Origin of the sequence: Bradyrhizobium sp. CCGE-LA001, assembly GCF_000296215.2 — a bacterium.
Taxonomy (GTDB): Bacteria; Pseudomonadota; Alphaproteobacteria; order Rhizobiales; family Xanthobacteraceae; genus Bradyrhizobium.
Genome location: NZ_CP013949.1, coordinates 2,389,383 through 2,499,705, shown reverse-complemented (window position 1 = coordinate 2,499,705; position 110,323 = coordinate 2,389,383). Strand labels below are relative to the sequence as shown.

The 110,323-nt window shown below is 64.3% G+C and carries 109 protein-coding genes, 1 tRNA gene and 1 riboswitch (2 of these 111 only partly in view); of the genes, 54 read left to right on the top strand and 56 right to left on the bottom strand.

The annotated features are described in order from the left end of the window. The 6 genes in view from BCCGELA001_RS11765 to BCCGELA001_RS11740 are tightly spaced (at most 33 nt apart) and all read left to right on the top strand, a layout consistent with a single transcriptional unit that may run on beyond the window. Positions 1 to 749, top strand: partial view of an ABC transporter ATP-binding protein gene (locus BCCGELA001_RS11765; protein ID WP_008551102.1) — the 3' portion only. The gene continues 106 nt to the left of window position 1, outside the view; 749 of the gene's 855 nt are visible here — the last part of the coding sequence; the start codon falls outside the window, past its left edge; the stop codon is at positions 747 to 749. After that, complete coding sequence (locus BCCGELA001_RS11760; RefSeq protein ID WP_060737616.1) at positions 746 to 1,540, top strand: ABC transporter ATP-binding protein; 795 nt, start codon at positions 746 to 748, stop codon at positions 1,538 to 1,540. The genes BCCGELA001_RS11765 and BCCGELA001_RS11760 overlap by 4 nt, the downstream gene beginning before the upstream one ends. Continuing rightward, entirely contained in the window at positions 1,540 to 3,474 is a 1,935-nt protein-coding gene (locus BCCGELA001_RS11755; RefSeq protein WP_060735356.1) for an AMP-dependent synthetase/ligase, read from the top strand. Before BCCGELA001_RS11760 ends, BCCGELA001_RS11755 begins: the two co-directional genes overlap by 1 nt. Next, positions 3,475 to 4,347: a branched-chain amino acid ABC transporter permease gene (locus BCCGELA001_RS11750; RefSeq protein WP_008551121.1), complete on the top strand. Its 873-nt coding sequence runs from the start codon at positions 3,475 to 3,477 to the stop codon at positions 4,345 to 4,347. A gap of 4 nt (positions 4,348 to 4,351) precedes the next feature. Beyond that, the gene (locus BCCGELA001_RS11745; protein ID WP_060735355.1) at positions 4,352 to 5,398 is read left to right on the top strand and encodes a branched-chain amino acid ABC transporter permease; all 1,047 of its coding nucleotides are present in this window, start codon (positions 4,352 to 4,354) and stop codon (positions 5,396 to 5,398) included. Positions 5,399 to 5,431: 33 nt separating this feature from the next. Next, on the top strand, positions 5,432 to 6,589 hold the full coding sequence (locus BCCGELA001_RS11740) for an ABC transporter substrate-binding protein (protein ID WP_083543332.1): 1,158 nt from the start codon (positions 5,432 to 5,434) through the stop codon (positions 6,587 to 6,589). A gap of 33 nt (positions 6,590 to 6,622) precedes the next feature. On the opposite strand, the gene BCCGELA001_RS11735 is transcribed toward BCCGELA001_RS11740, so the two are convergent. The 9 genes from BCCGELA001_RS11735 to BCCGELA001_RS11695 all read right to left on the bottom strand — a co-directional run bounded on the left by BCCGELA001_RS11735 (position 6,623) and on the right by BCCGELA001_RS11695 (position 14,467). Further along, positions 6,623 to 7,732 (bottom strand): enoyl-CoA hydratase-related protein, encoded by a 1,110-nt coding sequence (locus BCCGELA001_RS11735; protein WP_236840858.1) that lies wholly within the window; start codon positions 7,730 to 7,732, stop codon positions 6,623 to 6,625. A 104-nt stretch (positions 7,733 to 7,836) separates the two neighbouring features. Then, positions 7,837 to 9,021: an acyl-CoA dehydrogenase family protein gene (locus tag BCCGELA001_RS11730; RefSeq protein WP_236840857.1), complete on the bottom strand. Its 1,185-nt coding sequence runs from the start codon at positions 9,019 to 9,021 to the stop codon at positions 7,837 to 7,839. Between the two features lie 5 nt (positions 9,022 to 9,026). Beyond that, on the bottom strand, positions 9,027 to 9,962 hold the full coding sequence (locus tag BCCGELA001_RS11725) for an alpha/beta hydrolase (protein ID WP_008551150.1): 936 nt from the start codon (positions 9,960 to 9,962) through the stop codon (positions 9,027 to 9,029). A gap of 1 nt (position 9,963) precedes the next feature. Further along, positions 9,964 to 10,716 carry an SDR family NAD(P)-dependent oxidoreductase gene (locus tag BCCGELA001_RS11720; protein WP_060735352.1) on the bottom strand — a complete coding sequence of 251 codons (753 nt, stop codon included), beginning with the start codon at positions 10,714 to 10,716 and terminating at the stop codon, positions 9,964 to 9,966. A 3-nt stretch (positions 10,717 to 10,719) separates the two neighbouring features. Beyond that, positions 10,720 to 11,514 carry an enoyl-CoA hydratase/isomerase family protein gene (locus BCCGELA001_RS11715; RefSeq protein ID WP_008551163.1) on the bottom strand — a complete coding sequence of 265 codons (795 nt, stop codon included), beginning with the start codon at positions 11,512 to 11,514 and terminating at the stop codon, positions 10,720 to 10,722. A 15-nt stretch (positions 11,515 to 11,529) separates the two neighbouring features. Continuing rightward, positions 11,530 to 12,024 (bottom strand): aromatic-ring-hydroxylating dioxygenase subunit beta, encoded by a 495-nt coding sequence (locus tag BCCGELA001_RS11710; protein WP_008551166.1) that lies wholly within the window; start codon positions 12,022 to 12,024, stop codon positions 11,530 to 11,532. Beyond that, on the bottom strand, positions 12,024 to 13,283 hold the full coding sequence (locus tag BCCGELA001_RS11705) for an aromatic ring-hydroxylating oxygenase subunit alpha (RefSeq protein ID WP_008551169.1): 1,260 nt from the start codon (positions 13,281 to 13,283) through the stop codon (positions 12,024 to 12,026). Before BCCGELA001_RS11705 ends, BCCGELA001_RS11710 begins: the two co-directional genes overlap by 1 nt. Positions 13,284 to 13,639: 356 nt before the next feature. Then, a complete protein-coding gene (locus BCCGELA001_RS11700; RefSeq protein WP_060735351.1) occupies positions 13,640 to 13,975 on the bottom strand; it encodes a tannase/feruloyl esterase family alpha/beta hydrolase in 336 nt (111 codons plus the stop codon). A 15-nt stretch (positions 13,976 to 13,990) separates the two neighbouring features. After that, on the bottom strand, positions 13,991 to 14,467 hold the full coding sequence (locus tag BCCGELA001_RS11695; RefSeq protein WP_060735350.1) for a tannase/feruloyl esterase family alpha/beta hydrolase: 477 nt from the start codon (positions 14,465 to 14,467) through the stop codon (positions 13,991 to 13,993). A gap of 342 nt (positions 14,468 to 14,809) precedes the next feature. On the opposite strand from BCCGELA001_RS11695, the gene BCCGELA001_RS37905 reads away from it, so the two are divergent. The 5 genes from BCCGELA001_RS37905 (at position 14,810) to BCCGELA001_RS11670 (ending at position 19,728) form a co-directional block, all read left to right on the top strand. After that, complete coding sequence (locus BCCGELA001_RS37905) at positions 14,810 to 14,974, top strand: hypothetical protein (RefSeq protein ID WP_158511617.1); 165 nt, start codon at positions 14,810 to 14,812, stop codon at positions 14,972 to 14,974. A gap of 252 nt (positions 14,975 to 15,226) precedes the next feature. Beyond that, positions 15,227 to 16,171, top strand: a complete 945-nt coding sequence (locus BCCGELA001_RS11685; protein WP_144441261.1) for a hypothetical protein — start codon at positions 15,227 to 15,229, stop codon at positions 16,169 to 16,171. Between the two features lie 10 nt (positions 16,172 to 16,181). Next, positions 16,182 to 16,745, top strand: coding sequence for a hypothetical protein (locus BCCGELA001_RS11680; protein ID WP_008551175.1), 564 nt, complete (start codon positions 16,182 to 16,184; stop codon positions 16,743 to 16,745). Further along, a complete protein-coding gene (locus tag BCCGELA001_RS35920) occupies positions 16,742 to 18,313 on the top strand; it encodes an AAA family ATPase (protein WP_083543331.1) in 1,572 nt (523 codons plus the stop codon). Before BCCGELA001_RS11680 ends, BCCGELA001_RS35920 begins: the two co-directional genes overlap by 4 nt. Before the next feature lie 140 nt (positions 18,314 to 18,453). Then, positions 18,454 to 19,728, top strand: a complete 1,275-nt coding sequence (locus BCCGELA001_RS11670; RefSeq protein WP_060735349.1) for a DUF2130 domain-containing protein — start codon at positions 18,454 to 18,456, stop codon at positions 19,726 to 19,728. Between the two features lie 122 nt (positions 19,729 to 19,850). On the opposite strand, the gene BCCGELA001_RS11665 is transcribed toward BCCGELA001_RS11670, so the two are convergent. After that, entirely contained in the window at positions 19,851 to 20,069 is a 219-nt protein-coding gene (locus BCCGELA001_RS11665; RefSeq protein WP_060735348.1) for a hypothetical protein, read from the bottom strand. A 139-nt stretch (positions 20,070 to 20,208) separates the two neighbouring features. On the opposite strand from BCCGELA001_RS11665, the gene BCCGELA001_RS11660 reads away from it, so the two are divergent. Then, positions 20,209 to 21,426, top strand: coding sequence for an AAA family ATPase (locus BCCGELA001_RS11660; protein ID WP_008551200.1), 1,218 nt, complete (start codon positions 20,209 to 20,211; stop codon positions 21,424 to 21,426). Next, on the top strand, positions 21,419 to 23,944 hold the full coding sequence (locus BCCGELA001_RS11655; protein WP_063921100.1) for a S8 family peptidase: 2,526 nt from the start codon (positions 21,419 to 21,421) through the stop codon (positions 23,942 to 23,944). Before BCCGELA001_RS11660 ends, BCCGELA001_RS11655 begins: the two co-directional genes overlap by 8 nt. A 110-nt stretch (positions 23,945 to 24,054) precedes the next feature. On the opposite strand, the gene BCCGELA001_RS11650 is transcribed toward BCCGELA001_RS11655, so the two are convergent. Further along, the gene (locus tag BCCGELA001_RS11650) at positions 24,055 to 26,025 is read right to left on the bottom strand and encodes a DUF6538 domain-containing protein (RefSeq protein ID WP_060735347.1); all 1,971 of its coding nucleotides are present in this window, start codon (positions 26,023 to 26,025) and stop codon (positions 24,055 to 24,057) included. A 100-nt stretch (positions 26,026 to 26,125) separates the two neighbouring features. After that, positions 26,126 to 26,200 (bottom strand) — tRNA-Gln (locus tag BCCGELA001_RS11645). Positions 26,201 to 26,456: 256 nt separating this feature from the next. Here BCCGELA001_RS11645 and BCCGELA001_RS11640 point away from each other — a divergent pair. After that, a complete protein-coding gene (locus tag BCCGELA001_RS11640) occupies positions 26,457 to 28,235 on the top strand; it encodes an acyl-CoA dehydrogenase (RefSeq protein WP_060735346.1) in 1,779 nt (592 codons plus the stop codon). 206 nt (positions 28,236 to 28,441) lie between these two features. Here the strand turns inward: BCCGELA001_RS11640 and BCCGELA001_RS11635 are convergent, their stop codons facing one another. After that, entirely contained in the window at positions 28,442 to 29,674 is a 1,233-nt protein-coding gene (locus BCCGELA001_RS11635; RefSeq protein WP_060735345.1) for an MFS transporter, read from the bottom strand. Between the two features lie 251 nt (positions 29,675 to 29,925). On the opposite strand from BCCGELA001_RS11635, the gene BCCGELA001_RS11630 reads away from it, so the two are divergent. The 8 genes from BCCGELA001_RS11630 to BCCGELA001_RS11595 all read left to right on the top strand — a co-directional run bounded on the left by BCCGELA001_RS11630 (position 29,926) and on the right by BCCGELA001_RS11595 (position 39,328). Beyond that, on the top strand, positions 29,926 to 30,684 hold the full coding sequence (locus BCCGELA001_RS11630) for an enoyl-CoA hydratase-related protein (protein ID WP_008551224.1): 759 nt from the start codon (positions 29,926 to 29,928) through the stop codon (positions 30,682 to 30,684). A gap of 257 nt (positions 30,685 to 30,941) precedes the next feature. Further along, positions 30,942 to 32,597 carry a bifunctional metallophosphatase/5'-nucleotidase gene (locus BCCGELA001_RS11625; RefSeq protein ID WP_008551226.1) on the top strand — a complete coding sequence of 552 codons (1,656 nt, stop codon included), beginning with the start codon at positions 30,942 to 30,944 and terminating at the stop codon, positions 32,595 to 32,597. Positions 32,598 to 32,732: 135 nt separating this feature from the next. Continuing rightward, positions 32,733 to 33,662, top strand: a complete 930-nt coding sequence (locus BCCGELA001_RS11620) for a histone deacetylase family protein (protein WP_008551228.1) — start codon at positions 32,733 to 32,735, stop codon at positions 33,660 to 33,662. A gap of 74 nt (positions 33,663 to 33,736) precedes the next feature. Continuing rightward, entirely contained in the window at positions 33,737 to 33,988 is a 252-nt protein-coding gene (locus BCCGELA001_RS11615; RefSeq protein ID WP_008551229.1) for an exodeoxyribonuclease VII small subunit, read from the top strand. A gap of 606 nt (positions 33,989 to 34,594) precedes the next feature. Further along, positions 34,595 to 36,523 carry a 1-deoxy-D-xylulose-5-phosphate synthase gene (gene dxs / locus BCCGELA001_RS11610; RefSeq protein ID WP_060737613.1) on the top strand — a complete coding sequence of 643 codons (1,929 nt, stop codon included), beginning with the start codon at positions 34,595 to 34,597 and terminating at the stop codon, positions 36,521 to 36,523. Between the two features lie 178 nt (positions 36,524 to 36,701). Next, entirely contained in the window at positions 36,702 to 37,256 is a 555-nt protein-coding gene (locus BCCGELA001_RS11605) for a nucleoside 2-deoxyribosyltransferase (protein ID WP_008551270.1), read from the top strand. 97 nt (positions 37,257 to 37,353) lie between these two features. Further along, the gene (locus BCCGELA001_RS11600; protein ID WP_060735344.1) at positions 37,354 to 38,088 is read left to right on the top strand and encodes a TlyA family RNA methyltransferase; all 735 of its coding nucleotides are present in this window, start codon (positions 37,354 to 37,356) and stop codon (positions 38,086 to 38,088) included. Beyond that, a complete protein-coding gene (locus BCCGELA001_RS11595) occupies positions 38,081 to 39,328 on the top strand; it encodes a class I SAM-dependent RNA methyltransferase (protein ID WP_060737612.1) in 1,248 nt (415 codons plus the stop codon). Before BCCGELA001_RS11600 ends, BCCGELA001_RS11595 begins: the two co-directional genes overlap by 8 nt. 85 nt (positions 39,329 to 39,413) lie before the next feature. On the opposite strand, the gene BCCGELA001_RS11590 is transcribed toward BCCGELA001_RS11595, so the two are convergent. Next, positions 39,414 to 40,016 (bottom strand): hypothetical protein, encoded by a 603-nt coding sequence (locus BCCGELA001_RS11590; RefSeq protein ID WP_008551281.1) that lies wholly within the window; start codon positions 40,014 to 40,016, stop codon positions 39,414 to 39,416. Between the two features lie 200 nt (positions 40,017 to 40,216). Between BCCGELA001_RS11590 and BCCGELA001_RS11585 the strand changes: the two genes are divergently transcribed. Continuing rightward, positions 40,217 to 41,275, top strand: coding sequence for a class I SAM-dependent methyltransferase (locus BCCGELA001_RS11585; RefSeq protein ID WP_008551282.1), 1,059 nt, complete (start codon positions 40,217 to 40,219; stop codon positions 41,273 to 41,275). A 176-nt stretch (positions 41,276 to 41,451) separates the two neighbouring features. Beyond that, entirely contained in the window at positions 41,452 to 42,225 is a 774-nt protein-coding gene (locus BCCGELA001_RS11580) for an enoyl-CoA hydratase/isomerase family protein (protein WP_060735343.1), read from the top strand. Positions 42,226 to 42,257: 32 nt separating this feature from the next. Here the strand turns inward: BCCGELA001_RS11580 and BCCGELA001_RS11575 are convergent, their stop codons facing one another. Both BCCGELA001_RS11575 and BCCGELA001_RS11570 read right to left on the bottom strand, forming a co-directional pair. After that, the gene (locus BCCGELA001_RS11575; protein WP_060735342.1) at positions 42,258 to 42,893 is read right to left on the bottom strand and encodes a hypothetical protein; all 636 of its coding nucleotides are present in this window, start codon (positions 42,891 to 42,893) and stop codon (positions 42,258 to 42,260) included. A gap of 156 nt (positions 42,894 to 43,049) precedes the next feature. Next, a complete protein-coding gene (locus BCCGELA001_RS11570; protein WP_060735341.1) occupies positions 43,050 to 43,907 on the bottom strand; it encodes a DUF1194 domain-containing protein in 858 nt (285 codons plus the stop codon). A 287-nt stretch (positions 43,908 to 44,194) separates the two neighbouring features. After that, positions 44,195 to 44,272, top strand: a riboswitch (Fluoride riboswitch). Between the two features lie 95 nt (positions 44,273 to 44,367). On the opposite strand from BCCGELA001_RS11570, the gene BCCGELA001_RS11565 reads away from it, so the two are divergent. The 3 genes from BCCGELA001_RS11565 (at position 44,368) to clpS (ending at position 46,428) form a co-directional block, all read left to right on the top strand. Continuing rightward, complete coding sequence (locus BCCGELA001_RS11565) at positions 44,368 to 45,576, top strand: MFS transporter (RefSeq protein ID WP_060735340.1); 1,209 nt, start codon at positions 44,368 to 44,370, stop codon at positions 45,574 to 45,576. A 28-nt stretch (positions 45,577 to 45,604) separates the two neighbouring features. Next, entirely contained in the window at positions 45,605 to 45,988 is a 384-nt protein-coding gene (gene crcB / locus BCCGELA001_RS11560; RefSeq protein WP_008551296.1) for a fluoride efflux transporter CrcB, read from the top strand. A 134-nt stretch (positions 45,989 to 46,122) separates the two neighbouring features. Next, positions 46,123 to 46,428 carry an ATP-dependent Clp protease adapter ClpS gene (gene clpS / locus BCCGELA001_RS11555; RefSeq protein WP_008551298.1) on the top strand — a complete coding sequence of 102 codons (306 nt, stop codon included), beginning with the start codon at positions 46,123 to 46,125 and terminating at the stop codon, positions 46,426 to 46,428. 3 nt (positions 46,429 to 46,431) lie between these two features. Here clpS and BCCGELA001_RS11550 read toward each other — a convergent pair whose 3' ends face one another. From BCCGELA001_RS11550 to fabI, 4 genes are all read right to left on the bottom strand, one after another. Then, a complete protein-coding gene (locus BCCGELA001_RS11550) occupies positions 46,432 to 47,622 on the bottom strand; it encodes an adenylate/guanylate cyclase domain-containing protein (RefSeq protein WP_060735339.1) in 1,191 nt (396 codons plus the stop codon). A 117-nt stretch (positions 47,623 to 47,739) separates the two neighbouring features. After that, complete coding sequence (aroC, locus tag BCCGELA001_RS11545; protein ID WP_060735338.1) at positions 47,740 to 48,828, bottom strand: chorismate synthase; 1,089 nt, start codon at positions 48,826 to 48,828, stop codon at positions 47,740 to 47,742. Positions 48,829 to 49,010: 182 nt separating this feature from the next. Next, positions 49,011 to 49,610 carry a histidine phosphatase family protein gene (locus BCCGELA001_RS11540; RefSeq protein ID WP_008567077.1) on the bottom strand — a complete coding sequence of 200 codons (600 nt, stop codon included), beginning with the start codon at positions 49,608 to 49,610 and terminating at the stop codon, positions 49,011 to 49,013. 12 nt (positions 49,611 to 49,622) lie between these two features. Further along, positions 49,623 to 50,450: an enoyl-ACP reductase FabI gene (fabI, locus tag BCCGELA001_RS11535; protein WP_060735337.1), complete on the bottom strand. Its 828-nt coding sequence runs from the start codon at positions 50,448 to 50,450 to the stop codon at positions 49,623 to 49,625. A 170-nt stretch (positions 50,451 to 50,620) separates the two neighbouring features. On the opposite strand from fabI, the gene BCCGELA001_RS11530 reads away from it, so the two are divergent. Together BCCGELA001_RS11530 and BCCGELA001_RS11525 are read left to right on the top strand one after the other, a co-directional pair. Beyond that, positions 50,621 to 51,109, top strand: coding sequence for a sigma-70 family RNA polymerase sigma factor (locus BCCGELA001_RS11530; RefSeq protein ID WP_008551322.1), 489 nt, complete (start codon positions 50,621 to 50,623; stop codon positions 51,107 to 51,109). A 103-nt stretch (positions 51,110 to 51,212) separates the two neighbouring features. Next, complete coding sequence (locus tag BCCGELA001_RS11525) at positions 51,213 to 51,983, top strand: anti-sigma factor family protein (protein ID WP_060735336.1); 771 nt, start codon at positions 51,213 to 51,215, stop codon at positions 51,981 to 51,983. Between the two features lie 324 nt (positions 51,984 to 52,307). Here BCCGELA001_RS11525 and BCCGELA001_RS11520 read toward each other — a convergent pair whose 3' ends face one another. Together BCCGELA001_RS11520 and BCCGELA001_RS11515 are read right to left on the bottom strand one after the other, a co-directional pair. Next, positions 52,308 to 53,273 (bottom strand): DnaJ C-terminal domain-containing protein, encoded by a 966-nt coding sequence (locus BCCGELA001_RS11520; protein WP_060735335.1) that lies wholly within the window; start codon positions 53,271 to 53,273, stop codon positions 52,308 to 52,310. 187 nt (positions 53,274 to 53,460) lie between these two features. Further along, positions 53,461 to 53,868: an RT0821/Lpp0805 family surface protein gene (locus BCCGELA001_RS11515; protein ID WP_008551337.1), complete on the bottom strand. Its 408-nt coding sequence runs from the start codon at positions 53,866 to 53,868 to the stop codon at positions 53,461 to 53,463. Between the two features lie 113 nt (positions 53,869 to 53,981). On the opposite strand from BCCGELA001_RS11515, the gene pdxH reads away from it, so the two are divergent. The 3 genes from pdxH (at position 53,982) to BCCGELA001_RS11500 (ending at position 56,045) form a co-directional block, all read left to right on the top strand. After that, on the top strand, positions 53,982 to 54,623 hold the full coding sequence (gene pdxH / locus BCCGELA001_RS11510; RefSeq protein WP_008551338.1) for a pyridoxamine 5'-phosphate oxidase: 642 nt from the start codon (positions 53,982 to 53,984) through the stop codon (positions 54,621 to 54,623). A gap of 27 nt (positions 54,624 to 54,650) precedes the next feature. Then, positions 54,651 to 55,403, top strand: coding sequence for an SDR family NAD(P)-dependent oxidoreductase (locus BCCGELA001_RS11505; RefSeq protein WP_008551340.1), 753 nt, complete (start codon positions 54,651 to 54,653; stop codon positions 55,401 to 55,403). A 270-nt stretch (positions 55,404 to 55,673) separates the two neighbouring features. Then, positions 55,674 to 56,045, top strand: coding sequence for a hypothetical protein (locus BCCGELA001_RS11500; protein WP_008551342.1), 372 nt, complete (start codon positions 55,674 to 55,676; stop codon positions 56,043 to 56,045). A 535-nt stretch (positions 56,046 to 56,580) separates the two neighbouring features. On the opposite strand, the gene BCCGELA001_RS11495 is transcribed toward BCCGELA001_RS11500, so the two are convergent. Beyond that, positions 56,581 to 57,558: a magnesium transporter CorA family protein gene (locus tag BCCGELA001_RS11495; protein ID WP_008551347.1), complete on the bottom strand. Its 978-nt coding sequence runs from the start codon at positions 57,556 to 57,558 to the stop codon at positions 56,581 to 56,583. Positions 57,559 to 57,885: 327 nt separating this feature from the next. Here BCCGELA001_RS11495 and BCCGELA001_RS11490 point away from each other — a divergent pair, with 327 nt between their 5' ends. Continuing rightward, on the top strand, positions 57,886 to 58,575 hold the full coding sequence (locus BCCGELA001_RS11490; RefSeq protein WP_060735334.1) for a L,D-transpeptidase: 690 nt from the start codon (positions 57,886 to 57,888) through the stop codon (positions 58,573 to 58,575). 36 nt (positions 58,576 to 58,611) lie between these two features. Here the strand turns inward: BCCGELA001_RS11490 and BCCGELA001_RS11485 are convergent, their stop codons facing one another. Then, entirely contained in the window at positions 58,612 to 59,703 is a 1,092-nt protein-coding gene (locus tag BCCGELA001_RS11485; RefSeq protein WP_060735333.1) for an extensin family protein, read from the bottom strand. Positions 59,704 to 59,768: 65 nt separating this feature from the next. Here BCCGELA001_RS11485 and BCCGELA001_RS11480 point away from each other — a divergent pair, with 65 nt between their 5' ends. Then, positions 59,769 to 61,397, top strand: a complete 1,629-nt coding sequence (locus BCCGELA001_RS11480; protein ID WP_060735332.1) for a fatty-acid--CoA ligase — start codon at positions 59,769 to 59,771, stop codon at positions 61,395 to 61,397. A gap of 210 nt (positions 61,398 to 61,607) precedes the next feature. Further along, positions 61,608 to 62,462 (top strand): DUF1499 domain-containing protein, encoded by an 855-nt coding sequence (locus tag BCCGELA001_RS11475; RefSeq protein WP_060735331.1) that lies wholly within the window; start codon positions 61,608 to 61,610, stop codon positions 62,460 to 62,462. Positions 62,463 to 62,530: 68 nt separating this feature from the next. Here the strand turns inward: BCCGELA001_RS11475 and BCCGELA001_RS11470 are convergent, their stop codons facing one another. From BCCGELA001_RS11470 to BCCGELA001_RS11455, 4 genes are all read right to left on the bottom strand, one after another. Beyond that, the gene (locus tag BCCGELA001_RS11470) at positions 62,531 to 63,448 is read right to left on the bottom strand and encodes an MBL fold metallo-hydrolase (RefSeq protein WP_060735330.1); all 918 of its coding nucleotides are present in this window, start codon (positions 63,446 to 63,448) and stop codon (positions 62,531 to 62,533) included. Positions 63,449 to 63,629: 181 nt separating this feature from the next. Next, on the bottom strand, positions 63,630 to 64,844 hold the full coding sequence (locus BCCGELA001_RS11465) for an acyl-CoA dehydrogenase (protein ID WP_060735329.1): 1,215 nt from the start codon (positions 64,842 to 64,844) through the stop codon (positions 63,630 to 63,632). Between the two features lie 138 nt (positions 64,845 to 64,982). Then, entirely contained in the window at positions 64,983 to 66,059 is a 1,077-nt protein-coding gene (gene ribB, locus BCCGELA001_RS11460; protein ID WP_060735328.1) for a 3,4-dihydroxy-2-butanone-4-phosphate synthase, read from the bottom strand. Between the two features lie 189 nt (positions 66,060 to 66,248). Next, positions 66,249 to 67,979 (bottom strand): cation:proton antiporter, encoded by a 1,731-nt coding sequence (locus BCCGELA001_RS11455; protein ID WP_060735327.1) that lies wholly within the window; start codon positions 67,977 to 67,979, stop codon positions 66,249 to 66,251. 545 nt (positions 67,980 to 68,524) lie between these two features. Between BCCGELA001_RS11455 and BCCGELA001_RS11450 the strand changes: the two genes are divergently transcribed. Further along, on the top strand, positions 68,525 to 69,757 hold the full coding sequence (locus tag BCCGELA001_RS11450; protein WP_060735326.1) for an aminotransferase-like domain-containing protein: 1,233 nt from the start codon (positions 68,525 to 68,527) through the stop codon (positions 69,755 to 69,757). 84 nt (positions 69,758 to 69,841) lie between these two features. Here BCCGELA001_RS11450 and BCCGELA001_RS11445 read toward each other — a convergent pair whose 3' ends face one another. After that, the gene (locus BCCGELA001_RS11445; protein ID WP_008551420.1) at positions 69,842 to 70,114 is read right to left on the bottom strand and encodes a helix-turn-helix domain-containing protein; all 273 of its coding nucleotides are present in this window, start codon (positions 70,112 to 70,114) and stop codon (positions 69,842 to 69,844) included. A gap of 159 nt (positions 70,115 to 70,273) precedes the next feature. Here BCCGELA001_RS11445 and BCCGELA001_RS11440 point away from each other — a divergent pair, with 159 nt between their 5' ends. Next, on the top strand, positions 70,274 to 70,726 hold the full coding sequence (locus BCCGELA001_RS11440; RefSeq protein WP_060735325.1) for a hypothetical protein: 453 nt from the start codon (positions 70,274 to 70,276) through the stop codon (positions 70,724 to 70,726). Positions 70,727 to 70,900: 174 nt separating this feature from the next. Continuing rightward, the gene (locus BCCGELA001_RS11435; RefSeq protein ID WP_008551423.1) at positions 70,901 to 71,137 is read left to right on the top strand and encodes a hypothetical protein; all 237 of its coding nucleotides are present in this window, start codon (positions 70,901 to 70,903) and stop codon (positions 71,135 to 71,137) included. 59 nt (positions 71,138 to 71,196) lie between these two features. Here BCCGELA001_RS11435 and BCCGELA001_RS11430 read toward each other — a convergent pair whose 3' ends face one another. From BCCGELA001_RS11430 to BCCGELA001_RS11410, 5 genes are all read right to left on the bottom strand, one after another. Then, positions 71,197 to 72,015, bottom strand: a complete 819-nt coding sequence (locus BCCGELA001_RS11430; RefSeq protein WP_060735324.1) for an aldo/keto reductase — start codon at positions 72,013 to 72,015, stop codon at positions 71,197 to 71,199. Positions 72,016 to 72,312: 297 nt separating this feature from the next. Next, positions 72,313 to 73,878, bottom strand: coding sequence for an alkaline phosphatase D family protein (locus BCCGELA001_RS11425; protein ID WP_060735323.1), 1,566 nt, complete (start codon positions 73,876 to 73,878; stop codon positions 72,313 to 72,315). A gap of 113 nt (positions 73,879 to 73,991) precedes the next feature. Then, complete coding sequence (locus BCCGELA001_RS11420; protein WP_060735322.1) at positions 73,992 to 74,411, bottom strand: hypothetical protein; 420 nt, start codon at positions 74,409 to 74,411, stop codon at positions 73,992 to 73,994. A gap of 107 nt (positions 74,412 to 74,518) precedes the next feature. Next, positions 74,519 to 75,520: an NAD(P)H-dependent flavin oxidoreductase gene (locus tag BCCGELA001_RS11415; protein ID WP_060735321.1), complete on the bottom strand. Its 1,002-nt coding sequence runs from the start codon at positions 75,518 to 75,520 to the stop codon at positions 74,519 to 74,521. A 64-nt stretch (positions 75,521 to 75,584) separates the two neighbouring features. Beyond that, positions 75,585 to 76,322: an SDR family oxidoreductase gene (locus tag BCCGELA001_RS11410; protein WP_060735320.1), complete on the bottom strand. Its 738-nt coding sequence runs from the start codon at positions 76,320 to 76,322 to the stop codon at positions 75,585 to 75,587. A 175-nt stretch (positions 76,323 to 76,497) separates the two neighbouring features. Between BCCGELA001_RS11410 and BCCGELA001_RS11405 the strand changes: the two genes are divergently transcribed. Then, the gene (locus tag BCCGELA001_RS11405) at positions 76,498 to 76,962 is read left to right on the top strand and encodes a winged helix-turn-helix transcriptional regulator (RefSeq protein ID WP_008551446.1); all 465 of its coding nucleotides are present in this window, start codon (positions 76,498 to 76,500) and stop codon (positions 76,960 to 76,962) included. A gap of 154 nt (positions 76,963 to 77,116) precedes the next feature. Here the strand turns inward: BCCGELA001_RS11405 and BCCGELA001_RS11400 are convergent, their stop codons facing one another. From BCCGELA001_RS11400 to BCCGELA001_RS11390, 4 genes are all read right to left on the bottom strand, one after another. Continuing rightward, positions 77,117 to 78,736, bottom strand: a complete 1,620-nt coding sequence (locus BCCGELA001_RS11400; RefSeq protein WP_060735319.1) for a DHA2 family efflux MFS transporter permease subunit — start codon at positions 78,734 to 78,736, stop codon at positions 77,117 to 77,119. Next, positions 78,733 to 79,887, bottom strand: coding sequence for an HlyD family secretion protein (locus BCCGELA001_RS11395; protein ID WP_060735318.1), 1,155 nt, complete (start codon positions 79,885 to 79,887; stop codon positions 78,733 to 78,735). The genes BCCGELA001_RS11400 and BCCGELA001_RS11395 overlap by 4 nt, the downstream gene beginning before the upstream one ends. Before the next feature lie 190 nt (positions 79,888 to 80,077). Then, entirely contained in the window at positions 80,078 to 80,236 is a 159-nt protein-coding gene (locus tag BCCGELA001_RS38300) for a hypothetical protein (RefSeq protein ID WP_008551460.1), read from the bottom strand. Between the two features lie 15 nt (positions 80,237 to 80,251). Further along, positions 80,252 to 80,626, bottom strand: a complete 375-nt coding sequence (locus tag BCCGELA001_RS11390) for a PRC-barrel domain-containing protein (RefSeq protein WP_060737611.1) — start codon at positions 80,624 to 80,626, stop codon at positions 80,252 to 80,254. A 144-nt stretch (positions 80,627 to 80,770) separates the two neighbouring features. On the opposite strand from BCCGELA001_RS11390, the gene BCCGELA001_RS11385 reads away from it, so the two are divergent. The 7 genes from BCCGELA001_RS11385 (at position 80,771) to BCCGELA001_RS11355 (ending at position 85,996) form a co-directional block, all read left to right on the top strand. Next, positions 80,771 to 82,558 (top strand): thiamine pyrophosphate-requiring protein, encoded by a 1,788-nt coding sequence (locus tag BCCGELA001_RS11385; RefSeq protein ID WP_060737610.1) that lies wholly within the window; start codon positions 80,771 to 80,773, stop codon positions 82,556 to 82,558. A gap of 8 nt (positions 82,559 to 82,566) precedes the next feature. Beyond that, a complete protein-coding gene (locus BCCGELA001_RS11380; protein WP_008551476.1) occupies positions 82,567 to 82,794 on the top strand; it encodes a hypothetical protein in 228 nt (75 codons plus the stop codon). An 87-nt stretch (positions 82,795 to 82,881) separates the two neighbouring features. Further along, positions 82,882 to 83,433, top strand: coding sequence for a DUF4142 domain-containing protein (locus BCCGELA001_RS11375; RefSeq protein WP_008551478.1), 552 nt, complete (start codon positions 82,882 to 82,884; stop codon positions 83,431 to 83,433). A 201-nt stretch (positions 83,434 to 83,634) separates the two neighbouring features. Next, on the top strand, positions 83,635 to 84,525 hold the full coding sequence (locus BCCGELA001_RS11370) for an SDR family oxidoreductase (protein WP_008551482.1): 891 nt from the start codon (positions 83,635 to 83,637) through the stop codon (positions 84,523 to 84,525). 87 nt (positions 84,526 to 84,612) lie between these two features. Continuing rightward, positions 84,613 to 85,182 carry a phosphatase PAP2 family protein gene (locus tag BCCGELA001_RS11365; protein ID WP_060735317.1) on the top strand — a complete coding sequence of 190 codons (570 nt, stop codon included), beginning with the start codon at positions 84,613 to 84,615 and terminating at the stop codon, positions 85,180 to 85,182. Then, entirely contained in the window at positions 85,179 to 85,526 is a 348-nt protein-coding gene (locus tag BCCGELA001_RS11360) for a DUF3147 family protein (protein WP_008551495.1), read from the top strand. Before BCCGELA001_RS11365 ends, BCCGELA001_RS11360 begins: the two co-directional genes overlap by 4 nt. Beyond that, positions 85,526 to 85,996 (top strand): DUF3147 family protein, encoded by a 471-nt coding sequence (locus BCCGELA001_RS11355; protein ID WP_008551497.1) that lies wholly within the window; start codon positions 85,526 to 85,528, stop codon positions 85,994 to 85,996. The genes BCCGELA001_RS11360 and BCCGELA001_RS11355 overlap by 1 nt, the downstream gene beginning before the upstream one ends. Here BCCGELA001_RS11355 and BCCGELA001_RS11350 read toward each other — a convergent pair. Together BCCGELA001_RS11350 and BCCGELA001_RS38295 are read right to left on the bottom strand one after the other, a co-directional pair. Next, positions 85,982 to 86,176 carry a hypothetical protein gene (locus BCCGELA001_RS11350; RefSeq protein ID WP_008551500.1) on the bottom strand — a complete coding sequence of 65 codons (195 nt, stop codon included), beginning with the start codon at positions 86,174 to 86,176 and terminating at the stop codon, positions 85,982 to 85,984. The two genes, BCCGELA001_RS11355 and BCCGELA001_RS11350, sit on opposite strands and share 15 nt — an antisense overlap. Then, entirely contained in the window at positions 86,160 to 86,318 is a 159-nt protein-coding gene (locus tag BCCGELA001_RS38295) for a hypothetical protein (RefSeq protein WP_193409771.1), read from the bottom strand. The genes BCCGELA001_RS11350 and BCCGELA001_RS38295 overlap by 17 nt, the downstream gene beginning before the upstream one ends. A 173-nt stretch (positions 86,319 to 86,491) precedes the next feature. On the opposite strand from BCCGELA001_RS38295, the gene BCCGELA001_RS11345 reads away from it, so the two are divergent. Beyond that, positions 86,492 to 86,740 carry a hypothetical protein gene (locus BCCGELA001_RS11345; RefSeq protein WP_008551502.1) on the top strand — a complete coding sequence of 83 codons (249 nt, stop codon included), beginning with the start codon at positions 86,492 to 86,494 and terminating at the stop codon, positions 86,738 to 86,740. Positions 86,741 to 86,883: 143 nt separating this feature from the next. Here the strand turns inward: BCCGELA001_RS11345 and BCCGELA001_RS11340 are convergent, their stop codons facing one another. Then, positions 86,884 to 87,087, bottom strand: a complete 204-nt coding sequence (locus tag BCCGELA001_RS11340) for a hypothetical protein (RefSeq protein ID WP_008551504.1) — start codon at positions 87,085 to 87,087, stop codon at positions 86,884 to 86,886. A 319-nt stretch (positions 87,088 to 87,406) separates the two neighbouring features. After that, positions 87,407 to 87,601 carry a hypothetical protein gene (locus tag BCCGELA001_RS38785; protein ID WP_008551506.1) on the bottom strand — a complete coding sequence of 65 codons (195 nt, stop codon included), beginning with the start codon at positions 87,599 to 87,601 and terminating at the stop codon, positions 87,407 to 87,409. Between the two features lie 93 nt (positions 87,602 to 87,694). Between BCCGELA001_RS38785 and BCCGELA001_RS11330 the strand changes: the two genes are divergently transcribed. After that, a complete protein-coding gene (locus BCCGELA001_RS11330) occupies positions 87,695 to 88,210 on the top strand; it encodes a DUF4142 domain-containing protein (RefSeq protein WP_008551508.1) in 516 nt (171 codons plus the stop codon). A gap of 6 nt (positions 88,211 to 88,216) precedes the next feature. Here BCCGELA001_RS11330 and BCCGELA001_RS38135 read toward each other — a convergent pair whose 3' ends face one another. After that, positions 88,217 to 88,507 (bottom strand): hypothetical protein, encoded by a 291-nt coding sequence (locus tag BCCGELA001_RS38135; RefSeq protein WP_008551511.1) that lies wholly within the window; start codon positions 88,505 to 88,507, stop codon positions 88,217 to 88,219. 259 nt (positions 88,508 to 88,766) lie between these two features. Here BCCGELA001_RS38135 and BCCGELA001_RS11320 point away from each other — a divergent pair, with 259 nt between their 5' ends. Both BCCGELA001_RS11320 and BCCGELA001_RS11315 read left to right on the top strand, forming a co-directional pair. Then, positions 88,767 to 95,066 (top strand): HAMP domain-containing protein, encoded by a 6,300-nt coding sequence (locus tag BCCGELA001_RS11320; RefSeq protein ID WP_060735316.1) that lies wholly within the window; start codon positions 88,767 to 88,769, stop codon positions 95,064 to 95,066. Positions 95,067 to 95,079: 13 nt separating this feature from the next. Beyond that, positions 95,080 to 96,570: an HWE histidine kinase domain-containing protein gene (locus BCCGELA001_RS11315; protein ID WP_008551526.1), complete on the top strand. Its 1,491-nt coding sequence runs from the start codon at positions 95,080 to 95,082 to the stop codon at positions 96,568 to 96,570. Here the strand turns inward: BCCGELA001_RS11315 and BCCGELA001_RS38780 are convergent. After that, a complete protein-coding gene (locus tag BCCGELA001_RS38780) occupies positions 96,567 to 96,908 on the bottom strand; it encodes a hypothetical protein (RefSeq protein WP_236840856.1) in 342 nt (113 codons plus the stop codon). The two genes, BCCGELA001_RS11315 and BCCGELA001_RS38780, sit on opposite strands and share 4 nt — an antisense overlap. A 21-nt stretch (positions 96,909 to 96,929) precedes the next feature. On the opposite strand from BCCGELA001_RS38780, the gene BCCGELA001_RS11305 reads away from it, so the two are divergent. Beyond that, on the top strand, positions 96,930 to 97,187 hold the full coding sequence (locus tag BCCGELA001_RS11305) for a hypothetical protein (protein WP_008551530.1): 258 nt from the start codon (positions 96,930 to 96,932) through the stop codon (positions 97,185 to 97,187). A 95-nt stretch (positions 97,188 to 97,282) separates the two neighbouring features. Continuing rightward, the gene (locus tag BCCGELA001_RS11300; protein ID WP_008551532.1) at positions 97,283 to 97,528 is read left to right on the top strand and encodes a hypothetical protein; all 246 of its coding nucleotides are present in this window, start codon (positions 97,283 to 97,285) and stop codon (positions 97,526 to 97,528) included. A gap of 204 nt (positions 97,529 to 97,732) precedes the next feature. Here the strand turns inward: BCCGELA001_RS11300 and BCCGELA001_RS38290 are convergent, their stop codons facing one another. Beyond that, a complete protein-coding gene (locus BCCGELA001_RS38290) occupies positions 97,733 to 97,906 on the bottom strand; it encodes a hypothetical protein (RefSeq protein ID WP_008551534.1) in 174 nt (57 codons plus the stop codon). 15 nt (positions 97,907 to 97,921) lie between these two features. Then, positions 97,922 to 98,140, bottom strand: coding sequence for a hypothetical protein (locus BCCGELA001_RS11295; protein ID WP_008551535.1), 219 nt, complete (start codon positions 98,138 to 98,140; stop codon positions 97,922 to 97,924). 116 nt (positions 98,141 to 98,256) lie between these two features. Here BCCGELA001_RS11295 and BCCGELA001_RS11290 point away from each other — a divergent pair, with 116 nt between their 5' ends. Beyond that, entirely contained in the window at positions 98,257 to 98,451 is a 195-nt protein-coding gene (locus BCCGELA001_RS11290; RefSeq protein ID WP_008551538.1) for a DUF3072 domain-containing protein, read from the top strand. A gap of 90 nt (positions 98,452 to 98,541) precedes the next feature. Beyond that, entirely contained in the window at positions 98,542 to 98,844 is a 303-nt protein-coding gene (locus BCCGELA001_RS11285; RefSeq protein ID WP_008551540.1) for a DUF6496 domain-containing protein, read from the top strand. 6 nt (positions 98,845 to 98,850) lie between these two features. Here BCCGELA001_RS11285 and BCCGELA001_RS11280 read toward each other — a convergent pair whose 3' ends face one another. The 10 genes from BCCGELA001_RS11280 to tkt form a co-directional block, all read right to left on the bottom strand. After that, the gene (locus tag BCCGELA001_RS11280) at positions 98,851 to 99,213 is read right to left on the bottom strand and encodes a hypothetical protein (RefSeq protein WP_060737607.1); all 363 of its coding nucleotides are present in this window, start codon (positions 99,211 to 99,213) and stop codon (positions 98,851 to 98,853) included. Between the two features lie 273 nt (positions 99,214 to 99,486). Then, positions 99,487 to 101,031 carry a Do family serine endopeptidase gene (locus BCCGELA001_RS11275; protein WP_060735315.1) on the bottom strand — a complete coding sequence of 515 codons (1,545 nt, stop codon included), beginning with the start codon at positions 101,029 to 101,031 and terminating at the stop codon, positions 99,487 to 99,489. 268 nt (positions 101,032 to 101,299) lie between these two features. Next, on the bottom strand, positions 101,300 to 101,512 hold the full coding sequence (locus BCCGELA001_RS11270; RefSeq protein WP_008551558.1) for a hypothetical protein: 213 nt from the start codon (positions 101,510 to 101,512) through the stop codon (positions 101,300 to 101,302). 183 nt (positions 101,513 to 101,695) lie between these two features. Then, entirely contained in the window at positions 101,696 to 103,552 is a 1,857-nt protein-coding gene (locus BCCGELA001_RS11265) for a putative bifunctional diguanylate cyclase/phosphodiesterase (RefSeq protein ID WP_060735314.1), read from the bottom strand. A gap of 260 nt (positions 103,553 to 103,812) precedes the next feature. Then, complete coding sequence (gene rpe / locus BCCGELA001_RS11260) at positions 103,813 to 104,550, bottom strand: ribulose-phosphate 3-epimerase (RefSeq protein WP_060735313.1); 738 nt, start codon at positions 104,548 to 104,550, stop codon at positions 103,813 to 103,815. Further along, positions 104,547 to 105,476, bottom strand: coding sequence for a CbbX protein (gene cbbX, locus BCCGELA001_RS11255; protein ID WP_060737606.1), 930 nt, complete (start codon positions 105,474 to 105,476; stop codon positions 104,547 to 104,549). Before cbbX ends, rpe begins: the two co-directional genes overlap by 4 nt. A gap of 97 nt (positions 105,477 to 105,573) precedes the next feature. Next, on the bottom strand, positions 105,574 to 105,981 hold the full coding sequence (locus tag BCCGELA001_RS11250; RefSeq protein ID WP_008566800.1) for a ribulose bisphosphate carboxylase small subunit: 408 nt from the start codon (positions 105,979 to 105,981) through the stop codon (positions 105,574 to 105,576). Between the two features lie 12 nt (positions 105,982 to 105,993). Beyond that, positions 105,994 to 107,454 carry a form I ribulose bisphosphate carboxylase large subunit gene (locus tag BCCGELA001_RS11245; RefSeq protein ID WP_060735312.1) on the bottom strand — a complete coding sequence of 487 codons (1,461 nt, stop codon included), beginning with the start codon at positions 107,452 to 107,454 and terminating at the stop codon, positions 105,994 to 105,996. Positions 107,455 to 107,492: 38 nt separating this feature from the next. Then, on the bottom strand, positions 107,493 to 108,575 hold the full coding sequence (gene fba / locus BCCGELA001_RS11240; protein WP_060735311.1) for a class II fructose-bisphosphate aldolase: 1,083 nt from the start codon (positions 108,573 to 108,575) through the stop codon (positions 107,493 to 107,495). Positions 108,576 to 108,597: 22 nt separating this feature from the next. Beyond that, positions 108,598 to 110,323 carry the 3' portion of a transketolase gene (gene tkt / locus BCCGELA001_RS11235; RefSeq protein ID WP_008557541.1) on the bottom strand. The gene runs 293 nt beyond the window's last position, so the window shows 1,726 of its 2,019 coding nt (coding positions 294–2,019); its start codon lies beyond the right edge, outside the window; the stop codon is at positions 108,598 to 108,600.

The following is a 110,323-nucleotide window of genomic DNA, read 5'->3' as shown; positions in this document are numbered from 1 at the left end:
CGATCGAGGCCATACGCGACGTCTCGATTGCGGTGCCCGAAGGCGGCATCGTCGCCCTGCTCGGCTCCAACGGCGCCGGCAAGTCGACGCTGCTGAAGGCGATGTCCGGCATCCTTTACACCGAGGAAGGCGTGATCGAGAACGGCAGCATCCGCTTCCGCGGCGAGGACGTGCATCAGCTCGCCCCCGACGAGCTGGTACGCCGCGGAATCGTGCAGGTGCCCGAGGGCCGTCGCGTCTTCGCTGCGCTGACGATCGACGAAAATCTCCAGATGGGAGGCTACACGAGGACCGCTGCGGAGGCGCGCGAGCGTCGCGACAAGGTGTTCTCGCTGTTCCCGCGACTCCACGAACGGCGCGACCAGATCGCCGGCTACATGTCCGGCGGGGAACAGCAGATGCTGGCGATCGGCCGCGCGCTCATGACCGATCCGGTTCTGCTCGCGCTTGACGAGCCGTCGCTGGGACTCGCGCCTTTGATCATCGACCGCATCTACGAGGTGATCGCCCGCCTGCGCGACGAATTGAAAATGACGGTGCTTCTGGTCGAGCAGAACGCGCAGCGAGCGCTCGACCTCGCCGACTACGGCTACATCCTCGAAACGGGGCGCGTCGTGCTCGACGGCACTGCCAGCAAGCTCACAGCCAACGAGGACGTCCAGGAATTCTACCTCGGCGTCTCCTCAGCCGGCCGCAAGAGCCTGCGCGAGGTCAAGCACTACAAGCGGCGCAAGCGGTGGCTGTCGTGACCGTGCTCCTCACCGTCGAAAACCTCAGCAAGCGTTTCGGCGGCCTCCAGGCCATCGCCGACGTCAGCCTCACGGTCGCGCCCGGCGAGATCTGCAGCGTGATCGGCCCGAACGGCGCCGGCAAGACCACCCTGTTCAACATGATCTCCGGCGTGCTGCGGCCGAGCGGCGGGCGCATCGTATTCGAAGGCGTCGATGTTTCGACCATCTCGCCCTGGAAGTTTGCCGCCGCCGGGATCGGCCGCACCTTCCAGAACCTCGCTCTGTTCAAACACGGCACGGTGGTCGAGAACATCCTGACCGGCCGCCACACCCACCTGCGTTCCAACGTGATCGATGCCGTGGTCTTCTTCGGCCGCACCCGCCGCGAGGAGATTGCGGCGCGGCAACGGGTCGAGCACATCATCGAGTTCCTCGAGATCGAGCATGTCAGGGACGCGGTCGTCGGGACACTGTCCTATGGCCAGCAGAAGCGCGTCGAGCTTGCACGCGCGCTCGCCTCGGAGCCCAAGATCCTGCTGCTCGACGAGATGGTCTCGGGCATGAACCAGGAGGAGACGGAGGACATCGCTCGTTTCGTCCTCGACATCAGGGACGAGCTCGGCATCACCGTATTGATGATCGAGCATGAGATGCGGATCGTCATGGACATCTCCGATCGCGTCCACGTGCTCAATTTTGGCCGCAAGATTGCCGAAGGCATGCCCGACGAGATCAGGCACCACCCGGCCGTCGCCGAAGCCTATCTCGGCGGCAAACGTTCCGGCGCAATTGCACAGGTGGGATCGTGATGTCGACGCTCGACAGCCTCCGCTCCACGCTGCCGCCGCTCCAAGCCATAGCCCCCCGCAGCGCGCCCGCGAGCGACGCGGCGACCTTCCACGCCTCGCTGCGGGATGGCGCCATCACCATTCCGCAAATGCTGCGACAGCGCGCCGCCATGCATGGCGAGGCGCGGGCCTTGCGCGAAAAGGATTACGGTATCTGGAATCCCTACTCCTGGCGCCACTATCACGAAACGGCGCGTGCGGTGGCGCTGGGCCTGCTGTCGCTCGGCATCAAAGCGGGAGACCGCGTCGCCATCGCCGGCGAGAATACCCCGGAATGGTTTTACGCCGATCTGGGCGCGCAGATGATCGGGGCCGTGACGGTCGGCATCTATCCGACCAATCCCTGGGTCGAGCTGCAATATATCGTCAAGCATTCCGGCGCCCGTGTCGTCGTCACCGGCGACCAGGAGCAGACCGACAAAGTGCTGGACGCCATGGCCAACAATGGCGGACTTCCCAATGTCGAGGCCATCGTCTGCATCGACATGAAGGGCCTGCGGCATTATCGCCAACCGGCGCTGATGTCGTTCGAGACCCTGTGCCAGCGCGGACTTGCCCATGCACGCGAGACGCCGGACTCGAACGCGACACTCGACCGACTGATCTCGCAAGGTTCGCCCGACGACGTCTGCATCCTGGTCTACACTTCCGGCACGACGGGCCCGCCCAAGGGCGCGATGCTGACGCATCGCAATCTCGTCTACGCCGCCTTCACCTACGCAGAAGCCGTCGGCATCGCGGACAAGCCGCTCGAGGCCGTCAGCTACCTGCCGCTGTGCCACGTCGCGGAACGCTGCTACGGCATGGTGACGCATCTGGTGCTCGGCGGTACCGTGAGCTTTGCCGAATCGATCGACACCGTCGCCACCAATATCCGCGAGATCGCGCCGACTTTCTTCGTCGGCGTACCGCGCATTTACGAGAAGCTGCAACAGGGCTTTCTGTTTCGGTTGGGCGAAAGCGGCAGGCTGCGGCAAGCCCTGACCAGGGCCTGCCTCGCCTGGGGCCGCACGCTTTCCGACCGCCGGCAGGCTGGCAAGGAAAGCCTCGCTGACCGGGCGGCTTACGGCCTGCTCTATGTACTGATGTTCCGCAATCTGCAGCGTCACCTCGGCTTCGCCCATAGCCGCCACCGGCTCTGCGCGGGCGCATCGATCTCGCCCGAGACCCTGCGCTTCTTCGACATCATCGGCCGCCCGGTCTCGCAAGGCTACGGGCTCACCGAAAGCGGCGGCGTCGCCTTCGTCCAGTCGGCGAGCCACCATCGGATCGGCGGTTGCGGCCTGCCGCTTCCACGGACCGAATGGAAGCTCGATGAGGACGGCGAGATCCTGCTGCGCAGTCCCGGTGTCTTCAAGGGCTACTTCCTCGACGAAAAGGCCTCGACGGCAACGCTCGAGGCCGGCGGCTGGCTGCGCACCGGCGACATCGTCGAGGTGCTCGACGACGGCGAGATCGCCGTGGTCGACCGCAAGAAGGCCATCATCATCACCGCCGGCGGCAAGAACATCGCGCCGTCCGAGATCGAGAACGCGCTGAAGGATTCCGAATTCGTCAAGGAAGCGATCGTGGTCGGCGAGGCCAGGAAGTATCTAGGCGCCATCATCCAGGTCGACTACGACAATGTCGGCCGCTGGGCGCGCGACCGGGCGCTGGCCTACACCAATTACAAGTCGCTGTCGCAGCTCGCCGAAGTGCACGAGCTGGTCGAGCGTATCGTCAATGAGACCAACAGGCGCTTTGCCCGGGTCGAGAACGTCAGACGGTTCGCGATCCTGGAAAAGGAGCTCGACCACGACGACGGCGAGCTGACTGCCACGCAGAAAGTACGCCGCGCCATGATCGAGAAGAAGTTCGCGCGCGAGCTCGCCATCATCTATCCCGTGGAGGGCTGAATGCAGTATCTCCTGCAGCTTCTGATCTCCGGACTTGCGATCGGCGCGATCTACGGCCTGATCGCGATGGGCTTTGCGGTCATCTACAAATCGACCGGGCTGGTCAATTTCGCGCAGGGCGAGATGACCATGATCACGGCCTATATCGCCTGGACCATTTCGACCACCGTCAGCGGAAACGTCGTCGTGGTCGCGTTCGGCGCCATCCTCGCCGGGATCCTGCTCGGCCTGATCATCGAGCGCGTCGTGATGCGGCCGATGCTGGGCGAGCCGGTGTTCGCGACCGTAATGGTGACCATTGGGCTCGCGGTGATTCTGCGCTCGGCGATCAACTTCGTCTGGGACGCCTATCCGCATGGCCTCGACGTCGGCATGGGACGCGACATCGTCCGCCTCGGCGGCATTGGCGTCCGCACCGGCCAGATCGCCGTCATCGCGACGCTGCTGTCGCTGCTCGCGGCGATCTGGGCGTTCTTCCGCTACAGCAAGATGGGGGTCGCGATGCGCGCCGTTGCGGCCGACGACCGGACCGCGTTGCTGATGGGCATCAGCGCCACCCGTGTCCATGCGCTGGCCTGGGCGGCCTCTTCGGTCATCGCCGGGATCGGCGGGGTGTTCTTCGCCCTTTCCTACGATCTGTCGCCGGCCATGTTCCAACTCGGGCTGAAGGCGTTTCCGGCCACCATCCTCGGCGGGCTCGATGCCGTGCTCGGCTCCGGCCTCGGCGGCCTTCTCATCGGCATCACCGAAAATCTCGCCGGCGGCTATCTCGGCTCCGGCATGAAGGAGATCGCGGGCTTCGCCATGATCATCGTCGTGCTGATGATCCGGCCGTTCGGCATGTTCGGCGAACGCGACATCGAGAGGGTCTAGGACGATGCGCACCGGCGACTACAAGCAGACCTATGGCGAACTTGTCGCACTGATCGATTCACCCCCGGTCTGGCTGTGGTCGGCGGTGCTGATGCTGGCGCTGATCGCCGCGCCCTACCTGCTGAACGCCTACGCGCTGTCGTTCCTGATGATCATCCTGATCACGGTGACCGGCGCGCTCGGCCTCAACATCCTGACCGGTTACACCGGGTTGATCTCACTGGGCCACGTCGGCTTTCTCGTCACCGGCGCCTATGCCTATGCCATCCTAGTGTCGAAATATCATATGCCGCCGTTGGTCGGCTTCCTCGGCGCGGGGCTCGTTCCGGCGCTGGCGAGCCTGGTCGTCGGTGCGCCGTCGCTGCGCCTCAAGGGCCTTTACCTCGCGATCACGACGCTCGCCTTCTCGTTTATCATCAACACAGTGATCCTGGAGATGCGCTGGCTCACGAATGGCGCGCGCGGCATCTCCGTGCAGCGGCCGGAGATGCTCGGCATCAGCTTCGAGAGCGACGCGGCCTTCACCTACCTTTGCCTTGGCGTCGCCATGCTGACCCTGCTTGCCACGCTCAACATTCGGCGCAGCCGGGTCGGCCGGGCGTTCGTCGCGATCCGCGACAACGACACCGCGGCCCGCGTCATGGGTATCAACCTGCATGCCTACAAGCTGCTCGCCTTCGTCACCTCGGCCTTCATTACCGGCCTCGCCGGCGCCCTTTACGGCATCTACCTGTCCTTCGTCAGCGTCGAAGGCTTTCCGTTCCTGCTATCGATCGAGGCCCTGGCGATCCTGATCGTCGGCGGCCTCGGCTCGGCGCTCGGCGCCGTGCTCGGGACCGTTCTGATCGTGCTGCTTCCCGAGGCGACGCGGCTCGTCTTCAGTTTATTCAGCGCGCAGCTCGACGCGGTGTTCACGACTGGGGCGCAGGAGCTGAAGAGCATGCTCTACGGCCTCGTCATCATCCTGTTCCTTCGGTTTCAGCCGCGCGGCCTAGTCGGTGCCTGGCACGACATCCGCCGCGCCTGGGTGAACTGGCCACTGCGCTACTGAACACAAAGACCAATTTGGAGGGAGGACAGAGACATGAGAAATCATCCAAGGACTGCATCCCTGTTGCTCGCGGCAACGCTGCTCGCCGGCGGCGCGCTGGCCGCCGATCCCGGTATCACCGACACGGAGATCCTGATCGGCGACGTCGAACCGCTCACCGGTCCACCGGCGCTCCTCGGCGTCGCCGCCTCGATCGGCCACAAGATCGCGATCGCGGAAGCCAACAATGCCGGCGGCATCAACGGCCGCAAGATCAAGTACGTGCTGGAGGATGACGGCTACGTCACCGCGCGCACCATCCAGGGCGCCAAGAAGGTGATCGAGGTCGACAAGGTCTTTGCCATGCTCGGCATGTCCGGCTCCGGCCAGTCGATCGCCGTGATGCCCGTGCTGGAGAAGGCGGGCATCCCAACGGTGATCGACGTCGCGCCGGTCAAGCTGCTTTGGGAGCCGCCGCGCAAGAACGTGTTCGTGGTCGGTCAGTCCTACGAGGAAGGGATCATCCATCTCGTCAACTACCTCGCGGAGAAGAACCCCGGCAAGAAATGGGGCCTCATCACGCAGGACGACGACTACGGCATCACGGTGCGCGATGGCTTTGATTCCGTGGTCAAGTCGAAGAAGCTGAACGTCGTCTACAGCGGCAATTACAAGAAGGGCCAGCAGGATTTCTCGTCCGACATGCTCCAACTGAAGGAATCCGGCGCCGAAGTCTTTCTGGCCGGCGGTATTATCGCGGAGAATATCGCGATGATGAAGGAACTCGAAAAGCTCAACGTCAAGCCGGTGACCGGCATCTTCTGGCCCGGTCGCGTCGAGCCGGTGCTCAAGCTGATGGGACCGGCCGGCGACGGCATCTTCGCGGTGGACTATGTGGAGCCTTTTGCCGGCGAAGCCGGCAAGGCCTTCCTCGAGAAGGCAAAGCCGCTCGTGTCGGAAGCCGAGTTCAAGGGGATCAACCGCTACACGATGAGCGGCTATGCCGCCGCCAAGGTCCTGATCGCGGCGATCGAGCGTTGCGGCAAGCAGCCGACCTGGGCCTGTACGATCAGCGAGCTGGAGAAGACCAAGAATGTCGAGACCGGCGTGATGGCGCCGATCAGCTTCGGACCCGGCGTCCGCTTCTCGAACCAGAAGCTGCAGATCATGCAGGCCGACACCGCGACGGTCAGCTTCAAGCCCGTGAAGTGACGACGTCAGGCGGATGGCCGGGGCTGCGCCCGGTCATCCGCCTTTAAAGACGGGCGGACGCCTGGCTGCGAAGGCGGCGATGCCCTCGATCGCATCGTCGGAGCGGCTCGCGCCGACGATGGATTGCATTTCGGCTTCGAGTTGAGCGCCGAGGCTCGTCTCAAAGGACTGCCGAAGCATGCGCCGCATGGCCCCGAAGGCCCGCGTCGGCCCCGCCGCCAGGTCGCGGGCAACGGCAGTCGCTTCCGCTTCCACCGCATCGTCCGGCACCAGGCGGGAGACCAGGCCGAATTCCAGGGCTTCTTGCGCCGACAAGCGGCGATTCAGCAGGAACAGTTCCTGCGCCCGCCGCATCCCGACCATCCGCGGCAGGAACCAGGTGTTGCCGCCGTCGGACGTCAGACCCAGCGCGCCATATCCGAGCGCAAAGCGAGCCTCGGCGGATGCGACCACGATGTCTGAGATGTAAAGGAGGCCCAGTCCGCCTCCGGCCGCCGCGCCGCGCACCGCGGCAACGACAGGCGCATCGATGCTGGTCAAGCGATCGATGGCGCGATGATAACCGTCGATCATGCGACGAAGCCTGCCCGGCAGTTCGGCCGACGGCGTGCCGGCGAAGAGAGTGACGTCGCCTCCCATGGTAAAATTCGGCCCGTTCCCTGCAATCAAGACGGCACGCAAGGCCGGGGCTCCGGCAATTCGCACCGAAGCTTCTTCGAGATCCGCGGCCATCTCTTCGTTGATGGCATTGCCCTTGTCGGGACGATTCAGCCGAAGCGTCGCGACGCCATCCGCGATATCGAGGAGGATGGTCTTGAACGGGCTCGCGGCGTCATGCCAGCGGGCCGTATCGGTATATTGCTCGAGGCGCGTGATGCGCTCACCCTCGAACGTGATGAGGTGCGCGAAGGAGGCATCGAGACAGGCTCCTCCATGCCTGCCCTCGCCACGATACCGGCCCGTCACGAGCAGGCATGTCTCTCCGACCTCGAGAAAGCGCTCCGGCTCCGCTCGTGCCGCAAAACGCCGGCCGATCGCTCCCCACCCGTTGCGGCGCATCGCGGATGGGCCCTCGTGCCGGCCGCCGATGCCGAAGGGCATTCCCTCGGCGATCTCGCCGACGAAATCCGGATGGAGCAGCATCTCGAGCTGCTCCCTGTTTCCGAACGCCAGTGCCGCGTAGAGCGCCCGCGCGGTGTCGGAACGCGTGTTCTGCATGCTCGTGCTCCCCCGTCCGAAGGGTCCGGCTACATCCGCTTCGCGACTTCTTCCAGCATGACCTCGGTGGCGCCGCCGCCGATGGTCAGGACCCGCGCGTCCCGAACCATCCGCTCGATCGGCGTGCCGCGCATGAAGCCGCTGCCGCCGTGCAACTGCAGACAGCCGTGCACGACTTCGTGCAGCACCTCGGGCGACAGCGCCTTGACCATCGACACCTCGCGCAAGCAGGGCTGCCCGGCCGCGGCGAGCTCGGCGGCGTGATAGGCAAGCTGGCGCGCCGCGGCGGCCTTGGCCGCGAGCTGGGCGAGCTTCAGCCGCACGGCCTGCTGGTTCCAGAGAGGTCCGCCGAATGCCTGCCGTGTCTTCACGTAGTTTGCCGTCAGCTCGATCGCCTTGGCGGATTCCCCGGCGCAGATGCCGCCGATGCAGATGCGCTCGTTCTGGAACGTCTCCATGATGCCGTAGAAGCCTTTGTTCTCCTCTCCGAGCAGGGCACTGGCCGGTACACGGACGTCCTGGAAAGCGATTTCGGCGGTGTCCGAGCAGAGCCAGCCATGCTTGTCGAGCTTGGTCACGGCGATGCCGGGCAAATTGCGCTCGACGATGAACAGCGAAAGACCACGGCTGCCTTTTGCATGCGGATCGGTACGGGCCGCGACGATCAGGATGTCGCCATAGACCGCGTTGGTGATGAACATCTTGGAGCCGTTGATCACCCAGCCGCCGCCATCGCGGGTTGCGCGGGTCTTCAGGCCCGCAACGTCCGAGCCGGCATCCGGCTCGGTTACTGCGATCGAGCAGATGGTCTCGCCGCGGATGATCGGCGGCAAATATTTCTGCTTCTGCTCCGGCGTGCCGCGCAGCGAGATGTGCACCGCCGACATGTCGGTGTGCACCAGGGTCGACGACGTAAACCCGCCGAAACTCGAGCGCCCCAGCTCCTCAGCGAACACCATCGAGGCCAGCGGACCCATGTCGGTGCCGCCATACTCGGGCGCGTGGCGCATGCCGAGGAATCCGAGCGCGCCCATGCGGCGAAATATCTCGCGCGGGATCTTGCCGTCGCGCTCCCAGGCCTCGCCATGCGGCACCACCTCCTTCTCGACGAAACGGCGTACCTGCTCGCGCAGCATGCGAAGCTCCTCGGGCAGATTGGGCTGCTCCGAGAATTGAAATTCAGCTTCAGCAGGCTGGCGGGAACTTGAAGTCATGACGTTCATTGTGCCGCCCTCCCATCATCGATTTGAAGATGTCCGCGCAGGAATTTTGCAAGCGCCGCGACCGCTTCACCAGTCTCCGGGATTTCCGAGAACATCTGGAACACGTGGATCATGCCATCAAAGACTTGCAGCTCGACGTTGACGGCGGCAGCCCTGGCCTTGGCAACGAATTCGGTCGAATCGTCGCGCACCGTCTCGCGGTCGCCGACCTGGATCAGAAGCGGCGGCAAGCCGGACAAGTCGGCGTAGAGCGGCGAGGCCAGCGGATGATGCGGATCGCCATCCCGGCCCAGATAGTTTTTCGCGAGCGCGAGGATCATCGCGCGCTGATGGATCGGATCGGCCTTCGCGCGGCTTTCGTAGCTTGCACCTGTCGCGGCGAGATCGGTCCAGGGTGACATCAGCACGGCGGCAGCCGGCACGGTCTCGCCGCGATCACGCAACGCCAGCATGGCGCCGAGCGCGAGGTTGCCGCCGGCAGAGTCTCCCGCGAGCGCGATGTCAGCCGGCTGCAAACCCTGGTCGAGCAGGTATCGATAGGCGGCCAGCGCATCGTCCAGCGCGGCTGGATAGCGATGCTCGGGTGCCAGGCGGTAGTTGATCGCCAGGACGCGGCAGCCACAGGCATGACCGATGCGCGCGATCAGATCGCGGTGCGAGGCAATCGAGCCGATACGGAAGCCGCCGCCATGGAGATAGAGAATGGCTTTCTCCTGCGGCGCGGCGGGAGACAGGATCCACTCGCCCTCGACACCGCCGGCGGAGACCTGACGGCAGGCCACCGGCACGGAGCAACCCGCGAACGCTTCATCCCAATCGCCGCGCATCTGCTCGACGCCCGTATCGCGCGTCCATTTGCGGTAGATCGACTGCAGCCGCTCGACCGCACGATCCACGGGGGTCACCGCAATATCGCTGGCCGCATCCTTCATCTCAGCCGCCGATCCCCATGCCGCCGGACACGCCGAGCGTCTCACCCGTGATGTAAGCGGCCTGATCGGAGGCGAGGAACAGCGCGGCTGCTGCAACCTCATCCGGCTCGCCGAGCCGGCCCAGCAAGGTTGCGTCGGTCATCGCGCGAAGGATCTTGTCGCCACCGCGGGCGACCGCCTGCTCCAGCATTGGCGTGCGGATCGGGCCGGGCGCGATCGCGTTCGCCGTGATACCATAACGCGCGTTCTCTCGCGCCATGCTCCTGGTGAAGGCGATGACCCCGCCCTTGGCGGCGGAGTAAACGGCCCCGCCCCTGGAGCCGAGCCGGGCGGCTTCGGATGTGATGTTGATGATGCGGCCGTGCCTTGCGGCCTGCATCGCCGGCAGGACGGCCTGGGTGCAGGCCAGAACGGATGTGAGATTGACCGCGATCAGCTTCGCCCAGTCCTGCGGCGTGGTCTCGGTGAAGAAGGCGTGCTGGTCGATCCCGGCATTGTTGACGAGAATGTCGAACGGCCCGTGCTGCGCCATCGCCGCCTGCACCGCGCCCGCATCGCTGACGTCGAGACGAACCGCCACGGCGCCGATCTGCTGCGCTGTTTCGGAAGCCTGAGCCATGTCGAGATCGGCAATCACGACATTGGCGCCCGCGCCGACGAAGCTCTTTGCAATCGCGGCGCCAATGCCGCGCGCGCCGCCCGACACGAAGGTGCGCCGGCCGTCCAGACGTCCGAATGGAAGCGTATCGGCCACGCTTCAGCGTCCCGTGAAGACGGGCTTGCGCCGCTCGATGACCGCGGCAAGGCCCTCGCGCGCGTCGGCCATGCCCGACAGTTCCGAGACGGTGCGCGCCTCCTCCGACAGGCATTGCTCGATACTCGTCCCGGTGCCGACCCAGACCAGGCGCTTGGTCGCAGCAAGCGCCTTGGGTGCGCCGGCCGCGAGCTCGCGCGCCAGCGCCAGCGAGGCCTCACCGAGTTCGCCGTCAGGAACGACCTTGGTGACGATTCCCATGTGTAGCGCCTCGGCCGCGGGGATCACCGGATTGGTGAGAAGGATCGACATCGCGCGCCGCAGGCCCACCAGGCGGGACAGCGTGACGGAGACGCCCGCATCCGGCGCCATCGCCACCCGCGTCGCCCCCGCAAGAAACCTGGCCGACTCGGCCGCGATGACGATGTCGGAGGCGCAGACGAGGCCGAACCCGCCGCCGCCCGCCGCAAAGCCGTGCACCGAAGCAATGACGGGCGCTTCGAGCCGCAACAAACCGGTGACTGCATTCTGCAGATAGGCCGTCGCCTGGCGGATGTAGTCCGGCAATTTCTCGCCCTTGGATGCAAAGGCGCGCACGTCGCCACCGGCGCAGAAGTTCGCGCCCTCGCCGCTCAGCAGCACCACGCGCAGATCGGGGTGGCCGTGACACGCCATGATGGCATCGCAGAGCGCGTCGAGAAGCTCGACGCTCATCCCGTTAGCGGCATCGGGCCGGTTGAGACGCAGGCGCGCGATGCCGCCGTCGATGTCGAGCAGAACAGGTCCCTTGTCGATCATGGCGCGAGACCTTTCCTAGACCAGGAATGACAGCGTGTAGATCGCCTTGTCGTTGTTGACGAGCACCACCTTCTTGTAAGCCATGCGCAGATCGCCATCGACATGGCGCAGCCGGTACTCGTTGCGAGCGGCCCACAGCGTGTCGTCGCGCAGGCTCGATTCGAAGATCAGGCTGTTGCTGGCCACCGCAATGTCGCCGCCCGGCTGCTCGTCCATCAGCTCGATGTTGGAGACGAGCCGGCGCAAATTCGATTGCGGCGTCTGGGTGAAATGCTTGCCTGTCATGAGCTGGCGCACGCGCAGGGCTATCCGCGAGCGGTTGTCGTAGATGATGGACATCTCCCGCTCCGGATCGATATTGGCGCCGTTGGCCGGCACCCAGTAGACGCCGTCATCGGTCCAGAGCCTTTCCCAGGCTTCGTACTGATGCTCGTCCTGCAAGCGCGCCTCGCGATTCAGGAAGGCGGTCACGGCGCTCATCAGCGTGGCGCTGCTCTCGCGCGACAGCATCAGGCGGTCTCCATCAGCTTGCGATAGTGGGCCCAGATGCCGCGCGACGGCACCTCGTCCGTGACGTGGCCGATCCTGAAGCCGAGCTCGTCCCGGCGCTCGCGCTTTTCGCCGCGGCCGAGAAAGACCCATTCCGGATTGCGCGCCAGCACGCCGCGATGGCAGCGCTCGTACATCTCGGAATCGTCGGCGAGCAGGAAGCCGGCCGGGCCGACGGAGCCCATGGTCTGCTGGCGCAGGCGGCGGTTGAGGTCGGGCGCTCCCTTGAACTGCAGCGCAGTGACGTGCTGCACGCTGTCGTCGACACCGAGCGGCTGAATGACGAACATCTGGATTTCGGCAATGAACAGGTTCGGGAAGATCATCACGTGCGGCGTACCGTCAATCATGATCTCGCGCGCGGCCGTATCGCCATAAGCCGCTTTCATGCGCGCCGCGTAGTCGGGCAAGCGCTCTTCACTGGTGCCGAACCAGCTCATCGGCAGGTCACGCTTGCGGAATTCAGGCCGCAGGTCGATTTCCGTGTGGCCGTTGCCGTAGTCGCGGGTCAACGCGGTCGAGGCCCCGCCATAGAGCTTGCCGATCATGCTGTCGGCGACCCCGAAGATCGAGGTGTGAACGAACGCCGGATGGTAGCCGTCGCACTCGTTCTCAAGGATGAACTTCCAGTTCGCCTTCACGCGATGCTTGAGGAAGCCCGCCGTGATCTGGACCTCGCCCTCCGGCGAGGTGCGTACCAGGCGGTCGATGGTCTCGGCGGCGCCTCCGAGATGCTCCTTAAGCGTTGGCCCATCGGCGGCGAAGGAGCCGAAGACGAAGCCGCGGTAGGATTCGACGCGCGTCACCCGGCCGAGCGCGAGCTCCATCCTGTCCTGTCCCTCGTAGCCGTCGGGGAAGGCATAGCCGACCAGGCGGCCGTCATTGGCGAACGTCCATGAGTGGAACGGACAGGTAAAGGACCGCGCATTGCCGCGCTCATAGGAGCAAACCTGGTTGCCGCGATGGGAACAGCGGTTGAGCAGCAGGTTCACCTTGCCCTGCTCGTCGCGCGTCATAATCACGGATTGGGGGCCGATCGACTTGACGACGTAGTCGTTGGCCTTCGGGACCTCGCTTTCGTGGCCAACATAGACCCAGGTCCGGTACCAGATGTTCTGCAGCTCCGCCTCGAAGATGGAACGGTCGGTGTAGAGCGAGCCATGGACCCGATCGGGGTGGATCAGCTCGTTCCATTGCACCATCCGTCGCACGACGTTCATCGTCTGGCCCTCGTCCGAATAATAATCCGACTGACCGTTTAACTATTAGCAAAGCTGCCGTCGCGCGGCAAGCCCGAATGCGGGTCCTGGCGCCGTTGCCCCGGCTGGGGCCTCCGGTTCCCGGGGCCCGTCGATCAGAGCCGAATATCAATGGCCGCTGCCGGCAGCCGGAGCAAAGCCGCTCGCGAGAGCCGATCAGATGGAAGACCGATCAGCACTTGGCTGGAGGACCGCGCGTCATGGAGTGACGGAGCAATCTCGGGACGCCGATCGGCTGTCATTCCGCGGGGTCGGCGACGGCAAGCTGTCCGGCACTAGACCAGCGCCGGAGTTGCCGTGGCAGTTCCCTGCAGGCCCTAGCGGCAGCCGAAGCTTGAAGGCTGCGTTGCCGGCCCGCTGCCGTTCCACGTGGTCATCAGCGGATAGATACACGCCGGATAGCTCACGGTGTTATCGCGCGACACCAGCATGATCTCCTCCGGCGCCACGCCCTTCTCGACCCAGTCCGTGAGCGCGGAGAAGAACTGATCCTGCTCGCGCGTGGGCTTCTGGTTGGCATTGCCGGGCAGTTTCGGCAACGGCACCGCATCGTTGCGGCCCCCAGCCGCATAAGCGCGTCCCTGAGAGGGATGCGCGACGCCGGGCAACAGGTACATGCGCATGAATTTATGCACCTCGGCATCGCCGCCCATCGCCGCCACGGCCCGCTAGTGATAATTGACGTTGCCGGCCGGCGGAATGGCGTCGTCTGCCAGCCCGCTCCAGACGATCACCTTGCGGCCGAGGTCGCGCAGCTTGGCAAGATCGGCCTTGTCGGTGGCGAGACCCGCGAACAGCGTCGGCTGCAGCGCCACGTTCTTGTCGACGGCATCGGCAACGCCGGCATAGTCCAGTTCGAGCCATTTGTTCCGGACGCTGGTGGAGCCGTTCGCGATCGGGATCGACGAGGTCGCGCTGGCATCCGCGGCATAGCGCACGTCCTGCAAGGCCAGCGCCAGACTGTCCGTGGATGCGCTTTTGATCACGCTGGTGATCGCGGTGCCGCGCGTGAACGTCCACCAGAGCCGAGCATTGCCAAGCGACTTTCCGCTCAGAGGGTCGCGGGTCTGTGCTGTATCGACGCTGCCGTCACGCGTCGCGCCATACCAGCTCTTGCCGAGCGCCCTCGCCTCGCTGACGTTCATGCAGGTCGCGGCATCATTGCTGCTGCCGGTTGATTTGGTGGGCGCACCAGGGCTCGAACCTGGGACCCGCTGATTAAGAGTCAGCGGCTCGAGGACCAACGCTGACCACGTTTCGTTGGGCACGGATTGGTCGCGATCTAATCGCGCTCGTCGCGACCGGAGTGGCAAGCGACAAATAGTGCCAGATATTGACGCCCATTAACCATCTCATTGCGGAGAGACTGGAATCTCGGCACATACATCCGCATATTTGGGGAGCTTCGCAAAACGCGAAGCGGCTGCCGCCCGGTGCTGTAACACCGAACGACAGCCTGACCACAACCGATTCTAAGGAAATCGATCATGGCTAAGCGCGACTATATCGCCGATTCGGCACTACTGCCCCACCCCTCTCTGGCGTTTCAAGCTCGGTCTAATTTGACCGACTTCGGCTGTTCCTCCACCGGCAATCCGGTGGCCACAACGACCGACCCGACCGCCCTCATCACCCAGCTGTTCAACGGCTAAGCCAGATCGCAAGGCCCGACGTCGTGTGACGCAGATGCGCCACATGGACTGATCGGTTTCCGTCCCACGGTCCGGCCGAGCTTGCAGATGTAGTGCATCTGCTCTCACCGCAGCTGAAAGGCGCAAATCGAAGAGCCGATGATGCCAAACACCCTTCATTGCGATGATTCGCTGCGAAGGCGTGACGCTTCAAACTTCGGTTCTGGTCTAACGACGTTGGCCTCGTGATCTCTCAACCCAGAGAGAGATACAATGTCCCTGTTCTTTAACGACACAACCATGCAGCCCGCCTGCAGCAGCAATGTTCACCGCCCGATGGGCGGTATCGCCGGCCTTCGCGAGGTCCACGACGATGTCAGCCGCCTCACCGTCTCGGCCTTCCCGTTCGCGATGGTCAAAGACATCTCGCCAACTCTCGGCGCTGTCGCTGCCTGTTACATCCTCGCGGATCACGGGACCGCCTACATCGGCGAGACCGGCAATGCTGGCCGCAGGCTCGGCGAGCATTCTGGCGATGCGTCAAAAGCCTTCGCCCGCGAAGTCTACGTCATCTCGGGTTACCTGAGCGCCTGGTTCGACAAGACGACCGCCATCTACCTGCAGTACCGCCTGACACACAGCGCCCTGCAGGCCGGTCTGGTCGACATCATGATGGGGATGCGCCCGCAGGTGCTGGAACTTCCCAATCATAAGCGTGCTTCGCTCGATCACGTCGTCGAGCACGCTGAGCGCCTTCTGTTCGACGCGGGATGCCGGGTGCTCCGCAGTAACTTCGCAAGCCAGCGCCGCAAGCAGGAACCGAGCGAAACCGACATGGCAATGGCGGCAGATGACAACCGACCGATGCAAATCGACGTGATGGATTTGCCGCCGCTGGGCAATGAGCTTGAACTCGACTATTGCGACCTCTGGGCCCGGGGCTACCCAGTCCGCGACGGCTTCGTGGTGACGGCCGGCTCGGAAGTGCGTAGCCTCGTCAACCAGAGCGTCAACCCGATCCTACACACCCGCCGCGCCGAGCTTGCTGCAGCCGACGCACTCTCGCCTATCCCCGGCATCCAGGACCGGGGGCGTCTCCGCGTAGCCGTCTGCTTCCCCTCGGCCGCAATCGCAGGGAAGGTCCTGACCGGGGCCCACGTCAACAGCGGTGTGTGGGTCAATCGCCGTTATCCGAAGCCGATCTTGATCGCCGACTGAGGAGCCAATCATGCTGAAAAAGATAGAAATGCCGGCGCGCGAGCCCCGGCACCAGGATCTGGCCGTCCTGACTGGCGACGCTGCTGATTTGGCCCGGAAGAGCATCTGGCTGTCCACCTCTGGGTGGCCTTCCAATGCTCAGGATATCTCGCCGCTGGCGTGGTGGCGGACCCTGCCCTCAGATCTCCTGCACGACGCTGAGCACCTGCTGGTGATCGACACGCTCGGCAGGATCAGCATGTTCGATCGCGATGGCAAGCTTCCTGCGGCGGTGCGTGGTGACACCGCCGCCGCCATCGGAGCAGCGCTCTCGCTGCTGCCCTTCGATGAGGTGACGCTTACTGTCGACATCACCATGACGGCGCTGCTGCAATGCGCCCTTAGAGGCGACGCGACGTCAACTGTGGTCCTCGCGAATATCCTTCATCGCGTTGAACTCAACTATCCCCTCGCAGCCGAGTTGTCGGTCTCCTGGTACACGCGTCTTGCCCGGGGTCCTTCCCGCCGCGGATTCCGCGCACGCCGACGGTCCTGTTTCCGCGACAGGAACGATCACGCGGAGGACAGAGCATGAGCACCACGAGCGATAATGGCGACGACTTCGATCTCCCAGCGCCAGAAGATGCGGTCTCGACCGGCGCCGCTGCCGACTCGGCCGATTCTGATGAGCGCCTGAAGGGTCTGCCCCGGCTTCTGCGCTACGCAAAACTCATCATCGACGGATCCGATCATATTGCGGAGCGGCTCATCGCGGAAGTCGCCGAACTCTGCCCACAGTTGCCACATAACCTTGCATGGGCCACTAGCAGATCGCTTGAGGCCGCATTGGCACTCGCCGATGAACTTGACCGCCTCGCTGCCGCTCAGAACGAGCCGGTGCTTAGAGGTGTTGCCGATAGCATTCGGCTTGTGAGCTTGCCGACACCGTCCACTGACCAATACTTCGAGCTACACCGCAGGGTCGGCAAAGCCCTCGTCCAGGCGCTCCACGTAGGTGCCAGGCACGCCAACGAGGAGCTCTGCAGCGACCTCGAAGCGTTCACCTACGGTTGGGCCGCGCTGCCGGCTTGCACCCACGTTCTGCCGGAGATGGTCTCAGCAGCTTCGAACGCCGAGAGGCTTGGATATCGCATGGCGGAGCATCGCATCGTTGCAGCCAAGGCTGAAATTCGACGCAAGTTGAAGGAAGCGGAAGAAAGGAGGAATACACAGAAGGCCGAGGACAGGGCCACGACCGCCGAGCAACAGACCGAGGCAGCCGTAGACACCATTCCCGAACACCATCTCGTGGTCGCGCGTCTTTCCCCGGAGGAGATGAAGAACGGCAAGCTCAAGGACATCATCGGCCCACTCAAGAACGTCATCAACACCGCGTTGCCGCTCGTTCTGACCCCGGCTCTGCACGACGCGCGCAACGCTTTGATGTTCGAGTTCCCGTATGCTGTTGACGTCATTGATTTCGCGCTGGCCGATCTCGTGGGACGAACCACTGTTCGTCTGCGCCCGCTGCTGATCGTAGGTGATCCCGGCGGCGGCAAAAGCCGATTTGCGCGCCGACTCGGCGAGGTACTCGGGCTCACCGTTTGGCGCACGGACGCCAGTCGTTCCGACGGCGCGGCTTTCGGAGGGACCGACCGCCGCTGGTACAGCGCTGAACCATGCCATCCGTTTCTCGCAATCGCGCAAGGTCGAATAGCAAATCCGCTCGTTCTCATCGACGAACTCGAGAAGGCGGCAACGCGGTCGGATTATGGTCGGCTCTGGGATAGCTTGCTCGGCTTTCTCGAAGTGGAGACCAATTGCCGGTATCCAGACCCGGCCTTGCAAACCAATCTTGACCTGTCGCATGTGTCATACGTCGCCACCGCCAACAGTCTCGATCCGCTACCGAGTCCAATCCGCGACCGCTTTCGGATCGTCACTTTCCCGAAGCCAGATCGAAACGATCTAGACGCCTTGCTTCCTGTCGTGATCGCCGACCTCGCAAGAGAGCGCGGCCTGGACCAGAGTTGGGTCACTTCGCTCGATGGCATCGAGCGGGAGGCTGTCGCGAAGCACTGGCCGGGCGGCTCCGTGCGGCGCCTGCGTCGAACCGTCGAGGCGGTGCTGCGTGAGCGTGACATCCGGGCATTGAGGAACTGATCGTGGCGGAACGGATCCAGGAAAAGACCAGGCCGCTCTTGCCGCGGCCACCGCAATTGCGCGGGATAACCCTCACACCGGGCTTAAAGGCCGCCCCCTCACCCGGTAGTATTGCACACGATCATCAAAGGACCGACGTCGTGACCGATCCCCAGATCGTTTGCCCGAGCTGCCGCACCCAGATCAAGCTCACCGAATCACTCGCAGCACCGCTGATCGCCGAGACGCGTCGTAGGTTCGATCACCAGCTCGCCGCCAAGGAAGCGGAATTTGGTCGGCGTGAAGCGCTGCTCAAAGAGGCGCAAGAGCAAATCGCAAAAGCTCGAGAGTCCGTCGACGAGCAGGTCGCGGTGAAGCTGAAGGCGGAACGTTCCAGCATCGCCGAAGCGGAAGCCAAGAGAGCGCGTCTCGCAATCGCGGATGAACTTAGCGCACGCGACCAGCAGTTGGCCGATTTGCAGCAAATGCTCGCGACCAATAGCGAGAAGCTGGCGGCGGCGCAGAAGATCCAGGCGGACATGCTCCGGAAGGAACGCGAGCTCGAGGATGCCCGGCGGGAAGTGGAGCTTACGATCGAGACGAAGGTCCAGCAGGCACTTGCTGCTGTGCGCGACAAGGCGAAGCTCGATGCCGAGGACGCGTTCAAGGCGAAGGTCGCAGAAAAAGAGGCCCAGATCGCCGGCATGAACCGGCAGATCGAAGAGCTCCGGCGCAGGGCCGAGCAAGGCTCCCAGCAGTTGCAGGGGGAGGCCCTAGAGCTCGAATTGGAATCGCTGCTTCGCAATCATTTTCCACGGGATCAGATTGAGCCCGTACCGAAAGGCGACTTCGGTGGTGATGTCCTGCACCGCGTGTTCGGTCCAGGCGGCCAAACCTGCGGCACGATCCTATGGGAGTCGAAGCGCACAAAACGTTGGAGTGACGACTGGCTGACCAAACTCCGGAACGACCAGCGCGCGGCCAAAGCCGAAGTGGCCCTCATCATCTCCAGCGCTCTTCCGAAGGATATTGAGACCTTCGGCCTTGTCGATAACGTCTGGGTGGCGGAGCCCCGGTTCGCCGTTCCCTTGGCGATCGTGCTCCGGCACTGGCTCATCGACCTCGCCGGCAGTCGGCAGGCTCAGGAAGGTCAGCAGAGCAAGATGGAGATGATGTACGCGTATTTGACAGGCCCCCGCTTCCGCCACCGCATCGACGCGATCGTGGAGAGATTCACGGACATGCAGGAAGACCTCGATCGCGAGCGCAAGACGATGATGCGGCTCTGGGCTAAGCGTGAGGAGCAGCTGCGCGGCGTCCTCGATTCGACCGCCGGCCTCTATGGTGACCTCCAGGGCATTGCCGGCCGGGCAATGCAAGAAATCGAGAGCCTTGATGTGCTGATGATCGAGATGAAGGGCGAGGCAGCAGAGTAGCCATCCACTGGCCGATGATGCTTCTTCCCCTATCCAACCGGCGCCTACCCCGTCCTTCTTGAGGCTTGTCGCACCGTTCGTCGGCTGCATGGCTGCAAGCGCGGGGCACTCCTCCTCTTCGTTCAGGTCGCAGACGATGCGCCCGCCTCCTTCGTCGCAATGGCCTCCGCCAGAAGGCCGCGATCAGCGCGGCTGGAAAGCGATGGAGGAAACAATGCGAGTGCTGACGCTGAAACGAACTGATGCGCCTGCCCCGGCCCGAACTGTGCGGCCTTCTGGCGGAAGCCAAACACATCCTGCGCAGCCCGAGCGACGAAATCGTAACCTTTGCCCTGGAACACAGCAGGGGTTCCACCCGTATGCGGCCAATCCCACCGTCCGGATCAAACGCCTTTGCTATTGCATAAATGGCCTGCCATCGTGCATAATGGTTCAGAATGGTGAATATTTCACCATTGTAGAGCGATTCGTTAGGCGCCCATGGAGCACTTCTCCGTCATACAGACCCTTTGCCGTATCGGCCTCGAAGGGACCGATCCGCGTTTTCGCAAGCAGGTTGAACGCCTTCGCGACCGGCTAAGAACCGGGGGCGACGAAAAAGCCGCGGCGGCTTTGGATCGGCTGCTTGCAGGCGTGTCGAGTGAGCATAGCCTCACCCCGAGCGCCGTGGAGGTGTCGCGCCTGTTAGTCACGGGCGACGAACTCACGGCCAATATCCATCCGCCGGCCGATCGCGAAACCAGCGTGCCGCTGGCCGAAGTCATCCTCGATCCGGGCGCCGGGCGTCCCGCGCCGATTTACAGCGAGACGCTGACGATGGCGCTGGATGCGATGCTCGGCGAATGGAAGCAGGTCACAACCCTGCGGGAGATGGGCGTCGAGCCGTCGCGATCTTGCCTGATCTATGGTCCGCCAGGCACGGGCAAGACGCTGACGGCTTTCTGGCTGGCGGCGCAGCTTCGCCTTCCCGTCATCAACGCCCGGATCGATGGCCTCGTCAGTTCGTTCCTCGGTACGACGGCGCGCAACATCGCGAACCTGTTCACTTTCGCCAATCGCTATCGCTGCATGCTGGTGCTCGACGAATTCGACGCGTTGGCCAAAATGCGCGACGATCCCCACGAAGTGGGAGAAATCAAGCGCGTGGTCAACACGCTGCTTCAGAACCTGGACGCGCGGGCGGGAACCGGGCTGACGGTCGCGATCACCAACCACGATGCGCTGCTCGACCCCGCCGTGTGGCGGCGCTTTGAAAATCATATCCGCATCGATCTACCCGACGAACGCACGCGTTTCGCCATGCTGAACGCGTTCCTCCGTCCGCTGGACGTTGACGAGGACGTTGTGCGAACGCTTGTTTTTATCGTCGGCGCGCGGTCGGGGTCGTTCCTCAAGAATTTTGCCGATGCTTTGAAACGCATTTTGGCGCTCAGTCGCTCAGACGTGTCGGGGACGGCGATTCTGGCGGCGGCGAAGGCTCTGGTGCCAAGGCTTTCGATCGACGAGAACCAAACCTCAGCGGCGTCGATGTTCGTGAATGACGAAGCGACTTTTGTCGGGGCGCTGCTCCATTCCGGCATGCCGATCCGGCAGGCAAGCGTCGCGAAAATGCTAGGCGTCAGTCAAAGCACGATTTCGCGTTACGCGCAGGATTATGCGGCGCGCGAAGCCCCGAGGGAGGGCGTAGCCAATGCCTAATAACCCCGTCCAGATCGTGCTCAATGACGATAGGTTTCTGCGGGCGCCCGACCCGAAGCGCGGCGGCAATGACAAGGATTTTTTCGAAGGTCGCGATGCGGCTTTCGTCAAGCATCGCGACGGCCTCCTTGCCGCTCTGCAAAGGATCGAGAACGACGTTGACCGGTGGCCGTATGGGCCACTGTGCTATCTGCGGGTCCGGATGCGCATCGAAGCGATCGCGAAATCATACCGGCCCAATCGCGCGATCTTCCTGGCCGATCAGTTTCCCTGCATCGGCGCCGGCGCGCCGGGTGAACTTTATTTCCGGGCGCCGCTGATTCATTTTGCGAGGTTGCGGCGCCACATCGTTCTCGCGGAAGACCAGGGCGAGACGCGCATCTCTAGGGAAACCGGGCGTCCTTACCACTACGTCAGCCGCAATCGCTGTGAGGTCGGAGCCATCGAAACCATTGAACTGGCGCCGTCTAACCTCAAGCGCTCCTTCGCTGCGGATGCCGCCGTGGCGGCGCTTTCAGATCCGCGCGCGGCAAGCGGCTACATCGTCGAACTGTTCGAGACGCAGCCTTTGATCGATGGCGGCGACCATGACGCCTTGGGTTTTCAGCGCTCGCTGGCGACGCTGCAAACTATTTTCCGCGAAGGCGGGCGCGGTCTGCTTGCGACCTTGCTGCCGAGTCCCGGCGGCATGCCCACGATTGAAATGCTCCTGACCGACGCGTCCGAACCGGCGCGGATCGAGGACCGTCGGATCGTTCGCGGCGAAGAGGAACGCGTGATCACGTCGGCCCACCTTGATCGCGACGTGAACCGTCACGAACATATCCTTCAGCGGCTGGCCGACCATCCGCTGGTCCGCCGCATCAGGTTTCCGATCCTTATCCAGCCGACCGACGCGCAGGCCGCCGCAGGTCCGTTGCCCTTCCCGACGATTCGACGCGTCGCCGACGGCCGCTATCCGCGCGTCGGTGTGATCGATACCGGCATCGACGGTCCGCTAAGAGCGTGGGTGTTGGATCGTCATGATTTCCTCGACGAAGCTGATTGCGATCCCGGCCACGGCACGCTTGTTGCGGGCGTGCTGATCGGCGCTCAGGCGGCGAATTCGCAGCAACTGGCCGTCGAGGCCGACGGCTGCGACATCGTCGATGTGCCGCTGATGCCGCGCGCACCGTTCGGCGTCGTCTATGGCCAGCGCGGCTTTGAAGCGTTTCTGGAGGAGCTGGAAGCGGCGCTCACTGAGGCCCGGGACAGCCACGGCGTCCGGGTTTTCAATATGTCGTTGAATGTCGTGGCGCCGGTCGATGCCGATACCTACAGCCTCTATGCGGCGCGGCTCGACGATATTCAGGACCGGCTCGGCATTCTCATCGTCAACTCCGCCGGCAATCTGTCGGGCGCCGAATGGCGCGGCCCCTGGCCTGCGAAGTTAAACCAGGTGCTGGCGGCGTTGGCGGCCAGAACTAATCCCGACACGATCTTCATGCCGTCCGAGAGCGTGCGCACGATTGCGGTGGGCGCCCTCAACCCTCCGGGCTCCAATCAGATCGTGGAAGCGCCGACCACCTACACCCGTCGCGGACCCGGTCTGCGGGTTGGCGTCAAACCCGATGTCGCGCATTTCGGCGGGACAGGCGACGCATCGCAACCGGGCACGACGCATCTGATTTCGTGCGACCCGCAAGGCAATCAGGCGCAAACCTGCGGCACCAGCTTTGCGGCCCCGCTTGCTGCGAAGACGCTTGCAGCGCTCGACGTTTCGACCGGGGAACGGCTGGCGCCCCGCACCTTGCGGGCCTTTCTTATCCATAACGCGACGCTTCCCGCGCCGCTCGCCTCGCCCCGCCTGCGGGATGTCGCCCGGCAGTTCGTCGGGTTTGGCCGGCCTTCCTCGGCGACTGCCATGCTGGAAACGGAAGACCATGCCATCACCATGGTCTTCGAAAGCCGACTCACCGCCGGCGAGCAGAAACCCGCGATCCTCAGGTTTGATTTCCAGTGGCCTGCGGCGCTGGTGGATGCCGCCACGCGCGCCTGCCGGGGCCTCGTCAAAATGACGCTCGTCTATGATGCGCCGATCAACCAGGCCTTCGGGTCCGAATTCGTGCGGGTGAATCTCAGCGCCCATCTTCGGCAGCGCCAGCCGGTCGATCGGAGCGACGGCAAGCCGAGCTATCACGACCAAATTTCTCAAGCTTTCCTGCCGCGCACCGGCAAGCTGACCATCCCCGAGCGCAGCCTCATCGATCATGGCCTGAAGTGGTGGCCGACCAAGCGCTACGCGGCGGATTTCAGCGGCGGGGTTGGCAATTCGGCGGAATGGCGGCTTGAAGTGGAAAGCGTGGTACGGGCGGAAGCGACCTTTCCAGCCGAGGGTATCCCGTTTTCGTTGATCCTCACCATCGAAGACGAAGAACACAGTGCGCCGATTTTCCAGACCTTTCGTCAGACACTGCTCGCGGGCCGCGTTGATATGCAGGATATACGCACGGCGGTACGCCTGCGGGCCCGCAGATAGCCGTCACGATGCGACGGGACTTGTTGGCCCGACCAGCCCTTTGCCTCGAGACTGATGAGCATTTGTTCGATACTCTATCAGTCGCGGGCTAGTGCTATCCGGCGCCCCTCTTATGAATCCCTACGCTTCGACCGCGACGGCTGAGAAAACGGCGCAACTTCCTTCTTCAGCACCCACGGTAGCAGCTGCACTTCCTGGGGCTCCAAGTCGAAGGTCACCACCGGCAGCTTCTCCACGAACTTCAAGAGGGTCGCGATTTCATGCGGTTCGCAATAGCGCTCGCTGGTCTCGCTATCGCCGCCATGACCAAGCAGATCGGCGCGATCCTCTTCCGTCACCAGCTTCTTTTTGAGCTGGGCACCGAACAGGTGACGGACCGCGTGAGAGCCCAGTCCCTTCTCGGTCACTCCGACGGACACCAGAATTGGTTTGAACTCCTTGTAGAAGCGGTCGCCCAGCGGGGATCGGCTGGAGGGGGAGTAAAGATCGGGGAAGAGCAGCTTGTAGCCGAGCGCTTTGATAGCCTTGACATAGGCGACGAAATTCAGCCGCAGCACCTCACTATGCAACGGGATATTTCGCTGCGACTGAGGGTTCTTGACCCGCCTCCGCTCGTTCTTGGCAATGTGGAGGTAAGGAATTGCGCCATTGTCGAGGATGACGTCATCCACCATCAGCCCGCACAGCTCTTCGCGACGGCAGCCGGTGTAGTAAATGAGGATCGGGACGAAATAGAGCGCGCAGTGAAAAAGCTGGCGCAGACCATCCGGTCCCGGTTCGTTCAAGCGATCCCAAGCGGCGCAATTGTTGAAGGGAGGCGTCCGGAAGATGGCTGCAGCCTGCTCGAACGGCAGCTTGGGCCTCTCGTCGCGCGCACGCTTCTTCTTGCCTTTCGAGCGAAGTGCGAGGAGGTCGATCTCCGCGAGGGTGCCAACGCCGCGCGCAACTGCGTGCCGGAAGATTTGAGCAAGGAACGTGAGGTGACGATTGAGCGTGTCGCCGGCGATCCCGCGTTTGCTCGCGGGGCGCTCCCGGGCGATGGCGCGGAGTTCGGCGATGCTCCGGCCTTCATCCTTCGGAGATTTGCCGTAGTTCTGGTAAATGTCTGATCGGAGGAAGTCGACGAACTTCCCCATGTGATGTTGGCGCAGGGTCTCGATGCTCTCGACGTGCTGGTCCTGGAGCATGAACTTGACGAGCAAGTTTGAAATGCTTCTCGCCTGCCGCTGGGTCTTCTCGTCCCAATGACCGTCTCTGGCGTGCTGCAGGATGAGTTGCTCTGTGAACTCTGAGAAACGCGCCATGGGCACGGAGTGCGCGGAACGATCCTCAGTTGCCGGTGGATCGCTTTGCCGGACCCGGCTGGCGGCCTCCGGCCCCAAAATCGGCTTCGGTGGATCGCTCTTGGCGAGGAGCATGCGATCCACAAAGCCGTGATCCTCGACGCGGCTGCCTCCGTAGCGGCGATCGACCTTGGCCAGCGCAAGCTTCATTCCGCGGAAGTACGTCCCCTGCGCGACGTCGATGTTCATTGCCGTCGGGCTGGCACCGACGGCGTCGACCATGCGCCGAAGGATATGCTGATTGGTCGGGACGATATCCTGGAAGCGGAGCGTCATCAGATGATGTTGTACGGCCTCGATATCGGATTCGGACAGTCCGTCGGCAGCCATCCGGATGCGATCCTCCGGGCGTACGACGGCGGCTACGCCCTGAGCATCGAGCAGGGAATAGCTCCAGAAGGCCCGCTTGTCGGCCATCCGTTCACGCTCGAAGTCAAAACCGGCCGAGCGCTTGGCGGCGTGCGCGACCCGATCGAGCTTCGTCAGATGTTGATCGACGACGCCGCGGAGCATTGTCTCAATTTGGGACCGTGACAGGTTCAGGTCGGCACTCTCGGCAAGCATCGCGGCATCTTCCAGGATCAGGTCAAGCTGAGCCCCCATCCGACGCGCCACGACAGGGCTGGTCGTTCGGAGGCTCAGAAAAACATGCTGGCGATCCAGGATATTGGCAAGCGCGCGGGGCCGTCGGCGCCGCCAGTAATACACGGCATCACGGCGAAAGATGTGGACGGCCATTGCAAAACACACCCTGTGCAGCAGCAATGTGTCGCAGAGCTGTGCAGCAGCTCCCCAGCCAGGCCGGTTTCGTGAGTGATTTCAGGCTGCCCGGGCAATCTGGCTGGGGCGGGAGGGATCGAACCTCCGAATGGCGGAATCAAAATCCGCTGCCTTACCGCTTGGCTACGCCCCAACTGAAGACCGGGCGAACGGCGGCAGATCGAGCTGCCGCGGATTCCCTTCGGTCGCTGCCGGTCTATAGGGAGCGGCGCGGCATTTCAACCGCCTGGAGAGGCAAAATACCACACGGGGCGGACCATCCGCCCGCCTCACTTTATTATAGGACCCGGTAACTCCGCCCCGGAGCTGCGTCATCCCCATCCACCGGCCATTGAGACCGCCCCCGTTTCGTGGGAATACGGCGCCAATGATGTCCACGGGAGTGAGCCATGACCTACCGCGCGCCGATTTCTGACATGCTGCTGTCGCTCAACCATGGCGCCGGCCTCAAGGCCGCAGTGGAAGCCGGCCATTACGGCGATTTCGACGCGGACATTGCCGCGGCCGTGCTGGAGGAAGCCGGGAAATTCGCAACCGACGTGCTGGCGCCGCTCAACAAGGTCGGCGACGAGCACGGCATCAAGCTCGAGGACGGCAAGGTCACGACCGCGCCGGGCTGGCCCGACGCCTACAAGCGCTGGACCGACGGCGGCTGGAACGCGGTGTCCGGTCCGGAAGATTTCGGCGGCCAGGGCCTGCCGCTCGCGATCAACGCGGCCTGCACCGAGATCTGGAGCGCCGCCAATCTCGCCTTCGGTCTCTGCCCGCTGCTGACGGCCTCCGCGATGGAAGCGCTGGAAGCGCATGGCAGCGACGAGCTGAAGACAATCTATCTCGAAAAGCTCGTCTCCGGCGAATGGACCGGCACGATGCAGCTCACCGAGCCGCAGGCCGGCTCCGATGTCGGCGCGCTGCGCACCCGCGCCGAGAAGCAGGCCGACGGCACCTATCGCATCAAGGGGACGAAGATCTTCATCACCTATGGCGAGCACGACATGACCGACAACATCGTGCACTTCGTGCTGGCGCGCCTGCCGGACGCGCCCGTCGGCACCAAGGGGATCTCGCTGTTCCTCGTGCCGAAATTCATGGTCAATGCAGACGGCTCGCTGGGCCAGCGCAACGACATCTATGCCAGCGGCGTCGAGCACAAGCTCGGCATGCATGCTTCGCCGACCTGCACCATGACCATGGGCGATCATGGCGGCGCCATCGGCTTTTTGATCGGCGAAGAGAACCAGGGTATGCGCTGCATGTTCACGATGATGAACCAGGCCCGCCTCGGCGTCGGCCTGGAAGGCGTCGGCGTCGCCGATCGCGCCTATCAGCAGGCGCTGTCCTACGCCCAGGAGCGCAAGCAGGGCCGCGCCGTGGGCAAGAAGGGCGACGGCTCGGATGCGATCTTCGTCCATCCCGACGTCAAGCGCATGCTGATGCGGATGCGGGCGCAGACCGCAGCGGCGCGCACCATCTGCTATGCGACCGCGGTCGCGATCGACGTCTCCACCCGCGCCAAGGACGCCAAGGTGCGGAACGACGCGGCCGCGCGCGCGGCGCTGCTGACGCCGATCGCAAAGGGCTATTCCACCGACATCGGCAACGAGGTCGCCTATCTCGGCGTGCAGGTGCATGGCGGCATGGGCTTCATCGAGGAGACCGGCGCCGCGCAGCATTATCGCGATGCCCGCATCACCGCGATCTACGAAGGCACCAACGGCATCCAGGCGATCGATCTCGTCACGCGCAAGTTAGCTGCCAATGGCGGCGCGTCGGTGTGGACACTGCTCGACGAGCTCTCGGCGACCGTCAAGCAGGTGGAAGCCTCCAACGATCCCGCCTTCGGCACCACGGGCACGAAGCTGCGCGAGGCGCTGGAAGCGTTGACGCGCACCAGCAAATGGCTGCTCGAGCGCGTTGCTTCCGCACCGAACGAGGCGCTCGCCGGCGCGACGCCGTATCTCCAGCAATTCGGCGCAACGCTCGGCGGCTGCATGCTGGCCTCCGAGGCGCTCGCCGCCAAGGCCGAGGGCGCGACGGATGCCGCGCGCTACGTCTCGCTCGCGCGCTTCTTCGCCGAGAACATCACGGTGCAGGCAGGAGCGCTCGAACGCACGGTGACCGAGAGCGCGGAGTCGGTTGCGGCGGCGGACGCGGTGCTGTTGGGATAGGGACACGGCCGGTCCGTCATCACCCCTGCGCGCCCGCTCTCCACTGTCATTCCCCGCAAAGGCGGGGAATCCAGTACGCCGCGGCTTCGCGATCACTTTGAACGTCTCGGAGTACTGGATCGTCCGCCTTCGCGGACGATGACACCGAGTGTGTGGGACACACCAACTACACTGCGGCTCCCGCGTTGGCACTTCGCTCAGCCCAGCTACGAAGCCGCAATCTCCGCCCTTCTCCCCGGCCGCCACAGCACCACGCCCGCGGCGACGAGATCGAGCACCACGCACAGCGCGAACGCCGTCGTGTAGTTGCCGGTGAAGCTGCGCACCAGGCCGACGATGCCGGGGCCGAAGGCGCTGACGATGCCGCTGATCGAGGTGCCCAGGCCCATCGCGGCAGCAAAGGCGGAAGAGCCGATCTCGCGCTGGATGATCAGAGGCGGAAACGTGATCATGTTGCCGATCGAGAAGCCGTAGACAGCACAGCAGGCCAGCAGCACGGTCGGGCTCGTGCTTTGCAGGGCCACGAACAGCGCGGCAGCCTGGCTCGTCATCGACGCCGCGCAGGCGAGCCTGGGATCGAGCCGGTCGACGAACAGGCCGAGCGACAGGCGGCCGACGATCGCCATCGCTGCCATGAGGGTCACGGCAAGGCCGGCACTCGCGCGCCCGATCAGCGGCTCGAGAAACGCCACCTGGTGGATAATGAAGCCCATCTGCGCCAGCAGCGCGATCGCGATCGGCAACACCATGGTCCAGAATGCCGCATTGGCGAGCAGCGCCTTGCGCGAGTGAACCGGCGCAGCCGCGCCGGGGGCACGTCCGCCCGAAGAAGGCAACGTCCCCGCGGGCCAGCCGATGAACGTCACGACCACAGGCAGCACCAGCACCATCATGGCGAGCGTGGCAGCCAGCATCGCGGACCGGAAACCGATGCTGCCGGTGAGCGACAGCAGCAGCGGGACCAGGATGATGCCACCGCAGGTCGCACCGTTGAAGGCGAGGCTGAGCGCGAGGCCACGGCGCTGCTCGAACCAGGAGTTCAGCACGGTTGCGATAACCACGGTGCCCATGCCGGTCCAGCCGACCGACATCAGCGCATAAGCGAGATAAAGCTGCCAGGGCGTCTGCATCAGCGCCAGCAGCACGGTCGAAGTGCCGAGTGCAGAAAGGCCGCAGAGGATCAGTGCGCGCAGCCCGATGCGGGCGAGCAGGACGTCGGTGAAGATGACGAGGACGGAGGTGAGAAGGAATGAGAACGTGCTGGCCGCGGAGACCAGCGTGCCCGGCCAGCCATGGACGCGCTGCAGCTCGGCCAGATAGACGCCCTGGCCATAGAGGCCGAAGCCGAACATGAAGAAGGCCATTATGAAACAGGCCAGCACGACGCGCCAGCCGCGATAGTGCAGCGAGGATTCGTCAATGCGCGTTGCGGCAATCATATCAATGGAGCAATCGCTGAAAGCAAATGGCGCCGAGCCCGATCGTGCCCCACAACCCCCGGTTTTTCAAATGAAACATTGTAGCCATTTGTTGCAATGCGCAATAGCACGTGACGAGCGATACGGCCGGCCGTCACAGGATCGGCATCGAAAAGCCGAACCGGCGCATTGGCAGGGCTGCAAGATGATGTAGGCTGGCGCTTCGTGAGACACGCCAGAGGCAAGCGCCGCGGCGATCGCAGGGAGCTCGCATGCCGAACGGCAATATCGTCGTCACCGAAGAGCGTGGAACGCGCGTAATCACCCTGCGCCGACCGGGCAAGAAGAACGCGATCACGCAGGACATGTATCGGGAGATGAGCCGTGCGATCGACACCGCGCAGAACAACCCCGACATCCGCTGCATGATCATTACCGGCGGCTCCGGCGTGTTCACCGCCGGCGACGACATCGACGATTTCCTGAATGCCGACACCTCGCGCCCCGAGACGCTGTCGGAAGGGGCCAAATTTCTCTATTCGCTGGCCCTCAATGCCAAGCCGATCATCGCGGCCGTGGACGGCGCCTCGATCGGCATGGGCACGGTGATGCTGTTCCACTGCGACTATGTGCTCGCCTCGAACGCTGCGACCTTCTCGGCGCCTTACATCCATCTCGGCCTCGTTCCGGTCGGCGCCGCGAGCCTCTTGATGCCCAATACGATGGGCTACCAGCGCGCCTTCGCAATGCTGATCATGGGGCGAACCTTCACCGCCGCCGAGGCGCACGCCGCGGGCTTCGTCAACACCGTGGTCTCACCGGGACACACCGAGGTCGAGGCGCGCAAAGTGGCACGCGAGATCTGCCGGCTACCGGCCGAGGCCGTTGCAACCTCGCGCAAACTGCTGCGCACCCCGCCGGAAGAACTCACCCGCCGCATCGACCAGGAAGGCCATCTGTTCGGCGAGCGGCTGAAGTCGGACGAAGCGGTGGCGGCGTTCAATGCGTTTGCGAACAGGAAGAAAAGGTGAGTGGTCTCTATCCGCAAGACCGGGCATCGTAGGGTGGGCAAAGGCGCACTTGCGCCGTGCCCACCACCTACCAAATTGCGATAGAAGGTGGGCACGCTTCGCTTTGCCCACCCTACGACATCCCCGTCGCAATTCGCGGAAACAACCCCTCATCCGGCGCTTCGCGCCACCTTCTCCCACAGGGCGAAGGAAGGAAGCGTCAGGCGTTCACGACAATGCTTCGTGAAATCTTCGCGCGGAGTGGCTACTCTCTCTCCATGCGATACCGATCCGCCCTTGCCGTCTTCGCGCTGATCTTTGCCCTGCCCGCCTCGGCCCAGACCGCCGCGCCGGTCGAGCTGCGCATCCTCGCAATCAACGATTTCCACGGCAATTTGCGTCCGCCGCCGGGCGGAATCCGTATCGGAGATCCCGAGGACAAAGCCAAGAAGGTCATGGTCGCCGCCGGCGGCGCCGAATATATGGCGACGCTGGTGAAGCAGCTGCGCGAGGGACACAGGAACACGATCTTCGTCGCCGCCGGCGATCTGATCGGCGCGAGCCCGTTCCTGTCGGCGATGTTTCACGACGAACCTTCGATCGAGTCGCTCTCGATGATGGGGCTTGCGATCAGCTCGGTCGGCAATCACGAATTCGACGAAGGCAAGACCGAGCTCCTGCGGATGCAGAACGGCGGCTGCCATCCGCTCGACGGCTGCCAGGGACCGCATACCTTCACCGGCGCCAAATTCAAATATCTCGCCGCATCCACCTTGGAGACCGCGACGGGCAAGAGCGTGCTGCCGCCTTATGAGATCAGGGAGTTCGACGGCATCCCCGTCGGCTTCATCGGCCTGACGTTGAAGGAGACTGCCGGCATCGTCTCGCCATCAGGCATTACCGGGCTCGAATTCCGCGACGAGGCTGAGACCGTCAACGCGCTGGTGCCGCAGCTGAGGGCGCGCGGGGTCGAGGCGATCGTGGTGTTGATCCACCAGGGCGGCGAGCCCTCGGGCGACTACAACGAATGTCCTGCAATCACGGGACCGATCGTCGATATCGTGAAAAAGTTCGACCGTGCGGTCGACGTCGTCGTCAGCGGCCATACCCATCGCGCCTATGTCTGCGACATCGACGGACGGCTCGTCACCAGCGGCGACAAATACGGCACGCTGGTCACCGCGATCGACCTCAAGCTCGATCCGGCAAGCCGCGACATCGTCGGCGCCAAGGCCGAGAACGTCATCGTCGCCAATACCTCGCTGGCGAAGGATCCCGAGCAAACGGCACTGATCGAGGCTTACGACAGACTGTCGGCGCCGATCGCCAACCGGCCGGCGGGATCGGTGACGCAAACGCTGTCGCGTAGTCCCAACGAGGCCGGCGAAAGCCCGCTCGGCGACGTCATCGCAGATGCGCAATTATTCGCGACCCGCGACGCCAAGGACGGCTCCGCCGTCATCGCACTCACCAATCCCGGCGGCATCCGCACCGACATCGTGCCGAAGGAGAACGGCGCGATCACGTTCGGTGACGTCTTCGCGAGCCAGCCGTTCCGCAACCGCCTCGTCACCCTGACGCTGACCGGCAGCCAGCTCAAGGACCTGCTGGAACAGCAATGGCTGGACCCGAAGCGGCCCCGAATCCTCCAGGTGTCGAATGGATTCAGCTATGCCTGGGATGCGGCGAAGCCATTCGGCGAGCGCGTGAGCCTCGACAAGATGACGCTCAACGGCAGGCCGGTCGAAGCCGGGAGCGGATATCGCGTCACCGTCAACGATTACCTCGCCGTCGGCGGCGACGGTTTTACCGTCGCCAAGCAGGGCACGGCGCTGCAATATGGCGGCTATGATGCGGACGCGCTGTTCGCGTTCTTCCGGGCGCATGGGCCGATCGGTCCGCTGCCGCCGACCCGCATCCTGCGGGTGAATTGATCCGGATCAAACCGGCCGGCGCGGGCCGACCCTTTGCCATTGCCGCCCAAATGCCTAGATTGGGTTTTGCATTGCGTTTTGGCGCCGGATGCGCCAAGCGACGTCAAGCGCCGTTTTTCCCGCGAGGCCGACCTGATGAGCACGCTTCTTCTCTCCCACAAGGCCTGCCTCGACCACGTCACGCCGCCGGGACATCCTGAAAGGCCGGATCGCCTGCGCGCAGTGGAGGAAGCGCTGTCGCATGAGCGTTTCCAGTTTCTGGTGCGCGACCAGGCGCCGGAAGGCGATCTCGATCTCGTCACGCTGTGCCACAACGAGCATTACGTCACCGAGCTGCGCCACATCGCGCCGACCAGCGGCCAGGTCTATATCGACGGCGACACCTCGATGTCCCCCGGCACCTGGGAAGCGGTGATGCGCGGCGTCGGCGGCGCGGTGGCCGCCACCGAAGCGGTGATGGCCGGCGAGCATCGCAACGCCTTCGTCGCCGTGCGCCCTCCCGGACATCACGCCGAGATCGGCAAGCCGATGGGCTTCTGCTTTTTCGACAATGTCGCGATCGCCGCGCGCCACGCCCAGCGCAAATACGGCATCAAGCGCGCCGCCATCGTCGATTTCGACGTGCATCACGGCAACGGCACGCAGGACATCTTCTGGTCGGACCCCACCGTGATGTATTGCTCGACACACCAGATGCCGCTGTTTCCGGGCACCGGCGCCAAGAGCGAACGCGGCGATCACGACACCATCGTCAACGCGCCGCTCGCCTCCGAGGACGGCGGGCCGGAATTCCGCAGCGCGTTCGAAAATCTGATCCTGCCGCAGCTGGAAAAATTCAGCCCCGAGCTGCTCATCATCTCCGCCGGCTTCGATGCGCATTACCGCGACCCGCTGGCCTCGCTGAATTTGCGCGCGGAGGACTACGCCTGGGTGACGCGCAAGCTGATGGACCTCGCCGACAAGAGCGCCGGAGGGCGCGTGGTTTCGGTGCTCGAGGGCGGCTACGACCTGCAAGGACTGAAAGAATCTGTTACGGCGCATGTCGGCGCCTTGATGGGCGCCTGACCACGCCCGCCACATTAAGCCCGCAAAACCCGCCTTCACTGAGGGCTAAGCGAACCGGGCAATCGGAAACGGATATGGCCGAAAATACTCAAATCGACGTCTCCAGGCTCACTTTCGAGCGCGCGATCGAGGAACTCGAGACGATCGTGAAGCGGCTCGAAGACGGCAAGGTGCCGCTCGAGGAATCCGTGACGATCTATGAGCGCGGAGAAGCCTTGAAGCGCCGCTGCGAGGATTTGCTGCGCCAGGCAGAGGCCCGCGTCGACAAGATCACCACCGATGCCAGCGGCCAGGCTACCGGCACCGCGCCGCTCGACGTTCAGTAGCTAAGGGTTCCCACATCTGGCCTGACCGAACTTGATCCCCGTTGTAGTGCACGAGGGTCACAGTCGGCTGCCTTTTTCATGATCGCACGGCGCCGTCCCGTGCGACATTACGGTTCCATATGTCGGAAGCACGCTGAACCCCGTCTTGGAACCGGGAAGTACGAGGATAAGAAAGCTCTGATTCTGGCGAAAAAGCTCGCTCAGAGACTTGGCCAGCCTGGAACCCCTCGTCGCGGGCCGCAGTTAACCACTCTGGCCCACCGGTTGCACTGCATAACCCCCAATCGGCCCAGCGGGTTGGCTTTGGCCTCAGCTTTGGTGTAAAGCTGCGCGGAGTGTGGCTTTTTGCAAGCCTTGCGTGGGCACAGATTACCAACGACAAGCGCTTCAAACTGCTGATGAATTGGCTGGGACGGGCGAAGCCGATCTAAGTGACAGGGATCACAGAGACTGAACCGGAGCGCACTTAAGCTTACCTAAGCTTGAAGACGGGGCCTTGCCCCATGCAGGTGGCTCCGACGGTTTGAGGACTCGCGCTGCGCCGAAATTGTGCAAACCCATCTTGCACCGGAATGACCTTCCGGCGCTGACAAATTGGAAATCGCCGTGAACGCATACAGTAAAACGCCGCTCCTCGACACCATCCGGACGCCGGAAGACCTGCGCAAGCTCAAGATCGAGCAGGTTCGCCAGGTGGCCGACGAGCTGCGGCAGGAGACCATCGATGCCGTCTCGGTCACCGGCGGTCACTTCGGCGCGGGTCTCGGCGTGGTCGAGCTCACCACCGCGATCCATTACGTCTTCGACACGCCGCGCGACCGGCTGATCTGGGACGTCGGCCATCAGGCCTATCCCCACAAGATCCTCACCGGCCGGCGCGACCGCATCCGCACCTTGCGCACCGGCGGCGGCCTGTCCGGTTTCACCAAGCGCAGCGAGAGCGATTACGATCCGTTCGGCGCGGCGCATTCCTCGACTTCGATCTCGGCCGGTCTCGGCATGGCCGTCGCGCGCGACCTCTCCGGCGGCAAGAACAACGTTATCGCCGTGATCGGTGACGGCGCGATGTCGGCGGGCATGGCCTATGAGGCCATGAACAACGCGGGTGCGATGAACTCGCGCCTGATCGTCATCCTCAACGACAACGACATGTCGATCGCCCCGCCCGTCGGCGCCATGAGCGCCTATCTGTCGCGCCTCTATTCCGGCAAGACCTATCGCACGCTGCGCGATGCGGCCAAGCAGATCAACAAGCGCCTGCCCAAGATCATCGCCAGCCGCGCCAACCGCGTCGAGGAATATTCCCGCGGCTTCATGATGGACGGCGGCACGCTGTTCGAGGAGCTCGGCTTCTACTATGTCGGCCCGATCGACGGCCACAATCTCGACCATCTCCTGCCCGTGCTGAAGAACGTGCGCGACATGGAGACCGGCCCGATCCTGGTCCACGTCGTGACCCAGAAGGGCAAGGGCTACGGCCCCGCGGAAGCCTCGGCCGACAAGTACCACGCCGTCGTCAAGTTCGACGTCGCGACCGGCACCCAGGCCAAGGCCAAGCCGAACGCCCCGGCCTATCAGAACGTGTTCGGCCAGAGCCTCGTCAAGGAAGCGCAGAAGGACGACAAGATCGTCGCCATCACCGCCGCCATGCCGTCAGGCACCGGCGTCGACATCTTCAACAAGGCTTTCCCCGACCGCACCTTCGACGTCGGCATCGCCGAGCAGCACGCGGTGACCTTCGCCGCCGGCCTTGCGAGTGAAGGTTACAAGCCGTTCTGCGCGATCTACTCGACCTTCCTGCAGCGCGGCTACGACCAGATCGTGCATGACGTCGCGATCCAGAACCTGCCGGTCCGCTTCGCCATCGACCGCGCCGGCCTCGTCGGCGCCGACGGTGCGACCCATGCCGGCTCGTTCGACAACGCCTATCTCGGCTGTCTGCCCAACATGGTGATCATGGCCGCGGCCGACGAAGCCGAGCTCGTGCACATGGTGGCGACCCAGGTCGCGATCGACGATCGTCCGAGCTCGCTGCGCTATCCGCGCGGCGAAGGCCGCGGCATCGAGATGCCCGAGGTCGGCATTCCGCTCGAGATCGGCAAGGGCCGCATGATCCGCCAGGGCAGCAAGATCGCCCTGCTCTCCTTCGGCACCCGCCTCGCCGAGTGCGAGAAGGCGGCCGACGAACTCGCCGCCCATGGCCTCTCGACCACGATCGCGGACGCGCGCTTCATGAAGCCGCTCGACACCGAACTGGTGCTCAAGCTCGCCCGCGACCACGAGATCCTGATCACGATCGAGGAAGGCTCGGTCGGCGGCTTCGGCTCGCATGTGGCGCAGTTCCTGACCGACCAGGGCGTGCTCGACACCGGCATGGTCAAGTTCCGCTCGATGGTGCTTCCCGACGTCTTCCAGGACCACGACACGCCGGCCGCGATGTACGGCCGTGCCGGTCTCGACGCCAAGGGCATCGTCGCCAAGGTGTTCGAAGCGCTCGGCAAGGACGTCAAGGCCGAGACGGTCAAGCTGGCCTGAGCCGTCGCGACAGACGCTGCCCCCCACCTCTCCAATCGGGAGAGGTCGGATTGCGCAAGCAATCCGGGTGAGGGGTTGAGGTCCCACGAGAGGGGGTAACCCCTCACCCGGCGCTTCGCGCCGGCCTCTCCCGATGGGGGAGGTGTCGCATCGCGCTTCGCATCGGCAGACCGCACCCATGAAAATCTATCTGGCAGGCCCCGACGTTTTCCTGCCGGATGCGGTCGAGATCGGCCAGCGCAAGGTTGAAATCTGCGCTTCGCACGGGCTCACCGGCCTTTTTCCCCTCGACAACGCGATCGAGCTCACCGCGCCCGATGCCTCGCGGCAAATCTTTTGCGGCAACGAGGCGATGATGGACGCGGCCGATGCGATCATCGCCAACCTCACCCCGTTCCGGGGCGCCGGCGCCGATCCCGGCACCGTCTACGAGCTCGGCTACATGGCCGGCCGCCGCAAATTCTGCCTCGCTTATTCCAACGATGGCGCGGTTTATGCCGACCGCGTCGGCCGCTTCATGGACGTCGTGTCCGAGGACGGACGGCTGGTCGACGCGCAGGGGTTGACGGTCGAGGATTTCGGCCTGGTCGACAACCTCATGATGATCCATGCGCTGGAGCTGCATGGCTGCGCGCTGGTCACGCCGGCCACGATGCCGATCGACGTCTGGCACGATCTCGCCGCGTTCGAGACTTGCGTCCGCATGGCGGCCGCGCGATTGATTGCTACATAGAGCATGATCCGGGCCCGGAGGGCCGCGTAAGCGCAAAGTGTGCAGCGGTTTTCCGATAAGATCATGCTCAAACGTTAAGTCGTCGTTCGGAGATCCGATGCCCCCTGCCCGCAAGCGCGCGGATGTATTGCTGGTCGAGCGTGGCCTGTTCGAGAGCCGGGCGCGGGCGCGCGCGGCGATCGAGGCGGGCCTCGTCACGGCCGACGACAAGCAGGTCGCAAAACCCTCGGAGACGATCGCCGAGGACGCGATCATCCAGGCCGAGCCGGCGCATCCTTACGTCTCTCGCGGCGGCGTCAAGCTTGCCGGGGCGCTGGAGCGTTACCCGATCGAGATCGAGGACCATGTCTGCCTCGACGTCGGCGCCTCCACCGGCGGCTTTACCGAGGTGCTGCTCGCGAACGGCGCGAGCCTGGTGTTCGCGATCGATGTCGGCACCAGTCAGTTGCATCCCTCGCTGCGCGATCATCCCAAGATCGTGTCGATGGAGGATACCGACATCCGCAGCTACGAGGGCAAGCGCCTGCCGGCACGGCCCGACATCGTCGTCATCGACGTCAGCTTCATCTCGCTCAAGACGGTGCTGCCGGTGGCGCTGTCGCTCGCGGCCGCGCCGATGAGCCTGCTGGCGCTGATCAAGCCGCAATTCGAGGCCGAGCGGAAGCACAACAAGAAGGGCATCATCCGCGACACCGCCGTGCACCGGGAGATCTGCGACGACATCGCGGCGTTCGCCGCCTCGCTCGGCTGCACCGACATCGAGATATTCCCGTCACCAATCACGGGTGGCGACGGCAATGTCGAATTCTTCCTGGGCGCGCGCCGTGGTTGAACGGCTGACGATCGATCACGTCGGCCATCGCGGCGACGGCGTCTCGCTCACCACGGGCGATGCCGTCTACGTGCCCTACACGCTCGGCGGCGAGACGGTCGAGGTCGACCACGTCGTGGGCCACCATCCCGATCGCCGCAAGCTGCTGGCGGTGCACGTCGCAAGTCCCGAGCGCGTCGAACCGTTCTGCCCACATTTCGGCGTCTGTGGCGGCTGCGCGATCCAGCACTGGGCCGCCAAGCCCTATCAGGCCTGGAAGCGCAGCATCGTGGTCGAGACGCTGGTGCAGGCCGGCCTCGATTGCGAGGTGGCGGAGCTGGTCGATGCGCACGGCGCAGGGCGCCGGCGCATCACGCTGCATGGTCGCTTTGGCACGCACGACATCCTCAAGGTCGGCTTCTCCGCGACGAGCTCGCACGACGTCATTCCGATTCATCGCTGTCCCATTCTCGATCCCGGGCTCGAGGGCGCGCTCGAGGCCGCCTGGGCCCTCGCCGAACAGCTGACGTCCAAGATGCCGGTGACGAAGCCGCTCGACATCCAGGTCACCGCCACCGCCAACGGCCTCGACGTCGACGTGCGCGGCTCCGGCCCGTTGCCGACGGCGCTGGTCACCGCGCTGTCGCGCGTCGCCGAACTGCATCGCCTGGCCCGGCTGACGCGGCATGGCGAGCTGGTGCTGCAACGCCTGCCGCCGACGGTGAGGATGGGCCGCGCGGAGGTGACGCTGCCGCCGGGCTCGTTCCTGCAGGCCACGGTGGCGGGCGAAGAGACGCTTGCGGCGCTCGTTGCCGAGCGCGTCGGCAAGGCCAAGGAGGTTCTCGACCTCTTCTGCGGCGTCGGCCCATTCGCGCTACGGCTTGCCGAGAAGGCGCGCGTCACCGCGTATGACAGCGACCCCGGCGCCATCGCCGCGCTCGCCAAAGCGGCGCGCACACCCGGCCTGAAGCCGATCAAGGCCGAACCACGCGACCTGTTCCGCCGCCCGCTGGTGCCGCAAGAGCTGCGCGACTTGGACGCCGTGGTGTTCGACCCGCCGCGCCAGGGCGCGCAGGCGCAGGCGCTGAAGCTTGCCGCGAGCAAGGTGCCCGTCGTCGTCGCCGTGTCCTGCAACGTCGCGACCTTCGCGCGCGATGCGCGACTCTTGATCGACGGCGGCTACAAGCTCGAAACGGTGGTACCGGTCGACCAGTTCCGGCACACGCCGCATGTGGAGCTGGTGGCGAAGTTTAGACGCTGAAGCGGGATGAATATCAACGCGCTTTGGGTTATTGTTGACGCATGATCTTTCCGGAAGACCGCTTCGCACTTTTCCGGATCATGCTTTAGCGCCGAAGCCCACTCAGCGCCGGCGACTCCCCCGGCAGCATGTTCGATCTGATGTCGCTGTCCATGCGGCCCGAGTCCTGCTGGCCGAATCCGGCCCCAAACGACAGACTGAGGTTGGAGGTGGGCTTGAACTCGACACCCGCAAATGCGCTGTATCCCGGTGCGGCGCCGGAGGTCAGCGGCGCAATCGAGCTGCCGATGCCGTTGCCGAATTTCAGCGTTTCGACACCTGCGAAGAACGTGACGGGCAAGCCGCCCGCCGTCTTGGTGTTGTAGCCGAACTGCGTGCTGTCATAGGACAGCGCGCTGAAATTGCCGGCAAAACCAGTCTGGCCGAGGCCGCTCCAATTGAGGTTGCCCCGTTGGCTGCCGACGAAGAAGCCGTTCGCAAAATTGGTGCGGCTCCCTGCATCGCCGGCATTGAAGCTCTGGAAATTGCCATAGGTATCGGCGCTCTGGCCATCGCTGCCGCCAAGGCCGAAGGGTCCGCCGGGAATCCAATATCTCAGGGGCGCGACTTGCGCATGAGCGGGAGCTGCGCAAACGCAGAGCGCGGCGAAGAGGATTGCGAGCGCGGGTGAAGTGGCAAAGCCTGGCATTCAGATAACCGTCAGAAACTTCCCAAATCATACCCGCCGGCTCCCAAGATTGCCAGCAACGCGATGCCGGTGGTTCCCCCACCGGATCACCTTTTCCTGACGCATTGAACCTGCTCCATGACGAACGGACCCATTTAAAGGACGCGCTTGCCCGCGTCCGTGTCCAAGACACTTGAAAATGCCATCACATGGAGGCTGTCATGGAGGTCAATACCGACAGGTTGAATGCCTTTATGGGCAAGATGATCACCGAGGTCGGGGCCGCGATGAACGCGTCGCTGGTCCTGCTGGGCGACAAACTCGGCCTGTACCGCGCCCTCGCCGCCAAAGGGCCAATGAACTCCGCCGAGCTCGCGAGCGCCACCGGCACGGCGGAACGTTATGTCCGCGAATGGCTCGCGAGCCAGGCGGCATCCGGCTACGTCGAATATGATGCAGCATCCGGAAAATTCTCGATGCTGCCGGAACAGGCAATGGCGCTGGCCGATCAGGACAGCCCGGTGTTCCTCGGCGCGGTCGGCAATGTCATCGCCGCTGCCTTTCTCGACGAGCCGAAGATCACGGACGCGTTCAGAACCGGCAAGGGTGTCGGTTGGAACCGGCGCAGCGAGTGCCTGTTCTGCGGCACCGCGCGCTTCTTCCGCACCGGCTACATGCATCATCTGGTGCAGGAGTGGCTGCCTGCGCTCGACGGTGTCGTGGACAAGCTCAAGCGCGGCGCCAAGGTGGCCGATGTCGGCTGCGGCCACGGCGTTTCGACACGGCTGATGGCCGAGGCCTTTCCGAACTCGCGCTTCTACGGCTTCGACTATCACGAGGGCTCGATCGAGGCCGCGCGAAAGGCCGCTACGGAGGCCAAGCTGGGCGATCGGGTCTCCTTTGCCGTTCAATCGGCCAAGTCTTATCCGGCCGAGGGATACGACCTCGTCTGCTTCTTCGACTGCCTGCACGATATGGGCGATCCCGTCGGCGCCATCAGCCATGTCCGGAAAACCATGGCCGAGGACGGCACCTGCATGCTGGTCGAGCCGTTCGCAGGCGATCGCCTTGAAGACAATCTCAATCCGGTCAGCCGCGTTTATTATGCGGCCTCGACCATGATCTGCACACCGGCCTCGCTGGACCAGGAGGTCGGTCTCGCGCTCGGCGCACAAGCCGGCGAGGCAAGGCTGCGCAAGGTCGCGCGCGAAGGCGGCCTCTCGCGCTTCCGTCGCGCCGCCGAAACCCCGTTCAACCTGATCCTGGAGGCGCGGATCTGACCGTATCACAGGGGTCGCGTGACTGCGGCATACGGCCATGCCGATGCCGCAGCCTGACGCCGCATGGAGCTCCTTGCCTCGCTCGGGCCGTCACGTAAGCTGGCGGGCTACGACGCTGTTGTTGGAAGATCGACCGGCAATTGAAGCGATCGATATCTTGAAGCCCGGAGAACCCGGTGACATCCGACAATCCCGTCACTTACGAATGCGCTGGCAACATCGCCCGCATCACGCTGCGCCGCCCGCCCGTCAACGCGCTGAGCCTCGAGGTCATCCGCGCGGTGGTCACAGCTTTCCACCGGGCAGCGGACGATCAGGACGCGCGCGTGGTCGTGCTGGAGAGTGCGATTCCAAAACGCTTTTCGGCGGGCCTCGATCTCGACATCCTGCTCGGCAAGCCCGGCGCCCAGATCCGCGAATTCCTCCAGGCGCTCTATATCGACCTCTACGACGCCCAGTACGGGCTCGGAAAACCATCGATCGCGGCGGTCGGTGGCGCGGCCCGCGGCGGCGGCATGACCATGGCAGTGTCCTGCGACGTCGTGCTGGCGGCCGAAAGCGCGACGTTCGGCTATCCCGAGATCGACGTCGGGGTCATCCCGGCGATCCACTATGCTCATCTGCCGCGCATCGTCGGACGTCACCGCGCCTTCGAGCTGCTGTTCACCGGCCGCGTCTTCAGCGCCACAGAGGCTCGCGAGCTCGGCGTGGTGAACCGCGTCGTCGGCGATGCGGAGCTCGAGGCGGAGGTCGCCACGCTGGCGGCGCGGTTCTCAGGGAAATCAGCGGCGGTGCTGCGCATGGGCCGCGCCGCCTTCATGCGCCAGATCGATCTGGACTACCGGCGCAGCATCGCCAGCGCCGTGGACGACTTCTGCAACGTCGCGACCTCGGACGAGGCGCAGGAGGGCTTGAGAGCGTTCGTGGAGAAGCGACCGCCGAAATGGTGAGGACGGCAGCCCGCGCCGGCAACGCCGTGCGCTCAGGCGGTCTTGTCGAGCGTGGAGGATGAATCAGCCGGCGGATATTTGGTCACCGGCACCATGAAGGATTTGCTGCCGACCTGATAGATGACCCTGCCGTTCTGCCCGTCGTCGGTGGCGATCTGCGCCTGTCCGAACATGATGACGTTCTTGTAGACGATGCCGGTGCCCTGGCGGGTAATGCCGTCGGTGGTGACGCTGACCTGGGCTTCCTTGCCGTTGACCGAGAGCACCTTGAAGCTCGCGCTCTTGCCGTTGTCGCTGGAATAGCCACCCCAGCTCCCCATGAGACGGCTGTCGGACGGCGGCGGATCCTGCTTCTCCAAATTGGCGGTCTGCTTGCCGGCACCGCCAACGGAGTAGAGCAGCACCATGTTCTTGCCGTCCTTGGTGCCGACCGTGACCCCACCGAAGCTGATCAGCGAGCCGTTGACCTCGGCAAAACCACGCTCGGTCCGCCCGTTGTGAGTGTACTCGACCTGCGCCCGGGCACCGCGGATGTTGATGACATTGAAGCTGACAGGCTGGTTGTTGCCGACCCAATTGCCCTTCCATTCGCCGAGCAGCCTGCTCTGGCGAAACACCCGCTCGTTGGCGGGGGAAATCTGGCTGGTGGTCGCTGAGACGGTGGCCATTGGACTGCTCGGTGGACGGGCCTGACAAACCCGCTTTCGTTCGCGTCCGATCGGAAGCAAACTGAAACACCCGGATTAGGGCCACGTGCCGGTTAACGAGGGGTTAAGCTCGATCGCCCGACGAGATGAGGCGAAAGGTCCCAACGGAGCCGGCTGTCAGCGGCCCCAGCGATCCGACCAGATCTTCTCGCCGATCATGCAATTGACGCGCGGCTCCCTGTCGGCAACCCGCATCACCGGGCGCTCCGGCGTCCGGCCGGCGACCTCCATCAGCAGCTTGGTGCGGATCGCTTCCTTGAACTTATCGCGCTCTTTGATCGTGATGACGAAGGAGCCGGGACCGCCGATGACGCAGTCCTCGTAGTAGAAATCGAGATTGTCGATATCCATCGTCGAATAGGACGGCTCCTTGACCATGATCGGCAGACCGTTGATGACGATGCCCTTCTCGAGCGCGGCGTCGCGCGCCACCGTGACCGGGCCGCCATTGTTGTTGGGGCCGTCGCCGGAAATGTCGATGACGCGGCGCAGGCCCCGATACGGATCTTCGTCGAACAGCGGCATGGCAAAAGTGATCGCGCCGGAGATCGACGTGCGCGAGGCGCGCCGGATCGGCGTCTTCATGATCTCGGCGGCGACCGCATCTGCCGTCTCCGGCCCGTCGACCAGCCGCCAGGGGATGATGATCTTCTGGTCGCTGGAAGCGGCCCATTCGAAATAGGTCACCGCGATCCGGCCGTTCGGACCGAGCTTCAGGGCCTGGAGGAATTCCTTCGACTGGATCGCCTGCGCGTAGCCTTCGCGCTGGATCGCGAGCTCGTCCATGTCCATGGAGTAGGAGACATCGACCGCCAGGACCAGCTCGACGTCGACCGCCTGCGCGTCCTTGTCGGCGGCGAGCCGCTGAGTCTTGGTCGGCTCAAAATTCGGCCCCGGTGCCGCGACGCCCGCGACATCTCCTCCGGCGAGTACGCCGGCCACCAGCACAGCCCCGATCGAGAACAGCAAGCGCATCGCAGCAGTCTCCCGTCGTATGACGCGATGGTGACATGCAAACGCCTTGCCGCAAAGCGCGAAGATCGTTTGCACTTCACATTCGAGTTAGGAATTTGCGAGCTTCACGCAAACCCGCCGCCATGTTGCCGCGCTTGCGTCACCGGAACTCGCGCGATCACAGACGTCCTCGCGCAGCCGAGAATCTCGGCATTCCGGGTTCTCGCGACGCACACCCGGAATGACACGTGCAATGTGGAGACACGCCCCCACCCACTTGTCCGGCACAATTTCCATGCTAGGCTGGCCGCACAGATGGGGATGGAGTCCCCCGACAACCGCCCGGCGGTCCGTTGCCGTAATGGGCTGATGACTCCTGCTCGAGGTGGGGCTCTCATAGAGGCTCTGCCTTTGGCGGGAGCATGGACAAACCCGCCGACGGCGGGTTTTTTGTTGCCTGAAGGCAGGGTCAGGAGAAGGCGTGACGACGACGACACCGAATGCTGCACGGACCTCGCTGCCCAGGGGAATCTGGGTGCTCGGCTTCGTCTCGATGCTGATGGACATCTCTTCCGAGATGATCCATGCGCTGCTGCCGATCTATCTCGTCACTGTGCTCGGCGCCTCCACGCTCACCGTCGGTTTCATCGAAGGCATTGCCGAGGCGACCGCCTCGATCACCAAGATCTTCTCCGGCGCGCTGTCGGACTGGCTCGGCCGCCGCAAGCTGCTCGCCGCGCTCGGCTATGGGCTGGCCGCATTCACCAAACCGCTGTTTCCGCTTGCGCCAAGCGTCGGCTGGCTGGTGGCGGCGCGCTTCATCGACCGCGTCGGAAAGGGCATCCGCGGCGCACCGCGAGATGCGCTGATCGCCGACATCGCCCCCGTCGGCCTGCGTGGCGCAAGCTTCGGGCTGCGGCAATCGCTCGACACCATCGGCGCCTTCCTCGGGCCGCTCGTTGCGATCGGCCTGATGTGGTGGACGGCCGACAATTTCAACATCGTGTTCTGGGTTGCGGTGCTTCCGGCCTTTCTGGCCTTTGGACTGATCGCCTTCGCCGTGAGCGAGCCGAACCCCGATCCGAGCAGGGAGCGTGCGAAGAATCCGCTCAATCTCGCCGCGATGCGCCAGCTCGGAGCGGTGTACTGGCGCGTCGTCGCGATCGGAATCGTGTTCACGCTGGCGCGCTTCAGTGAGGCCTTCCTGATCCTGCGCGCACAGAACATCGGACTCAGTGCGATGTGGGTGCCGGCGGTGCTGGTGCTGATGAACGTCGCCTATGCGCTGTCGGCCTATCCGGCCGGCGTGCTGTCGGACCGGATCAACCGGACCGGCCTGCTCGCGCTTGGCCTGGTCTTCCTCGCCGCTGCCGACCTCGCGCTGGCCTTGCTGCCGAGCCTTGCGGGCCTCGCGCTCGGCGTCGTGCTGTGGGGGCTACATATGGGACTGACGCAAGGCTTGCTGTCGGCGATGGTCGCCGATGCCGCCCCGCCAAGCCTGCGCGGCACCGCCTTCGGCTATTTCAACCTGTTCACGGGTCTTGCTCTGCTCGCTGCGAGCGTGATCGCCGGCGCGTTGTGGGACGTCTACGGTCCGGCAGGCACGTTCCTGGCGGGGCTGGCCTTCGCGCTGGTCTCGCTCGTCGGGCTGCTCGCAGTCGGCGGCGGGTTGGCGGCAAAGGACCAATGATGCAGGTCGCAAACCAGGGAACGGGACGTTGAACATCCAATACATTCTGGCAGTCGCGGCAGGCGGAGCGCTCGGCGCGGTCCTGCGCTATCTCGTTGCCATCGGTTCGGGGCGCGCCTTCGGCACCGACTTTCCGTGGGGCACGCTGATCATCAACGTAACGGGATCGTTCCTGATCGGCGTCTTCACCGCGTTGTTCGCGACGAGATGGAACCTGCCGCAGGCTGCCCGGATATTTTTGACTGTCGGCATCTGCGGCGGATACACGACGTTCTCGACGTTCTCGCTGGATGCCTGGTATCTCATCGAACGCGGCCAGACCGTTGCCTCCGCCGTCTATATGATTGCATCGGTGGTGCTGTCCGTGGGCGCGCTGATCGCCGCCTTGCAGCTCGTCCGCGCGCTTCCGTAGGCAGCGCAGCCACGCATTCCTGCCCATCCGCAACGGCATGATCACGACCACATCGGCCATCTTGGAGCAGGCCGGGCGCCTGCAATATGATGAGACGGCTGGAGCTGATCAGGGCCGGGGCGTTTCAGGACACGATGAACGATACCGTCACCACGCCGAAAACCAGGACGAAGACCAAGGTCGAGCGGCCGCGGCTGCACAAGGTCATCCTGATCAACGACGACTACACGCCACGAGAGTTCGTCACGATGATCCTCAAGGCCGAATTCCGTATGACCGAGGCTCAGGCCTACAAGGTGATGATCACCGCACACAAGCTGGGGACCTGCGTCGTCGCCGTGTTCACCAAGGACGTCGCGGAGACCAAGGCGACGCGCGCCACCGACGCCGGCCGCGCCAAGGGCTATCCGCTGCTGTTCACGACGGAGCCGGAGGAATAGGGCTCAGCCGGCCTGCGCGTACGTCTCTTCCGCCAGCCCGTACACGCGCTGCGCCTTGGAAAATCCTGCGATCGGAAATTCGCCGAGCTCGTGCCAATCGTGCCGGCAGACATTGGCGAAACCTTCCGAGGCGACGACGGTTCGCCCCAACCGCCCCGTGATCTTCTCCAGCCGCGCCGCGAGATTGACGGCGGGGCCGATGCAGGTGAAGTCCAGCCGGTTGCCGCCGCCGATATTGCCATACAGGATATTGCCGACGTGCAGCGCGACGCCGAAGCGGAAACGCTCGACGGCCTCGCCGACAGGGATGGCGAGCGCTTCGACGCTGGCGCGGGATTCGCGCGCCGCCTCCAGCACGCCCGCGCAGACATGGGCGGCATCGCCGACATATTCGTCGATGGGAAACACGGCGAGCAGACCGTCGCCCATGAATTTCAAGACCTCGCCGCCATGGCCGCGGATCGCGGTGACCTGGCAATCGAAATAATGGTTGAGGATCGTGACCACCGCCTCGGCCGGCAGCCGGTCCGACAGCGCGGTAAAGCCGCGCAGATCCGAGAGCCAGATCGCCGCCTGCATGGTGTCGTTGTGGCCGCGGCGGATCTGGCCTCCCAGGATGCGCGCGCCCGCGCGATTACCGACATAGGTGTCGAGCAACATCTCCGCGGTGCGGCGCAGGCTGATGATCTCGCTGACGCGCGCGAGCGGCGCGATGATGGCCCGGATTGCCGCTATGTCGTCATCGCTGAAGCCGCCGGGCTGCCGAGTCATCCAGCTGGTCGCATGGGTCGAGCCGTCGAGGAACGGCAGCGGCACTGCGATATAGTCGGTCGCCCCTTCGGCGCGCATGTCGTCGACGATCGGAAACCGCTTGCTGTTGGGATCATCGACCCGCCCTCTCACCTCCACGCTCTGCTCGAATACGATACGAAGCGGGCTTTGGGCGAATTCGGGCGTATCCAGGACATCGAAATCGACGCTGCCGATTTCGACATCCTCGCCCTGCCGCCAGATGAAGTTGCGGCCGAAGATTTCGGGATGCAGCGTGCGGATGAAGATGCCGAACCGCCACAGCGGCAGGCCGGCCGCGACCAGACGTTCGCAGAAATCGGCGATCATCTCGGCCGGCTCCTGAGCCGACCAGGCGCCGTCGATCAGCCAATTCAAAACGCGCTGGAGCTCGGAGCTGTTCATGCCCGCATTTGCGGACGAAGTTGCGGGGCCGTCAAGCTGCGCGGTGGGCTAGTACCGCGGCATTATATCTGGCGCATGATCTTCGGAAAATCGCTTCACATCTTTCCGGATCATGCGTTACCGCCCCACCTGCCCGCGATCGCGCAGGAAGTGATCGGCGAGCACGCAGGCCATCATGGCCTCGCCGACGGGGACGGCGCGGATGCCGACGCAGGGGTCGTGGCGACCCTTGGTGAAGATCTCGGTGTCGGCGCCGCTGCGATCGACGGTGAGCCGCGGCTGCAGGATCGACGAGGTCGGCTTCACGGCGAAGCGCACCACCACCGGCTGTCCGGTAGAGATGCCGCCCAGCACGCCGCCGGCATGGTTGGACCGGAAGCGCGTGCCGTCATTGCCGGTGCGCATCTCGTCGGCGTTCTCCTCACCAGTCAGTTCTGCCGCGCCAAAACCGGCACCGATCTCGACGCCCTTCACCGCGTTGATGGTCATCATCGCGCCCGCGAGATCGGAATCCAGCTTGGCGTAGATCGGCGCGCCCAGGCCCGCCGGCACGCCCTCGGCGACGACTTCGATCACCGCGCCGATCGAGGAGCCGCTCTTGCGGATGCCGTCGAGATAGGTTTCGAAAAACGCGGCCTTGTCCTTGTCGGGGCAGAAGAACGGGTTTTTCGCGATCTCGTCCCAGTCCCACTTCGCGCGATCGATCTTGTGCGGACCGATCTGCACCAGCGCGCCGCGCACCTTGACGTCGGGCAGCACCTTGCGCGCGATCGCGCCGGCAGCGACGCGCATCGCCGTCTCGCGCGCGGAGGAACGCCCGCCGCCGCGATAGTCGCGCAGGCCGTACTTCGCTTCATAGGTGAAGTCGGCATGACCAGGACGAAACTTGTCCTTGATTTCCGAATAGTCCTTCGAGCGCTGGTCGGTGTTCTCGATCAAGAGCCCGATCGGCGTGCCCGTCGTCACCTGCACGCCGGTCTCCGGATGCGCCATCACGCCGGACAGGATCTTCACCTGATCCGGCTCCTGGCGCTGGGTGGTAAAGCGCGACTGCCCGGGCCGGCGGCGGTCGAGGTCCCGCTGGATGTCGGCCTCGGTGAGCGGAATCATCGGCGGACAGCCGTCGACCACGCAGCCGATCGCCACCCCATGGCTCTCGCCGAAGGTGGTGACGCGGAACATGTGGCCGAAAGTGTTGAAGGACATCGCTGCTCGCTGGTGAGGTTCCGGCGAGTGGTAACGCGCTCTCGATGGGGGGTCAAATGCCTGCGGAGTTCGTCATGGCCGGGCCTGTCCCGGCCATCCACGTTCTTGGGTGCCGCAACCAAGGAAGTCCGTGGATGCCCGGGACAAGCCCAGGCATGACGGCGGAGGAGGCGCCGCTGCCCCTAGCTATATTTCTCCAGGCCCCCATCCCGAAACACGTAGACGGCGCCCTGCTCGATATAGAGCTCAGCCGCGCTGGCGGGGGTCTCGATGCCCAAAGCCACCATCAGGGCCCGGCAGGTGCCGCCATGGGCCACCGCGACGGTGTCGACCAGGAGCGACTCGTACCAGTCGAGCATCCGCAGCTGCACGGCGGCATAGGTCTCGCCGCCGGCCGGCGCGACCGTCCATTTGTCGGCGAGGCGGCTTGCATAGACATGGGGATCAAAGGCCTCGCTTTCGGCCAGTGTCAGCCCTTCCCAGGTGCCATAGCCGATCTCCCGCAGGCGGTCGTCGAGCGAATAGTCGGCAGGCGGCAGTTCGAGCTTGCCGCGCACGAGTTCCATGGTCTGGCGCGCTCGCCCGAGCGGGCTTGCCACGTATGGCACCGCCGCCTTGTCCTTGCCCTCGCGCCTGAACAGATCGGCGAGAACATCAGCCGCGTGCACCGCCTGGCCGCGGCCCTTTGCGTTCAGGGGGACGTCCTGTGTGCCCTGGAGCCGTCCGAGCGCGTTCCACTCGGTCTCGCCATGGCGAAGGAAGTAGATCGTGGGCACGGACATTCGAGCTAAAGGCTAGTCCTTCCCGCCAAACGAGATATCAGGCGCGTCCGGGCGCTTCATGCCGAGCACGTGATAGCCGGAATCGACGTGGTGCACCTCGCCGGTCACGCCGCGCGACAGATCGGAGAGCAAATACAGCGCGCTGCCGCCGACGTCCTCGGTCGAGACGTTGCGCCGCATCGGCGCGTTGGCCTCGTTCCATTTCAGGATGTAACGGAAATCGCCGATGCCGGACGCGGCGAGCGTCTTGATCGGACCTGCCGAGATCGCGTTGACGCGGATGTTCTTCTCGCCGAGATCGGCGGCGAGATAGCGCACGCTGGCCTCCAGCGCGGCCTTCGCCACGCCCATCACGTTGTAATGCGGCATCCATTTCTCGGCGCCGTAATAGCTGAGCGTGATGAGCGAGCCGCCGTCCGTCATCAGCTTCTCCGCGCGCTGCGCCACCGCAGTGAACGAATAGCAGGAGATCAGCATCGACTTGGAGAAATTCTCCTGCGTGGTGTCGACGTAGCGGCCATCGAGCTGCTCGCCATAGGCGATCGCGTGCACCAGGAAGTCGATCTTGCCCCACTTCTCCTTCAGCACCGCGAAGGCGGCATCGATGGATGCAGCGTCCGTGACATCGCAATGGCCGAGCACGAGCCCGCCGATCTCCGCGGCGAGCGGCTCGACGCGCTTCTTGAGCGCATCGCCCTGATAGGTGAAGGCGAGTTCGGCGCCAGCCGCGTGGCATGCCTTGGCGATGCCCCAGGCGATCGAGCGGTTGTTGGCAACGCCGAGGATCACGCCTCGCTTGCCGTGCATCAATCCTTGCATTAGACCTGAATTCTGCGCCATTTTTCGATGTCCCATCGCGCGGGTTGAGGTCTGGAGGTACACCAGCCCTCCTTCGCGGTACAGTCCTAATACGTGGCGTTAACGCTGTTTCGAGCGCCGGAATAGCCGTTCCATTCGGGTGTTATGATCGTTGAGGCGCTTGCCCCGAACACCCGGACGTCATGACCGCAATGAATGCGTTTCGCCAGAGTGTGGAAGCCATGATCCCGGCGTTGCGCCGCTACGCTCGCGCGCTCACGCGCGATGCGGATGCGGCCGACGATCTGGTGCAGGATACGTTGGTGCGCGCGCTGCGTTCGGAGCGCCTGTTCCTCGGAGGCGACGTCAGGAGCTGGCTGTATACGATCCTGACCAACCTCAACAAGAACAGGCGGCGATCGCTGGCGAGGCGGCCGCAATTCATGCCGCTCACGGACAACAATCCGGATGCCAGCGGGACCGAGGCCGAAGGCCGCGACATCGAGAAGGCGCTGGCCACGCTCGTCGAGGAGCAGCGGTCGGTGCTGCTGCTCGTAATGCTGGAGGGCATGAGCTATCGCGAGGTCGCCGACATCCAGGGCGTGCCGATCGGCACCGTGATGTCGCGCCTGGCGCGCGCCCGCGCCCACGTCAAGGCGTCGCTGGAGGGCGAGCGCCCGGCGCTCAGGCGGGTGAAATGATGGCAGGGTCGATGCATCGCGTATCGTCCACCCGCATGCCGATGGGGCGGGCGACGTCGAGTTACGAAGGACATTTTAGGCGGCAAGGCCAGAGACGACCAATATGAACGACCGCAACATTCCGATCACCGAAGACGAGCTGCACGCCTATGTCGACGGCGAGCTGCCGGCCGAACGTCGCGCTGATGTCGAGGCTTTTCTTGCCGCCAATCCCGACGAGGCCGAGCGTGTGCAGTCCTGGCGCGCCATGGCCGAGATGCTGCACGCCCGTTACGATTCCGTCGTCCTGGAGCCGGTGCCGGTACGGCTGGAGCTCGAGCGGCTGGAGCGCCGCCCCCGGCAATGGTTTTATGGCGCGGCCGCGGCCGTGCTGGTTGCCTTCGTCGCCGGCGGCACCGCCGGCTGGGTCGCGCATGGCGCCGCCAACGCGCCCTCGACCTTCCAGAGCTTGACCGCGGACGCGCTCGACGCCCACCGCCTCTATGTCGTCGAGGTCCGCCACCCCGTCGAGGTCGGCGGCAACGAGCGCGACCACCTCCAGGCCTGGCTGACCCGGCGCTGCGGCTGGACCGTGTTCGCGCCGAACCTGGAGGCGAGCGGGTTGAAGCTCGTCGGCGGCCGGCTTCTGCCCGGACCGAACGGGCCGGCATCGTTCCTGATGTATGAGGGCGCCTCGGGCGAGCGGTTCACGATCTACGCGACCAAGACCGAGAGCGGGGCGACGCAGATGCGCTATGCCAAAACGGACAAGGACGGCGCGCTGTTCTGGGCCGAGCGCGGGGTCGGCTACGTCGTCAGCGGCGGCGGCGACCGCGATCGGCTGACCAAGGTGGCGCAGGCGGTGTACGACCAGGCGGAGAAAAACGGCACCTGAGCAACCGCATGAATGCGGTGCCTCGATTCCGACATTGAAAATTTGGAATCAGGACATCGACGCGTCTCATTATCGCACCGGATGATCACGCGAAAATGAGCAGCGTTCGATCCGCCGATCGACGCGGGCGGCCTCGATTGGGGTTTTTGGTACCGCGCTGGTCCCCCTCTCGAGGCCGCACCTATTTATCGCCTGCCCCGCCGGACAGCCGACACGTCGAGCATATCGGCCGAGAAGCGCACCCGCGCCTCTGGCATATGATGAGCATCATCTGCCGGACGATGCTCTAGACCTCTTGGGAGAACCCCTTCAGTTGGATCACGCCTAACCAACCCCACTACGCGGATTGTAGGGGTGCTGGTCCCGCCACTTTTCCATCAATGCCTCAAGCTCGGCATCGTTCCCGTCCGGTAGCATAATCCTGATGACGACGAAGAGGTCCCCGGCTCCGCCGGCTTTCGGCAGGCCCTTGCCCTTCAGGCGGAAGGTCCGGCCGCTGGACGTGTTTTTCGGGACCGAGAGCTCCACGGCATTGCCGAGCGTGGGCACCCGGACCTTGGCCCCGAGCACCGCCTCGTAAAGCGTGACCGGCAGGTCGATCCGCAAATCGGAGCCCTCGACCTTGAAGTGCGGATGGGGCGCGATGTTGATGGTGATCAGGAGATCGCCGGGCGGATGGCCCTGCGCGCTCTCGCCTTGCCCGCGCAGCCTGATCTGCTGGCCTTCGGTGACGCCGGCCGGGATCTTGACATTCAGCTCCTTGCCCGTGGGCAGCCGGACGCGCTTCTCGCCGCCGTTGACCGCCTCTTCCAGCGACACCGACATGGCCACGTTGACGTCGAGATCGAGCCCGATCCCGCCGGTGTCGAAATCGAACTGGGCGCCGCCGCCGGCACCCGGCCGCGCGCCGCGCATCCCGCCGCCGAACATGCTGTTGAGGATGTCCTCGAACGCGCCGCCGCCCGGGCCGCCACCGGTACCGCCGCTGCGGAACGTATAGCTCTCGAATCCGCCAGGACCCGCGCGCCCGCGCGGACCGCCGCCACCCGGAAAACCCTGGAAGCGCGGCTTGCCCTCGGCGTCGATCTCGCCCCGGTCGAACTGCTTGCGCTTGTCCTCGTCGCCGAGGATCTCGTTGGCCGAGTTGATTTCGGCAAAGCGCTCGGCGGCCTTCGGGTCACCCTTGTTGCTGTCGGGATGGTGCTTCTTGGCAAGCTTGCGATAGGCGCTCTTGATGGCGGCAGCGTTGGCGCTCCGCGGCACCCCCAAGACCTCATAGGGGTCGCGCATCCGTCACGTCTCCTTCAAGATATCGAATTGTTCAAAGGGCTCCCCGCCCCACCTCTGGATCATGTGGGGAGAGAGTGGCATTTTTGCAACTAGGGGCGCGCGCCGCCCCTCGATGATTCAAGCATGATCTTAGCGGAAAACCAGTTCCCACTTTTCGCGAACGCGGCCTTCCGGGTCCGGATCATGCTCAGCTCCGCCACGGCTTTAGCGTATGAATCTCCCAACGGCCACGGCCGCTTTGGCAGCCGGCGCCCTGGAGCCAGCTTTCGGTATTGCCGTTGACGTAGCTCGCCAGGAAGTCGCGGCACTTGCGGCCGTCCTCCGCGGCATAGGACTGCGCGATCGGCGTCACCGAGCCGCGCGCCCCCGTCTCCGGGTTCTCCCAGTGCTGGCTGGAATCCTTGTCGCCCTTGCTTAGGACGTCCGAGGCGGCATTGCGGGTGAAGGCGAGATCGGTCTCGGTCGGCGGGGCGTCCTTCGCGGACCGCGCGATCGAGCCGGTCAGGTCGCTGTCCTCGGCCTTGGCATAGGCGCTGCCGTCGTTGCGTGAAAAGCTGCAGCCGCCGGCACCGAACCCGATCAGAATCACCGTCACGACGACGCCTGACGGCCGGATCGCCGATAGGCCAACGCGTTCCCATGCCCTATATAGGGCGGTAGCGGACAGCAACGCGTTTTGGGCCGCGGGACGCAACTCGGACTCCGGACATGACCGACACGACATCGATGAAACACCAGACACCCTTAACATCCGGTGATTTCACCGCCGCCAACGAGCCATTTGCGTTGTTCGAGTCCTGGCTGAACGAGGCGATCAAGAGCGAGCCGAACGATCCGAACGCGATGGCGCTCGCGACCGTCGATCCCGACGGCCTGCCTGATGTGCGCATGGTGCTGATGAAGGGGTTCGATACCGAGGGTTTCGTCTTCTACAGCCACATCGCCAGCCAGAAGGGCCGCGAACTCGCCGCAAATCCTAAGGCAGCGTTACTTTTTCACTGGAAATCGCTGCGCCGTCAGGTCCGCATCCGCGGCAACGTGACGCCGGTGATGGACGCGGAGGCCGACGCCTATTTCGCGACGCGACCGAAGCAGGCCCAGATCGGCGCCTGGGCGAGCAAGCAGTCCGAAGCGCTGGAAAGCCGCTTCGCCTTCGAGCAGGCCATCGCCAAGGTCGCGGCCAAATACGTCATCGGCGAGGTACCGCGGCCGCCGGGCTGGAGCGGCTGGCGCATCACGCCCTCGCGCATCGAGTTCTGGCACGACCGCCCATTCCGCCTGCACGACCGCATCGAATTTCGCCGTGACGCGGCCGGCCAGCCGTGGTCCAAGACGCGGATGTATCCTTAAAGCTTTGGGCCGATTTGAAAGATGTCCATGCCGCATTCGTCCAATCTGCCGCGTCGTACGCTGCTGCTGACCGGCGCCAGCCGCGGCATCGGCCATGCCACCGTGATCCGTTTCTCCTCGGCCGGCTGGCGCGTCATCACCTGCTCGCGGCATCCTTTTCCGGAGGACTGCCCGTGGGACGCAGGCCCTGAGGACCACATCCAGGTCGACCTTGGCAATCCCGGGGATACCGCGCGCGCGATCACCGAGATCCGCAATCGCCTCGAGGGCGGCACGCTGCATGCCCTCGTCAACAACGCCGCGATCTCGCCGAAGGGCCCGGGCGGCTCCAGGCTCGGCTCGGTCGACACCGATCTCGACACCTGGACACACGTCTTCCACGTCAACTTCTTCGCGCCGATCATGATCGCGCGCGGGCTGATCGAGGAGTTGAAGGCGGCCAAGGGCTCGGTCGTGAACGTCACCTCGATCGCGGGCTCGCGCGTGCATCCTTTCGCGGGCGCCGCTTACGCCACGTCGAAAGCCGCGCTTGCCGCACTGACGCGCGAGATGGCCTCCGATTTCGGCCGCGTCGGCGTGCGCGTCAACGCGATCGCGCCGGGCGAGATCGACACCTCGATCCTGTCGCCGGGCACGGAGAAGATCGTCGACCAGCAGATTCCGATGCACCGGCTCGGCACGCCCGACGAGGTCGCCAAGATCATCTACGTGCTGTGCACGGACACCTCATCCTACGTCAACGGCGCCGAGATCCACATCAACGGCGGCCAGCACGTTTGATCCGATGCTTCGTATCGGCCGCGGCGCTGCGTCCGGGGCACGAGAGCGGAGTGAGGCGGCTGCTGCTTCCGCGCGTCATCGCGAGGAGCCCTTGCGATGAACCAATCCAGAACTCCTCTGCGGAACGACTCTGGATTGCTTCGTCGCTTCGCTCCTCGCAATGACGGTGAAATTATCCCGAGCGGTGACCAACCTTGACGGACCGCATTCGATGGCAAGCCGATTGAATTGCGCTGAAGCGCTTTCCGATCCCACGCATTTGGGGAAGCCATGCTGTGTGTTTTGCAGATCGTAGGCAGGTCGCTTGAGGATGGCATTGCCAAGCGGCTGACCGCTCCCTTCTATCGAAAGGAGGTGTCGGATGATGGGCACGAGCAGCTTTTCTACGATGTCGCCGATGCGTCGAGCCGAACTGAGCTAATGAAACAAATCAAGCAGTTCATCGCCGAAAATAGAGAGGGCCTAGCCTACGCGCATCAGCACCCCGACGAAGTGGAGGCGCCCAACCTCGACATCGGAATCATCATGGATGGACCTCTGATGAAAAGCGCAACGTTCGACGGCGAACTCATTGCACTGCTTGCAGAGTTCGGCATGACGGTTTCGATTTCAGCTTATCAAGCTTCGCCAAGCGAAGAATAGGCCGCGCAGATCGTGAAGCGCGGGTTGATTTGTCGCGAAGGACGGAAAGCAAGGCGATCCAGACAACGCCGCCGCAAGACCTGGATCGCCTGCCCTTCCTCCCCGTTCCTCAATCGAGTCGAATCCGACGCGACCTCTCGCGTGGCCGCGGAGCGGCCGTGCTGAACGCAGTCGAGCAGTCGTCGTCGTTCTCGCCGTCGAGCAGCGGAGCACCACAGTGCCGGCACATGCGCGCCGACAACGACGGCGCCCTGCCGCTCGTCACCGCCTGACGATAGTGCGCCAGATCGATGACGTTGCGGGGCGTCGTTATGTGTTTTTCAACCATGGCTGTTCCTCGCGGCTAACACGCTGCTTATCGCAGACAAGTTTCGCGCAAACGTTCAGCCCACCGCTCAAATTTTACCGGAGGAATTGGGGCGGCGAGCAGGCATCACCGCGCGGCCGCAATCCCGCTCTATTCTGCGACACGATCGACCGTGTCTCAGCGAATAGCGTAAGGTCTCGGTAGCTATTTTCCGAGAGCGGCGGGGATTCACAGCCACTTCTTGAACTTGAAGATCCAGTACGGGACGATCGCCGCGATCAGCATCATCACCAGGGCCATCGGATAGCCGTGGATCCATTCGAGCTCCGGCATCACCTTGAAGTTCATGCCGTAGATCGAGGCAATCAGCGTCGGCGGCATCAGGACAACGGCCATGACCGAAAACAGCTTGATGATGTTGTTCTGCTCGAGATTGACGACGCCGAGCATGGCGTCGAGCACGAAGGTGATCTTGCTGGAGAGATAGGAGGCGTGGTCGGTCAGCGAGGCCACGTCGCGCTGCATGGTCTTGAGCTGCTCGCGCATGTCCTTGGACCATTTCACGCCCTCGACCACCGCCGACAGGAAGGTGACGACGCGGCCGATCGAGACCAGGCTCTCGCGAACCTTGGAGGTCAGGTCGCCCTTGCGGCCGATCGAGATCAGGATCTGGGAATATTGCTTGGCATGGCCGTGGCGCTCGCTCTCGGGCTCGAAGATGTCGTGACTGACCTGGTCGATCTCGGAACCGCAGCGCTCCAGGATGTCGGCGCAGCGGTCGATCACGGCGTCCAGGAGCTCCATCAGCACCATCTCGCCGGTGATCGCCGGCGTGCAGGAGCGGGCGAGCTTGGCTTCCACCAGAGCGAACGGCTTGGGCAGATCGTAGCGCACCGTCACCAGGCGGTGGTCGCCGAGGATGAAGGTCACCGCCGTGGTCCTGGGCATGTCGGTATCGGAGTGGCACATCAGCGTCGCGGTCATGTAGCGCGCGCCGTTCTCGATGTAGAGGCGGCTGGAGATCTCGATCTCCTGCATGTCTTCCCGGGTCGGAATGGCGATGCCGGCCAGCCGCTCCACCGCCTTGTCCTCGGCCGCACTGGGATTGACGAGGTCGATCCAGACCGCGTTCTCCGGCAGGGTGGAGAGATCCTCGATGACGGCCTTCTTGAGCGAGGACTCGGAGGGAACGAATACCGAAAACATGACGACTCCAGAGATCCTGCGACAGAACGACAGCCCTTAGCGCGATTCTGACAAGTTCACGATGACAACAGCATTAACGAAGCGTTGGTATTTTGGGTGGGGGCAAGGCTCAACTGTGGCAAGGAATCGACAGTTTGCGGCCTAGGCGATCCCAAAACCGCAAAAATTTGCGGCAGAAAAGCCACAGGTCGGCTCTCGCAGCGCAGGACAAGGCCTTCAGTGCTGGAATTGTGGCAGATTTCAACGATAATGGGATCAACGGAGTCGAGGAACTTGGGCGGTAAGCTCATGCCTTCCGCACGGTATTGTTTTGATTGGAACCAAACCATGTCGTCGCTGAAAGTTATATTTGGGATTCTGGCCGCCGGCCTGATGCTGTCGGGCTGCATGCAGGCCACCACGCGTTACGAGGCGACCGACACCAAGGCGTTCAAGCCGAAGGACAAGGAACTCCTCGCCAAGGTCAAGTACGAGAATACTGCGGTTGCAGAGCCGTTCCGCCGCGCCATCGTCCAGTACCACCGCAAGGAAGCGCCGGGCTCGATCGTGGTCGATTCCGACAACCATTATCTTTATTACGTGCTGGATGGCGGCAAGGCGATCCGCTACGGCATCACCGTCGGTGAAGAGGCGATGGCCTGGTCGGGCATCGCCAAGGTGGCCAGCAAGACCGAGTGGCCGCCCTGGCACCCTACCCCCAGCGAAATCTCGCGCCTTGGCGTGCCGACCTATGTCGCCCCCGGCCCGGACAACCCGATGGGCTCCCGCGCGCTGTACCTCCATTCGGGAGGCAAGGACACGCTGTTCCGCATCCACGGCACCAACCAGCCGGAATATATCGGCGCCTCGATCTCGTCGGGCTGCATTCGCCTGACCAACGAGGACGCGATCGATCTCTATGATCGCGTCAAGGTCGGCACCCTCGTCGTGGTGCTCGAGCCCAAGCACGGCGACTCGCCCTACAACTCGCGCCTTGCGCTCGGCAACAGCCAGACCGGCCAGGCGGCCAGCTACTGATCACCTCCTGATCTCAGACAATCAAAAGCGCCGGTTTTACCGGCGCTTTTTTATTCCCGGCTTCGATGGTTGAGCCTTCTTCTTCGGCTCCGACTTGTCCTTGGACGGAGAGGATTTCTCCGCGGTCTCGTCCTCGGCACCCTCCTTGGTCTCCGGCTTGGCCGCGACCTCGCGCGGCGGCGCCTCTTCGGGCCGTTCCGCCGGCAGCAGGGGAGCGACCTGCGGCAGGGGATCCCAGACGTTCCACTGGCAGATCCGATAGTCGTTGCGCCGCTGCACCAGATCGAGATGGATATGGTCCTCGTGGTACCAGTCCGAGCCCGGACCGAGCACGGTGGAGAAGCGCGCGCACACCGAATGCAGCACGCGCTCGCGCACCTCGCGCGACAGGGTCCGGTCGGTGAGGCCGATCGACTGCCCGTTGGCGAGCTTGATGGCGCGGATGTCGATCGCATTGGCCTTGCCGTGCTCGGACAGCATCGCGCCGGCGACACGGTTGCGGCCGCGGCACTCGAAGCTGTCGAAATTGTCGAGCTCGCTCACCGCGGAGCCGAGGCTGGTCGCCAGCGGCGCCATGTCCTTGCGCACCCAATCGGCAAGGGCGGACGCCATGGTGCAGCGGAGGATGGCCGCCGGCTTGACCGCCACCTTGCGCTTGTCCGGCAGCACGACGGCCTCCAGCCGCACCAGATCCTCGCCACCGCAGGCGCCGGGGCCGCGGATATCGGGAATGGACGGCGCGATCGCGATCTCCTCCGTCAGCGCCAGCCGGCAGGCCGAGGCCTGCTTCTCGGGCGGCGGCGCCGCCTCGGCGGGCTTGTCCGCGCTCGGCTTGTCGGGAGCCGGCTTGCCGGCGGCCTGTGGCGGGCTCTCCTCCGATGCCTTCGAGGTTGCCTTAGGGGCCTCCTCGGGGCGCGGCTTGGGAAGGGGAATTTTGGCGGCGCGAACGGCAGCGCGCGGCTTTGGTGTTCCAAAATTGAAGATATCGAGCGGCGCAGGATATTTCCGCGCCTCTGCCGTTTCGGCGAGCAGCAACAGCCCCGCCGCAGCGGTAACCATTGCCGCCCCAGTGGACATATAGCCGCGACAAGACCATTTGCGGCGAAAGTCCGGCAGGCTAAAACTCATGACAATTCTTTGGCCCAACGCTGAGAGCGACAACGCGCCCAGCGACTTCTCGGAGGAACGTGAGAATGCTCGGTTTGATGCAAGATTGGCCCCTGCTCTGCCACCGGATCATCGAACATGCCGCAAGGATTCATGGCAAGCAGGAGGTGGTCACGCGCTCGGTCGAGGGACCGATCCACCGCACCACCTACGCCGAGATCCACAAGCGTGCGCTCAAGGTTTCGCAGATGCTGGAGCGCGACAACATCAAGCTCGGCGACCGTGTCGCGACGATTGCCTGGAACACTTGGCGCCATCTCGAGGTGTGGTACGGCATCATGGGGATCGGCGCCATCTGCCATACCGTCAATCCCCGCCTTTTCCCCGAACAGATCGCCTGGATCATCAACCATGCGCAGGACCGCATCGTGGTGACCGATCTCACCTTCATTCCGATCCTGGAGAAGATCGCCGACAAGCTGCCGAGCGTCGAACGCTACGTCGTGCTCACCGACAAGGCGCATATGCCCGAGACCACGTTGAAGCAGGCGGTCGCCTACGAGGACTGGATTGCGCAGGCCGACGGCAAATTCAAATGGAAGGACTTTGACGAGAACACGGCAGCGGCGATGTGCTACACGTCGGGCACGACGGGCGACCCCAAGGGTGTGCTCTATTCGCATCGCTCCAACGTGCTGCACGCGCTGATGGCCAACAATGTCGACGCGCTCGGCACCAGCGCGTCCGAGACAATGCTGCCGGTGGTTCCGCTGTTCCACGCCAACAGTTGGGGCATCGCGTTCTCGGCGCCCTCGCAGGGCACCAAACTGGTGATGCCCGGCGCCAAGCTCGATGGCGCCTCGGTCTACGAGCTGCTCTCGACCGAGAAGGTGACGCATACCGCGGGCGTACCCACGGTGTGGCTGATGCTGCTCCAGCACATGGCCGCGAACAATCTGAAGCTGCCGGACCTGAAGATGGTGATCTGCGGCGGCTCGGCGATGCCGCGCTCGATGATCAAGGCCTTCCTCGACATGGGCTCGAACGTCCGCCACGCCTGGGGCATGACCGAGATGAGCCCGATCGGCAGCGTCGCGGCCCTGAAGCCGCCGTTCCAGAACGCAACCGGCGATGCCAAGCTCGACGTGCTCCAGATGCAGGGCTATGCGCCGTTCGCGGTCGAGATGAAGATCACCGACGATGCCGGCAAGGAGCTGCCCTGGGATGGCAAAACCTTCGGGCGGCTCAAGGTCGCGGGACCAGCCGTCGCCAAGGCCTATTACCGGGTCGATGCCAACATCCTCGACGAGGACGGCTTCTTCGACACCGGCGACGTCTCGACCATCGACGAGGACGGCTACATGCGGATCACCGACCGCTCCAAGGACGTGATCAAGTCCGGCGGCGAGTGGATTTCCTCGATCGACCTCGAAAACCTCGCGGTCGGCCATCCCGCCGTGGCGGAAGCCGCCGTGATCGGCGTGTTCCACCCCAAATGGGACGAGCGGCCGCTGCTGATCGTGCAGCTCAAGCAGGGCCAGCAGGCCACGCGCGAGGAGATATTGAAGTTCATGGACGGCAAGATCGCCAAATGGTGGATGCCCGACGACGTCGCCTTCGTCGATGGGATTCCGCACACGGCCACCGGCAAGATCCTGAAAACGGCGCTGCGCGACCAGTTCAAGGATTACCGCTTCCCGAACGCGGCGGCATAGTTCGGCACGGGCGTCATGCCCGGGGCTTGACCCAGCCATTCACGTATCGACCGCGGCAAAGATAGACGTGGATGGCCGGGACAAGCCCGGCCATGACGACGAGAGCGCCTGCGGAACTCTTGAATTTGCCCCCGGGGCGTGGTCTCAACGGCCCATCGTCGCGCCGGATCGGCCGGCACCGCCTCCGAAACCCCGGCAGAGTTCGTCCCGATGGCCCGCAGGTTTTCCGCTCCCTACCAATCGGAGCCCGTGTCCAGCCTCGCGAACTGGGCGCGCAATCTGGCCGTGTTCGCGGTGGTGGCGGTGGTGGTCTCGATCATCATCGTTCGCTTCGACTTCCTGGAGATGAAGCCGGCGCTGATGACCTTCTTCGGCGGCCTGGCGATCGCCGGTCTGTCGATCCTGTTCGGGCTCGCCGGCTTTGCCGCGATCTGGCAGAACGGCTCGCGCGGTATGGGGCGCATCCTGCTCGCTTTCCTGATCGACGGGATGATCCTCGCCTATCCCGGCTATCTCGCCCTGCAATATCGCAAGCTGCCGGCGATCTACGACATCACCACCAATCCGATCGACCCGCCGCGCTTCGACGCGCTGGCGCCCGTCCGCACCGGCGACGGCACCAACACCGCGGTCTATGCCGGCCTCTATTCGGCCGAGCAGCAGCGCCAGTTCTATCCCGACATCGAGCCGATCGAGCTGGAGCTTCCGGTCGACCGCGCCTATGCGATCGCGCGCCAGCTCGTCAACAAGCGCAAATGGCTCGTCATCGACGAGCGCGCCCCGCAGCCGCCGCGCCGGATCGGCCGCATCGAGGCGGTAGCACGCACGCCGATCATGGGCTTCCGCGAGGACGTCTCGATCCGCGTCGTGCCCGACGGCGATGATTCCCGCGTCGATATCCGCTCGGCCTCCCGCTATTTCGAAAGCGACCTCGGCAGCAACGCCGCCCGCGTCAAGAAGTTCATCGATGACCTCAACACCGCCGCCGATGCCGATGCGCTGAAGCCGGTGAAGAAGACGCCGGTCGCTCCGCCCAAGGCCCCGGCGAAGACGGTGAAGAAATAGCGAGTAGCGAATAGCGAATGGAAGCCACTCTCATCCGCTACTCCCCACTCGCCACTCGCCATTCGCCCCTAGGCCATCCGATACGTCCCGCCGATCACGGGATCGCCGTCTGTCGCCACCACGCCGCGGGCGACCAGATCTTCGAGGTGCGCCAGCACGGAATAGCCGGCCGCCGTCGTCAGCCGGGGATCGATGCCGATATAGATCGCGCGCACCATCGTCGGGATATCGGTCTCGCCCTTGCCGAGACGATGCAGGATCGAGGCCTCGCGCGCCTTGCGATGACGGATCAGGAAGCGCACGAAGCGCGGTCCATCCGGAATCTCGGGGCCATGGCCGGAGAAGTACAGATCTTCCTCACGCGCGGCGAGGCGGTCCAGCGAGTCCATATAGTCGATCATCGAGCCGTCGGGCGGTGCGACGATCGAGGTCGACCAGCCCATCACGTGATCGCCGACGAAGTTGAACTTCTGCTCGGGCCAGGCAAACGCCAGATGATTGGCGGTGTGGCCGGGCGTCGCCACCGCCTCGAGCCGCCAGCCGTCGCCTTCCACGACGTCGCCATGGGCGATCCTGATGTCGGGGACGAAATCGCGATCAGAGCCGGATTCCGGATTGTGCTTCTCGCTTTCGAAGCGCGGGCGCGAGGCGCGGTGGGGGCCTTCGGCATAAACGGGCGCACCGGTCGCCTGCTTGATCCGCGCTGCGTTCGGCGAATGGTCGCGGTGGGTGTGGGTGACGAAGATGTGGCTCACCGTCTCGCCGCGCACGGCATCGAGCAGCGCTGCCGCATGCGCCGCGTCGTCCGGGCCGGGATCGATGATCGCGACATTGCCGGTGCCGACGATGTAGCTGACCGTGCCGGTGAAGGTGAACGGGCTCGGATTGTTACAGAGCACGCGGCGCACGCCGGGGCGGACTTCCTCGACGATTCCAGGCTTCAGCGGAAAGTTGCGGTTGAACGGGACGTCGTCGTTGTCGGACATGAGACTTCCTGTGCATTACTCCACCCCCCCGCCGTCATACCCCGCGAAGGCGGGGTATCCAGTACGCCGTGGCGCCGGTGGCAAAGGCGAGGTCTCTGGGATACTGGATCGCCCGCCCTAGTGCGCAATTGCGCACGGGGCGGGCGATGACACCGAGCAAGACGACAACCACGGAACGCGGTCAGAAAAACGCCTGAATGCCCGTGATCGCGCGGCCCAGGATCAGGGCATGGACGTCGTGGGTGCCCTCGTAGGTGTTGACCGTCTCGAGATTATGGACGTGGCGCATCACATGGTACTCGATCGAGATGCCGTTGCCGCCGTGCATGTCGCGGGCGGTGCGGGCGATGTCGAGCGCCTTGCCGCAATTGTTGCGCTTCATGATCGAGATCATCTCGGGCGCGAACTTGCCCTCGTCCATCAGGCGACCGACGCGCAAGCTACCCTGCAGGCCGAGCGCGATTTCGGTCTCCATGTCGGCGAGCTTCTTCTGCACCAGCTGGGTGGCCGCGAGCGGCTTGCCGAACTGCTTGCGATCGAGCGTGTACTGACGGGCGCGATGCATGCAGTCCTCGGCGGCGCCCAGCGCACCCCAGGAGATGCCGTAGCGGGCGCGGTTGAGACAACCGAACGGACCCTTGAGGCCGGAGACGTTGGGCAGTAGCGCATCCTCGGGAACCACGACACCGTCCATCACGACCTCGCCGGTGATGGAGGCGCGAAGCGAGAGCTTGCCGCCGATCTTCGGCGCGGAGAGGCCTTTCATGCCCTTCTCCAGCACGAAGCCGCGGATCTGGTTGTCGTGCGCGGCCGACTTGGCCCAGACCACGAACACGTCGGCGATCGGCGCGTTCGAGATCCACATCTTGCTGCCGGTGAGGCGATAGCCATCCGCCACCTTCTCCGCGCGGGTCTTCATGCCGGCCGGATCGGAGCCGGCATCGGGCTCGGTCAGGCCGAAGCAGCCGACCCACTCGCCGCTGGCGAGCTTCGGCAGGTACTTCTTGCGCTGGTTCTCGTCGCCATAGGCGTAGATCGGATACATCACCAGCGAGGACTGCACCGAATTCATCGAGCGGTAGCCGGAATCGACGCGCTCGATCTCGCGCGCGACGAGACCATAGGCGACATAGCTCGCATTGGCGCAGCCATATTCCTCCGGCAGCGTGATGCCGATCAGGCCGAGCTCACCCATCTCGTTGAAGATCTCGCGGTCGGTCGTCTCTTCGAGATAAGCCTTGGAGACGCGCGGCAGCAGCTTGTCCTGGGCATAGGCGCGAGCGGTGTCGCGCACCATGCGCTCGTCTTCGGTGAGTTGCTCGTCGAGCAGGAACGGATCGTCCCATTGGAAAGAAGCCGCAGCCGGCTTGTCCTTGGCCTGAGGGCGCACGCTCATGAAACGTCCTTTCGCGTCTGGTTCCGTCATAAATTGCCCGACAAATTAAAGCGCCGCGGCAACAAGTGCAATTGCATTGCAGATCGATGGACCTGCGTGGCTCCACGGACGCGCGTCGTGCGGCCCAGGATGACAGCGCTAGCTTTCCAGCTGCTCGTTGGCGACGATCTCGATGCCGAAGCCGGACAGGCCTTTGTAGTCATGCACCGAGGAGGTGAGATGCCGGATCGAGGTGACGCCGAGATCGCGCAGGATCTGCGCGCCGACACCGACCTCGCGCCACTGCCGGTTGCGGTCCGCCTCGGTCGCGCTCTCGTCGGGCAGCGGTGACACGGGGACACCGGCTGCGCCGTCGCGCAAGTAAACCAATACGCCACGGCCGGACTTCTTGAAGTGCTCGAGCACCGCCGCCATGCGCTTGTGGCCGGTAAAGGTATCCTTGACGATGTTGGGCTTGTGGAAGCGCGTCAGCACGTTCTTGCCGTCACCGACGCCGTTGTAGACGAAAGCGACATGGGCGATGGAATCGAACGGCGAACGATAGGCATAGCCCTGCAAGGGGCCGATCGGGCTCTCGGTCACGAAGGTCGAGACCCGCTCGATCAGCTTCTCGCGCGCCTGACGGTAGGCGATCATGTCCGCGATGGTGACGTGCTTGAGCTTGTGCTGGGCGGCGAAGCGGGAGACCTGCTCCCCCTTCATCACGCTGCCATCGTCGTTCATGAGCTCGCTGATGACGCCGACCGGAGGCAGGCCCGAGAGCTTGCAGAGGTCCACGGCAGCCTCGGTATGGCCGGAGCGCAGCAGCACGCCGCCGTCCTTGGCGATCAGCGGGAAGATGTGGCCGGGCCGGGCGAAATCGTTGGCGCCGACATTGGGATTGGACAGCGCGCGGCAGCAGGAGGCGCGTTCCTCGGCCGAGATACCGGTGCCGCCGTCGGGCTTGTAATCGATCGACACCGTGAACGCGGTGGTGTGTGCGGAATCGTTGTGGGCGACCATCGGATCGAGCCGCAGGCGGCGCGCGTCCTCCGTGGTCACGGGGGCGCAGACGATGCCGGAGGTGTGGCGGATGATGAACGCCATCTTCTCGGCGGTGCAGAGCGAGGCGGCGACGATCAGATCGCCCTCGCCCTCGCGATCGTCGTCGTCAGTGACGACCACGAGCTCGCCCCTGGCAAAGGACTGCAAGACTTCCTGAACGCTATCGGGCATTTCCCAATCTCTATCGATGATGGCCGCGAGGCTTAGCCGGACGCCTTAGCCGGACTTGGGCCGGGGCGCTAGTCTTTCCAGCGCAACCACTCATGCTGGAGGGCAGCCTGCCGGGATGGTCCACCCTTGCACCGAAGATACCAGGGATATAGGCGCCCGGCGCCGGAGAGGAAGCAGCAGCCCGACCGGTCAGGGCAGCACTTCGCGCCGCTCGCCGAGACGCTGATCGAGCTCGGCGCGTTTGTCGGCCAAAAGGCCGGCCTGGGCCGCTTCGATCACCGTGAACAGCTCATGGGCATCGCTGACCCGGGTCACCGTGACATAGCTGGCGCCAGCCTCATAGAGCTCGTCGACATCGGCCAGGAGGTCGGCCGTCGCCACGATCAGGGCGGTGGGATTGAGCGCGCGGACGTGACGGACCAGCTTCTCGTTGGTGGCGCCCTTCAGCAGCGAATCCGGCACGCTGAGAATGATCATCTCGGACTTACCGATGCCGGCATGGAGCAGCGTGTCGACATTGCTGATGTCGCCATAGATCACGTGCAGGCCGCGCGAGAGCAAGGTCTGGTACACATTGGGGTTGAAGTCGACCACGGTGATCTGCTCCAGCAGCACCGGGGCCTGCCGCTCGATCTCGGCGAGAAGTGCGCTTGCCGCACGGAAAAAGCCGAGGATGACGATGCGGCGGGCCTCGCCATGGCCGCCCTCATGCCCCTCCTCGCCTTGGCCGTTGCCGTGATCGAGGTCGCGAAGGCCGATCCGCTTCAAGGGACCGATCGCCCAGCGGGTAATCTCGTCGCTGCGGGTCATCACGAAGGTCGAGAGCACGGCCAGCACCACGAAGGCGAAGGAGGCCGCGTTCGCCGTTTCCGCTGCGATGTGGCGGTCGGTGACACCGGTCTGGATCACCACCAGTGAGAATTCGGAGATCTGTGCGAGGTTCAGAGCCGGCAACAAGCTCGCGCGCAGCCCCTGCTTCATCAAATAGAGCGGCGTGAAGGTGGTGACGAGGCGGCTCACGACCGTGAAGGCCGCGATCATCAGCGCGAGCCAGATCACGGAGAGGCCGGGGATGGGAATGGTCATGCCGAGCGCGACGAAGAACAGCGTGATGAAGAAGTCGCGGAGCGTGGTGACCTTGGCGGTGACGTCGAGCGCATAGGGGAAGGTCGAGAGCGAGACGCCGGCGATCAGCGCGCCCATCTCGCGCGACAGCGACAGCTGATACGCGGTCTCGGCGACCAGGAAGCACCAGGCCAGCGCGCCGAGCAGGATCAGCTCGGGGCGGCGGGCGATCTGGTGAAACACGCGCGGCAGCACATAGCGGCTGACCAGCAGCGCGGCGGTGACCAGAACCGCGACGCGGCCGACCGAGAGCAGGATGACGCTGACCTGTAGATTGGCAAGGCTCGGTTGCACCGCCAGGAACAGGATGGCGAAGATGTCCTGGAGCACCAGCACGCCGAGGGTGATGCGGCCCGGCAGCGTATCGAGCTCGCGCTTCTCATAGAGCACCTTGACGATGATGACGGTGCTGGAGAGCGCGCAGGCGACGCAGAGATAGACCGCATCGAAATGCCCGCCACCGAGCGACAGGCCGATGCCGACGAAGAAAAGCACCCCGAGCAGGCAGCCGCCGAGCAACTGGCCGCCCGCCGCGAACAGGATCACCCGCCCTGCCCGCACGATCTTCTTCAGGTCGATCTCGAGGCCGATCATGAACAGCATGAAGATCAGGCCGAGCTCGGAAATGACCCCGATCGATTCCTGGGAATGGACCCAGCCGGCGCCGAATGGACCTATGCAGAAGCCGGCGACAAGGTAGGCCAGAATCAGAGGTTGCCGGGAGAAATGGGCGAGCAGGCCCAACATCCAGGCAAACAGAATACAGAGAGTGATGTCGTGAATGAGCTCGTGCATGCCAAATTGGTCCGTTTTTGCCGCACCCTAGAGACGGGTTGCGGTGCGGCAAGCGAGCAATTCGTCACATGCGGACGGGCTCTTCGCAGCCAGGCTGCTCGATCCCTTCGCCTTTGCCGTTGCGCGCCGCCGCGCAATCTGAGGTCAGTATCGAACAAAACCTTGCCGATTCGCTCCCACGCCATCGAAGAGGGGCCCTCTCCGTCCCCGGCGGGTCTCTGTACCCGCCGATTCCAGCGTCGCGATGGGCCAGGCAAGCCGGCGTCGACGTCTCGGCGATGCTGAGCGTGCACAACGCCTCCGAGACCCGCTGGTGGTCCAACGCATCGCCTATTTCGACACCGCAGGCAAGCAGGTCGAGAGCTATCTGAAGGGTCCGGGGAGAGCGAGATTGCCAGCCCCTTGCTCAAGCCTTGATGCTTGGCGGCGTCGGCAATGCACATTACCCTTTCATCAGCCCCGTCCGCCCCGGACGGCCAGCAAGAACTGACGCGGCCAGCCGGTGCAGCGCCGGCTGCTCAACAAGAACAAAACGAGGAATGCCCATGACGTCCAGCTTCGATTTCGCGCCCCTGTTTCCGGCGGGGCTGCCGGCCCCTTCTGCGCGCTGGACGGGCCTTGCAAAATACAGCTTCGTCGGCGGCAACAACGATTCCGAACAAGTCCCGCTGGAGGGCCTGATCGAGGCGACCAACCTGGTGCTGCAACGCGAGGGCCGCTCACTCGCCACTTACGGGCTCGCGCATGGTCCGCAGGGTTACCTCCCCTTGCGCGAATTCCTCGTGACGAAACTCAAGCGCGATGCCGGCATCAATTGCACGGTCGACGATCTCATGATCGTGTCTGGCTCGCTCCAGGCGCTCGACCTCGTCAATGCCGCATTGCTGGCGCGCGGCGACACCGTGATCTTCGAGCAGGAGAGCTACCAGGGCTCGCTGACGCGCCTGGCGCGGCTCGGCGTCAACGTGGTGGGCATCCCGCTCGATGAGGACGGCATGCGCATGGACGTGCTGGCCTCGACGCTCGCCGACCTGAAAAGCCGCGGCATCCGGCCGAAATACATCTACACCATTCCGACCGTGCAGAATCCCACCGGCAGCATCATGCCGGAGAGCCGACGCGCCGAGCTGCTCCGCCTGTCATCCGAATACGGCGTGCCCATCTTCGAGGACGATTGCTATGCCGATCTCGTCTGGTCGGGGCAGCGGCCGCCCGCGATCTACGCGATGAGCCAAAACGGCGGCGTCATCCATATTGGCTCGTTCTCGAAGTCGATCGCGCCGGCGCTGCGCGTCGGCTTCGTCGTGGCGCCCTGGGAAGTGATGTCGCGGATGCTGGCGCTGAAGACGGATGCCGGCTCCGGGGCGCTGGAGCAGATGGTGCTGGCCACCTATTGCAAGCCGCATTTCTCGGCCCATGTGCCGGCCCTGACCAAGGCGCTGCGCACCAAGCTCGACACGTTGATGGAAGCGCTCAACGAGCAATTCGGGACGGCGGCCGAGTTCGAGGAGCCCAAGGGCGGAATCTTCCTCTGGGTGAAGCTGCCCGACCAGGTCGATACGCTGAAGCTCTATCAGGCCGCGCTCGCCGCCGGCGTCTCGATCAATCCGGGATCTGAATGGTCGACCAACAAGAGCCACTCCAGCTCGCGGCTGCGGCTGTGCTTTGCAAGCCCGACGCATCAACAGATCCGCGAGGGAATCGCGGTGCTGGCGGACATCTGCCGCAAGGAGTTCGGCGTGCCCGCCCGCAGCGCCAACGTCGAGAAGCCGGCCTGATGCTTATAGCTTGGGCATGATCTTGCCGGAAAACCGCTTCACACTTTGCGCTGACGCGGCCCTTCGGGTCCGGATCATGCCCGATCAGGCCGCCTGGGGCTGGCTGCGGTGGATCGCGGCGGCCAGACGCAACAACAGGACGATCGAGACGTTGCCCTTGCCCACCTCGATCTGGGCGATGTAGCGCTCGGAAATCCCGGAGCGGCGGGCGAGCTCGCGGCGCGACAGCTCGCAGCGCGTACGCGAGGACCGCAGGCGATCGCCCAGCTCGGCCAGAAACGCGGTTTCGGAATAAGGCGGCACCGCGCAGCTCCCCGGGAGCACTTCGCCCACAAAATCCATGACTTGATTCAGCATTGGTCCATCCACGCTTCGCCTTGGGGAAGCGCATCCTAGCCTGGATGGGGCCCGCCTCATTTGACGCGGATCAAATTCGCGCGCGATCGGCAGTCGGCGTGGACGACCCTGCGGGGGATGCTACACTTTGGAATTCTTCGAGGCGGGGCTTACCAGGATATGACGGGTTGTTTGAGCCGCTGGACCGCGGCTTTGCTGCTGTGGGTCGCACTCGCGTCCACGGCGCGCGCCGAAACATTGGCTGCGACCGTCGAGCAATGGGGCCTGCTCGGCTCCTGGGCAGTCGACTGCGCGGCCCGGCCCGACCGGGACAAGGGCGCGCTCCTGACTTACGAGACCAGGAAGGACGGCCGGGTCATGTATCGGCGTCATTTCGGCGATACCAAAGACGAGAGCGAGGTCGTCTCCGCCACGGTCAACGCCGAAGGTCTGCTCAATGTGATGGTGTTCTTTCCTTCGCTGCATCAGACGCGCGAATTCGGGCTATTGTTGCAGAAGGACGGCAGCTTGCGCGCAGTCTACAATCGCAGCGAGCGCGGCGAGTACACGATCAGGGACGGCATATTCGTTGCAACCGGCGCGCCGACGCCGGCGCAGCAACGCTGCGATTGATCCTCATTTTTTTGCATGATCTCATCGGAAAGCCGCTGCGCAGTTTGCGCTGACGCGGCCCTTCGGGTCCGGATCATGCCAGCTGAACATCCGTTCAGAATTCTCTTCCCGTTCCTCCGGAACGTTCGCATGCATGCGCGGTTTAGATGTGCATTCGATTGGAGGAAGGACATCATGAAGAAGCTTGGTTATGTGGTTGCGGCTCTGGGTGCGCTTGTGATCGCGGCGCCGTCGGTGGCAAGTGCGGAGACAGTGGTGATCAAGCGCGGCGGCTATCACCATCATCATCACGGCCCGTACGGCGCCCGCGCTGAATTCCGCCGGCATCGCGACCATGGCTGGCATCGCCACCATCGCGGTGACCGCGTGGTCGTGATCAAGCGCAGCCACCGCCATCACCACTGGGACTAATGCGCAACGCAACAACAGAGATGGCCCCTCGCGGGGCCATTTTCCTTGCGTGTCTGGCTCTAGTCCCACACCGGCGCGAAGCCTGGATTGACGCAGCGCTTGTCCTTTGCCAGCGCGGCGATCTTGTTGCGGTCGGCGTCGTCGAGCGTGATCTTCAGCGCATCGAGATTGGCCTTTTGGCTGTCGCGGCGCGACGCCTTCGGGATCGCAGCAACGCCGTCCTGGTCGAGCAGCCATTTCAGCGCGACCTGCGCTGCGGTCGCGTCGTGCCTGCTACCGATTTCAGCCAGCACCGGATCGGTCGCGAAACGTCCTTGCGCCAGCGGACAATAGGCAACCAGCGGGATCGACTTGGCCTCGAGATAAGCCAGCAGCTTCGACTGATCGAGCATGGCGTGATATTCGACCTGATTGCAGACGATCGGCGCCTTGATCTCCTCGACCGCGATCTTGAGTAGCGCCGTGGTGAAATTGGCGACACCGATGGCTCGCGTGCGCCCTTCCTGCTTCAACTTCATCAGAGTTTCGAACACCGCACCCCAGTTCGCGGATGTCGAGGGCCAGTGCACGAGATAGAGGTCGACATGGTCGAGCCGGAGCTTGTTCAGGCTGGCATCGAAGGCGCGCCGGATCGCATCCGGGCCGAGATTCTCGTGCCAGACCTTGGTGGTGACGTGGAGCTCGCCGCGCGGCACGCGCGAGGCGGCGATGGCCGAGCCGATCGGCTCCTCATTGGCGTACATCTCGGCGGTGTCGATATGACGATAGCCGAGCGCGAGCGCGCTCTCGACCGCGGCACGGCAGGCATCGCCCTGCATGCGGAAAGTGCCGAGGCCGAGCTTGGGCATGCTGATGCCCTGTGTCTTCAGATGGTCCATGAAACAGCTCCTGACATCATTCATCCCGCCAGAGGCGCGGTGAGGCCGCGGCGACAGACTCTTCGGTGATGGAAAAGAAGTGGCGGGAGCAGCGATGGTAGCGTGGAAGGCGCGGCGGGGCCAATCAAGATCGGGTTAGGAACTCCCGCCCGTCATGCCTGGGCTTGTCCCGCCTGCGCGGCCGAAGCCGCTTCGGCGTGGCGAAGGCCCGGGCATCCACGTTCTTCGTGCCGTGCGGCAAGTCGTGGATGGCCGGGTCAAGCCCGGCCATGACGATACCGAGAGAACTTCCCGATCTCACGAATGCTGTGCCACCACGGCCGGGCGCGGCTGCGGCTGCGGCACGATATCGACCGACCAGAGGTCGCGGTTGTCGACGTCCTTCAAGGTCACCGTCATCACCCCGGACGCGCCGTCGATGTCGACACGGCCGAAGAACTGCAAGCCGAAGCAGGGCGCCAGGTTCTCGCCCTGCTCGGCCCTGCAGCCGTGCTGATACATCGCGACCGGGCCGAAGGTGTCATCGAGCTCGCCGGGGCCCCAGGTGCCGGCGTGGAGCGGGCCGGAGACGAACTCCCAGAACGGCTCGAAATCCTGGAATTGCGCCTTGTTGGGATCGTAGTAATGCGCGGCAGTGTAGTGCATGTCGGCCGTGAGCCAGACGATGTTGCGAATGCCGGCGCGCTTGATGGAGCCGAGCAGGTCGGCGATCTCGTGCTCGCGCCGGTCGGGCAGCCCGTTGCCGAGCGCAACGGCGTCCAGGCTGATGAGGCCGATCGGCAAGTCGGCCGCGATCACCTTCCAGGTCGCGCGCGAGGCGGCAAGCTCGCGCTTGAGCCAGGCGAGCTGCTCGGCGCCGAGGATCCAGCCGCGATGGTCGCCGCCCTTGTTCCATGTGCCATCGCGATAGCTGCGCATGTCGATCATGAACACGTCGAGCAGCGGGCCGTAAGCGATCTTGCGATAGACCCGGCCCTGCCGCGCGGCGATGTCGCGGATCGGCATGAAGTCGAAGAAGGCGCGGCGGGCGCGCGCGACCAAGAGCGGCGTGCCGTCGTCCTCATAACCGGCGGCATCGTAGCTGCCGGTCGGCGACCAGTCGTTGGTGACCTCGTGATCGTCCCACTGCGCGAACATCGGCACCTCCGCATGGAAGGCGCGAAAATGTTCGTCGAGATGGTTGTATTTGTAATTGCCGCGGAACTGCGCCAGCGTCTGCGCGACCTCGGATTTCTCCTCGGTAACGAGGTTGCGCCAGGTCTCGCCGTTCGGCAGCTTCTGTTCGGCAGGTATCGTGCAGTCGGCGTAGATGTGATCGCCGGAGTGGATGAAGAAGTCCGGACGGTTGTCGCGCATGGTGCGATAGCTGCGATAGCCGCCGCGCGAGACGTCGATGCCCCACCCCTGCCCCGCGGTGTCGCCGGACCACAGGAACGAGATCGACTGGCCAGTTGCCGGCGCGGTGCGGAAATGTCCGACGCGGCTTTCGCCGGCGACGCCGGTTGCGATGTCGTCGAAGCGAACGCGATAGAAGATGTCCTGACCGGGCGGCAGATCGTTCAGCAGAAGCTTTGCCGTGAAGTCGGCGTCAGGCAGCGCATCGCGCGAGACCGACGCGATGATGGTGTTGAAACTCTCGACGGTCGAACATTCCACCTGCATCCGCGCGGGCCGATCAGCGCGCGCCCAGATCACGGCGGAGCCGTCGGAGACATCGCCGGACTGGATGCCCCCTGCGATCTGCGGGCGATCCGCCGCGCGGCTAATGGAGGGCTTCGCGAGCGAAGCGATGGCGAGGCTGGAGGCGGAGCGGACCAGGAACTGTCGCCGGGTCCATGCGCGCGGGGCGCGGGGCGATGCCATTCAGGAGACCTTCGTCGAATCACGACGGAAGGTGCCTGCGCTCCTTGACTCCCGGCTTACGGTTTCTTTACTCCGCGCCTAAGGTTTTGCGACGCGGGGATGATGGCTATGAGCTAGCGCTTCCAGTTGCAGATGCCGCCGGAGCGGCAGGGCCAGGTCTGGATGCGCGTGTCCATCGCCTGTGCGTCGAGCGGATTGCCGTGGCGATGCGATAGCCTGGTGCGGGCTGCGCCACGCGGCTGGCTGCTCTTGGTATGAGCAACCTTCGGCTCCGGCACGCGCACGCGTTCGGCTGCAACCTTCTTCGGCACGTCGATCGGCTCGGCGCGTGCCTGCGCCTCGTTGCCGCCCCGCGCCTCCATAGCCACCGGCGCGAATTGCGTCTCCGGCCCGAGCCGCTTCGGCGACAGCACCGCCTTGGAGAGATCGAGACCGAGATATTCGCCCGGCTTGTAGTCGTCGGCGCGCGCGAGGCCGGCTCCTGCGAGCACCAGGACAACCGCAATTGCAAAAGAAGCACTTTTCAGGACCACGGACGCCTCCTGAAATTGATCATGAAAGGGGTAATTTACCCCTATCTAGGAGGCATCGCGCGCAATTCCAGCGGTGAATGCCGCCGTGGTTAAGAAGTTTGGCGGTGTCACGCGACCTTTCGCGTCGCCCCCGTCTCATCCAGGAACCCCATCAGGCGGCTGCGGATGATCTGCTCGGCCTCGGCCATGATGCGGTCGACGAGTTCCTTGCAGGAGGGGATGTCGTGGATGAGGCCGGCGACCATGCCGCAGCTCCAGGCCCCCGCGTCCATCTGGCCGTCCAGCATGATCTTGGGATAGACGCCGGCGACCTGATCGTGAATGTCGTCGATCTTCAGGCTGGCGCCCTTCTCGCGCTCGATCTCGATGAGGCGATCGACATTGGCGTTCTTCAGGACGCGCTCGGTATTGCGCAGCGCCCGCATGATGAGGCGCGTGTCGAGTTCGGTGGCCGCGACCAGCGCGTTCTTGACGTTCTGATGCACCGGCGCTTCCTTGGTGGCGATGAAGCGCGTGCCCATGTTCATGCCGGCGGCGCCCAGCGACAGCGCGGCGACGAGGCTGCGCCCGTCGGCCATGCCGCCCGAGGCAACGAACGGGATCCTCAGTTCCTCCGCTGCTCGCGGCAGCAGGATCATGTTGGGTATGTCGTCCTCGCCAGGATGACCGCCGCACTCGAAGCCGTCGACGCTGACGGCATCGCAGCCGATGCGTTCGGCCTTCAGCGAATGACGGACCGAGGTGCATTTGTGGATCACCTTGATGCCCGCGGCCTTCAGCGCCGGCATGTAGGCTTCCGGGCTGCGGCCCGCAGTCTCCACCGCCTTGATGCCGCCCTCGACGATGGCCGCGATGTATTCCGGGTAAGGCGGCGCAGCGAAGGTCGGCAGGAAGGTGAGATTCACACCGAACGGCTTGTCGGTCATGTCGCGGCAGCGCGCGATTTCCTTCGCGAGCAATTCCGGCGTCTTCTGCGTGAGACCGGTGATGATGCCGAGCCCGCCGGCATTGGAGACGGCCGCCGCCAGCTCGGCAAAGCCGACGAAATGCATGCCGCCCTGGATGATCGGATGCTCGATGCCGAACAGTTCGGTGATCGCAGTCTTCACGTCGGTTTCCTCCCAAAGCCTCGTTTGATGTCGGGTCCAGTCTAACCGTAGTCGCGTGCCGTGGTCACCATTTCTCTCCGAACGGGCGGATCTCCATCTCGAAGGTCCAGGCGCTCTTCGGCTGCTGGTAGAGCTGCCAATAGGCGTCGGCGACCGAGGATGGCGGCATCAGGAGATCGGGATTGTCCAGCGCATTCGGCCCGAGCGCCTCAAGCCGGCGCTGGCGCACCCATTCGGTGTCGACGCCGGAATCGATGATGAGGTGAGCGACGTGGATGTTCTTGGGCCCGAGCTCGCGCGCCATCGCCTGGGCCACCGCACGCAGGCCGAACTTGGCGCTGGCGAAAGCGGCAAAGCCGCTGCCGCCGCGCAAGGACGCGGTGGCGCCGGTGAAGAAGATGTTGCCGCCGCCGTGCGGCAGCATCAGCCGCGCCGCTTCGCGGCCCGCCAGGAAGCCGGAATAGCAGGCCATCTCCCATACCTTCCGGAACACGCGCTCGGTGGTGTCGAGGATCGGGAAATTGACGTTGGCGCCGACGTTGAAGATGCAGACATCCAGCGGCGCGTGCTTGTCGGCATCATCGAGGAAGGCAATGACTTCGTCCTCTTTGCGCGCATCGAGCGAGCGCGCATGGATCTCACCACCGGCAGCTTCGATATCCTTCACCAGCGGCGCGAGCTTGTCGCCATTGCGACGGCCGGCGAAGACGGTAAAGCCTTCGCCGGCGAACTTCTTGGCGATCTCCGAGCCGATGAAATCTCCGGCCCCGATGACGGCCGCAGTGGCGTTTCGCTTGGGCAAAGTCGCCTCCTCCGATGAGCCGCGCCGTGGGCGTGGCAAGCGCGCAGTGCCCCGAAGGCTATAGTTCTAAAATAGAACTGTCAAACCCCATGGGTAAATGTTAGCTTCCATGACGAATTGTCCTGACCCTTCAAGTCAGTTCTTTTTTCAGACTGATTGCCCGCGGAGACCGCACATGAAATGGGACACGCTGGACGAAGAAACCTGCTCGCTTGCTCGCACCATCGCGGTGATCGGCGACCGCTGGACCCTGCTGATCCTGCGCGAGTGCTTCTTGCGCGTGCGGCGGTTCGAGGCGTTCCAGTCCTCCCTCCAGATCACCCGGCACCTGCTCTCGGAGCGGCTGAAGAAGCTGGTCCGTTTCGGCATCCTGCGCCGCGTGCCCTATTCCGATGCGCCCAAGCGCTACGAATACATCCTCACCCAGAAGGGCCTCGACCTCTACCCGATCATCATGGCGATGGTGCATTGGGGCGACGCCCATATGGGCGACGAGCGCGGCCGCCCGATGCTGCACGAGCACAAGACTTGCGGCAAGCTGTTCGACCCCGTGATGGTGTGCTCGGAATGCGGCGAGGTGCTGCATGCGAAGCAGGTACATGTGCATGCGGGACCGGGGCGACGCGAGGCGGTCGGGTGAGGGAGGCAGGCGAACCTCACTAACCGTCATTGCGAGGAGCCCTTGCGACGAAGCAATCCAGAATCCTTCCGCCGAGACAGCCTGGATTGCTTCCGCCTTTGCCAAAGGCTTCAGCGGACAAGTCGCTGCGCTCGCAATGACGGCAGCGGCAACCTCAATGACCGCGCGCCGGCGCGCTCAGATCGATCCGGCGCAGCACGGCTGCGGTGGGAATCATCAGCAGCGCGACGATCGCGAGCGTCCAGAACACATCGATATAGGCGAGCAGGTCGACCTGCCGCTGCAAGGTCTTGCCGACCCAGGCCACCGCCTGCGCGGCGGCGTCGCTTGCGTTCGAGCCCTGCGCCTGGAAGTAACGCGTCATCGCGTCGATGGTCTGCTGGTAGCCGAGATCGGACGGCGCGGCGTGCTCGACCAGCCTGCTCTGGTGAAATTGCTGGCGTTGCGCCAGCATGGTCTGCGCCAGCACGACACCCATCGAACCCCCGATGTTGCGGGCGACATTGATCAGCGCCGAGGCCTGGTTGGTCTTGTCGGGCGGGATGCCGTCATAGGAGGCGGTCGTCACCGGCAGGAACAGGAAGGGAAGACCGAACGCGAGGAAGATGCGCGACAGCGCCGCGTAGCCGTAGGTGATATCGCCCGTGAGTCCAGTGAGATGCCACATCGAGAAGGCGACGATCGCGGCGCCGAACATGATGAGGTATTTCGGCTGTACCGTGCTGACGAGGCGCCCCACCACCGGCATCAGCACCAACGTTGCGATACCGCCCGGCGACAGCGCAAGTCCGGCCAGCATGGCCGTGTAGTTCAGCTCGGTCTGGAGCAACTGCGGCAGAAGCTGGGTGGTCGAGATCAGCACCGCGCCGGTGGCGAGCATGACCAGGAAACAGGCGGCGAACTGACGCCGGCCGAGCAGGCGAAGATCCACGATGGGATCCTTGCGCGACAATTCCCACGGGATCAGCGCGAGCAGCGACACGGCCGCAAGCACCGCGAAGACGACGATCATGTTCGATCCGAACCAGTCCTTGCGCTGGCCTTCATCGAGCACGAATTCGAGCGAGCCGAGCCCGATCGCGACGAGAGCGAAGCCGACATAGTCGACACGCAGGCCCTTGCTGAGCAGCTTCTGCCTCTCCTCCTCCGCACCAGATGGTTCCTTGACCAGCGAGCCGACCAGGAACAGCGACAGCAATCCCATGGGGACGTTGATCAGGAACACCCAGTGCCAGGTGTAGGTGTCGGTGATCCAGCCGCCGAGCGTCGGGCCGATCACCGGCGCGACCACGACGGCCACGCCGTAGATGGCGAAAGCCTGGCCGCGCTTATGCGGCGGAAAGGAATCGGCAAGGATCGCCTGCTCGCTAGTCGCCATGCCGCCGCCACCGAGGCCCTGAAGAATGCGGAACAGCACGAGCGATTCCAGATTCCAGGCGAAGCCGCAGAGCAGCGAGGCCAGCGTGAAGGTCGCAACGCAGATCATGTAGAAGCGCTTGCGGCCGATCACCGTCGACAGCCAGCCCGAGATCGACAGCACGATGGCGTTGGCGACGAGATAGCTGGTGATGACGTAGGTGCTCTCGTCGATGCCAACCGCGAGGCTGCCAGCGATGTGGCGCAATGCGACGTTGGCGATGGTAGTGTCGAGCACCTCCATGAAGGTCGCGATCGAGACCACGAAGGCGATCAGATAGGGATTGTGCCCGCCCGCGGCCGACCGCTCCGGCGACCATCCGCCGGCGGACGCGCCGCCTTGCGTGGCATCCGTCATCGCACCCTGGTCCAGGGCACGACCGACATGCCGGGACCAACGGGCAGATCGGGCGGCCAATTGTCGACCACGATCTTCACCGGCACGCGCTGCACCACCTTGACGTAATTGCCCGTGGCATTCTCGGCCGGCAGCAGGCTGAAGGCCGTGCCCGAGCCGGGCTGCACGGACTCGACGTGGCCGGTCAGCTTGCGGCCGGGATAGGCATCGATGCGAATCTCGACCGGCTGGCCCGGCCGCATGTCGCTCAGCTGGGTTTCCTTGTAATTGGCGACGATCCAGACCTCGTCGGGCACGAACATCATCAGGCTCTGACCGGCCGTGACGAACGTGCCTTTGGCGCCCGAGAGCTTGACCACGCGGCCGGACTGCGCCGCGACGACGTTGGTGTATTGCAGGTTCAGCCTGGCCTGGTCGAGCTGCGCCTGCGATTGCGCGAGCTGCGCCTTGGCGCCTTCGCGCTGCGCTTGCAGCGTCTTGATGCCGAGTTGGGCTGCGGTGACCGCAGTCTTCGCGCGCTCCGTGTTGGCCTGCTGCGCCTGGAGATCGGACCGGGTCTGCTGCTGGCGCTGCACGGTGCCGGCGCCTTTCTCGACCAGCTCTTCGGCGCGCTTGAACTCCTCCTGCGCGAACTGAAGCTGGGCTTGCGCCTGCTCGAGCTGGGCTTGGGCCTGCTTGATCTGCTCCTCCTGGGAGACGATCTGCGCCTCGACATTGTCGATATTCGCCTTGGAGACCGCGACCTGCGCGTCGGCCTGCTCGATCGCGATCCGGTAGTCGCGCTCGTCGATCTTGGCCAGGAGATCGCCGGCCTTGACGTGCTGATTGTCGGTGACAGGGATATCGGTCACGTAGCCGCCGACCTTGGAGGCGACCGAAAAGCTGCGCGCGGCAACGAAGGCGTCATCGGTGGACTCGTAGTGCCGAACATCAAGCCAATAAAGCAAAGCGCCGGCGAGCGCCGCAATCAGCACAAGGACGCCGACGGTCGCAAGCAGCCAATGCTCGCGGAGCCGGTCGCGCAACGACGGCGTCGGCTTGTCCGCCTTATCTTCGCCGTGGAGAACCTGATCGGGATTGAATGTCGGAGCTTCCTTCGCCTTCTGCGGCTGCTCCACAGACGGCCTACGCTCCCGGGTTTGAGCATCCACGGTGGCACCTATTCTCGGGCTGACGGCAGCAAGCAACTTGAACGTGCTTGCGCACCGGGAGCCCAACCGCAGTGCAGAACCATGGTTCCCTGGTGCTCAAGCGCCTCTGCCTTTCGTGAACGCGGTGCGCAAAAAAGAAGCGCGGCACCGGCGCCGCGCTTCTCCATGATATCGTTTAAAGGAGCGCACTTCAGTGCGTCTTGGTCTCGTGCCACTTCTCGAGATCGGGTTTCACCTCGTCCGAGCCCTGTTCCTTCTCTGGATTGCCCTTCCAGGGCTTGTCCGTTTGCCTGTGCGAACCCCAGTCGCTCTGCTGTCGGGGATCGTCAGTGGGTCGTTCCTTGCTCATCGGATCGTCCTTTCGTTAGGCGAAGGGGACACCGTAATAGGCATTGATCCCGCGGACGGCGGCATCGTCGCCCCAGTTCCACTCGGTCTTCTCGCCGTATTTTGGCGCACCTTCCAGATCCTTGGCGGTAATCGCAGTAACGTAGCCGCCGAGTTCGGTGTCGTATCTCAGCGACTGCCAGGGCAATGGATAGTGATCATTGCCGAGGCCGAGAAAGCCGCCGAAACCAAGCACCGCGTAAGAGACCTTGCCGCTGATCTTGTCAATCATGACCCGTTCGATCGAGCCGATCTTGTTCCGATCGGCGCCGTAGACGGCTGTTCCTTCGACCTTGTCGCTTCCGATCAGCCGGCCCATCTCGTTGCGGTCCAGTTCGCCCTGATTCAGCATCGTCATTCTCCACTCAGCCATTTGTGAATCAACCGCAAGGGGTGAGTGATCGTTCCGGCGCGTGTTCCGCAAGAGCTTGGGAACATCGCCACAGACAACCGGTTCTCTGAGGCTAACGAGGCCGCAACCAAGAGAGCCGCCCGCATGTCCCAGACCGTCTCCGACTTCATCGTTCAGCGCCTGCATCAATGGGGCGTGCGTCATATCTTCGGCTACCCCGGAGACGGCATCAACGGCGTGTTCGGCGCCATGAACCGGGCCGAAGGCAAGATCGGCTTCGTCCAGGCACGGCATGAGGAGATGGCGGCGTTCATGGCGACCGCCTACGCGAAATTCTCAGGGCAGCTCGGCGTCTGCATCGCGACCTCCGGTCCAGGTGCCTCGCATCTCGTCACTGGTCTCTATGATGCATTGCTCGATCACCAACCGGTGCTGGCGATCGTCGGCCAGCAGGCTCGCAATGCGCTGGGCGGCCATTATCAGCAGGAACTTGATCTTCTCTCGATGTTCAAGGACGTCGCCGGCGCCTATGTCATGCAGGCCTCCTCGCCTGCGCAAGTGCGACACCTGATCGACCGCTCGGTCCGGATCGCGCTGGCGCGGCGGACCCCGACCGTGATCATCCTGCCCAACGACCTGCAGGAAGAGACCTACGAGGACCCGCCCCGCGCTCACGGCACGCTGCATTCCGGCATCGGCTATAGCGTGCCCAGAATCATGCCCCGCGACGCCGATCTCGACCGCGCGGCCGACGTCCTCAATGCCGGCAAGAAGGTTGCGATGCTCGTCGGCGCCGGCGCGCTTGGCGCCACCGACGAAGTCATCGCGGTCGCCGACCGGCTGTCGGCCGGCTGCGCCAAGGCGCTGCTCGGCAAGGCCGCGCTGCCCGACGACCTGCCCTGGGTCACCGGCTCAATCGGCCTGCTCGGCACCGAGCCCAGCTACAACATGATGATGGAGTGCGACACGCTGCTGATGGTCGGCTCCGCCTTTCCCTATGCGGAATTCCTGCCCAAGGAAGGCGCAGCGCGCGGTGTGCAGATCGACATCGACGCCAGCATGATGTCGATCCGCTTTCCCATGGAGGTCGGCCTCGTCGGCGATGCCGCCGAAACATTGCGCGCGCTGTTACCGCGACTCGCGGCGAAGAGCGACGGCGCCTGGCGCAAGGGCATCGAGGACGATGTCGCAAAATGGTGGACGACGCTGGACGACCGCGCGCATCAGCCGGCTGCGCCCGTCAATCCGCAGCTCGTCGCCTGGGAATTGTCCCCGCGCCTGCCCGACCGCGCGATCATCACCAGCGATTCCGGCTCCTGTGCCAACTGGTTCGCGCGCGACCTGAAGATGCGCCGCGGCATGACGGCGTCACTCTCGGGGGGCCTCGCCTCGATGGGCGCTGCGGTGCCTTACGCACTCGCCGCCAAATATGCCCATCCGGACCGGCCGGTGATCGCGCTGGTCGGCGACGGCGCCATGCAGATGAACAACATGGCCGAGCTGATCACGGCCGCGAAATACTGGCGCTCGTGGCGGGATCCGCGCTTCGTCGTCTGCGTCTTCAACAACGAAGACCTCAACCAGGTCACCTGGGAGCAACGCATCATCAACGGCGATCCCAAGTTCGAGGCCTCGCAGCGCATTCCCGATGTTTCCTATTCGCGCTTCGCCGAGCTGATCGGCCTGCGCGGCATCTTCGTCGACAGCCCAAAGCTGCTCGGCTCGGCCTGGGAACAGGCGCTGGCGAGCGAGATGCCCGTCGTGCTGGAAGTGAAGACCGATCCGGAGGTGCCGCCGCTGCCGCCGCATATCACGCTGCAGCAGGCGAAGAATTTCTCGCTCGCGCTGCTGAAGGGCGATCCCAACGAAAGCGGGATGATCAAGGGAGCAGCGCGGCAGGTGTTCGAATCGATCATGCCCGGTAAGCAATGAGGTGACCCATGAGCGACTTCCGCGATATCCAGCACGGCGTCAACGATCCGGTCGGAGGGCTCGACGTCAAGCGTCAGATTAACGACAACCGCACGCCGCATGAGCGGGCGCAGCGCCATGCCGACGTGCGCGCCGACGCCACCGCCGTGCCGGCCGAGCCGTTCCTGCCCGAGCGGCTTCGACGCAAGCCGACCGATCCCATCAATCCGCGAACGGGACGCAATCCCACGGATTAGCCGTTAGGAACCTCGGCCTTTGCAGGGTGTTGATCGGCGCAATATGGCGCGGCGGATGGCCGCGCGATCAAGTGAAGGGACCGGACCATGAAACGTACCATCATCGCCATTGCTTGTTTGCTTCTCGCAGGCCCGGCATTGGCGCAATCCCTGGGCGAAAAGACCGGCGTCAATTCGGCGCTCGGTGTCTCGCCCTCCACGGAGGATTTCGTCAAGCAGGTCGCCATTAGCGACATGTTCGAGATCGAATCGAGCAAGCTCGCCGAGCAGAAGGGAAATGCGCAGGAGAAGAGCTTCGCGCAGCAGATGGTGACCGATCACACCAAAACCAGCACCGAGCTCAAGGGGCTGGTGAATGACGGCAAGGTCAAGGCGACCCTCCCGACCGCGCTCGACAGCTCGCATCAGAGCAAGCTCGACAAGCTCAAGAATGCGACAGGCAAGGACTTCAGCTCGGATTACAATTCCTACCAGGTCAGCGCCCATGAGGACGCCGTCTCGCTGTTCGAGCGCTACGCCAAGGGCGGCGACAACGCCGCGCTGAAGGATTGGGCCGGCAAGACGGTGCCGGCCCTGAAGCACCACCTCGAGATGGCCAAGGAGCTCGGCAAGGCGCCGAACGTCGGTCAGACCAAGTAACGCATTGCCGAGGGACGCCGGCGCGCCGGCGTCCTTCGTTTAGCAACGACAACCGTCTCCGCGCATTGAGCTTCGACCATCGCGGAGAGCATGATGTCAAATCCCAGCAACACCTCACTGTCCCGCCGGCACGTCGTCCACGCCGCGAGCGCAACGCTCGCGGCGGCTTCACTGCCATCCACAGCGAAAGGAGATACGTCCATGGCCGAGCAGGCGTTGATCGATCCCGTCAGCCGTTATCCGAAGCCGCCGTTCAAGAAACAGTCGCAGCCCTGGCCGGGACTTGCCAGCAAGATGGAGCCGCGACCGGATCATGGCGAGACCAGCTACAAGGGCTCTGGCCGGCTCGCCGGCCGCAAGGCCCTGATCACCGGCGGTGATTCCGGCATGGGCCGCGCTGCCGCAATCGCGTATGCGCGCGAAGGCGCCGACGTCGCCATCAACTATCTGCCCGCGGAAGAGCCGGATGCGCAGGAGGTGATCGCGCTGATCAAGAAGGAAGGCCGCACCGGAGTTGCGATTCCCGGAGACCTCAAGGACGAAGCCTTTTGCAAGCGGCTGGTCGAGCAAGCCGTGCAAGCCCTCGGCGGCCTCGACATCGTCGTCAACAACGCAGCGCGGCAGCAGACGCGCGACTCTCTCCTCGATGTCTCGTCGGAGGACTTCGATGCAACTATGAAGACGAACATCTACGCGCCGTTCTGGATCATCAAGGCGGCGCTGCCGCATCTCAAACCCGGCTCCTGCATCATCGGCACGACCTCTGTGCAGGCTTACGACCCCTCCCCAGAGCTCTACGACTATGCGCAGACCAAGGCGGCGACGATGAACTACGTGAAGTCGCTCGCGAAACAGCTCGGCCCCAAGGGTATCCGCGTCAACGGGGTTGCGCCCGGGCCAGTCTGGACTCCGCTCCAGGTCTCCGGCGGAGCGACCATGGAGAAGCTGGAAAAATTCGGTGGCATGACACCGCTCGGCCGTCCCGGCCAGCCCGTGGAGCTGGCTTCGATCTACGTGCAGCTTGCGGCGGCCGACGCCAGCTATGCGACAGGGCAAGTGTATGGCTCGGCCGGCGGATCCGGACAGCCTTAGCGAAGGCCACGGCGTCGGAACTCAGGAACCATCTTTGTCTCCCAGCCTTTACAAAACTGTCATGGAGGAAATGTCGCCGGCTGACCGATGGCTCTCGTAACCGTCAAACCCACGCGGATGGACACGGCGATCGCAGACGAGATCGCACACAACACCAACTCGGGGCTCGAGCAGGCCGCCCAGGCAATGACTTGGGGCGCCGACGAGCATGTGCTCGTCGCGCTGGCAACGGTGGGATGGCTCTACACCCGAATGCGCAAGCCGGAGAAGCGTCGGATCGCCGATCATGTCCTGATCGTATCGGTGGCCACAGCCGTGCTGCCGCATATCCTGAAGTCCCTGTTCGACCAGACGAGGCCGGACCGGCTGACGGCGAGCGGACACCGGCGCAGCGTTCCCTATTCGGGGCAACCTCACGATGCCTTCCCTTCAGGTCACGCCGTGCACATGGGCGCTCTCGCCTCGGCCGCCGGCCTGTTGCCGCCGGCTCCGCGCCGCCTGGTCCGCGCCACGGCCGTGACATTGTGCTTGACGCGCGTGGCGCTGCTCGCGCATTGGGCCAGCGATGTGGTGGCAGGCTTCACTCTCGGCGTGATCGTCGAGCGAGCCTTCAGGCCGTTCACGCTAGCAGGGTCGCGGCAGCGGGCACGGCCATGACGGAGTATCTCGTGCGTTTCGTTGCCGGTGGCCTGATCGTCTCCATGTTCGCGATCGTCGGGGACATGCTGAAGCCCAAGAGCTTTGGCGGGCTGCTCGGCGCCGCGCCCTCGGTCGCTCTCGCCACACTTGGCATTGCGGTCGTTCAGCACGGCCCGCACTATGCCGCGGCCGAGAGCTGGACCATGATCTATGGCGCGGTCGCCCTCGGCTGCTACAGCGTCGTCGTCTGCCATCTTCTGATGAGATTTCGTCTCGGAGCGCTGCCGGCGACCATCCTTGCATTTGTCGTTTGGCTTGCCGTCGCCTTCAGCCTGCTCGCCGGTTTCGGAGGGACCGCCTGATGCTGATCAAGCTGTCGACATCCGCGCTCAAGCAGACGCATTGGTACGAATACGCGGTGCGTTTCGTTCTCGGCGGCCTCGCGACTGTCGCGACAGGACTCATCGGCAGCCATTTCGGCATCGCGATCGGAGGCCTCTTTCTCGCCCTTCCCGCGATCTTCTGCGCCAGCGCGACGCTGATCGAAAGCCATGAGCGCCGCGCCAAGGAGAAAGCCGGCCTCAGCGGGCGAAGACGCGGACAACAGGCCGCGGCATTGGACGCAGCGGGCGCCGGCCTCGGAAGCATGGGCCTCGCAGCGTTCGCGGCGACGTTCTATATCCTGGTATCGACGAGCATCATCGGAGCCTTCGCCGCCGCCATCCTGGCCTGGGCCCTGGTGTCCGTGTCGTCATGGTGGATGCGGCGGAAGCTTCGCACTACCTCAGGCCACGCGCCGGCCCAACATGGGGCACGATCAGCGCGGAGCTGAAATTTCCTGCCGCAGCATCAGGAAGCCGTACATCTCGGCGGCAGTCTGGAGCTGTTCGAGGCGCGCAACGACGGACTCGCGCTGCTGCCCGTCCGGCAGTCTCGCGATCTCATGCTGGAGCCGCTGCCTCTGGGCGTCGAGGCGTTGCTCGAATGTGTGTGGCTCAGAGCGTCTTCGCATCGTCCGTCCTCGGTGGCTGCAGGCCCGGGCTGTTCGCCCAACGCTCGATGTCCTCAATGACCTTCTGAAGGCTCGGACGTACCGGCTTCTGGGTTTCCGCTTCTTCGGAAAGTTTGCGGGGTAACCTGACCTCGTCCGTCATGGCCTTTCTCCCTTTCCAGGGAAATGCACCAGCGTGCGAGTCGTTTCAATATTAACGCATTGATTTTGCTGTCCTTTCCTACTCACTTAGGGATTCTTCCGCCACTTGTGGAACTTACTTGGGGGTCGGCGGTTGAGTAAGCTACTCAACTTGCTCAATTTGCGTGATCGACCATGAACGACCTTCGCGCCGAGCGTCTTCAGGTCATGCTCTCGCCGGAAGAGCTGGCCGCCATCGATGATTTCCGATTCAAGCATCGCATGCCGACGCGAGCTGCCGCGGTTCGCGAACTGCTCAAGTTCGGCTTGGCCGCGGCGGGCGTCGATGCGGCAGCCGGCGTGAAGTCCAGCAGTTTTGGCGTATTCGGCCGCGGACCCGACGGACACATCCAGGGAGATCCAGAGGGCGAGGCCGAGAAATAATCCGCAGAGCCGTTCGCCCAAGCAAACGGCCCCGGCACAGGGGTGCCGAGGCCGTCCTTGGAGATTGCTTCCGGCGCACCGGGGGCATGACAACCGGAAGCAATCCGTCGACTCTTCGCGCGGGGATTCGTTCCTTGTGACGGCTACCCCGTAGCGTCGCTTGATCCGTCAGGCATCGCACCGGAGCCCGGCGTCTTGCTCTCGTCGTTCAGCTTGGGATCGCGCGTCGCCTCCCGCGTGGGCGAGCCCTTGGGATCGCTCTTGTGCACAGATTGCGCACGCTGCTTGTCGCGCGGCTGCTCCTCCCCCCGCTTGTCCTTGACGATACCGTGGTCGGAATGGGCCATGATCTGCTCTCGCCTCTCTTGATGTTCGAAGCGGTTACGCGCAGGCCCGTCGATTGTTCCGGTGCAGAGAGATCGCCGCTAACTGTGGGCCGCGTGGACCGCAGTCGATGCCTTTTCCAGATGCACCTGCCGTACCGTCGTGACCGTCGCGAACGCGACTGAAACGCCAAAAGCGAGGATCAGTGACACAAGAGCCAGACGTTGAGCCATTGCAAACCTCCTTCTGGAATCGAAAATCAATGCGATGGACCGTTCACGGATGATCCTGGACCGGTCTCTTGCATTCCGTGCGCGGACTCACACACGGCTGCACAGGCGCCTACCTGTCCTGCTTCTGGGGGAGATGGACCGTGAGCGGCGGGATTTCCCCGTCGAGCCAATCCTGTTCCTTCGCAAGCGCCGTCCAGGCGTCCGCCATGCGTGAATAGCGTTTGTAAGCGGGTCGCCCTTCCGCTCGCTCGGCGAGCTGAAGACAGTTGTCGGCGTTATCCCTGAAAATGTCAGACTGTTTCATGCAGAATGACGTGGGGACGGAACTCCGTGGTCGCAATGCCCTTACGACATCGTAACGTTCGGGAACTTGGCGTCTGATCGTTCGTTGATAGCGATGCGAATCTTTGTCGCGATCATCCTGGCATTCATCAGCTCCGCAGCACTTGCCGACAGCACGGGCGAACGTAAGCTTGGCGATCGCACGCCGCCGACCGCAACCGACGTCATCAGCGGCCTCTACGCCTTCAGCCGCTTCCAGCAAGGCCTGTTGGAAAGCACCGACCTGAAGGGCAATGCGGAGGTCAAGAATCTTGCCGCATTGCGCGCCGAAGAAGCGGCCAAGCGCGACAAGGCGCTCAAACAGATCCAGGAGACGATCGGTGCGGAGCCGCGCGCCAGCAAGACGGCGTCGGCCAGCGCAAGCCTGGTCGAGCCTGAAACTTCGGACGGACCCACCTACGTCAGAAGCTTTTACGCCTCGCAGATTCCCGAATATGAAGCGACCATCGAGCTGCTCGAACGTTATCTGAAGGCGCCGGACAATGCCGCGCTTGCAGCTTTCGCGCGCGAACAGCTGCCGCTGCTGCGCGCACAGGTCAAGGCCGCCGAGCGCACCATGGCGGACAAGTAGTTGCCTTTACTTCTCCTTCGGACGTTGCTGACTTTCCGGAAGCACCGTCCGGTTGCTCTCAGGCATCTTGTCCCGGCCTCCATCGCCATTGTCGTCCTTACCGCCGGAGGTCGAAGTGCCGCTGCCGCTGGGGTTCGACCGGTTGGCCGTCCCCGTGGTCGGCGTATCGGCACGGGGCGTCGCCGAGCTTGCGGCGGGATCGCCGGTCACGGCCCCACGACCGCTGGGCTCGCCGCCCTGGGCGAGGGCCGCTCCGGCAAACAAGATGGCGATAAGCGCAGCCAGTCCAGCTTTCATTTGCGTGCTCCTGTCTTTGCTGGCTAACCGTGGGGCTGCCGGTCCGTTCCGAGCGGCATAGGCGCCGCGGGGCCAAGGCCGAATCTCTGAACCTGACATGGAACCAACTCGGGGGATGGACGTTACTAACGTCGGGCTGAGCAAGGCAGGTTCCATATTCGCGCGCCGCACCTTGGCGCTTGATTTCGAATTAGGCTGACGCTCTATTTTGACCAAACGCGTACGCCTGGATTCGGCCGACGCCTGCGGGGGAATCAGTATGAGCGACCTCGATCCCGGAACTGCATCACGCTCCGGTCGTCGCGTCCCAAAGCCAAAAAACAGCGATATGTCGGACCCAGATTCCCGGGCGGAATTGCTGCTCGCCCTACAGGCGATGCGCAGCGGCGACTTCTCGGTGCGGATGAGCGGCGATTATCTCGGCATCGACGGCAAGATTGCCGACACTTTTAACGAAATCATCGCGGCCAACCAGCGCATGGCGCAGCAGCTCGAGCTGGTCGGCCAGGTAGTGGGGCGCGAGGGCAAGACCCGCCAGCGCGTCAAGTTCGGCCTCGCCTCCGGCTCCTGGGCCGACATGGAAGGCTCGGTCAACACGCTGATCGACGATTTGTTGTGGCCGACCCGCGAGGTGACGCGCGCGGTCGCGGCGGTGGCGCAAGGCGACTTGCTCCAGACCGTCAAGCTCGACGTCGACGGAAGGCCGCTGCGGGGTGAATTCCTGCAGTCGGCCAACATCGTCAACACCATGATCAAGCAGCTCGGCGTGTTCACCTCCGAGGTGACGCGTGTGGCGCGCGAGGTCGGCACCGAGGGCAAGCTCGGCGGCCAGGCCCAGGTGCCGGAGGTGACCGGCGTCTGGAAGGACCTCACCGAGAGCGTCAACTCGATGGCGAACAACCTGACCAACCAGGTTCGCAACATCGCCGAGGTGACGATCGCGGTCGCCAACGGCGACTTGTCGAAGAAGATCACCGTGGACGTCCGCGGCGAGATCCTTCAGCTCAAGGAAGCCATCAACACGATGGTGGACCAGCTGCGCTCCTTCGCCTCCGAAGTGACGCGCGTGGCGCGCGAAGTCGGCACCGACGGCAAGCTCGGCGGCCAGGCCATCGTGCCAGGCGTCGCCGGCACCTGGAAGGACCTCACCGATTCCGTCAACGCGATGTGCGGCAACCTGACCGCGCAGGTGCGCAACATCGCCAACGTGACGACGGCCGTGGCGCGCGGTGACCTGTCGCGCAAGATCACCGTGGACGTGCGCGGCGAAATTCTGGAGCTGAAGGACACCATCAACACCATGGTGGACCAGCTCAACTCGTTCGCCTCGGAAGTGACGCGCGTCGCGCGCGAGGTCGGCACCGAGGGCAAGCTCGGCGGCCAGGCCCAGGTGCCCGGCGTGGCCGGCACCTGGAAAGACCTCACCGACAACGTTAACTTCATGGCGTCGAACCTGACCGCGCAGGTCCGCAACATCGCCGACGTCGCCACCGCAATCGCCGGCGGCGACCTCTCCAAGAAGATCACGGTGAACGTGTCGGGCGAGATCCTTCAGCTGAAGGAAACGCTGAACACGATGGTCGACCAGCTCAACGCGTTTGCGGGCGAAGTGACGCGCGTCGCGCGCGAGGTCGGGACAGAAGGACGGCTGGGCGGCCAGGCCAACGTGCTCGGCGTCGCCGGCACCTGGAAGGACCTGACGGAGAGCGTCAACTCGATGGCTTCGAACCTGACCGCGCAGGTCCGCAACATCGCAGAGGTGACGACGGCGGTCGCGGGCGGCGACCTGTCGAAGAAGATCACGGTGGACGTGCGCGGCGAAATCCTCGAGCTGAAGGACACCATCAATACGATGGTCGACCAGCTCAACGCCTTCGCAGGCGAAGTGACGCGCGTGGCGCGCGAGGTCGGCACCGAAGGCAAGCTCGGCGGCCAGGCCGTCGTGCGCGGCGTCGGCGGCACCTGGAAAGACTTGACGGACTCGGTCAACTCGATGGCCTCGAACCTCACCGGTCAGGTCCGCAACATCGCCGAAGTCGCGACCGCGGTGGCGAAGGGCGATTTGTCCAAGAAGATCACGGTGAACGTGTCGGGCGAAATCCTTCAGCTGAAGGAAACGCTCAACACCATGGTCGACCAGCTCAACGCCTTCGCCGGCGAAGTGACGCGCGTGGCACGCGAGGTCGGCACCGACGGCAAGCTCGGCGGTCAGGCCCAAGTCACCGGCGTTGCCGGCACCTGGAAGGACCTGACCGACTCCGTGAACTCGATGGCCGGCAATTTGACCGCCCAGGTCCGTAACATCGCGGAGGTCGCGACCGCGATCGCCGGCGGCGACCTGTCCCGCAAGATCACGGTCGACGTCCGCGGCGAAATCCTGCAGCTGAAGGAAACGCTGAACACGATGGTCGACCAGCTCAACCGCTTCGCGGGCGAGGTGACGCGCGTTGCGCGCGAGGTCGGCACCGAGGGCCGTCTCGGCGGCCAGGCCAACGTGCCCGGCGTCGCCGGCACCTGGAAGGACCTCACCGACAGCGTGAACTCGATGGCGGGCAACCTCACCGCCCAGGTCCGCAACATCGCCGAAGTGACGACCGCCGTGGCGCGCGGCGACCTCTCTCGCAAGATCACCGTGGACGTGAAGGGCGAAATCCTCGAGCTGAAGAACACCATCAACACCATGGTGGACCAGCTCAACGCCTTCGCCGGCGAAGTGACGCGCGTCGCCCGCGAGGTCGGTACCGAAGGCAAGCTCGGCGGTCAGGCCGAAGTGCCCGGCGTTGCCGGCACCTGGAAGGACCTCACCGACAACGTCAACTTCATGGCCTCCAACCTGACGGCCCAGGTCCGCAACATCGCGGAGGTCGCGACCGCGATCGCCGGCGGCGACCTCTCGAAGAAGATCACGGTGGACGTGCGCGGCGAGATCCTGCTGCTCAAGGACACCCTGAACACCATGGTCGAGCAGCTGCGCTCCTTCGCCGCCGAAGTGACGCGCGTCGCGCGCGAGGTCGGCACTGAGGGACGGCTCGGCGGCCAGGCCGTCGTGCCCGGCGTCGGCGGCACCTGGAAGGACCTCACCGACAACGTCAACCTGCTCGCGGCCAACCTCACGACGCAGGTCCGCAACATCGCCGAAGTCACCACGGCGGTCGCGCGCGGCGACCTCTCGCGCAAGATCACCGTCGACGTGAAGGGCGAGATCCTCGAGCTGAAGAACACCATCAACACCATGGTGGACCAGCTCAACGCCTTCGCCGGCGAAGTCACGCGCGTGGCGCGCGAGGTCGGCACCGAGGGCAAGCTCGGCGGCCAGGCGCAGGTGCCCGGCGTGGCCGGCACCTGGAAGGACCTCACCGACACCGTCAACTTCATGGCCGCAAACCTGACCGAGCAGGTACGCGGCATCGTCAAGGTGGTGACCGCGGTCGCCAACGGCGATCTCAAGCAGAACCTCACCGTGAAATCGAAGGGCGAAGTCGCGGCGCTCGCCGACACCATCAACAACATGACCGAGACGCTCGCGACCTTCGCCGATCAGGTGACGTCGGTGGCGCGCGAAGTCGGCGTCGAGGGCCGCCTCGGCGGCCAGGCCAACGTGCCCGGCGCCGCCGGCACCTGGAAGGACCTTACCGGCAACGTCAATCTGCTCGCGGCCAACCTCACCTCGCAGGTGCGCGCGATCGCGGAAGTCGCGACCGCCGTGACCAAGGGCGACCTGACGCGGTCGATCCAGGTCGACGCCCGCGGCGAGGTCGCCGAGCTGAAAGACAACATCAACACGATGATCACGAATCTCCGTCTGACGACGGACGTGAACACCGAGCAGGACTGGCTGAAGACAAACCTCGCCAAGTTCACCAACATGCTCCAGGGCCAGCGCGACCTCACCACCGTCGGCCGGCTGCTGCTCACCGAGCTGTCGCCGCTGGTGAACGCTCATACCGGCGTGATCTACCAGGTCGAGAGCGAGGACAATCCGCAGCTCCTGCTGCTCGCGTCCTACGCCAGCGACGGCATCTACCCCTATCAGCGCGTGCTCCAGTTCGGCGAAGGCCTGATCGGCCAATGCGCCCTCGACAAGCGGCCCCGGGTGGTTGGCGACATTCCCTCCGACGTGGTGCCGATCAACTCGGCGCTGTTCCGCGTCGCGCCGAAGAATCTCGTGGTGCTGCCGGTGCTGTTCGAAGGCCAGGTCAAGGCCGTGATCGAGCTCGCTTCGCTCGTCTCCTTCACGACCTCGCAGATGACCTTCCTGGAGCAGCTCACCGACTCCATCGGCATCGTGCTCAACTCGATCGAAGCGACGATGCAGACCGAAGGCCTGCTCAAGCAGTCGCAGCAGCTCGCGGGCGAGCTCCAGACCCAGCAGCGCGAATTGCAGCAGACCAACGACCAGCTCGAGCAGAAGGCGCAGCAGCTCGCCGAGCGCAACGTCGAGGTCGAACGCAAGAACCAGGAAATCGAGCAGGCCCGCCGCGCGCTGGAGGAAAAGGCGACCGAGCTCGCGCTCACCTCGAAATACAAGTCCGAATTCCTCGCCAATATGAGCCACGAGCTGCGCACGCCGCTGAACTCGATCCTGATCCTCGGACAGCAGCTCACCGACAATCCGGACGGCAACCTTTCGGCCAAGCAGGTCGAATTCGCCCGCACCATCCACGGCGCCGGCACCGACCTGCTCAATCTCATCAGCGACATTCTCGATCTCTCCAAGATCGAGTCCGGCACCGTGACGGTCGACGCCGAGGAGATCCTGACCGCGAACCTGCTCGAGACCGTCGGGCGGCCGTTCCGGCATGAGGCGGACAACCGCAATCTATCGTTCAAGATCGACATCGATCCGAACCTGCCACGCAGCATCGTCACCGACTCCAAGCGCCTGCAGCAGGTCCTGAAGAACCTGCTCTCCAATGCCTTCAAGTTCACCGCCGAAGGCGAGGTGCGCCTCAAGGTGGGCGGCGCGCTCGGCGGCTGGGGCACGGATCACCCGGTGCTGAATTCGGCGCCGGCCGTGATCGCGTTCGAGGTATCCGATACCGGCATCGGCATCCCCCTGGAAAAGCAGAAGCTGATCTTCGAAGCGTTCCAGCAGGCGGATGCCGGCACCAGCCGCAAATATGGCGGCACTGGCCTCGGACTTGCAATCAGCCGTGAGCTCGCCAGCCTGCTCGGCGGCGAGATCCACCTGCGCAGTTCGCCGGGCAAGGGCTCGTCCTTCACGCTCTATCTGCCGCTAAAATATTCCGGCCCGACGCTCGCACCGCGCGCAGCACCTGCGCCCCAGCAGTACAACCAGCCGCCGGCGCTCCAGCCGGCCGCCCCCGACCAGCAGCAGCGCGTCATCGAGCAGCTTCCCGACGACCGGCTCAATCTCGAGCCCGGCGACACCATCCTCCTGATCGTCGAGGACGACCCGCATTATGCACGCGTGCTGGTCGATCTGGCGCGCGACAAGGGATTCAAGGTGCTGATCGCGGCCCGCGGCGCGGAAGCACTCGAGCTCGCCAAGCAGTACCAGCCGACGGCCGTCTCCCTCGACGTGTTCCTGCCGGACATGCTGGGCTGGACCGTGCTGAGCCAGCTCAAGCACAATCCGCTGACCCGCCACATCCCCGTGCAGATCATCACCCTCGACGAGGACCGCCAGCACGCCTTGGCGCGTGGTGCCTTCTCCTTCGTCAACAAGCCGACGACAACGGAAGGCGTCTCCGCCGCGCTGACGCAGATCAAGGAATATGCGCGGCCGCGGCGCAAGCGGCTCCTGATCGTCGAGGACAACGAGGCCGAACGGCTCTCGATCCGCGAGCTGCTGCACCACGACGACATCGAGATCGTGGCGACGGACACCGGTGCCGGCGCGCTTTCGACGCTGCGTGAGCAGCCGTGCGACTGCGTGGTGCTCGACCTCAGGCTGCCCGACATGACCGGCTTCGAGGTGCTCGACCAGATCCGCAACGACGAGGCGCTGTCGAACATCCCGGTCGTGGTGTTCACCGGCCGCGAGCTCTCCGCGGAAGAGGATGCGGAACTGCACACCATGGCGCGCAGCATCGTGGTCAAGGGCGTGGAGTCGCCGGAGCGCCTGCTCGACGAGACCGCGCTGTTCCTGCATCGTGTCATCACGGAACTGCCGGTCGAGAAGCAGCGCATGCTGGAGAAGCTGAACAGTTCCGACGAGGACCTGATCGACAAGACCGCCCTGCTCGTCGACGATGACGCTCGCAACATCTTCGCGCTATCGAGCGTGCTGGAACGGCGCGGCATGAAGGTGCTGACGGCCACGACCGGCAGAGAGGCGGTCGCATTGGTCGAATCCAATCCGGAAATCGCCATCGTGCTGATGGACATCATGATGCCGCAGATGGATGGCTATCAGACCATGGGCGTGATCCGAGAGAATCCGGCCTTTGCGCGACTACCGATCATCGCGCTGACCGCCAAGGCGATGAAGGGCGATCGTGAGAAATGCCTGGAAGCCGGCGCGTCCGACTACCTCGCCAAACCCGTCAACACCGATCAATTGCTGCTTGCGATCCGCATGTGGCTGCACCGCTGAGTTGGATCCGCGAATGGACCACGAAAAGGTCAACATCCTGCTCGTCGACGACCAGCCCGCCAAGCTGCTCGCCTATGAGGTGATATTGAAGGACCTCGGCGAGAACCTCGTGATCGCCTCGTCCGGCCGCGAGGCGCTGGAAGTTCTGCTCAAGACCGAGATCGCGGTGATCCTGGTCGACGTCTGCATGCCCGAGCTCGACGGCTTCGAGCTCGCCGCGATGATCCGCGAGCATCCGCGCTTCCAGAAGACCGCGATGATCTTCATCTCCGCCATTCAGGTCAGCGACATCGATCGATTGCGTGGTTACGAGATGGGCGCGGTCGATTACGTTCCGGTGCCGGTCGTGCCCGAGGTGCTGCGCGCCAAGATCAAGGTGTTCTCTGAACTCTATCGCAAGACGCGCGAGCTCGAGCGACTGAACCAGGAGCTCGAAGACCGCGTCCGCGCACGCACCGCCGAGCTGGAAAACTCCACCGCCAAGCTGCGCGAAAGCGAGCAGCGCCGCAGCATGGCGATCGCCGCCGGCAAGATGGGCTCGTGGGATTGGGACTGGATCACCGGCGACTGGATGTGGGACGAGGGGCAATATCGCATTTTCGGCGTCAGTCCGGAGAGCTTCGAGGTCAATCCGGCCAACGTCCAGGCGTTGCTGCATCCCGATGACGTCGACCAGTTGCGCAAGGCGATCGCCGAATTCAACAGCGGCACGCGCGCCTATGAAACCGAATTCCGGATCGTGCGGCCCGACGGCGAGATACGCTGGTGCGTCGGCACGGCGGCCGCCACGATAGATGCCAACGGCCGCGTGGTGCGGGTGAGCGGCGTCACCGTGGACATCACGGAACGCAAGCGCGCCGAGGAGCGGCAGAATCTCCTCGCGCGGGAAGTCGATCATCGCGCCAAGAATGCGCTGGCGCTGGCGCAATCGATCGTGCGCCTTACCCGGGCCGACGAGGTCAAGGCCTATGTCAATGCCGTCGAGGGGCGCATCAATGCGCTGGCGCGCGTGCACACCATCCTGTCACTGTCGAGCTGGCAAGGCGCCGAGCTCTCCAAGCTGATCGAGGAGGAGCTTGCGCCCTATTCGCTGGGCGGCCAGATCAGGTTGGCAGGCCCCGAAGTTCAGTTGCTGCCGGCGACCGCCCAGACGCTGGCGCTCGCTCTGCACGAGCTCTTCACCAACTCGGCCAAATATGGTGCGTTGTCGACGCGGTCGGGGCGTCTCATGATCGCCTGGAAGGCCGAGGACGACCGCCTCACGCTGACCTGGGAGGAATCCGGCGGCCCGCTGGTCAGGACGCCGAAATCCCGCGGCTTCGGAACGCGGAGCCTGCTTGCGAGCGTCGAGTCCCAGCTCGGCGGACAGGCGCAATTCGATTGGCGTGCCGAGGGCCTGTTGTGCCGCCTGGAGGTGCCGTTGACACGCAAGACCGCGGCGAGCCCCGCACCCGGCAAGTTCGATGCCGCAGCTGCGGCCGAATTGCAGCGCGCCTCCGGCTAGCCGGACGCCGCGCCCGTCATGTGCTGCTCGGTCCGTGGATCGCGCGCAATGCGTCCTTCGAGCCAGGCTTCCGTTCGGGAGAGATCACGCAGCGCTCTGGCATAGCGCCGAGCTGCGCTTCGCTCCGCGCCACGGGGGAGCTTGCGCGCCTTGCGCAGAATATCCGCGGCGGCATTGCGATAGGCCAGCGAGCGGTACAGAAAGACTACCTTGCCCATATCGACTATTCCCGTGTTGATGGCGTTCATCTTCGCAAGCCCGGCATGAACGTCGGATGAAGCAGGCGATGACAATTCCTTCATTGGGATGGAACCAGCGAATACCGCGCGCGTTTGCATGTCAGCTCGGGACACTGTTCCATGCGCGCGAAAAAGTCGCCGGACCTGATCTCTCCCACTGGCCTCATCAAACTGATGACACACGCGCTGATGGGCGCAGCCCTCGGCCTCGCCTTCAGCCTGATACTCATTCTCTGCAATCCAGCCGTTACCAACCTGCTCAAGAACGGCGGAAGCCAGGCCGCCATCGTCTTCGTCCTCACCTTGGTGACGACCTTCACGATCGGCGCGACGCTCACCGGCGTCGTATTCATCCTGGAAGAGAACAAGCAATCTTGAAGCATCTGTGACGCTTGACGATGGCTTCGTCGGGAACTCCCGCGACGAAGCGCAGTTGGCCGCCTGCGTCAATTTAACTCAGGGAGTTCCCTTACATGAAGACGACCAAGCTCGCTCTCGCCGTGATGTTGGCAACCGGCCTTGCCGTATCGCCGTTCGCCGCGCAGGCGAAGTCGCACAAGGCAAAACATGGATCTGCGATGTCATCGTCGCAGACCACCGGCACCAACACCAAGACGTCCAAGGGCGCCGATCCCTCCGGTCAGGGCGGCTCTGGTCCGGGCTCGGACCAGGGCGGCACCATGACCAACAACAAAGGTGGCATGAGCAACAGCAAGTGAGCCCAGCGTAATAAGACGATCAGAAGTCCCGCGCTCTGCGCGGGACTTTCACGTGAGGCCTCTTCAGTATCGCACGATCACGATTCATCGCGACCTCGTCGCGCTCCCGCGCCACATGGTCCGCGCGCTGATCAGCGCATCACAGATGGCCTGCTTCAACTCCTCGATGCGCGCACGCCTTAGCTGCTTCGGATGTCAGTGATGTTAAGGCCGCGTGCCTTTTGCGAGACGATCGAGCTGCGCCCGCTTACGCGCGATGAGGAGCTGGGCCCCAGCATCATCGAGGCCCTCGCGCTGCAATTGCCGGATGGCAGAACCCAGTTCGAGAATCTCAGCGCGCAATTTCAGCATCCGGTAGTCGTCCGGGTCTTCCTCCACGCGACCCTCAATGTCTCAGCGGCGCGCCAATAGGCTCGCCGGCTTGTCCTTCGTCACCGCCTGGAGACGCGTCCGGCCGCGAACGTCAGGCAGGACATCGCGGCCCCCGGCCGCCTTCCATTCGTCGATGAGCAGATTGATTTTCCGGCGCAGATCGATCTGAGCCAGGGCCTGTTCGGTGCAGTCGCAGTCTCGATTGACAAGGTCGCGCACGGACGCCTCGACATCGGCCATCTCCAGCCTCAAGGCGCTGATTTTACGTCGAATTTCATTAATTCTGTTGTCCATGGCTTGTTAGAACAAAATAAGAACATATAGTCAAGTCACGATTTCCAGAACGGAGGAGCGACATGCAGGTTCAGGCCAAATATAACGCCAGGGTTTTCCTGAGCGAGCAGATGACCCGGGCGCAGGGGCTGAGATTGAAGCGGCTCAGCGAAGAGGCGTATCAGCCGGCACAATATGCACGCGATCTGTCCTCAGCCGAGGCTGCGCGGCGCATCGAGGTGCTGGAAGCCGAGATCGAGCTGGCGAATTCGTTCTAGGCGGCTGCCCGCCCAGCCGTCCCGTTACTCGCCTGACTTCGGAACCATGCCTGTGTGGAACGGTTCTCCCCCGGCCAAGGGAGAACAGGCATGGCACGCAAGGCAAAGAAGCGCCGCTACTCACGCAGCTCCGGCAGCGACGTCGAAAGCGAGATGCGGCGCTACAAGAAGGGGACCGCGAAGAGCGGGCGTGGCGGTCGCGGCGGTCGCGTGAAGAGCCGCAAGCAGGCGATCGCGATCGGACTGTCGAAGGCCCGCAAGAAGGGCAAGAAGGTCCCGAAGAAGGCGTCCAAGCGGAAGACGTCCAAGAAGAAGACAGCCAAGAAATCTTCCAAGAGCAAGAAATCTTCCAGGAAGACGTCGAAGCGGAAGTCCGCCAAGCGCTCGCGCTGACTTCGGTCAGATCATGCTGCCCGGCATGAAGCAGCGGATCGAAATCCCGAACGCAGTCTTCACCGGCCACACCATGGTGCGGCCGGCGCGGTTCGGCTCGGTGATGACGGCTTCATCCGGCACGTCGATCCACTGCCCATCCAGCCTGACGCGGTAATGTCCGTCGCGCGATTCCCAGTCGGGATCGGCAACGGCAAAGCCGTCCGCATCCGAGCAGCACGGACCGAGATGGCTGCGCAAGCTGTCGAACCAGGGCTTCAGGGGAGAGTTCGCATAGCGGCCGTCATCGCGCCCGAGGGCGCTTGCAGTCGGCAGCACGAACGACGCCACCAACAGCGCCGTCATCAGCGAGAGCTTCAATCGATCCATGTCGGCACCGATCAAATGCGAACCACCGGCCAGTTCCACAAAGCGGCGGGACGGTTCGAAGTTCCACGCTTGCGACCCGCCTCCGCGGCGACATTGCCGCAGGGCACACGGGTGCTGCTCGAAACTGTGAGCGGCGAACACGGCTTTTTCGGACGAACCGGGTCATCCTCGCTGCCGTTAACGAGAATGTTATCGCCAACGTGATCTCGATCGCACACAGGAAAGGCGGCCCGAGGGCCGCCTTTTTGTATGAGTACCGATGAAGCTGCGTCTCTACGCGAGTGAGACCGCGACGAACCGGGTCGCATCCGCGCTTTTGACCTGCAACAGCACGCTGCGCTTGCCGGACGATTTGGCCTGAGCCAGCTCCGAACGAACCTCGCCGACATTGCTGACGGCCTTGCCGCCGACATTGAGGATGACGTCGCCTGTCTGGATGCCTCGCTGCGCCGCCGGCCCTTCCGGATCGACCTCGGTGACGACGACGCCCTTCTGTCCGGCGCCCTGAACCTCGCCGGCCGGCGCCAGACCGAGCCCGAGACGCGGCGTGCCGGTGTCAGGCTGCACCTTGTCGCTATCCCGACCTTTTCCCTGAGCCTGCCGTTCGTTCGGCAGCTCGCCGAGCTCCAGCGTCACCGTCTTGCTCTCGCCCTTGTGGATGACGTCGAGCTTGACCGCGCTGCCGGGCGCCAGCGTGGCGATGGTGCGGGCGAGATCGCGGGAATCCTTGATCGCGGTGCCGTTGACCGCGGTGATGACGTCGCCCGCCTCGATACCCGCCTTCGCCGCCGGACTGTCGGCTTGCGGATTGTCGACGATCGCGCCGCGTGCCTCCTTCAGGCCGAGGCTGTCGGCGATATCGGACGTCACGGGCTGCACCTGCACGCCAAGCCAGCCGCGGGTGACCGCCCCCTTGTCCTTCAGCTGCGCCACCACGAGTTTCGCAGTCGTAGCCGGAATGTCGAAGCCGATGCCGACCGAACCGCCGGAGGGCGAGAAGATCGCGGTATTCACACCGATCACGTTGCCGTTCATGTCGAAGGCCGGACCGCCGGAATTGCCCTTGTTGATCGGCGCGTCGATCTGGATGAAGTCGTCATAGGGACCATTGCCGATGTCGCGGCCGCTGGCCGAGACGATACCTGCGGTCACGGTGCCGCCGAGGCCGAAGGGATTGCCGACGGCGACGACCCAATCGCCGATGCGCGGCTTCTGGTCGGAGAATTTGACGAACGGAAAATCCTTCTTGCCGTCGACCTTGATCAGCGCAAGATCGGTCTTCGGATCGGTGCCGACGACCTTGGCCTTGTAGGTGGTGCCGTCGTCCATGGTCACCTGCACGGATTCGGCGTGATCGACCACGTGGTTGTTGGTGACGGCATAGCCATCGGCCGAGATGAAGAAGCCCGAGCCTTCACCCGTGATCATCTGGTGGCGCTGGCGCGGCATGCCGTTCATGCCGCCCGGGAAGCGGAAGCCGAACTGGCGGGAGAACTGGTCGAACGGCGAGTCCTCGTCCGAATCCATCCGGTTCTGTTGCAGCATCGCGCTCTTGTCGTTGTCCCGGTCGATCCTGACCCGCACCGAGATGACGGCGGGTTTGACCCTGGCCACGAGATCGCCGAAGCCTGGCGGGGTCCCGGCCGTCTCGGCGGCCTGGGCCGGCGCGACGAAGGAGGTCACGCCGAACGGCGAGGTGCCGGGCGCGGCCGCGAGCACGGCCACGCCTAGCGCGGCCACGGTGCCGAGCAGCGCCAGCCGGCGCGGCCTCAAGATCTTGCGGGTTGTGGGAATGTCGGAATTGACGCGATCGTTCATGTCGAAATGTCCATGTTGAGCAGGTGTCGCCTTGCACGCAACATGGGCGTTGGCACCTTACGGCGTCCCGTCCCCGCGATTAAATCTTGGCAAAGAATTGAAGGCGGGGCGCGGCGACGAAACTTGCCGCGGCATTCGACGCGGCTCGACGCGGATCCTTCATGCAGTGAAGTCAGCCGTCTCGCTGCCCGCGCGCCCGCCCGCGACGCCCCGTTCTAGGCCCGCTACCAGATCGTGATGCCATTGAGCTGAGCTGGCCCGACGCGCGTTACGCCGCGGCCGGCCTTTCCCATGCCTCGGCGTCAGCGGCGCTCTCGTCGCCTTGTGCATTGCACGCGTCGAAATGCGCCTTGAGCTCGACTTCCGCGAGATATTCGAAATGTTCGGCCTGGCCGAGGAGCTCCCAGTTCTGGAGCGGGCGATAGGCCGCTTGCTGACGACAGAGGGACGCCAGCGCGCGGTAGCGACGTACGTTCTCCATGAGACCCTCCCTCGCATTCACGGGGCTTATTGCTCAGATTTGCGTCAGGCCGATGGCGGCCATGCAAAAGTTTTGCTGCGCGCCGCACGCCCGAACTCCGTCGATTCCAGGAAGTGCCGGGACAAGCCAAAGTTCCAGTCGACGGCTCTCTCGCTTCCAAATTCCCGCCGCTGCCTGCCCGACCTAAGCGGAGAGGCGGCGCTCGACGGTCACGCCGACGAGGTCGAGATAGCGCTCGATCAGATCCGGCCGGCCGACCAGATGGCCCTGCATTTCCTCGCAGGCCTCGCGCGTCAGGAAGGCACGCTGCGCCTCCGTCTCCACACCTTCGGCAATGACGGGGATATTCAAGGCGCGCGCGAGGCTCAGGACTGCACGAACGATCTCGCCCGATTGCGGCGTCGCTTCGAGATTGGAGATGAAGCTGCGATCGATCTTGATCTTGTCGAACGGGAACGACTGGAGATAGGACAGCGAAGAATAGCCGGTGCCGAAATCGTCCATCGCGATGCGGATGCCCAGCGCCTTGAGCCGTCGCAGCAGATCAAGTGCGCCGTTGAAATCACCGATCAGCACGCCCTCGGTGATCTCGACCTCGAGCCGCGTCGGCGCGAGCCCCGTTTCCAGCAGGATCCGTTGGATCGACCCTTCGAGATCGCCGGCCTGGAATTGGACCGGAGAGAGATTGACCGCGACCTGCAACGGTCTTTGCCATGATGCCGCCTCGCGGCACGCTTCGCGCAGGATCCACTCGCCGATCTGGATGATCAACCCGTTTTCCTCGGCGAGCGGAATGAACTGGTCGGGCGGCACGAAGCCGCGCGTCGGGTGGTTCCAGCGCAGCAGCGCCTCGAAGCCGATGACCTCGCCCTCGATCCGCGCCTGCGGCTGGAAGTAGACGAGGAGCTCGTTCTGCTCCAGCGCCCGCCGCAGATCGTGCAGCAACAGCCGGCGGTCGCGCAGCTCCTGGTCCATCTCGGATTCGAAGGACCGAACCCTGCCCCTGCCCTCGCGCTTGGCGCGATAGAGCGCGGAATCGGCGTTGGCAAGCAGCGTGGCGGCATTGACGCCGTCATCCGGATAGAATGCGATGCCGACGCTGAGGCCGACATGGGAGAGATAGTCGTCGACCTCGAGCTCGTTGCCGACGGTCTCGACCAGTCGCTCGGCGAGCGCCAGCACGTTCTCGCGGCTGACCTCGTCCGGCATCAGAATCATGAATTCATCACCGCCGACGCGCGCAACGAAAGCGCCGTCGGCTTCGGCGGCAAGGCGATCGGCCGCCGCCCGCATCAGCATGTCGCCGACGGGGTGACCGAATACGTCGTTGACCTCCTTGAAGCGGTCGAGGTCGAGGCTGAGCACGGCAAAGCTGGTCGATGCCTCCTGCGCCCGCTCCAATCGTTCCTCCAGCGCGGCGTTGAAGGCGCTGCGGTTCGGCAGGTCGGTCAGCACTTCATGATGCGCGAGATGGCTGATCCGCGCCTGGCTCGCGATCCGTTCGGTGACGTCCTCGATGACGCCGACCAGATATTGCGGCTCCCCGTCGCTATCCTTGATCAGCATCTTGCGTGAATTGACGACACAGCCACGGCCTTTGACGCCCACTTCGAGCAGATGCTCCTCAAGGAACATCGGCATGCCGCTGGCAACAACGCGTCGATCCTGCTCATTGACCACGCGGGCGACTTCGGCCGGGAAAATCTCCTCGGGTGTTCGGCCCAGCATCTGTTCGCGCGGCATGCCGTAATAGTCTTCCCCGGCGCGGTTGAGCAGGATGTAGCGCGAACTCTTCGCGCATTTCGCGAAGACGGCGATCGGAACGTTTTCGACGATGATATCGAGGAACTCCTGAGTCCGCAGCAGATCTCGCTCGACCACACCCTGCGTGTGCGCGCGTGCCTCGATCATCCGCTGGCGGTCGCGATCGCTCGCCTCATAGGCAGCGCTGACGAACTCACCCAGCCTGACGACGTCGACCTGTCCAGCCGCGTCCGTGGCGCAGCGAAGCTGCTCGGCAAACAAGCGATGCATGCTCATAGCATCGTCTCGCGCCGCGTGCCTCATGCCCGCCAATGTACTGGATCCGCATCCCCACGCTCTCTCGCGTTCCTGGACCACAGACTGCGACGCACAGCCTTGCGCGAGGGTTAACCGAATCTTCGTGCCCAACTCGTTGGTTACTCACGCCTGAAGGCCTGTTGATTTTTCCGCGCTAACTCCCGTAGACGCCCGGACAAAGTGCCACGCCTTGGGACAACCGGCGCGTCGATCTATAGATCGCTTGCGCCTGCCGTAGTCTACCGGATACGGCCTCCGTCGCTGAGGCGCATCCGCTGTGCAGAACTGTCCTGCAACTTCGGAACCCGGCCGGCCTCGGCAGCGGTGCGAATGGCCGCGATATTGGCCGCGTATTCGGCGCCGCTCTTGCCGCGAAACACGGCAGAACCCGCCACCAGCGTATCGGCGCCCGCTGCGGCCACAGCAGCGGCATTGTCGCGCGTGATGCCGCCATCGACTTCGAGCCGGATCGGCCGGGCGCCGATCATGCTTTTGATCCGCGCGATCTTCTCCAGCTGGGACTCGAGGAAGGATTGGCCGCCGAAGCCGGGATTGACGGTCATCACCAGCACGAGATCGAGACGATCGAGCACATATTCAATGGCGCTTTCCGGCGTTGCGGGACACAAGCTCACGCCGGCCTTCTTGCCGAGCGTGCGGATCGCCTGGAGCGAGCGATCGAGATGCGGGCCGGCTTCGGCATGCACGGTGATGACATCAGCCCCGGCCTTCGCGAAAGCTTCGAGATAGGGATCAGCCGGCGCGATCATCAGATGCACGTCGAATATCTTCTTCGTCCGCGGACGGATCGCCTTGATGACGTCGGCACCGAAGCTGATGTTCGGCACGAAGTGCCCGTCCATGACGTCGCAATGGATCCAGTCGGCGCCGGCCGCGTCGATCGCCGCGACCTCTTCGCCGAGCCGCGCGAAATCCGCAGCCAGGATCGAGGGTGCGATGAGGATCTCTTTCGTCATGGCTTTGCACTCCGCGCGTCGGCGCCGCCGCTGAAGACACGACTCGCCAAAACGTCTATGGGATCGATGGTCTCGAGGTCGGCGATATCGAGCATGCGGTCAAGATCGGACACCAGGCGGTCGGCCTGCCGCAGGCGGATGCGGTCGACCGCGTTACGGATCGAGCGGGCGTTAGAGAAGAACGGCTGGGTCCGCCGCAGCGCGATGTACTTCTCGAACGCCTCGCGAGCCGCTGCCGAGAAGCGATAGCCCCGCTCCTTCAGCATCAGCTCGGCAATGACGAGCAGCTCGGCTTCGGCATAGTCCGGGAATTCGATGTGGTGCGCGATGCGCGACCGGAAGCCGGGATTGGAGGCGAAGAAGCTCGTCATGCGCTCGCCATAGCCGGCGAGGATCACGACCAGATCCTCGCGCTGGTTCTCCATCACTTGGAGCAGGATCTCGATCGCCTCCTGGCCATAGTCACGCTCGTTGTCGGGGCGATGGAGATAATAGGCCTCATCGATGAACAGCACCCCGCCCATCGCCTTCTTCAATATCTCCTTGGTCTTCGGCGCGGTGTGGCCGATATATTGACCGACCAGGTCGTCACGCGTCACCGAGATGACCTGCCCGCGCCGCACGAAGCCAAGGCCGTGCAGGATTTTTGCCATGCGCAACGCGACAGTCGTCTTGCCGGTGCCGGGATTGCCGGTGAACGACATGTGCAGCGTCGGCGGCGCGGAGGCGAGGCCCGCGCGCTGCCGGATGCGTTCGATCAACAGCAGCGAGGCGATCTGGCGCACGCGGCTCTTGACCGGCTTCAGTCCGATCAGCTCCTGCTCGAGTTGTTGCAGCGTGGCGGTGATCCCGGCCGCCTCAGCCTCCTTGCGGAGATCGAAACTGGTCTCGCCATGTTCGGTCGTCGATTGAGGAACATCGAGCATCGGCACCTCGAAGAAAAAGGCTTCGCCGCGGGGAGCGGCGAAGCAGTGGTCCGCCAAGGATACGGAGCAGGGAGCGCTCCGCGCGGAGGAGAACGATTCAGGTTGAGGCGTACGCGACCGGCTTGCGCACGGTGGTATAACGGATGGCGCGGCCGCCCACCTCCTGCCGCACCAGCTCGAACTCAGCTTCTTGAGGCGGACGGTTGACGAGGAAGGAGATGCGCACGGACTCCCAGCCATGGCTGGAATCGAAGCCGCTGATGCGGATGTAGCGGTCGCCGTACACCCTGCGGCATTCGGCGAGCTCCATCATCACGCCGGCGGCATCCTGGAGATCGAACATTGGCAGGCCCCACATCTCCCAATAGGTGTTGCGGGGATGCGGATCGTCGGTGAACTCGATGTTCACCGCCCAGCCATTGGCGAGGCAATACTGCACCTGCTTGGTGATCTGGTCGTCGGTCAGATCGGGCAGGAACGAAAAGCAGCCCTGGGTCAGTTTCATGGTCAAAGCTCCTCAGACGGTTTCCAGCGCCGTCGGCACGAAGTCCGGCGTGTCGGTGGATTGATAATTGAAGGTGACGTCCTTCCAGACATCGAGCGCAGACTTCAGCGGCGTGCAGGTCTGGGCGGCCTTGGCCAGGATCTCCGGGCCCTCGTGGACGTAGTCGCGGCCCTCGTTGCGGGCGAGGATCATCGCTTCCAGCGCGACGCGGTTGGCGATGGCGCCGGCCGCGATTCCCATGGGATGGCCGATGGTGCCACCGCCGAATTGTAGCACGACGTCCTCACCCAGGAGATCGAGCAGCTGATGCATCTGGCCGGCATGGATGCCGCCCGAGGCGACCGGCATCATTTTGTTCAGGCTCGCCCAGGACTGGTCGAAGAAAATGCCGTGCTCGAGCCTGGTCGGGTTGAACTCCTCGCGACAGACGTCGTAATAGCCGCGCGTGGTGTTGGGGTCGCCCTCAAGCTTGCCGACCACCGTGCCGGCATGGATGTGGTCGACACCGGCGAGCCGCATCCATTTGGCGATGACGCGGAACGAGACGCCGTGGCTCTTCTGCCGCGTATAGGTCGAGTGACCCGCGCGATGCAGATGCAGGATCATGTCGTTGCGTCGCGCCCACTTCGCCATCGACTGGATCGCGGTGTAGCCGATCACGAGGTCGACCATGACGATGACGGAGCCGAGCTCCTTGGCGAACTCCGCGCGCTCGTACATGTCCTCCATCGTTCCCGCGGTGACGTTGAGGTAAGTGCCCTTCACCTCACCGGAGGCTGCCTGCGCGCGATTCACCGCCTCCATGCAGTAGAGGAAACGGTCGCGCCAATGCATGAAGGGCTGCGAGTTGATGTTCTCGTCGTCCTTGGTGAAGTCGAGCCCGCCCTTGAGCGCCTCGTAGACCACGCGGCCGTAGTTGCGCCCGGAGAGTCCGAGCTTCGGTTTCACCGTTGCGCCCAGCAGCGGCCGGCCGAACTTGTCGAGGCGCTCGCGCTCGACCACGATGCCGGTCGCCGGCCCCTGGAACGTCTTCACATAGGCGACCGGGAAGCGCATGTCCTCCAGCCGCAGCGCCTTGAGCGGCTTGAAGCCGAACACGTTGCCGATGATGGAAGCCGACAGATTGGCGATCGAGCCCGGCTCGAACAGGTCGAGATCATAGGCGATGTAGGCGAAATACGAGCCTGGCGAGCCCGGCACCGGATCGACGCGGTAGCACTTGGCGCGATATTTCTCCGCGGCGGTCAGGCGGTCGGTCCACACCACGGTCCAGGTCGCGGTCGAGGATTCACCGGCCACCGCAGCTGACGCTTCGATCGGATCGACACCTTCCTGCGGCGTGACGCGGAACAGCGCGATGACGTCCGTGTCCTTTGGCGTGTAATCGGGCTCCCAATAGCCCATGCGCTTGTATTCCATCACGCCGGAGCGATAGCGCTCTTTGCCGCGGACCGTGCCTGCATGTGCGTTCATGTCTCTCTCCTGCTCTTTTCTCTGCTCTTTCCGATTGGTTAGGCGGCAACGGGCTCGCGGGTGATGCGAGGGTCCAATTCTCCCGCCCGATAACGCCGCGCCATCTCGCTCAAGGGAACGACCTTGATCTTGCTGGCGTGGCCTGCCGTGCCGAACTGCTCGAAGCGCTCGCGGCAAAGCTCGCGCATCGCGTCCATCGCCGGCTTGAGGAATTTGCGCGGATCGAACTCCGAGCGTGTTTGCGCTGCGACCTTACGGAACACGGCCGTCATCGCGAGGCGGCAGTCGGTGTCGATATTGACCTTGCGTACGCCGCTCTTGATGCCGCGAACGATCTCCTCGACCGGCACGCCCCAGGTTTGCGGCATCTCGCCGCCGAATTCGTTGAACATATCCTGAAGCGGCTGCGGCACCGAAGACGAGCCGTGCATCACCAGATGCGTGTTCGGCAGCCGGCGGTGGATCTCCTCGACCACGCGCATCGCCAGGATATCGCCGTCGGGCTTGCGGCTGAACTTGTAGGCGCCGTGCGAGGTGCCCATCGCGATTGCGAGCGCATCGACCTTCGTCGCGCGGACGAAATCGACAGCCTGATCCGGATCGGTCAGCAGCTGGTCGTGGCTGACCTTGCCCTCGACACCGTGACCATCCTCTTGCTCGCCACCGCCATGCTCGAGCGAGCCAAGCACGCCGAGCTCGCCTTCGACGGAGGCGCCGACCCAATGGGCGAGATCGACGACGCGGCGGGTGATGGCGACGTTGTAGCCGTAATCGGCCGCGGTCTTTGCGTCGGCCTTCAGCGAGCCGTCCATCATCACCGACGTGAAGCCATGGGCGATGGCGGAGGCGCAAGTCGCCTCGTCATTGCCGTGGTCCTGGTGCATGCAGAGGGGGATGTCGGGATAGGTCCGCTCCAGCGCGTCGATCATGTGCGAGAGCATGAGATCTCCGGCATAACTGCGCGCGCCGCGCGAGGCCTGCATGATGACGGGCGCGTCGACCTCGGCTGCCGCCTGCATGATCGCGATGCCCTGCTCCATATTGTTGATGTTGAACGCCGGCACCGCGTAACCGTGGCTGGCCGCGTGATCGAGCAGTTGGCGAAGGGTGATACGAGCCACGATTGATCCTCCTTGTTGTCCCTTATTGTCCCTTGCGGGCGACCGCCCGGCGAGCCGCTTCCGCAACGCTTTGCGGCGTGATGCCGAATTCACGGTACAGCACGGGCGCCGGCGCCGAGGCACCGAAGCCGCGCATGCCGACGAACTCACCATCGGCACCGATCCAACGTGCCCAATCACCCTGCACGGCCGCCTCGATCCCGACACGCGGCGCCGTGCCGAGCACCGTGGCGCGGTAATCCTCCGGCTGCTCCTCGAACAGAGCAAAGCAAGGCGCGGATACCACGGCCGCGCGGATATGCTCGGTCGCGAGCAGGCGGGCCGCTTCCAGCGCGATGGAGACTTCCGAGCCCGTTGCCATCAGCGTGACATCGCGTCCGCCATCCGGCGAGACGATGAGATAGGCACCACGGGCGACCCGGTTTCTGCCGCGCGTATCGCTCCGGAAGGTCGGCAAGGCCTGACGCGACAGGCACAACACGGACGGACGATGCTCCGCCGCAAGCGCGCAATCCCAGGCCTCCAGCGTCTCCACAGCGTCAGCCGGCCGGAACACGAGCAGATTGGGAATCACCCGCAGCGCGGCGAGATGCTCGACCGGCTGGTGCGTGGGGCCGTCCTCGCCGAGACCGATGGAATCGTGGGTCATGACGTGGATGACGCGCAGCCGCATCAGCGCCGCAAGGCGGATGGCGGGCCGGCTGTAATCCGAGAACGCGAGGAATGTGCCGCCATAGGGGATGAAGCCGCCATGCAGCGCAAGACCGTTCATCGCGGCGGCCATGCCGTGCTCGCGAATGCCGTAGTGGATGTAGTCGCCGGCGAACGCGACGCTCTTGACCGGAGCCTGCGCCTTGGCGTGCGTGAGGTTCGAATGGGTCAGGTCGGCGGAGCCACCGACCAGGCCCGGGATGGTCATGGCGATGCCGTCGAGCACCTGCTGCGAGGCCTGGCGCGTTGCGATCTTCGGACGTTCGCTGGCGAAGCGCTCGCGCAGCTTCGCCGCAGCCAGCGCATAGCCGCCCGGCAAGGCGACGGCCCTGCCCTCGACGAACAGATCGCGCTGCTCCGGCGTCGCGCTTTCGTAACGATCGAGCCAGGCGAGTCGATCGACCTGCCCGCGCTGTCCGATCATCCGCCACGCCTTCTGGATCGTGACAGGCACCACGAAGGGCTGATAATCCCAACCCAGCGTCCGGCGCGCCGCCGCGGTCTGCTCGGTGCCGAGCGGTGCGCCATGCGCCTTCTCGGTGCCCTGCCGGTCCGGCGCGCCGTAGCCGATGATGGTGCGACAGGCGATCAGCGATGGCTTTGCGGTTTCGCGCTCTTCGGCGATCGCCTGCGCGACCGCTTCGGGAACGTGGCCGTCGACACTGCGCACCGACCAGCCGGAGGCGGCGAAGCGCGCGAGCTGGTCATCCGACGTCGCCAGCGAGGTCGGCCCGTCGATGGAGATGCCGTTGTCGTCGAACAGCACGATCAACCGGCCGAGCTGGAGATGACCGGCAAGCGAGATCGCCTCCTGGCTGATGCCTTCCATCAGGCAGCCATCGCCGGCGATCACATAGGTGAAGTGATCGACGAGGCCGTCGCCGTGCCGCGCATTGGCCATGCGCTCGGCCAGCGCCATCCCGACGGCCGTGGCAATCCCCTGACCGAGCGGACCGGTCGTGGTCTCGACGCCGGGTGTATGGCCATATTCAGGATGGCCCGGCGTCTTCGAGCCCCACTGCCGAAAGGCCTTGATA

What these genes read in the sequence shown, in the direction of transcription:
- BCCGELA001_RS11400 (WP_060735319.1), bottom strand. Translation starts at nt 78,736, where the DNA reads ATGACGGATGCCACGCAAGGCGGCGCGTCCGCCGGCGGATGGTCGCCG.
- BCCGELA001_RS11635 (WP_060735345.1), bottom strand. Translation starts at nt 29,674, where the DNA reads ATGATTGCCGCAACGCGCATTGACGAATCCTCGCTGCACTATCGCGGC.
- BCCGELA001_RS11340 (WP_008551504.1), bottom strand. Translation starts at nt 87,087, where the DNA reads ATGGCCCATTCCGACCACGGTATCGTCAAGGACAAGCGGGGGGAGGAG.
- BCCGELA001_RS11380 (WP_008551476.1), top strand. Translation starts at nt 82,567, where the DNA reads ATGAGCGACTTCCGCGATATCCAGCACGGCGTCAACGATCCGGTCGGA.
- BCCGELA001_RS11425 (WP_060735323.1), bottom strand. Translation starts at nt 73,878, where the DNA reads ATGGCATCGCCCCGCGCCCCGCGCGCATGGACCCGGCGACAGTTCCTG.
- clpS (WP_008551298.1), top strand. Translation starts at nt 46,123, where the DNA reads ATGAACGATACCGTCACCACGCCGAAAACCAGGACGAAGACCAAGGTC.
- BCCGELA001_RS11405 (WP_008551446.1), top strand. Translation starts at nt 76,498, where the DNA reads ATGAAATGGGACACGCTGGACGAAGAAACCTGCTCGCTTGCTCGCACC.
- BCCGELA001_RS11585 (WP_008551282.1), top strand. Translation starts at nt 40,217, where the DNA reads ATGGAGGTCAATACCGACAGGTTGAATGCCTTTATGGGCAAGATGATC.
- BCCGELA001_RS11285 (WP_008551540.1), top strand. Translation starts at nt 98,542, where the DNA reads ATGGCACGCAAGGCAAAGAAGCGCCGCTACTCACGCAGCTCCGGCAGC.
- BCCGELA001_RS11465 (WP_060735329.1), bottom strand. Translation starts at nt 64,844, where the DNA reads ATGAGCGTGCGCCCTCAGGCCAAGGACAAGCCGGCTGCGGCTTCTTTC.
- BCCGELA001_RS11660 (WP_008551200.1), top strand. Translation starts at nt 20,209, where the DNA reads ATGGAGCACTTCTCCGTCATACAGACCCTTTGCCGTATCGGCCTCGAA.
- BCCGELA001_RS11275 (WP_060735315.1), bottom strand. Translation starts at nt 101,031, where the DNA reads ATGAACGATCGCGTCAATTCCGACATTCCCACAACCCGCAAGATCTTG.
- BCCGELA001_RS11385 (WP_060737610.1), top strand. Translation starts at nt 80,771, where the DNA reads ATGTCCCAGACCGTCTCCGACTTCATCGTTCAGCGCCTGCATCAATGG.
- BCCGELA001_RS11435 (WP_008551423.1), top strand. Translation starts at nt 70,901, where the DNA reads ATGAAGAAGCTTGGTTATGTGGTTGCGGCTCTGGGTGCGCTTGTGATC.
- BCCGELA001_RS11530 (WP_008551322.1), top strand. Translation starts at nt 50,621, where the DNA reads ATGAATGCGTTTCGCCAGAGTGTGGAAGCCATGATCCCGGCGTTGCGC.
- BCCGELA001_RS11725 (WP_008551150.1), bottom strand. Translation starts at nt 9,962, where the DNA reads ATGAAGGATGCGGCCAGCGATATTGCGGTGACCCCCGTGGATCGTGCG.
- BCCGELA001_RS38780 (WP_236840856.1), bottom strand. Translation starts at nt 96,908, where the DNA reads ATGCAAACGCGCGCGGTATTCGCTGGTTCCATCCCAATGAAGGAATTG.
- BCCGELA001_RS38300 (WP_008551460.1), bottom strand. Translation starts at nt 80,236, where the DNA reads ATGAGCAAGGAACGACCCACTGACGATCCCCGACAGCAGAGCGACTGG.
- pdxH (WP_008551338.1), top strand. Translation starts at nt 53,982, where the DNA reads ATGACCGACACGACATCGATGAAACACCAGACACCCTTAACATCCGGT.
- BCCGELA001_RS11470 (WP_060735330.1), bottom strand. Translation starts at nt 63,448, where the DNA reads ATGTCCGACAACGACGACGTCCCGTTCAACCGCAACTTTCCGCTGAAG.
- cbbX (WP_060737606.1), bottom strand. Translation starts at nt 105,476, where the DNA reads ATGCTCGATGTTCCTCAATCGACGACCGAACATGGCGAGACCAGTTTC.
- BCCGELA001_RS11330 (WP_008551508.1), top strand. Translation starts at nt 87,695, where the DNA reads ATGCGAATCTTTGTCGCGATCATCCTGGCATTCATCAGCTCCGCAGCA.
- BCCGELA001_RS11475 (WP_060735331.1), top strand. Translation starts at nt 61,608, where the DNA reads ATGGCCCGCAGGTTTTCCGCTCCCTACCAATCGGAGCCCGTGTCCAGC.
- BCCGELA001_RS11740 (WP_083543332.1), top strand. Translation starts at nt 5,432, where the DNA reads ATGAGAAATCATCCAAGGACTGCATCCCTGTTGCTCGCGGCAACGCTG.
- BCCGELA001_RS11320 (WP_060735316.1), top strand. Translation starts at nt 88,767, where the DNA reads ATGAGCGACCTCGATCCCGGAACTGCATCACGCTCCGGTCGTCGCGTC.
- BCCGELA001_RS11730 (WP_236840857.1), bottom strand. Translation starts at nt 9,021, where the DNA reads ATGACTTCAAGTTCCCGCCAGCCTGCTGAAGCTGAATTTCAATTCTCG.
- BCCGELA001_RS11315 (WP_008551526.1), top strand. Translation starts at nt 95,080, where the DNA reads ATGGACCACGAAAAGGTCAACATCCTGCTCGTCGACGACCAGCCCGCC.
- BCCGELA001_RS11655 (WP_063921100.1), top strand. Translation starts at nt 21,419, where the DNA reads ATGCCTAATAACCCCGTCCAGATCGTGCTCAATGACGATAGGTTTCTG.
- BCCGELA001_RS11650 (WP_060735347.1), bottom strand. Translation starts at nt 26,025, where the DNA reads ATGGCCGTCCACATCTTTCGCCGTGATGCCGTGTATTACTGGCGGCGC.
- BCCGELA001_RS37905 (WP_158511617.1), top strand. Translation starts at nt 14,810, where the DNA reads ATGGCTAAGCGCGACTATATCGCCGATTCGGCACTACTGCCCCACCCC.
- ribB (WP_060735328.1), bottom strand. Translation starts at nt 66,059, where the DNA reads ATGCCCGATAGCGTTCAGGAAGTCTTGCAGTCCTTTGCCAGGGGCGAG.
- BCCGELA001_RS11355 (WP_008551497.1), top strand. Translation starts at nt 85,526, where the DNA reads ATGCTGATCAAGCTGTCGACATCCGCGCTCAAGCAGACGCATTGGTAC.
- BCCGELA001_RS11605 (WP_008551270.1), top strand. Translation starts at nt 36,702, where the DNA reads ATGAAAATCTATCTGGCAGGCCCCGACGTTTTCCTGCCGGATGCGGTC.
- BCCGELA001_RS11370 (WP_008551482.1), top strand. Translation starts at nt 83,635, where the DNA reads ATGGCCGAGCAGGCGTTGATCGATCCCGTCAGCCGTTATCCGAAGCCG.
- BCCGELA001_RS11295 (WP_008551535.1), bottom strand. Translation starts at nt 98,140, where the DNA reads ATGGCCGATGTCGAGGCGTCCGTGCGCGACCTTGTCAATCGAGACTGC.
- BCCGELA001_RS35920 (WP_083543331.1), top strand. Translation starts at nt 16,742, where the DNA reads ATGAGCACCACGAGCGATAATGGCGACGACTTCGATCTCCCAGCGCCA.
- BCCGELA001_RS11750 (WP_008551121.1), top strand. Translation starts at nt 3,475, where the DNA reads ATGCAGTATCTCCTGCAGCTTCTGATCTCCGGACTTGCGATCGGCGCG.
- BCCGELA001_RS11265 (WP_060735314.1), bottom strand. Translation starts at nt 103,552, where the DNA reads ATGAGCATGCATCGCTTGTTTGCCGAGCAGCTTCGCTGCGCCACGGAC.
- BCCGELA001_RS11625 (WP_008551226.1), top strand. Translation starts at nt 30,942, where the DNA reads ATGCGATACCGATCCGCCCTTGCCGTCTTCGCGCTGATCTTTGCCCTG.
- BCCGELA001_RS11480 (WP_060735332.1), top strand. Translation starts at nt 59,769, where the DNA reads ATGCTCGGTTTGATGCAAGATTGGCCCCTGCTCTGCCACCGGATCATC.
- BCCGELA001_RS38785 (WP_008551506.1), bottom strand. Translation starts at nt 87,601, where the DNA reads ATGAAACAGTCTGACATTTTCAGGGATAACGCCGACAACTGTCTTCAG.
- BCCGELA001_RS11540 (WP_008567077.1), bottom strand. Translation starts at nt 49,610, where the DNA reads ATGTCCGTGCCCACGATCTACTTCCTTCGCCATGGCGAGACCGAGTGG.
- BCCGELA001_RS11695 (WP_060735350.1), bottom strand. Translation starts at nt 14,467, where the DNA reads ATGAACGTCAGCGAGGCGAGGGCGCTCGGCAAGAGCTGGTATGGCGCG.
- BCCGELA001_RS11270 (WP_008551558.1), bottom strand. Translation starts at nt 101,512, where the DNA reads ATGGAGAACGTACGTCGCTACCGCGCGCTGGCGTCCCTCTGTCGTCAG.
- BCCGELA001_RS11440 (WP_060735325.1), top strand. Translation starts at nt 70,274, where the DNA reads ATGACGGGTTGTTTGAGCCGCTGGACCGCGGCTTTGCTGCTGTGGGTC.
- BCCGELA001_RS11715 (WP_008551163.1), bottom strand. Translation starts at nt 11,514, where the DNA reads ATGATCGACAAGGGACCTGTTCTGCTCGACATCGACGGCGGCATCGCG.
- BCCGELA001_RS11745 (WP_060735355.1), top strand. Translation starts at nt 4,352, where the DNA reads ATGCGCACCGGCGACTACAAGCAGACCTATGGCGAACTTGTCGCACTG.
- BCCGELA001_RS11710 (WP_008551166.1), bottom strand. Translation starts at nt 12,024, where the DNA reads ATGCTGTCGCGCGAGAGCAGCGCCACGCTGATGAGCGCCGTGACCGCC.
- BCCGELA001_RS11245 (WP_060735312.1), bottom strand. Translation starts at nt 107,454, where the DNA reads ATGAACGCACATGCAGGCACGGTCCGCGGCAAAGAGCGCTATCGCTCC.
- BCCGELA001_RS11570 (WP_060735341.1), bottom strand. Translation starts at nt 43,907, where the DNA reads ATGCGCTTGCTGTTCTCGATCGGGGCTGTGCTGGTGGCCGGCGTACTC.
- BCCGELA001_RS11705 (WP_008551169.1), bottom strand. Translation starts at nt 13,283, where the DNA reads ATGAACGTCGTGCGACGGATGGTGCAATGGAACGAGCTGATCCACCCC.
- BCCGELA001_RS11300 (WP_008551532.1), top strand. Translation starts at nt 97,283, where the DNA reads ATGAAGACGACCAAGCTCGCTCTCGCCGTGATGTTGGCAACCGGCCTT.
- BCCGELA001_RS11600 (WP_060735344.1), top strand. Translation starts at nt 37,354, where the DNA reads ATGCCCCCTGCCCGCAAGCGCGCGGATGTATTGCTGGTCGAGCGTGGC.
- BCCGELA001_RS11375 (WP_008551478.1), top strand. Translation starts at nt 82,882, where the DNA reads ATGAAACGTACCATCATCGCCATTGCTTGTTTGCTTCTCGCAGGCCCG.
- BCCGELA001_RS11735 (WP_236840858.1), bottom strand. Translation starts at nt 7,732, where the DNA reads ATGCTGCTCCATCCGGATTTCGTCGGCGAGATCGCCGAGGGAATGCCC.
- BCCGELA001_RS38135 (WP_008551511.1), bottom strand. Translation starts at nt 88,507, where the DNA reads ATGAAAGCTGGACTGGCTGCGCTTATCGCCATCTTGTTTGCCGGAGCG.
- BCCGELA001_RS11360 (WP_008551495.1), top strand. Translation starts at nt 85,179, where the DNA reads ATGACGGAGTATCTCGTGCGTTTCGTTGCCGGTGGCCTGATCGTCTCC.
- BCCGELA001_RS11450 (WP_060735326.1), top strand. Translation starts at nt 68,525, where the DNA reads ATGACGTCCAGCTTCGATTTCGCGCCCCTGTTTCCGGCGGGGCTGCCG.
- BCCGELA001_RS11680 (WP_008551175.1), top strand. Translation starts at nt 16,182, where the DNA reads ATGCTGAAAAAGATAGAAATGCCGGCGCGCGAGCCCCGGCACCAGGAT.
- BCCGELA001_RS11640 (WP_060735346.1), top strand. Translation starts at nt 26,457, where the DNA reads ATGACCTACCGCGCGCCGATTTCTGACATGCTGCTGTCGCTCAACCAT.
- BCCGELA001_RS11700 (WP_060735351.1), bottom strand. Translation starts at nt 13,975, where the DNA reads ATGGGCGGCGATGCCGAGGTGCATAAATTCATGCGCATGTACCTGTTG.
- rpe (WP_060735313.1), bottom strand. Translation starts at nt 104,550, where the DNA reads ATGACGAAAGAGATCCTCATCGCACCCTCGATCCTGGCTGCGGATTTC.
- BCCGELA001_RS11590 (WP_008551281.1), bottom strand. Translation starts at nt 40,016, where the DNA reads ATGCCAGGCTTTGCCACTTCACCCGCGCTCGCAATCCTCTTCGCCGCG.
- BCCGELA001_RS11445 (WP_008551420.1), bottom strand. Translation starts at nt 70,114, where the DNA reads ATGCTGAATCAAGTCATGGATTTTGTGGGCGAAGTGCTCCCGGGGAGC.
- BCCGELA001_RS11305 (WP_008551530.1), top strand. Translation starts at nt 96,930, where the DNA reads ATGCGCGCGAAAAAGTCGCCGGACCTGATCTCTCCCACTGGCCTCATC.
- BCCGELA001_RS11505 (WP_008551340.1), top strand. Translation starts at nt 54,651, where the DNA reads ATGCCGCATTCGTCCAATCTGCCGCGTCGTACGCTGCTGCTGACCGGC.
- BCCGELA001_RS38295 (WP_193409771.1), bottom strand. Translation starts at nt 86,318, where the DNA reads ATGACGGACGAGGTCAGGTTACCCCGCAAACTTTCCGAAGAAGCGGAA.
- BCCGELA001_RS11755 (WP_060735356.1), top strand. Translation starts at nt 1,540, where the DNA reads ATGTCGACGCTCGACAGCCTCCGCTCCACGCTGCCGCCGCTCCAAGCC.
- BCCGELA001_RS11390 (WP_060737611.1), bottom strand. Translation starts at nt 80,626, where the DNA reads ATGCTGAATCAGGGCGAACTGGACCGCAACGAGATGGGCCGGCTGATC.
- BCCGELA001_RS11630 (WP_008551224.1), top strand. Translation starts at nt 29,926, where the DNA reads ATGCCGAACGGCAATATCGTCGTCACCGAAGAGCGTGGAACGCGCGTA.
- BCCGELA001_RS11490 (WP_060735334.1), top strand. Translation starts at nt 57,886, where the DNA reads ATGTCGTCGCTGAAAGTTATATTTGGGATTCTGGCCGCCGGCCTGATG.
- BCCGELA001_RS11615 (WP_008551229.1), top strand. Translation starts at nt 33,737, where the DNA reads ATGGCCGAAAATACTCAAATCGACGTCTCCAGGCTCACTTTCGAGCGC.
- BCCGELA001_RS11550 (WP_060735339.1), bottom strand. Translation starts at nt 47,622, where the DNA reads ATGAACAGCTCCGAGCTCCAGCGCGTTTTGAATTGGCTGATCGACGGC.
- BCCGELA001_RS11685 (WP_144441261.1), top strand. Translation starts at nt 15,227, where the DNA reads ATGTCCCTGTTCTTTAACGACACAACCATGCAGCCCGCCTGCAGCAGC.
- BCCGELA001_RS11455 (WP_060735327.1), bottom strand. Translation starts at nt 67,979, where the DNA reads ATGCACGAGCTCATTCACGACATCACTCTCTGTATTCTGTTTGCCTGG.
- BCCGELA001_RS11430 (WP_060735324.1), bottom strand. Translation starts at nt 72,015, where the DNA reads ATGGACCATCTGAAGACACAGGGCATCAGCATGCCCAAGCTCGGCCTC.
- BCCGELA001_RS11290 (WP_008551538.1), top strand. Translation starts at nt 98,257, where the DNA reads ATGCAGGTTCAGGCCAAATATAACGCCAGGGTTTTCCTGAGCGAGCAG.
- BCCGELA001_RS11500 (WP_008551342.1), top strand. Translation starts at nt 55,674, where the DNA reads ATGCTGTGTGTTTTGCAGATCGTAGGCAGGTCGCTTGAGGATGGCATT.
- BCCGELA001_RS11525 (WP_060735336.1), top strand. Translation starts at nt 51,213, where the DNA reads ATGAACGACCGCAACATTCCGATCACCGAAGACGAGCTGCACGCCTAT.
- BCCGELA001_RS11495 (WP_008551347.1), bottom strand. Translation starts at nt 57,558, where the DNA reads ATGTTTTCGGTATTCGTTCCCTCCGAGTCCTCGCTCAAGAAGGCCGTC.
- fabI (WP_060735337.1), bottom strand. Translation starts at nt 50,450, where the DNA reads ATGGCGCAGAATTCAGGTCTAATGCAAGGATTGATGCACGGCAAGCGA.
- BCCGELA001_RS11575 (WP_060735342.1), bottom strand. Translation starts at nt 42,893, where the DNA reads ATGGCCACCGTCTCAGCGACCACCAGCCAGATTTCCCCCGCCAACGAG.
- BCCGELA001_RS11250 (WP_008566800.1), bottom strand. Translation starts at nt 105,981, where the DNA reads ATGAAACTGACCCAGGGCTGCTTTTCGTTCCTGCCCGATCTGACCGAC.
- BCCGELA001_RS11485 (WP_060735333.1), bottom strand. Translation starts at nt 59,703, where the DNA reads ATGAGTTTTAGCCTGCCGGACTTTCGCCGCAAATGGTCTTGTCGCGGC.
- BCCGELA001_RS11620 (WP_008551228.1), top strand. Translation starts at nt 32,733, where the DNA reads ATGAGCACGCTTCTTCTCTCCCACAAGGCCTGCCTCGACCACGTCACG.
- BCCGELA001_RS11280 (WP_060737607.1), bottom strand. Translation starts at nt 99,213, where the DNA reads ATGGATCGATTGAAGCTCTCGCTGATGACGGCGCTGTTGGTGGCGTCG.
- aroC (WP_060735338.1), bottom strand. Translation starts at nt 48,828, where the DNA reads ATGTCCTTCAACACTTTCGGCCACATGTTCCGCGTCACCACCTTCGGC.
- BCCGELA001_RS11365 (WP_060735317.1), top strand. Translation starts at nt 84,613, where the DNA reads ATGGCTCTCGTAACCGTCAAACCCACGCGGATGGACACGGCGATCGCA.
- BCCGELA001_RS11350 (WP_008551500.1), bottom strand. Translation starts at nt 86,176, where the DNA reads ATGCGAAGACGCTCTGAGCCACACACATTCGAGCAACGCCTCGACGCC.
- BCCGELA001_RS11345 (WP_008551502.1), top strand. Translation starts at nt 86,492, where the DNA reads ATGAACGACCTTCGCGCCGAGCGTCTTCAGGTCATGCTCTCGCCGGAA.
- BCCGELA001_RS11520 (WP_060735335.1), bottom strand. Translation starts at nt 53,273, where the DNA reads ATGCGCGACCCCTATGAGGTCTTGGGGGTGCCGCGGAGCGCCAACGCT.